The sequence below is a fragment of the Caulobacter sp. BE254 genome (assembly GCF_031457295.1).
Taxonomy (GTDB): Bacteria; Pseudomonadota; Alphaproteobacteria; order Caulobacterales; family Caulobacteraceae; genus Caulobacter.
The window spans coordinates 395,386-507,019 of sequence record NZ_JAVDWJ010000002.1; the positions used below are offsets into that span (position 1 = coordinate 395,386).

105 protein-coding genes and 1 pseudogene (2 of these 106 running past the window's edge) are annotated in these 111,634 nt (G+C 69.6%); 45 read left to right on the forward strand and 61 right to left on the reverse strand.

Going from position 1 to position 111,634, the window contains the following annotated elements; translation table 11 throughout:
- The 3 genes and pseudogenes from J2X41_RS05955 to J2X41_RS05965 form a co-directional block, all read right to left on the reverse strand.
- Positions 1–508, reverse strand: a pseudogene (locus J2X41_RS05955) (NADPH-dependent F420 reductase) (its annotated part extends 248 nt beyond the left edge of the window); the annotation flags it as partial.
- 47 nt (positions 509–555) lie between these two features.
- Entirely contained in the window at positions 556–981 is a 426-nt protein-coding gene (locus tag J2X41_RS05960) for a MarR family winged helix-turn-helix transcriptional regulator (RefSeq protein ID WP_310080438.1), read from the reverse strand.
- 172 nt (positions 982–1,153) lie between these two features.
- Positions 1,154–2,032: an SDR family oxidoreductase gene (locus J2X41_RS05965; RefSeq protein WP_310080440.1), complete on the reverse strand. Its 879-nt coding sequence runs from the start codon at positions 2,030–2,032 to the stop codon at positions 1,154–1,156.
- A gap of 124 nt (positions 2,033–2,156) precedes the next feature.
- Between J2X41_RS05965 and J2X41_RS05970 the strand changes: the two genes are divergently transcribed.
- Together J2X41_RS05970 and ubiB are read left to right on the forward strand one after the other, a co-directional pair.
- Positions 2,157–2,783 carry a TetR/AcrR family transcriptional regulator gene (locus J2X41_RS05970; protein ID WP_310080441.1) on the forward strand — a complete coding sequence of 209 codons (627 nt, stop codon included), beginning with the start codon at positions 2,157–2,159 and terminating at the stop codon, positions 2,781–2,783.
- 569 nt (positions 2,784–3,352) lie between these two features.
- Positions 3,353–4,873, forward strand: coding sequence for a 2-polyprenylphenol 6-hydroxylase (gene ubiB / locus J2X41_RS05975; protein WP_310080442.1), 1,521 nt, complete (start codon positions 3,353–3,355; stop codon positions 4,871–4,873).
- 450 nt (positions 4,874–5,323) lie between these two features.
- Here ubiB and J2X41_RS05980 read toward each other — a convergent pair whose 3' ends face one another.
- Positions 5,324–5,905, reverse strand: a complete 582-nt coding sequence (locus J2X41_RS05980) for a hypothetical protein (protein ID WP_310080444.1) — start codon at positions 5,903–5,905, stop codon at positions 5,324–5,326.
- Between the two features lie 163 nt (positions 5,906–6,068).
- On the opposite strand from J2X41_RS05980, the gene coaBC reads away from it, so the two are divergent.
- The 5 genes from coaBC to J2X41_RS06005 all read left to right on the forward strand — a co-directional run bounded on the left by coaBC (position 6,069) and on the right by J2X41_RS06005 (position 11,336).
- On the forward strand, positions 6,069–7,289 hold the full coding sequence (gene coaBC, locus J2X41_RS05985; RefSeq protein WP_310080731.1) for a bifunctional phosphopantothenoylcysteine decarboxylase/phosphopantothenate--cysteine ligase CoaBC: 1,221 nt from the start codon (positions 6,069–6,071) through the stop codon (positions 7,287–7,289).
- Complete coding sequence (dut, locus tag J2X41_RS05990; RefSeq protein ID WP_310080446.1) at positions 7,286–7,744, forward strand: dUTP diphosphatase; 459 nt, start codon at positions 7,286–7,288, stop codon at positions 7,742–7,744. The genes coaBC and dut overlap by 4 nt, the downstream gene beginning before the upstream one ends.
- A gap of 240 nt (positions 7,745–7,984) precedes the next feature.
- Positions 7,985–9,091 carry an HlyD family secretion protein gene (locus J2X41_RS05995; protein ID WP_310080448.1) on the forward strand — a complete coding sequence of 369 codons (1,107 nt, stop codon included), beginning with the start codon at positions 7,985–7,987 and terminating at the stop codon, positions 9,089–9,091.
- Positions 9,092–9,113: 22 nt separating this feature from the next.
- On the forward strand, positions 9,114–10,712 hold the full coding sequence (locus J2X41_RS06000; RefSeq protein WP_310080450.1) for a DHA2 family efflux MFS transporter permease subunit: 1,599 nt from the start codon (positions 9,114–9,116) through the stop codon (positions 10,710–10,712).
- 15 nt (positions 10,713–10,727) lie between these two features.
- Positions 10,728–11,336: a TetR/AcrR family transcriptional regulator gene (locus J2X41_RS06005; protein ID WP_310080452.1), complete on the forward strand. Its 609-nt coding sequence runs from the start codon at positions 10,728–10,730 to the stop codon at positions 11,334–11,336.
- Positions 11,337–11,348: 12 nt separating this feature from the next.
- Here J2X41_RS06005 and J2X41_RS06010 read toward each other — a convergent pair whose 3' ends face one another.
- From J2X41_RS06010 to J2X41_RS06035, 6 genes are all read right to left on the reverse strand, one after another.
- Positions 11,349–12,164, reverse strand: coding sequence for an enoyl-ACP reductase (locus J2X41_RS06010; protein WP_310080453.1), 816 nt, complete (start codon positions 12,162–12,164; stop codon positions 11,349–11,351).
- A gap of 134 nt (positions 12,165–12,298) precedes the next feature.
- A complete protein-coding gene (locus tag J2X41_RS06015; RefSeq protein ID WP_310080455.1) occupies positions 12,299–13,231 on the reverse strand; it encodes a phytanoyl-CoA dioxygenase family protein in 933 nt (310 codons plus the stop codon).
- Positions 13,228–14,229, reverse strand: coding sequence for a hypothetical protein (locus J2X41_RS06020; RefSeq protein WP_310080457.1), 1,002 nt, complete (start codon positions 14,227–14,229; stop codon positions 13,228–13,230). Before J2X41_RS06020 ends, J2X41_RS06015 begins: the two co-directional genes overlap by 4 nt.
- 3 nt (positions 14,230–14,232) lie before the next feature.
- On the reverse strand, positions 14,233–15,447 hold the full coding sequence (fabB, locus tag J2X41_RS06025) for a beta-ketoacyl-ACP synthase I (RefSeq protein ID WP_310080458.1): 1,215 nt from the start codon (positions 15,445–15,447) through the stop codon (positions 14,233–14,235).
- Between the two features lie 66 nt (positions 15,448–15,513).
- Positions 15,514–16,029, reverse strand: coding sequence for a 3-hydroxyacyl-[acyl-carrier-protein] dehydratase FabA (gene fabA / locus J2X41_RS06030; RefSeq protein ID WP_012289049.1), 516 nt, complete (start codon positions 16,027–16,029; stop codon positions 15,514–15,516).
- A gap of 91 nt (positions 16,030–16,120) precedes the next feature.
- Positions 16,121–16,663 (reverse strand): SH3 domain-containing protein, encoded by a 543-nt coding sequence (locus J2X41_RS06035; protein ID WP_310080460.1) that lies wholly within the window; start codon positions 16,661–16,663, stop codon positions 16,121–16,123.
- A gap of 106 nt (positions 16,664–16,769) precedes the next feature.
- Between J2X41_RS06035 and J2X41_RS06040 the strand changes: the two genes are divergently transcribed.
- Positions 16,770–17,756 (forward strand): D-glycerate dehydrogenase, encoded by a 987-nt coding sequence (locus J2X41_RS06040; protein ID WP_029589390.1) that lies wholly within the window; start codon positions 16,770–16,772, stop codon positions 17,754–17,756.
- Between the two features lie 6 nt (positions 17,757–17,762).
- Here J2X41_RS06040 and J2X41_RS06045 read toward each other — a convergent pair whose 3' ends face one another.
- Positions 17,763–18,500, reverse strand: a complete 738-nt coding sequence (locus J2X41_RS06045) for a molybdopterin-synthase adenylyltransferase MoeB (protein WP_310080461.1) — start codon at positions 18,498–18,500, stop codon at positions 17,763–17,765.
- A gap of 5 nt (positions 18,501–18,505) precedes the next feature.
- Here J2X41_RS06045 and hslV point away from each other — a divergent pair, with 5 nt between their 5' ends.
- The 3 genes from hslV (at position 18,506) to hslU (ending at position 21,307) form a co-directional block, all read left to right on the forward strand.
- Complete coding sequence (gene hslV, locus J2X41_RS06050) at positions 18,506–19,105, forward strand: ATP-dependent protease subunit HslV (protein ID WP_310080462.1); 600 nt, start codon at positions 18,506–18,508, stop codon at positions 19,103–19,105.
- Between the two features lie 73 nt (positions 19,106–19,178).
- A complete protein-coding gene (locus J2X41_RS06055) occupies positions 19,179–20,015 on the forward strand; it encodes a DUF4440 domain-containing protein (RefSeq protein ID WP_310080464.1) in 837 nt (278 codons plus the stop codon).
- Entirely contained in the window at positions 20,012–21,307 is a 1,296-nt protein-coding gene (gene hslU, locus J2X41_RS06060; protein ID WP_310080465.1) for an ATP-dependent protease ATPase subunit HslU, read from the forward strand. The genes J2X41_RS06055 and hslU overlap by 4 nt, the downstream gene beginning before the upstream one ends.
- 144 nt (positions 21,308–21,451) lie before the next feature.
- Here hslU and J2X41_RS06065 read toward each other — a convergent pair whose 3' ends face one another.
- Together J2X41_RS06065 and J2X41_RS06070 are read right to left on the reverse strand one after the other, a co-directional pair.
- A complete protein-coding gene (locus tag J2X41_RS06065) occupies positions 21,452–22,327 on the reverse strand; it encodes a methylated-DNA--[protein]-cysteine S-methyltransferase (RefSeq protein WP_310080466.1) in 876 nt (291 codons plus the stop codon).
- A gap of 53 nt (positions 22,328–22,380) precedes the next feature.
- Positions 22,381–22,857 carry a DUF2244 domain-containing protein gene (locus tag J2X41_RS06070; protein WP_310080467.1) on the reverse strand — a complete coding sequence of 159 codons (477 nt, stop codon included), beginning with the start codon at positions 22,855–22,857 and terminating at the stop codon, positions 22,381–22,383.
- A gap of 80 nt (positions 22,858–22,937) precedes the next feature.
- Here J2X41_RS06070 and nth point away from each other — a divergent pair, with 80 nt between their 5' ends.
- Positions 22,938–23,648: an endonuclease III gene (gene nth, locus J2X41_RS06075; protein WP_310080468.1), complete on the forward strand. Its 711-nt coding sequence runs from the start codon at positions 22,938–22,940 to the stop codon at positions 23,646–23,648.
- Between the two features lie 143 nt (positions 23,649–23,791).
- On the opposite strand, the gene J2X41_RS06080 is transcribed toward nth, so the two are convergent.
- Positions 23,792–24,655, reverse strand: a complete 864-nt coding sequence (locus J2X41_RS06080; RefSeq protein WP_310080469.1) for a transporter — start codon at positions 24,653–24,655, stop codon at positions 23,792–23,794.
- Positions 24,656–24,759: 104 nt separating this feature from the next.
- Here J2X41_RS06080 and J2X41_RS06085 point away from each other — a divergent pair, with 104 nt between their 5' ends.
- Genes J2X41_RS06085 through J2X41_RS06110 form a run of 6 tightly spaced genes read left to right on the forward strand, consistent with a single transcriptional unit; the run spans position 24,760 to position 28,860 of the window.
- A complete protein-coding gene (locus J2X41_RS06085; protein WP_310080470.1) occupies positions 24,760–25,749 on the forward strand; it encodes an adenosine kinase in 990 nt (329 codons plus the stop codon).
- Between the two features lie 26 nt (positions 25,750–25,775).
- On the forward strand, positions 25,776–26,366 hold the full coding sequence (hisB, locus tag J2X41_RS06090; protein WP_019848747.1) for an imidazoleglycerol-phosphate dehydratase HisB: 591 nt from the start codon (positions 25,776–25,778) through the stop codon (positions 26,364–26,366).
- Between the two features lie 13 nt (positions 26,367–26,379).
- Entirely contained in the window at positions 26,380–27,021 is a 642-nt protein-coding gene (hisH, locus tag J2X41_RS06095) for an imidazole glycerol phosphate synthase subunit HisH (RefSeq protein WP_310080471.1), read from the forward strand.
- Complete coding sequence (gene hisA / locus J2X41_RS06100) at positions 27,009–27,743, forward strand: 1-(5-phosphoribosyl)-5-[(5-phosphoribosylamino)methylideneamino]imidazole-4-carboxamide isomerase (protein WP_196810379.1); 735 nt, start codon at positions 27,009–27,011, stop codon at positions 27,741–27,743. Before hisH ends, hisA begins: the two co-directional genes overlap by 13 nt.
- The gene (gene hisF / locus J2X41_RS06105; protein WP_082564695.1) at positions 27,743–28,525 is read left to right on the forward strand and encodes an imidazole glycerol phosphate synthase subunit HisF; all 783 of its coding nucleotides are present in this window, start codon (positions 27,743–27,745) and stop codon (positions 28,523–28,525) included. Before hisA ends, hisF begins: the two co-directional genes overlap by 1 nt.
- A complete protein-coding gene (locus J2X41_RS06110; RefSeq protein ID WP_310080472.1) occupies positions 28,522–28,860 on the forward strand; it encodes a phosphoribosyl-ATP diphosphatase in 339 nt (112 codons plus the stop codon). The genes hisF and J2X41_RS06110 overlap by 4 nt, the downstream gene beginning before the upstream one ends.
- A gap of 112 nt (positions 28,861–28,972) precedes the next feature.
- Here J2X41_RS06110 and J2X41_RS06115 read toward each other — a convergent pair whose 3' ends face one another.
- From J2X41_RS06115 to timA, 4 genes are all read right to left on the reverse strand, one after another.
- The gene (locus J2X41_RS06115; protein WP_310080473.1) at positions 28,973–29,545 is read right to left on the reverse strand and encodes a DUF4337 domain-containing protein; all 573 of its coding nucleotides are present in this window, start codon (positions 29,543–29,545) and stop codon (positions 28,973–28,975) included.
- 64 nt (positions 29,546–29,609) lie between these two features.
- The gene (locus tag J2X41_RS06120; RefSeq protein ID WP_310080474.1) at positions 29,610–30,149 is read right to left on the reverse strand and encodes a Smr/MutS family protein; all 540 of its coding nucleotides are present in this window, start codon (positions 30,147–30,149) and stop codon (positions 29,610–29,612) included.
- 4 nt (positions 30,150–30,153) lie between these two features.
- Positions 30,154–31,290 carry an MltA domain-containing protein gene (locus J2X41_RS06125; RefSeq protein WP_310080475.1) on the reverse strand — a complete coding sequence of 379 codons (1,137 nt, stop codon included), beginning with the start codon at positions 31,288–31,290 and terminating at the stop codon, positions 30,154–30,156.
- Entirely contained in the window at positions 31,290–31,889 is a 600-nt protein-coding gene (gene timA, locus J2X41_RS06130) for a TIM44-related membrane protein TimA (RefSeq protein WP_310080476.1), read from the reverse strand. Before timA ends, J2X41_RS06125 begins: the two co-directional genes overlap by 1 nt.
- A gap of 161 nt (positions 31,890–32,050) precedes the next feature.
- On the opposite strand from timA, the gene secB reads away from it, so the two are divergent.
- The gene (gene secB, locus J2X41_RS06135) at positions 32,051–32,545 is read left to right on the forward strand and encodes a protein-export chaperone SecB (protein WP_310080477.1); all 495 of its coding nucleotides are present in this window, start codon (positions 32,051–32,053) and stop codon (positions 32,543–32,545) included.
- Positions 32,546–32,739: 194 nt separating this feature from the next.
- Here the strand turns inward: secB and J2X41_RS06140 are convergent, their stop codons facing one another.
- Positions 32,740–33,426: a response regulator transcription factor gene (locus J2X41_RS06140; RefSeq protein ID WP_029589393.1), complete on the reverse strand. Its 687-nt coding sequence runs from the start codon at positions 33,424–33,426 to the stop codon at positions 32,740–32,742.
- Between the two features lie 83 nt (positions 33,427–33,509).
- Between J2X41_RS06140 and J2X41_RS06145 the strand changes: the two genes are divergently transcribed.
- Positions 33,510–34,037 (forward strand): L,D-transpeptidase family protein, encoded by a 528-nt coding sequence (locus J2X41_RS06145; protein WP_310080478.1) that lies wholly within the window; start codon positions 33,510–33,512, stop codon positions 34,035–34,037.
- A gap of 25 nt (positions 34,038–34,062) precedes the next feature.
- On the opposite strand, the gene J2X41_RS06150 is transcribed toward J2X41_RS06145, so the two are convergent.
- The gene (locus J2X41_RS06150; protein ID WP_310080479.1) at positions 34,063–34,707 is read right to left on the reverse strand and encodes a YggS family pyridoxal phosphate-dependent enzyme; all 645 of its coding nucleotides are present in this window, start codon (positions 34,705–34,707) and stop codon (positions 34,063–34,065) included.
- Positions 34,708–34,731: 24 nt separating this feature from the next.
- Between J2X41_RS06150 and J2X41_RS06155 the strand changes: the two genes are divergently transcribed.
- Complete coding sequence (locus J2X41_RS06155) at positions 34,732–35,346, forward strand: thiamine phosphate synthase (protein WP_310080480.1); 615 nt, start codon at positions 34,732–34,734, stop codon at positions 35,344–35,346.
- A gap of 7 nt (positions 35,347–35,353) precedes the next feature.
- On the opposite strand, the gene J2X41_RS06160 is transcribed toward J2X41_RS06155, so the two are convergent.
- Positions 35,354–35,770 carry an NtrZ family periplasmic regulatory protein gene (locus tag J2X41_RS06160; RefSeq protein ID WP_310080482.1) on the reverse strand — a complete coding sequence of 139 codons (417 nt, stop codon included), beginning with the start codon at positions 35,768–35,770 and terminating at the stop codon, positions 35,354–35,356.
- A gap of 290 nt (positions 35,771–36,060) precedes the next feature.
- Between J2X41_RS06160 and J2X41_RS06165 the strand changes: the two genes are divergently transcribed.
- The 5 genes from J2X41_RS06165 to J2X41_RS06185 all read left to right on the forward strand — a co-directional run bounded on the left by J2X41_RS06165 (position 36,061) and on the right by J2X41_RS06185 (position 41,759).
- Positions 36,061–36,573, forward strand: coding sequence for a DUF3576 domain-containing protein (locus tag J2X41_RS06165; protein WP_310080484.1), 513 nt, complete (start codon positions 36,061–36,063; stop codon positions 36,571–36,573).
- Between the two features lie 152 nt (positions 36,574–36,725).
- Positions 36,726–39,311 (forward strand): leucine--tRNA ligase, encoded by a 2,586-nt coding sequence (leuS, locus tag J2X41_RS06170; protein WP_310080486.1) that lies wholly within the window; start codon positions 36,726–36,728, stop codon positions 39,309–39,311.
- A gap of 3 nt (positions 39,312–39,314) precedes the next feature.
- A complete protein-coding gene (gene lptE, locus J2X41_RS06175; RefSeq protein WP_310080487.1) occupies positions 39,315–39,827 on the forward strand; it encodes an LPS assembly lipoprotein LptE in 513 nt (170 codons plus the stop codon).
- 69 nt (positions 39,828–39,896) lie between these two features.
- Complete coding sequence (gene holA / locus J2X41_RS06180) at positions 39,897–40,949, forward strand: DNA polymerase III subunit delta (RefSeq protein WP_310080488.1); 1,053 nt, start codon at positions 39,897–39,899, stop codon at positions 40,947–40,949.
- 69 nt (positions 40,950–41,018) lie between these two features.
- Positions 41,019–41,759 carry a DUF5710 domain-containing protein gene (locus J2X41_RS06185; protein WP_310080489.1) on the forward strand — a complete coding sequence of 247 codons (741 nt, stop codon included), beginning with the start codon at positions 41,019–41,021 and terminating at the stop codon, positions 41,757–41,759.
- 249 nt (positions 41,760–42,008) lie between these two features.
- On the opposite strand, the gene J2X41_RS06190 is transcribed toward J2X41_RS06185, so the two are convergent.
- The 6 genes from J2X41_RS06190 to J2X41_RS06215 form a co-directional block, all read right to left on the reverse strand.
- Entirely contained in the window at positions 42,009–42,902 is an 894-nt protein-coding gene (locus J2X41_RS06190; protein ID WP_310080490.1) for a ParB/RepB/Spo0J family partition protein, read from the reverse strand.
- An 87-nt stretch (positions 42,903–42,989) separates the two neighbouring features.
- Complete coding sequence (locus tag J2X41_RS06195) at positions 42,990–43,802, reverse strand: ParA family protein (protein WP_310080491.1); 813 nt, start codon at positions 43,800–43,802, stop codon at positions 42,990–42,992.
- Entirely contained in the window at positions 43,786–44,451 is a 666-nt protein-coding gene (gene rsmG, locus J2X41_RS06200) for a 16S rRNA (guanine(527)-N(7))-methyltransferase RsmG (protein WP_310080492.1), read from the reverse strand. The genes J2X41_RS06195 and rsmG overlap by 17 nt, the downstream gene beginning before the upstream one ends.
- Positions 44,451–46,307: a tRNA uridine-5-carboxymethylaminomethyl(34) synthesis enzyme MnmG gene (gene mnmG / locus J2X41_RS06205; RefSeq protein ID WP_310080493.1), complete on the reverse strand. Its 1,857-nt coding sequence runs from the start codon at positions 46,305–46,307 to the stop codon at positions 44,451–44,453. The genes rsmG and mnmG overlap by 1 nt, the downstream gene beginning before the upstream one ends.
- Before the next feature lie 164 nt (positions 46,308–46,471).
- On the reverse strand, positions 46,472–47,815 hold the full coding sequence (mnmE, locus tag J2X41_RS06210) for a tRNA uridine-5-carboxymethylaminomethyl(34) synthesis GTPase MnmE (RefSeq protein ID WP_310080494.1): 1,344 nt from the start codon (positions 47,813–47,815) through the stop codon (positions 46,472–46,474).
- Positions 47,812–48,069: a DUF6489 family protein gene (locus J2X41_RS06215; RefSeq protein ID WP_310080496.1), complete on the reverse strand. Its 258-nt coding sequence runs from the start codon at positions 48,067–48,069 to the stop codon at positions 47,812–47,814. Before J2X41_RS06215 ends, mnmE begins: the two co-directional genes overlap by 4 nt.
- Positions 48,070–48,197: 128 nt before the next feature.
- On the opposite strand from J2X41_RS06215, the gene J2X41_RS06220 reads away from it, so the two are divergent.
- The 3 genes from J2X41_RS06220 (at position 48,198) to J2X41_RS06230 (ending at position 51,753) form a co-directional block, all read left to right on the forward strand.
- Positions 48,198–48,893 carry a dienelactone hydrolase family protein gene (locus J2X41_RS06220; RefSeq protein ID WP_310080497.1) on the forward strand — a complete coding sequence of 232 codons (696 nt, stop codon included), beginning with the start codon at positions 48,198–48,200 and terminating at the stop codon, positions 48,891–48,893.
- A 5-nt stretch (positions 48,894–48,898) separates the two neighbouring features.
- Positions 48,899–49,864, forward strand: a complete 966-nt coding sequence (locus tag J2X41_RS06225; RefSeq protein WP_310080498.1) for a quinone oxidoreductase — start codon at positions 48,899–48,901, stop codon at positions 49,862–49,864.
- A gap of 1,001 nt (positions 49,865–50,865) precedes the next feature.
- The gene (locus J2X41_RS06230; RefSeq protein ID WP_310080499.1) at positions 50,866–51,753 is read left to right on the forward strand and encodes a TauD/TfdA family dioxygenase; all 888 of its coding nucleotides are present in this window, start codon (positions 50,866–50,868) and stop codon (positions 51,751–51,753) included.
- A 68-nt stretch (positions 51,754–51,821) separates the two neighbouring features.
- On the opposite strand, the gene modB is transcribed toward J2X41_RS06230, so the two are convergent.
- Entirely contained in the window at positions 51,822–52,493 is a 672-nt protein-coding gene (modB, locus tag J2X41_RS06235; RefSeq protein WP_310080501.1) for a molybdate ABC transporter permease subunit, read from the reverse strand.
- A gap of 142 nt (positions 52,494–52,635) precedes the next feature.
- Here modB and J2X41_RS06240 point away from each other — a divergent pair, with 142 nt between their 5' ends.
- Positions 52,636–53,436, forward strand: a complete 801-nt coding sequence (locus J2X41_RS06240) for a TOBE domain-containing protein (protein ID WP_310080502.1) — start codon at positions 52,636–52,638, stop codon at positions 53,434–53,436.
- On the opposite strand, the gene J2X41_RS06245 is transcribed toward J2X41_RS06240, so the two are convergent.
- Positions 53,433–53,912: a hypothetical protein gene (locus J2X41_RS06245; protein ID WP_310080503.1), complete on the reverse strand. Its 480-nt coding sequence runs from the start codon at positions 53,910–53,912 to the stop codon at positions 53,433–53,435. The two genes, J2X41_RS06240 and J2X41_RS06245, sit on opposite strands and share 4 nt — an antisense overlap.
- A 213-nt stretch (positions 53,913–54,125) precedes the next feature.
- Here J2X41_RS06245 and J2X41_RS06250 point away from each other — a divergent pair, with 213 nt between their 5' ends.
- From J2X41_RS06250 to J2X41_RS06275, 6 genes are all read left to right on the forward strand, one after another.
- Positions 54,126–54,623 carry an RNA polymerase sigma factor gene (locus tag J2X41_RS06250; protein WP_310080504.1) on the forward strand — a complete coding sequence of 166 codons (498 nt, stop codon included), beginning with the start codon at positions 54,126–54,128 and terminating at the stop codon, positions 54,621–54,623.
- A 97-nt stretch (positions 54,624–54,720) separates the two neighbouring features.
- On the forward strand, positions 54,721–55,725 hold the full coding sequence (locus J2X41_RS06255) for a FecR domain-containing protein (protein ID WP_310080505.1): 1,005 nt from the start codon (positions 54,721–54,723) through the stop codon (positions 55,723–55,725).
- A gap of 176 nt (positions 55,726–55,901) precedes the next feature.
- Positions 55,902–58,283 carry a TonB-dependent receptor domain-containing protein gene (locus tag J2X41_RS06260; RefSeq protein ID WP_310080507.1) on the forward strand — a complete coding sequence of 794 codons (2,382 nt, stop codon included), beginning with the start codon at positions 55,902–55,904 and terminating at the stop codon, positions 58,281–58,283.
- A gap of 121 nt (positions 58,284–58,404) precedes the next feature.
- Positions 58,405–59,244, forward strand: coding sequence for a glycosyltransferase family 2 protein (locus tag J2X41_RS06265; RefSeq protein WP_310080508.1), 840 nt, complete (start codon positions 58,405–58,407; stop codon positions 59,242–59,244).
- 8 nt (positions 59,245–59,252) lie between these two features.
- Positions 59,253–60,032, forward strand: a complete 780-nt coding sequence (locus tag J2X41_RS06270) for a polysaccharide deacetylase family protein (RefSeq protein WP_310080509.1) — start codon at positions 59,253–59,255, stop codon at positions 60,030–60,032.
- A gap of 156 nt (positions 60,033–60,188) precedes the next feature.
- Positions 60,189–60,608, forward strand: coding sequence for a response regulator (locus J2X41_RS06275; protein ID WP_310080511.1), 420 nt, complete (start codon positions 60,189–60,191; stop codon positions 60,606–60,608).
- A 54-nt stretch (positions 60,609–60,662) separates the two neighbouring features.
- Here the strand turns inward: J2X41_RS06275 and J2X41_RS06280 are convergent, their stop codons facing one another.
- The 13 genes from J2X41_RS06280 to J2X41_RS06340 form a co-directional block, all read right to left on the reverse strand.
- Entirely contained in the window at positions 60,663–61,754 is a 1,092-nt protein-coding gene (locus J2X41_RS06280; protein WP_310080512.1) for a PAS domain-containing protein, read from the reverse strand.
- Between the two features lie 131 nt (positions 61,755–61,885).
- On the reverse strand, positions 61,886–62,488 hold the full coding sequence (locus tag J2X41_RS06285; protein ID WP_310080513.1) for a flavin reductase family protein: 603 nt from the start codon (positions 62,486–62,488) through the stop codon (positions 61,886–61,888).
- A gap of 5 nt (positions 62,489–62,493) precedes the next feature.
- On the reverse strand, positions 62,494–63,588 hold the full coding sequence (locus tag J2X41_RS06290; RefSeq protein WP_310080514.1) for an LLM class flavin-dependent oxidoreductase: 1,095 nt from the start codon (positions 63,586–63,588) through the stop codon (positions 62,494–62,496).
- Between the two features lie 94 nt (positions 63,589–63,682).
- Positions 63,683–64,327 (reverse strand): glutathione S-transferase family protein, encoded by a 645-nt coding sequence (locus tag J2X41_RS06295; RefSeq protein ID WP_310080515.1) that lies wholly within the window; start codon positions 64,325–64,327, stop codon positions 63,683–63,685.
- 10 nt (positions 64,328–64,337) lie between these two features.
- The gene (locus J2X41_RS06300) at positions 64,338–65,915 is read right to left on the reverse strand and encodes a rhodanese-like domain-containing protein (protein ID WP_310080516.1); all 1,578 of its coding nucleotides are present in this window, start codon (positions 65,913–65,915) and stop codon (positions 64,338–64,340) included.
- Entirely contained in the window at positions 65,912–66,532 is a 621-nt protein-coding gene (locus J2X41_RS06305; protein WP_310080517.1) for a cysteine dioxygenase, read from the reverse strand. Before J2X41_RS06305 ends, J2X41_RS06300 begins: the two co-directional genes overlap by 4 nt.
- A 4-nt stretch (positions 66,533–66,536) precedes the next feature.
- A complete protein-coding gene (locus J2X41_RS06310; protein WP_310080733.1) occupies positions 66,537–68,666 on the reverse strand; it encodes a TonB-dependent receptor in 2,130 nt (709 codons plus the stop codon).
- A gap of 177 nt (positions 68,667–68,843) precedes the next feature.
- Entirely contained in the window at positions 68,844–69,848 is a 1,005-nt protein-coding gene (locus J2X41_RS06315; protein ID WP_310080518.1) for an ABC transporter substrate-binding protein, read from the reverse strand.
- Positions 69,848–70,690, reverse strand: coding sequence for a class II aldolase/adducin family protein (locus tag J2X41_RS06320; RefSeq protein ID WP_310080519.1), 843 nt, complete (start codon positions 70,688–70,690; stop codon positions 69,848–69,850). The genes J2X41_RS06315 and J2X41_RS06320 overlap by 1 nt, the downstream gene beginning before the upstream one ends.
- Before the next feature lie 11 nt (positions 70,691–70,701).
- Positions 70,702–71,664: a D-isomer specific 2-hydroxyacid dehydrogenase family protein gene (locus tag J2X41_RS06325; RefSeq protein ID WP_310080520.1), complete on the reverse strand. Its 963-nt coding sequence runs from the start codon at positions 71,662–71,664 to the stop codon at positions 70,702–70,704.
- The gene (locus J2X41_RS06330) at positions 71,661–72,839 is read right to left on the reverse strand and encodes an acyl-CoA dehydrogenase family protein (RefSeq protein ID WP_310080521.1); all 1,179 of its coding nucleotides are present in this window, start codon (positions 72,837–72,839) and stop codon (positions 71,661–71,663) included. Before J2X41_RS06330 ends, J2X41_RS06325 begins: the two co-directional genes overlap by 4 nt.
- Positions 72,836–73,660, reverse strand: coding sequence for an ABC transporter ATP-binding protein (locus tag J2X41_RS06335; protein WP_310080522.1), 825 nt, complete (start codon positions 73,658–73,660; stop codon positions 72,836–72,838). The genes J2X41_RS06330 and J2X41_RS06335 overlap by 4 nt, the downstream gene beginning before the upstream one ends.
- On the reverse strand, positions 73,657–74,466 hold the full coding sequence (locus J2X41_RS06340) for an ABC transporter permease subunit (protein ID WP_310080524.1): 810 nt from the start codon (positions 74,464–74,466) through the stop codon (positions 73,657–73,659). Before J2X41_RS06340 ends, J2X41_RS06335 begins: the two co-directional genes overlap by 4 nt.
- Positions 74,467–74,595: 129 nt before the next feature.
- On the opposite strand from J2X41_RS06340, the gene J2X41_RS06345 reads away from it, so the two are divergent.
- Complete coding sequence (locus tag J2X41_RS06345) at positions 74,596–75,429, forward strand: LysR substrate-binding domain-containing protein (RefSeq protein ID WP_310080525.1); 834 nt, start codon at positions 74,596–74,598, stop codon at positions 75,427–75,429.
- Here the strand turns inward: J2X41_RS06345 and J2X41_RS06350 are convergent.
- From J2X41_RS06350 to J2X41_RS06370, 5 genes are all read right to left on the reverse strand, one after another.
- The gene (locus J2X41_RS06350) at positions 75,401–76,771 is read right to left on the reverse strand and encodes an FAD-dependent oxidoreductase (RefSeq protein WP_310080526.1); all 1,371 of its coding nucleotides are present in this window, start codon (positions 76,769–76,771) and stop codon (positions 75,401–75,403) included. The genes J2X41_RS06345 and J2X41_RS06350 overlap by 29 nt on opposite strands.
- Positions 76,772–76,869: 98 nt before the next feature.
- Positions 76,870–77,478, reverse strand: a complete 609-nt coding sequence (locus J2X41_RS06355; RefSeq protein ID WP_310080527.1) for a helix-turn-helix domain-containing protein — start codon at positions 77,476–77,478, stop codon at positions 76,870–76,872.
- 37 nt (positions 77,479–77,515) lie between these two features.
- Positions 77,516–79,063 (reverse strand): DHA2 family efflux MFS transporter permease subunit, encoded by a 1,548-nt coding sequence (locus tag J2X41_RS06360; protein WP_310080529.1) that lies wholly within the window; start codon positions 79,061–79,063, stop codon positions 77,516–77,518.
- 42 nt (positions 79,064–79,105) lie between these two features.
- Positions 79,106–80,257 (reverse strand): HlyD family efflux transporter periplasmic adaptor subunit, encoded by a 1,152-nt coding sequence (locus J2X41_RS06365; RefSeq protein WP_310080532.1) that lies wholly within the window; start codon positions 80,255–80,257, stop codon positions 79,106–79,108.
- Positions 80,258–80,285: 28 nt separating this feature from the next.
- On the reverse strand, positions 80,286–81,713 hold the full coding sequence (locus tag J2X41_RS06370; protein ID WP_310080534.1) for an efflux transporter outer membrane subunit: 1,428 nt from the start codon (positions 81,711–81,713) through the stop codon (positions 80,286–80,288).
- Between the two features lie 114 nt (positions 81,714–81,827).
- On the opposite strand from J2X41_RS06370, the gene J2X41_RS06375 reads away from it, so the two are divergent.
- Positions 81,828–82,442, forward strand: a complete 615-nt coding sequence (locus tag J2X41_RS06375; RefSeq protein ID WP_310080536.1) for a TetR/AcrR family transcriptional regulator — start codon at positions 81,828–81,830, stop codon at positions 82,440–82,442.
- 113 nt (positions 82,443–82,555) lie between these two features.
- On the opposite strand, the gene J2X41_RS06380 is transcribed toward J2X41_RS06375, so the two are convergent.
- Positions 82,556–85,396, reverse strand: a complete 2,841-nt coding sequence (locus J2X41_RS06380; RefSeq protein WP_310080538.1) for a TonB-dependent receptor — start codon at positions 85,394–85,396, stop codon at positions 82,556–82,558.
- Positions 85,397–85,779: 383 nt separating this feature from the next.
- Between J2X41_RS06380 and J2X41_RS06385 the strand changes: the two genes are divergently transcribed.
- Entirely contained in the window at positions 85,780–87,114 is a 1,335-nt protein-coding gene (locus J2X41_RS06385) for an MFS transporter (RefSeq protein ID WP_310080540.1), read from the forward strand.
- Between the two features lie 16 nt (positions 87,115–87,130).
- Positions 87,131–88,984, forward strand: a complete 1,854-nt coding sequence (locus J2X41_RS06390) for a hypothetical protein (protein WP_310080542.1) — start codon at positions 87,131–87,133, stop codon at positions 88,982–88,984.
- Between the two features lie 736 nt (positions 88,985–89,720).
- On the opposite strand, the gene J2X41_RS06395 is transcribed toward J2X41_RS06390, so the two are convergent.
- From J2X41_RS06395 to J2X41_RS06410, 4 genes are all read right to left on the reverse strand, one after another.
- Complete coding sequence (locus J2X41_RS06395; protein ID WP_310080544.1) at positions 89,721–91,301, reverse strand: carboxylesterase/lipase family protein; 1,581 nt, start codon at positions 91,299–91,301, stop codon at positions 89,721–89,723.
- A 21-nt stretch (positions 91,302–91,322) separates the two neighbouring features.
- A complete protein-coding gene (locus J2X41_RS06400) occupies positions 91,323–92,357 on the reverse strand; it encodes a LysR substrate-binding domain-containing protein (protein WP_310080546.1) in 1,035 nt (344 codons plus the stop codon).
- 4 nt (positions 92,358–92,361) lie between these two features.
- Positions 92,362–93,285 (reverse strand): 5-dehydro-4-deoxyglucarate dehydratase, encoded by a 924-nt coding sequence (gene kdgD / locus J2X41_RS06405; protein WP_310080549.1) that lies wholly within the window; start codon positions 93,283–93,285, stop codon positions 92,362–92,364.
- 158 nt (positions 93,286–93,443) lie between these two features.
- The gene (locus J2X41_RS06410) at positions 93,444–94,193 is read right to left on the reverse strand and encodes a Crp/Fnr family transcriptional regulator (protein ID WP_310080551.1); all 750 of its coding nucleotides are present in this window, start codon (positions 94,191–94,193) and stop codon (positions 93,444–93,446) included.
- Between the two features lie 37 nt (positions 94,194–94,230).
- Between J2X41_RS06410 and J2X41_RS06415 the strand changes: the two genes are divergently transcribed.
- The 5 genes from J2X41_RS06415 (at position 94,231) to J2X41_RS06435 (ending at position 99,368) form a co-directional block, all read left to right on the forward strand.
- Positions 94,231–96,294, forward strand: a complete 2,064-nt coding sequence (locus tag J2X41_RS06415; RefSeq protein ID WP_310080553.1) for a TIR domain-containing protein — start codon at positions 94,231–94,233, stop codon at positions 96,292–96,294.
- Positions 96,291–96,689, forward strand: coding sequence for a hypothetical protein (locus J2X41_RS06420; RefSeq protein ID WP_310080555.1), 399 nt, complete (start codon positions 96,291–96,293; stop codon positions 96,687–96,689). Before J2X41_RS06415 ends, J2X41_RS06420 begins: the two co-directional genes overlap by 4 nt.
- Positions 96,686–98,461 carry a tetratricopeptide repeat-containing protein gene (locus J2X41_RS06425; RefSeq protein ID WP_404979888.1) on the forward strand — a complete coding sequence of 592 codons (1,776 nt, stop codon included), beginning with the start codon at positions 96,686–96,688 and terminating at the stop codon, positions 98,459–98,461. Before J2X41_RS06420 ends, J2X41_RS06425 begins: the two co-directional genes overlap by 4 nt.
- A 330-nt stretch (positions 98,462–98,791) precedes the next feature.
- Entirely contained in the window at positions 98,792–99,013 is a 222-nt protein-coding gene (locus J2X41_RS06430; RefSeq protein WP_310080559.1) for a hypothetical protein, read from the forward strand.
- Positions 99,000–99,368 carry a hypothetical protein gene (locus tag J2X41_RS06435; RefSeq protein ID WP_310080561.1) on the forward strand — a complete coding sequence of 123 codons (369 nt, stop codon included), beginning with the start codon at positions 99,000–99,002 and terminating at the stop codon, positions 99,366–99,368. The genes J2X41_RS06430 and J2X41_RS06435 overlap by 14 nt, the downstream gene beginning before the upstream one ends.
- 165 nt (positions 99,369–99,533) lie before the next feature.
- Here the strand turns inward: J2X41_RS06435 and J2X41_RS06440 are convergent, their stop codons facing one another.
- The 9 genes from J2X41_RS06440 to tssB form a co-directional block, all read right to left on the reverse strand.
- A complete protein-coding gene (locus J2X41_RS06440) occupies positions 99,534–102,362 on the reverse strand; it encodes a protein kinase domain-containing protein (protein WP_310080563.1) in 2,829 nt (942 codons plus the stop codon).
- Positions 102,363–102,450: 88 nt separating this feature from the next.
- A complete protein-coding gene (gene tssH, locus J2X41_RS06445; RefSeq protein WP_310080565.1) occupies positions 102,451–105,147 on the reverse strand; it encodes a type VI secretion system ATPase TssH in 2,697 nt (898 codons plus the stop codon).
- A complete protein-coding gene (tssG, locus tag J2X41_RS06450) occupies positions 105,144–106,187 on the reverse strand; it encodes a type VI secretion system baseplate subunit TssG (RefSeq protein WP_310080567.1) in 1,044 nt (347 codons plus the stop codon). Before tssG ends, tssH begins: the two co-directional genes overlap by 4 nt.
- Positions 106,151–108,016 (reverse strand): type VI secretion system baseplate subunit TssF, encoded by a 1,866-nt coding sequence (gene tssF, locus J2X41_RS06455; protein ID WP_310080569.1) that lies wholly within the window; start codon positions 108,014–108,016, stop codon positions 106,151–106,153. Before tssF ends, tssG begins: the two co-directional genes overlap by 37 nt.
- A 4-nt stretch (positions 108,017–108,020) precedes the next feature.
- Positions 108,021–108,551: a type VI secretion system baseplate subunit TssE gene (gene tssE, locus J2X41_RS06460; RefSeq protein ID WP_310080570.1), complete on the reverse strand. Its 531-nt coding sequence runs from the start codon at positions 108,549–108,551 to the stop codon at positions 108,021–108,023.
- A 4-nt stretch (positions 108,552–108,555) separates the two neighbouring features.
- A complete protein-coding gene (locus J2X41_RS06465) occupies positions 108,556–109,344 on the reverse strand; it encodes a type VI secretion system accessory protein TagJ (RefSeq protein WP_310080571.1) in 789 nt (262 codons plus the stop codon).
- Positions 109,345–109,384: 40 nt separating this feature from the next.
- Positions 109,385–109,867: a type VI secretion system tube protein Hcp gene (locus tag J2X41_RS06470; protein WP_089929185.1), complete on the reverse strand. Its 483-nt coding sequence runs from the start codon at positions 109,865–109,867 to the stop codon at positions 109,385–109,387.
- Between the two features lie 37 nt (positions 109,868–109,904).
- A complete protein-coding gene (gene tssC / locus J2X41_RS06475; RefSeq protein WP_310080573.1) occupies positions 109,905–111,398 on the reverse strand; it encodes a type VI secretion system contractile sheath large subunit in 1,494 nt (497 codons plus the stop codon).
- A gap of 56 nt (positions 111,399–111,454) precedes the next feature.
- A protein-coding gene (gene tssB / locus J2X41_RS06480; protein ID WP_310080574.1) for a type VI secretion system contractile sheath small subunit crosses the window boundary here: on the reverse strand, positions 111,455–111,634 show its end. 330 nt of this gene lie beyond the right edge of the window; 180 of the gene's 510 nt are visible here — the last part of the coding sequence; the start codon falls outside the window, past its right edge — the gene reads right to left on this strand; its stop codon occupies positions 111,455–111,457.

The window sequence follows — 111,634 nt, forward strand, 5'->3', positions numbered from 1 at the left end:
CCAGGCCGGCGACGAGGGCCTTGGCGTCCGGGTCGTCGCCGGCGATGGCGACGGCCAGGCGGTCGCTCGCGCCGGGGGGACGCCCCAGGTCGGCGAGGGAATAGGCCAGGATGTTGTTGAACGCCTTGACGACCGGGCGGGCGATCTGGCGCGACACCCAGACGCTTTCCACCATCCCGCCGTCGATCTCGGCGATCTGGGGGTCGCGCAGGCCAGGATAGTAGTTGCCGGTGTCGATCACCGGCGCGGCCGGCGGCAAGCCGTCGAACAGGTCCTTCGGCAGGTCGGCCACGGCGGGAAACGGGATGGACAGGATCACCGCGTCCACGCCCTCGACCGCGCCCCGTATGTCGACCGGCGTCGCGCCGACCTTTTCGGCGAAGGCGCGCACGCCTTCCACGCCGCGCGAGTTGGCGACGCGCACCTCGTGACCCGCCGCGCGCAGCTTGCCGGCGAGCGCGCCGCCGATGTTGCCTGTCCCGATGACGCCGATCTTCATGCCGTTTCTTTCCGCAAGGGTAGGGGTGTCAGCCGACGCATCAGCGCCGGCTCATGTCAGCCCCGAGGCGCGATCGCCAGGGCGTCTAGGGTGCGTCGAAGGTCGTCGAGACCTTCATCGGTCAGCTGGCACGCGGTCTTGATCTGTCCGGTGACGCCACGGACCGCCGCCTCCAGGGAACGACCGACGGGCGTCAGGTCGACCATGACCCGGCGTTCGTCCTTGGCGTCCCGGGTGCGGCTCACCCGCCCCGCCGCTTCCAGGCGCTTGACCAGGGGGGTGATGGTCCCGGTGTCCATGTCCAAGGCGGCGCCGAGCGCGCCCACGGTGCGCGGCCCGCCGTCCAGCAGTTCGAGGACGACCAGGTACTGGGGGAAGGTCAGGCCGAGAGGCTCCAGGATCGGCTTGTGCAGGCGCACCATGCGGTTGGCGGCGCTGTGGAGCGAGAAGGAGAGTTGGGTCGCCGTGCTACGCCGTGTCACGTCTGGTTCCTAGCGCACAATTATCTAGTGCTCTAGATAATGACTCTAACACCTGCTTCAACCCGCCTGCCGGCATTCACCTCGCCACGAGCGCCGCAATGGGCTGGTGGCGCGACGCTCAGACGACGTGGAAGCGGGGCGGCAGGCAGGCGCTGCCCGCCGCCCCGGCGCTTCAGATCATGCTCGACATGCCCATGGCGCTGAGGAGGCCGTTCTGGATCGGGGCCACGGCCGCGTTCAACTGCTCGACGCCGAAATCCAGACCCTCAGGCATGACGACGGTCCGCAACGGCCGCCGGTCCGTGGCCTCGACCAGCCGGGCGATGGCGTCGGCGACCCGCTGGGGTCGGGGCGGGTTGGCCGGATCGTCGCCGTCGCCGGCGTGGGCCTTGATCTGGCCGGGGATCGCCGCGACCTCGCCATAGGTCGCCAGCACGCCCCGGTCGGAGGGCTCCGGGCTGGACGGGAGAAGGTTGCTGGGGAACGGGCCTGGCTCGACGATGACCGAGTCGACGCCAAAGCTCGACAGTTCGTAGCGATAGGCTTCGGCCAGCGCCTCGAGCGCGAACTTGCTCGCCGAATAGACGCCGAAGAAGGGGGCGACCACGCGCCCCATCAGAGACGTGACGTGGACGAGAAGCCCGCCGCCGGCGGCGCGCATATGCGGCAGGACGGCGCGGTCGGCGCGCACGGCGCCGAAGAAATTGACCGCGAACTGCCGTTCGATGTCGGCCACCGTGTAGGCCTCGGTGACCCCGACGGCCATGACGCCGGCGTTGTTGACCAGGACGTCGATCTTTCCGTGCTGCGCGATGACCTGGTCGATCGCCGACTTGACCGACGCCTCGTCGGCGACGTCCATTTCGAGGACCTGCAGCGCATGGCCTCCCGCCTTCGCCGCCTCGACGAGCTCGCGCCGGACAGGGTCGTTTCGCCCACCGACGTCGCGCATGGTCGCCACCACGACGTGCCCGCGCCGCGCGAGCTCCAGGGCCGTCAGCCTCCCGAACCCGCTGCTGGCGCCGGTCACAACGACAATTTTTCCGCTCATCGATCTTGTCTTTCCATCCGAGGGGGTGTCGCAACCTAGATAGACAGATCTGTCTGTCTTTGCCAAGAACAAATAGACAGACTAGTCTGTTTACGAACTGGTGCTTCGAGGCGCGAGGATGGACATGGCCGACGTGACGGGGTTCGCGGACCTGGAGACGCAACCGCTGGCCGCCCTCGCCCCGCGAGAGCGGATCCTGAAAACGGCTTCGGACCTGTTCTACCGGTTCAGCGTCCACTCCGTGGGGATCGACCGCATCATCGCCGAAAGCGGCGTGGCCAAGATGACGTTCTACAAGCACTTTCCGTCGAAAGCCGACCTCGTCGCGACCTATCTGCGCCACAAGAGCGCCCTCTGGTTCCAGATGCTTGAAACGGCGACGGAGAGACCCGGACTCTCTCCATCGGAGCGCATCCTCGCCATTTTCGACGCGCTGGACGGGCCTTTCCGCTCGCCGGCCTTCCGCGGCTGTCCTTTCGTCAAGGGAATGGCCGAGTTCGGACCGGATGCCGACGCCCCGGACGTCCAGGCGACCATCACCGCCTATTTCAAGGACCTGCACGACCTTGTCGCCGCGCTGGTCGAGCCCTTGGGCCTGAACAGGCCTGAAAGGACCGTGATGCAGATCCTGTCGCTGATCCAGGGCGCGATCGTGATGGCGCAATCGACCCGCGACCCGCTCGTGGCGGAGGCGAACCGCGATGCGGCCAAGCTGTTGATCGACAGCGCCGTGGCGAGCGCTGGAGCCTGAAGCTTCGCGCTCGCCGGCGGTTGTCAGGCCGCCGTGTCGCGGACGATTCCGGAGTCACTCCGGGATACCCAGCGTGAATAGCGTTGGGGCGCGGAATTCGGTAAAGGCGGATCACTGCGCCTAGGCTATCGCCTGCAGGCTCCGTGGACAGTCAGTGGTCTTGGGCCGAATTCCTCGTCCTTCGACAAGCTCAGGATGAGGAATTCTACTGAACCCCTTGTCTGTTGGAGAAGCGGTAAGCTCACCCGTGGCCCTCATCAACCGTAGCCCTCATCCTGAGCCTGTCGAAGGACGAGGGCAGCGCCTGTACGCGAAACGCCCAACCGTCGAGAGCGCCTAAGGCACGCCTTCCCGAGAGTCCGCCCTTGGAGCAGACGTTTTGATGGGCTGCCGAGGGCCGAACACCCACTCGGTCATGTCCTGCCAAGGGTTTCCTGCGCCGCTTTTCGCGGGGCCTAGCCGGTCAGCGGTGAAAGCGGCCTTGACCGGAGCGCGCGGAGCGGGCTTTCAGGCCGGGACATGAGCTTTTTCCCGCCTGCCCGTCGCCTGCCGATCGAGACCTTCGCCGCATGAGCCGGGTCGCCGCATGCCTGCGCCTGATCGCCACCGGCTGGGCCCTGGTCCGGGCCGACGCCCTGGTCCCGCGCGAGGTCGAACCGATCCTGCCGCCATCGGCGCGGCTGGCGGGACGGGCGCTGCGGCTGTTCGCCGGCCCGGCCGCCCGCAAGGGCCGGCCAGGCGAGCGCCTGGCGCGGGTGCTGGAGCGCGAGGGTCCGGCCGCCATCAAGATGGGCCAGTTCCTGTCGACCCGCGCCGACATCTTCGGCGCGGCGTTCGCCGAGGACCTGTCGCACCTGAAGGACCGCCTGCCGGCCTTCCCGCTGGAGGTGGCCAAGGCCGAGGTCGCGCGCGGCCTGGGCGCGCCGCTGGACAGCCTCTACGCCCGCTTCGACGCCTCGATCGCCGCCGCCTCCCTGGCCCAGGCCCATGCCGCGACCCTGCTGGACGGCACGCCGGTGGCGGTCAAGGTGCTGCGGCCCGGCGTCGAGCGCCAGGTGGCGCGCGACAGCGCCGCCCTGCGCCTGGCCGCCAGCCTGGCCGAGCGCCTGGCCCCGGCGGCCCGCCGCCTGCGGCCGCGCGAGTTCGTCGAGGTGGTGATCCGAGCCCTGGACCTGGAGCTGGACCTGCGGTTCGAGGCCGCCGGCTGCGCCGAGCTGGGCGAGGCCATGAAGCGCGACCCCTATATGCGCGCGCCCGACGTGGTGTGGGACGGGGTCGGCAAGCGGTTCCTCACCCTGACCTGGGCCCCGGGCCTGGCCCTTTCGGACCCGGCCGCGCTGGAGCAGCCGGGCCTGGACCGCAAGGCCCTGGCCGAGGCGGTGACGCGCGGCTTCCTGGCCCAGGCCCTGGATCATGGCCTGTTCCACGCCGACCTGCACGAGGGCAACCTGTTCGTCAGCGCCCCAGTTCAGGGAGGGGTCGCCGCGATCGTCGCGGTCGATTACGGCATCCTGGGCCGCCTGGGCCCGGCCGAGCGCAAGTACCTGGCCGAGATCCTGTACGGTTTCCTCAATCGCGACTATCCGCGCGTGGCGGCGATCCATTTCGACGCCGGCTACGTGCCCGCCCACCAGGATCGCGACGCCTTCGCCCAGGCCCTGCGGGCGGTGGGCGAACCGGTGTTCGGCCGCGACGCCAGCGACGTGTCGATGGGCAGGCTGCTGGCCCAGCTGTTCGAGATCACCGCCCTGTTCGACATGGCCCTGCGGCCCGAGCTGGTGTTGCTGCAGAAGACCATGGTCACGGTCGAGGGCGTGGCCCGGCGCATCGACCCGACCCACGACCTGTGGGCCGCCGCCGACCCGGTGGTGCGCCGCTGGATCGCCCGCGAGCTGTCGCCGGCCGCCAAGGTTCGAGCCTTCGCCGACGAGGCCGCCCAGGCGATCCGCGCCCTGGCCCGCCTGGCCGAGGCGCCCGTCGTTCCGGCCGTCGCCGTGGTCCAGCCGCGCCCCTCCCGGCCGCTGCTGTGGTTCCTGGCCGGCGCGGCGGTGGCGGGCCTGGCCTTCGCGGCGGGGGCCTGGTTGGTCTAGGGTCGGCGCCTCCACGGATCACGCGCTCGCGCCGACACCCGCAGCAAGCCGACGAAAACCGTCGTCGCCCATTCCTCCCGTTCTCAAGCACGACCGTCGCCTATAGTTTCGCGCCAAATGTTCCGCGCCAAAACCGTCGTCCCGGACAAACTCGACGAAGCCGAGCGCCGATCTGGGCCCACAGGAAGCGCCTGCGTTCACGCTCCGGTCCCGGATCTTCGCGCTGCGCGCTCGTCCGGGATGACAGCCGCTCTTGGCCCTGCCCCACCTTCTCTCCTCCGGCAGAGGCCCGAGCAGGCCGATGCTCTTGACCTCGACAAGCTCGCCCAGGGGCGTTGCGCACCGCCCCTGGGTCCCAGTCGCCGGCAGGGCCGACCGGGGTGACGAGGCGGGGTCGGCGCGGCCGCCCTCGCCTCGGCGCCTTCCCCCAGGCGCGCTTGTGGGAACCTCTTAGCTGTCGGCGCTTGCCGCCCGATCCCGCGTCGAGGCCGTGCGCCGGGACTGGCCGGTCTTCTGCGTCGCCCAATAGGCCGCGCCGTCGTCGGGCTTGAACATGGTGCGCGGCGCCCCGGCCTTGGTGACCACCGCGAAGACGTTAGCCGCGGGGTCATAGATCAGGGTGTCGCCATTGGCCCGAGTCAGGGTCTGGGCTCCGGCCGGCGGATGGGCGACGAAGGCGTGGGTCTTGCGCACATAGTCGTCGACGTCGACGGCGGCGAAGTCGGCGCCATAGCGCTCGAAGCCGCGCTGGGCGTTCTCCTCGGCCGTGCGCGTGCGGTTGGCCGCCCACATCGGCTTGCCCGCCACCTTGCGTACTGGCGCGTCGCGCGGATCGGGTCGGGTCGGCGCGCTATCATAGGCCCCGCCGCCATAGGAAGGCGCGTCGCGGTCGGACGCCGGCTCGGCGGCGGTGGCCACGTCGCCCGCCTTGGGCGCCTTCACCGCCGAGGCGCCGCCGTCGCAGGCGGCCAGACCCAGGGCCAGGCCGGCGGCCGCCACGGCCGGAAACCAGGATGCACGCCGTACCGTCATGATCGATCTCCGAATGTTTCCTCTACTTTGGAGAGTAAGAACGAAGACGGAACGGATGTCGAGTCCCCGTTAAGGTTTTTTGCGCATGGGGGCTTACGCTGGACGCCGCGTCGCTCTATGCGCCTGGGGAGACGCGCCGGAGGCCGACCCCATGACCGACTTCATGACCGACTCCACCGCCACAAGGCGGGTTCTTCTGGTCGTCGGCGGCGGCATCGCCGCCTATAAGGCGCTGGAGCTGACGCGCCTGCTGCGCAAGGCCGGGGTAGCCGTGCGGCCGATCCTGACCAAGGCCGGCGCCGAGTTCGTCACCCCCCTCACCCTCGCCGCCCTGGCCGAGGACAAGGTCTATGGCGAGCTGTTCTCGCTGACCGACGAGGCCGAGATGGGCCATATCGAGCTGTCGCGCTCGGCCGACCTGGTGGTGGTGGTCCCGGCGACCGCCGACCTGATCGCTAAGGCCGCCCACGGCCTGGCCGGCGACCTGGCGTCCACCACCTTGCTGGCGACCGACAAGCCCGTGCTGATGGCCCCGGCCATGAACGTGCGGATGTGGCTGCACCCGGCGACCCGGCGCAACATCGAGACCCTGAAGGCCGACGGCGTGCTGTTCGTCGGTCCCGACGAGGGCGCCATGGCCTGCGGCGAATTCGGCCCGGGCCGGCTGGCCGAGCCGCCGGTGATCTTCGAGGCGGTCATGGCGGCCCTTGAAGGGCCCGCTGCGCGACCTTTGGCCGGCAAGCACGCCCTGGTCACCGCCGGGCCGACCTTCGAGCCGATCGACCCGGTGCGCGGGATCACCAACCGTTCCAGCGGCCGCCAGGGCTACGCCATCGCCGGCGCCCTGGCCAAGCTGGGCGCGCGGGTCACCCTGGTCAGCGGTCCGGTGGCCCTGCCTACCCCGCTGGGGGTCGACCGGGTCGACGTCGAGACCGCCCGCGACATGCTGGCCGCCTGCCAGGCCGCCCTGCCCGCCGATGTCGGGGTGTTCGTGGCCGCCGTCGCCGACTGGCGCATCGACGAGGTGTTCGGCGTCAAGCTGAAGAAGGACAAGGGCGGACCGCCCGCCCTGACCTTCGTCGAGAACCCGGACATCCTGGCCACCCTGTCGGCCTCCGGGCCGAGGCGTCCGAAACTGGTGATCGGCTTCGCGGCCGAGACCAACGACGTCGAGGCCCACGCCCGCGCCAAGTTGGCGCGCAAGGGCTGCGACTGGATCATCGCCAACGACGTCACCGAGCCCGGCGTGATGGGCGGCGACGAAAACGCCGTCCTGCTGATCTCCAAGCACAAGACCGAACGCTGGACGCGGGCCGCCAAGGACTCGGTGGCCCGCGACCTCGCCCAACGCATAGCCCAATACCTGACAACGAGCCTTTCATGACCACGCCGCACATCCCCGTCGTCCAGCTGCCCCACGCCCAGGGCCTGCCCCTCCCCGCCTACGAGACCAACGGCGCGGCCGGCATGGACCTGCGGGCGGCGGTGGCCGAGGACGCGCCGCTGGTGCTGAAGCCCGGCGCCCGGTTCATGGTCCCCACCGGCCTGGCCTTCGCCGTGCCGCTGGGCTTCGAGGCCCAGGTGCGGCCGCGCTCGGGCCTGGCGGCCAAGGCCGGCGTCACCTGCCTGAACACCCCCGGCACCATCGACAGCGACTATCGCGGCGAGGTGAAGGTGATCCTGATCAATCTGGGCGAGGAGGACTTCACCATCCGCCGCGGCGACCGCATCGCCCAACTGGTGATCGCCCCGGTGGTCCAGGCCTCGTGGGGGCTGACGACCAGCCTGGACGAGACGGCGCGCGGCGCGGGCGGCTTCGGCTCGACCGGCGCGAAGTAGCTGGACGAGGTGGGGCGCGGCGACCGCCGACCAGAGCGCGGGACGCGAAGGCGGGCGGTGGGCGTTCATGGGCGGTCCCGAGCGCCCGGCCCTCCCGCTCGCGCGACCTGATGACGCGACCTTGAGTTTTCCTTCCGCACCCGGTTGATTTCTGGACGGATGCGTCCATTTATCCCTTGCCCGGGACGAAGGTCCGATATATCGCCCGGTCCATCGGGTTGAATTCGGGATCCCTCGTCCATGGCCGCCGCCCCCAACAAGAAGCTCGTTCCCCTGATCGTCGGCGGCGTCGCCGTCGTGGCGCTGGTCGTCGGCGGCGGGCTGTGGTTCGTCGACAAGCAGCGCTACGAAAGCACCGACAACGCCTTCGTCCAGGCCGACACCGTGCAGGTCAGCCCGCAGGTCTCCGGCTATGTCGCCGAGGTTCTGGTGGCCGACAACCAGCGCGTCGAGGCCGGCCAGGTCGTCGCCCGCATCGACCCCGCCCCGTTGCAGGCCAAGCTTGACCAGGCGATCGCCAACGCCCAGGCGCTGGAAGCCGCCATCACGGGCGTTGACGACAAGGCCGTCCTGGAACAGGCGATGATCGCCCAGCGCGCCGCCGGGGTGGCCAGCGCCCAGGCCGACCAGGGCCGCGCCAAGGCCGACCTGGTCCGCTACGACGCCCTGGCCCAGCAGGGCTGGGTCTCGACCCAGAAGGTCCAGACCACCCAGGCCGCCGCCGCCCAGTCGGCCGCCGCCGTCCAGAGCGCCCAGGCGGCCTTGGAGGCCGAGCGCCGCGCCGCCCAATCCCTGGGCTCGGCCCGCGCCCAGACCGTGGCCCAGGCCGCCGCCGCCAGGGCCGCCGTCGAGCAGGCCCGCATCGACCTGGACCGCACCGTGATCCGCGCCCCCGCCGCCGGCGTGGTCGGGGCCCGCGCCGTGCGCCCCGGCCAGCTGGTCCAACCGGGCGTGGCCCTGATGTCGATCGTCCCGGTCGGCCAGGGCTACATCGTCGCCAACTTCAAGGAGACCCAGGTCGGCCGCCTGCGCGTCGGCCAGCCGGTCGAGATCCATGCCGACGCCTTCGGCAAGAGCGTGATCCACGGCAAGCTGGACAGCTTCGCCCCGGCCACCGGCCAGGAGTTCGCCCTGATCCCGGTCGAGAACGCCGTGGGCAACTTCACCAAGATCACCCAGCGCCTGCCGGTGAAGATCGTGGTCGACAGGTCGCCGCTCGGCTCGGCCCTGCGCCCCGGTCTGTCGGTCGACGTCAAGGTCGACGTCCGCGACCGCTCGGGCCCGACCTTCGCCGAGGCCGGCCTACCGGGCGCGGCCCAGTACGCCCAACGAGGCCAGGCGCGCTAGGGCGCCGGTTCGGATCGCCGCCATGACCGACGCCGCCCTTCCTGCCCAATCCGCGCCCCCCGCCGCCGCGCCGGCGGCCGACATCGACTGGGGCAAGCTGCTCCTCGGCTTCGGGGCCATGGTCATCGGCCAGTTCATGGCCATTCTCGACATCCAGATCGTGGCGGCCTCGCTGCCGCAGATCCAGGCCGGGGTGGGCGCCAGCGCCGACCAGGTCAGCTGGATCCAGACCGCCTACCTGATCCCCGAGGTGGTGATGATCCCGCTGTCGGGATACCTGTCGCGGCTGTGGGGGACGCAGCGCGTCTACCTGATGTCGTGCACCGGCTTCATCGTCATGAGCGTGCTGACGGGCCTGTCCTCGTCGATCGACATGATGATCCTGACCCGGGCCCTGCAGGGCTTCATCGGCGGGGCGATGATCCCGACGGTGTTCGCCGTGGCCTTCACCGCCTTCCCGCCCGAGCGGCGGGTCACGGCCAGCGTGATCATGGGCCTGATCGTCACCCTGGCCCCGACGGTCGGCCCGACCCTGGGCGGCCACCTGACCGAGTGGCTCAGCTGGCGCTGGCTGTTCTTCATCAACGTGCCGACCGGTCTGGTCGTGCTGTTCGGCGTGGCCCGCTGGGGCCAGTTCGACAAGGGCGACCCCAGCCTGGCCAAGGGCTTCGACTGGTTCGGCCTCGCGGTCATGGCCACCTTCCTGATGAGCATGCAGTTCGTGCTGGAGGAGGGCTCCAAGGACGGCTGGTTCGAGGACAGCGGCATCCTGGGCCTGGCGGTGCTGGCCTGCGTCGCCGGCGTGGTCTTCGTCTGGCGGTCGCTGAGCTATCGCAACCCGATCGTCGAGCTGCGGGCCTTCGCCAACCGCAACTTCAGCGTCGGCGTGGCCATGACTGCGGTGTCGGGCGCCAGCCTGTTCGGCGGCACCTTCCTGCTGCCGCAGTTCCTGGGCCGGGTGCGGCACTATTCGGCCTCGGAGGTCGGCACCACCATGGTGGTCTCGGGCCTGTCGATGTTCGCCACGGGGCCGATCGCCGGCCGGCTGGTGCGCCAGATGGACCCGCGCATCCCGATGTGCATCGGCTTCATGCTGGCGGGCTTCGGCATGTACATGGCCCACGGCGTGACCAAGGACTGGGGCTTCTGGGAGTTCGCCGGGGTCCAGGCCTGCCGCGGCGTGGGCGTGATGATCGCGATGATCGCCACCCAGCAGGTGACGATGAGCACCCTGCCCCCGCACATGGTCAAGAACGCCTCGGGCCTGGTGAACCTGGCGCGCAACACCGGCGGCGCGGTCGGCCTGGCCCTGCTGGCCACGACGATCACCAACCAGACGGCGCTGTACTACATGGGCCTGTCGGACGAGCTGGGCCAGGGCGACGCCCGGATCGCCGGCATGATGACGGGCCTGGCCGCGCGCATGCAGCAGCTGGGCGTCGCCGATCCGGACGGCGCCACGCGCAAGGCCATCGGCGGCATGCTCAGCCAGCAGGCCACGGTGCTGGCCTTCGGCGACAGCTTCACCCTGCTGGCCTATGGCTGTTTCGTCGCCGCCGTCGTCTCGCTGCTGGCCAAGCCGGCCAGGAACGCCCCTCCCCCGCCTTCGGACGCCCACTGATGCCTAGAGTCGCCCATGCCTAGAGTTGCGGGACAGATCGACGTCGCCAAGACCGAGGCCATCCTCGACGCCGCCGTCGAGGTGATCGGTCAGCGCGGCCTGGGCGCGCCGATGGAGGCCATCGCCAAGCGGGCGGGCGTGTCCAAGCAGACCGTCTACAACCACTACGGCTCCAAGGCCGAGCTGGTCCGCGCCCTGATGGGCCGCCGTGTGGCGGCGATCACCGCCCCGCTGCGCGAGCCCGGCGCGATCGACAATCCCGGCGAGGCCCTGGAGGCCTACGCCCGCTCGATGCTGGAGACGGTGATCACCACCAAGAGCTATTCGGTGCTGCGGGTGATCATCCAGGGCGCCGGCGAGATGCCCGACGTCGCCCAGGAGGTGTTCGAGGCCGGGCCCCGCCAGGCGCGCCGCCAGCTGGCCGCGTTCCTGGAGATGGAAACCCAACTCGGCCGCCTGAAGGTCGAGAACTTCGATCAGGCGGCCGAGTTCTTCTCGGGCATGGTCATGGGCCACAGCCAGCTGCGGGCCCTGCTGCGCCTGCCGTCCGACAAGACGGCGGCGGAGTTCGACGACCTCGCACGCGAGGCCGCGAGACGCTTCATGCGCGCCTACGCCCCGTAGACGGCGGCCAGGCTAACCCTCCGCCTCGTCGGGCATGCCCATCATGTGGAAGCCCGCATCGACGTGGACCACCTCGCCGGTGGTCGAGCGGCCCAGGTCCGAGACCAGCCACAGGGCCGCCCCGGCGACGCCTTCCATCGACGTGTCTTCCTTCATGGCGCTGAACGCCCGGCCCTGGGCGATCATGCCGCGGCCGCCGGCGATGCCGGCCAGGGCCAGGGTGCGCATGGCGCCGGCCGAGATGGCGTTGCAGCGGATGCCCTTGGGGCCCAGGTCGCGGGCGATGTAGCGGGTCGCCGCCTCCAGCGCGGCCTTGGCCACGCCCATGGTGTTGTAGTTCGGAATGGTCCGCTCCGACCCCAGATAGGTCATGGTGATCAGCGAGCCGCCGTTCGGCATCAGCTTGGCGGCGCGCTTGGCGACGTCCACGAAGCTGAAGGCCGAGATGTTCATGGCCAGCAGGAAGCCGTCGCGGGTGGTGTTGTCGACGAACGAGCCCTTCAGCTCGTCCTTGTTGGCGAAGGCCACCGAGTGGACGACGAAGTCGATCGTGCCGAACTTCTCCTCGATGGCGGCGAAGGCCGCGTCCATCGAGGCGTCGTCGGTGACGTCGGCCGGGACCAGGGTGGTGACGCCGATGCTCTCGGCCAGCGGCCGCACCCGGCGCTCCAGGGCCTCGCCCTGGTAGGTGAAGATCATCTCCGCGCCCTGGGCGGCCAGCTGCGAAGCGATGCCCCAGGCGATGGAGTTGTGGTTGGCCACGCCCATGACGAGGCCCTTCTTGCCCCGCATCAGCTCGCCCTTGGGGAATGCGTATTCGTCGGCCATGGCTTGGCTCTCCTGGAATCCTTGAGCGCTAGCTAGCAGGACGCCGCGCACTTCGGAACCCCGTCGGCGACGACGCGATGCAACCTCGGCATAATGGTCAAGCCTGAGGTTTGAGTTTGTTCCCTCGCGACCCGTCAGAAGCGCGGCGTTCGACGCAGGGCCGTATAGACGATGGTCGCCGCCACTTGCTTGAGCGACACGGGAACCCGCCGCCCCGCTCGGCGCGGCCACACCCAGCCGCCGGTGGCGATATTGGCCGGCAGCCGGACATAGGCGCGCTCCGGCGTCGACAACATCGGCGTGTAGTAGAGGCAATCCTCGAAATAGTAGTGCACGACCAGCGACTGGCGGGTCGATTCCGGGTCGAGGATCGGCGAACCACCATGCGCCAGGTTGGCGGCCCAGACCGCGATCTGACCCTTCTTGAGCAGGGCGTGGCGCGGTTCGAAACCCCCCTGTGCAAGGCGCGCCTGCATGGCGGGGCCGTAGGTTTCGTTATAGTTTTCGGTGGTGACCTTGCTCGGAGCCGCCCCCGTTGTCGCGCCAGCGTCCTGCATCGTCAGAACCGGCAGGCGGTGGCTGCCCGGATAGTAGCGCAGCGGCCCCGCCCCGGACTTGACGTCCTCCAGGGCCAGCCAGACGCCGCACATGAACAGCGCCGGCTCGGCGTGGAAATGCAGGACATCGGCATGGATGTCCTGCTGGCTGCCCCGCATGAAGTTCAGGCTTTGAAACGGGAACGGCTTGCGGCCATAGGCCAGCGCCAGGCACTCGAGCAGGGCCGGATGGGTGGCCAGGGCGCGCACGGCGGGCGAACGGCGCCAGGCGTCGTGAACGCGGACGACGCCGGGGCGCGCGAAATGCTCGGCCGTCTCGGCGGCGATCACGTCGCATAATGCGAGCACATCCTCGCCCAGGTCGAGAATCGCAAAGCCGTCGCGCGCCAGATCACGGGCGAAGGTCTTGACGGTCTCGCTGGCGCCGCTCTCCGCCAAACGGGCTTCCAGGTCTTCGGATTCGACCCACGGGGTCTGAGGAAGGGCGCCGGAAGAGGTCTTGAGGGTCATGCCGTTCTCGAATTGCCGGGCGATCCTGCGAGCAATCGCCACAGCTGGTCAACTACCTGAGCGCGTGTCGCATGGAAATCCAGGTGATGGTCGCTTCCCGCCGAAGCGCCCAAGTAACGCGGATCCGCCACGCCGCCCGCCGCCAGGAGCGGCGTGAAATCGTCGAGGATGGCGAAACCCTCCGCCCGTCCCGCCGCCGCCAGGGTCGCATTGACGTCGGCGTGCAGCGCCGTGCGGGAGCGTAGATCCGGAATCTCGAAGCCGGACAGTCGTTCGGCCAGGTCTTCGCCATCCGCCGGACCGTGCAGGTCGGCGATATGGGCGTTGAAGTAGCCCCTGCGCCAGGCGGCATCGGACAGGGCGGGGGGGAACAGCGAACACAGGCGCACGCGCGACCGGTCGTCCGACGCCACCACGTCCGTCAGAAAGTCCACATAGCGCGCGACGGTCTCGTCGGCGAAGGTCTTGAAGGCGGACGGGTCGAAGGCCGTCTGACCTTGTTCCAGGCGTTTGAACACCTGGACAAACTCGACGTCGACCTGGCCGAACTTCAACAGGATCGGCGCTTCCGAAACGGTCAGGGCCCGGCGGATCGCCACGCCGACCCGTTCACCGGCCCCGGAGCGGGCGCCGACCCGGCCCAGACCCCGGGCCGAGGCGCCGGTTTCCAACCACCACAGGGGAGCCAACCACCGCCCGTCTCGGTCGCGAGCCCGCCGAACCAGCAGACGGCCGTGGCTGTCGCCGATGACGGCATAGGGCCGGGCCCCGCTTTGCGCCAGGCGAGCCAGGCGATCGTCGGCGTCGGACCTCGAAGCCGCCTGGGCCAATTCGCCCCAGACCGTTTCCAGAGGCGAGGCGGCGTCGGGACGTGTCGCGCCGAAGCCCGCACCCAAAGCCCGGATGGTCGCCCGGGCGGCCGGATCGGAGGTTCGCGAAGACCACAGGAGCCGACTGGCGCGCCGCACCAGGTCCAGCCCTAGCGGCGTCCTTGTCAAAGCCTAGTCCGCCTTGCTGAAGATCAGCGTGCCGTTGGTGCCGCCGAAGCCGAAGCTGTTGGACATCACCGTGGTCAGCGGCTTGTCCGAGCGCTCCAGCAGGATCGGCAGGTCGGCGAACTCGGGGTCGAGGGTCTCGATGTGGGCGCTCTGGGCGGCGAAGCCGTTGTCGAGCATCAGGATCGAATAGATCGCCTCCTGCGCCCCAGCCGCCCCCAGGCTGTGGCCGGTCAGCGACTTGGTCGAGGAGATCAGCGGAGCCTTGTCGCCGAACACGTCGCGGACCGCGCCCATCTCCTTGCTGTCCCCGACCGGCGTGGAGGTGCCATGCGGGTTCAGATAGTCGATGGTCCGGCCGCCGGCCTCGGCCATGGCGATCTTCATGCAACGCGCCGCGCCCTCACCCGACGGCGCGACCATGTCGTAGCCGTCGGAATTGGCGGCGTAGCCGACGACCTCGCCATAGATCTTCGCGCCGCGCGCCTTGGCGTGCTCGTACTCTTCCAGCACGACCATTCCGGCGCCGCCGGCGATCACGAAGCCGTCGCGGTCCTTGTCATAGGCGCGGCTGGCCACGGCCGGGCGGTCGTTGAAGTTGCTGCTCATCGCGCCCATGGCGTCGAACAGGTTGGACAGCGTCCAGTCCAGCTCCTCGCAGCCGCCGGCGAAGACGATGTCCTGCTTGCCCATCTGGATCTGCTCGGCGCCCGCGCCGATGCAGTGGGCGCTGGTGGCGCAGGCCGAGCTGATCGAATAGTTGATCCCGCGGATCTTGAACCAGGTCGACAGCACCGCCGACGGGCCCGAGCACATCGCCTTGGGCACCGCGAACGGGCCGATGCGCTTGGGGCCCTTTTCCTTGGTGGTGGCGGCGGCCTGGACGATGATGCTGGTCGAGGGACCGCCCGAACCGACGATCAGGCCGGTGCGCTCGTTCGAGACCTCGGTCTCGCCGAGACCGGAGTCGGCGATCGCCTGTTCCATGGCGATGTGGGCGTAAGCCAGGCCGGGCGACAGGAAACGCGCGGCGCGGCGATCGACCAGCGGCTCCCACTCGATCTGGGGCGCGGCGTAAACCTGGCATCGAAAGCCCAGTTCCGCATAGTCCGGTGCGGAGACCACGCCGGACCTGGCTTCACGCAGTGAGGCGAGCACCTCATTGGCGTTGTTGCCGATGGACGAGACGATCCCCAGTCCGGTGACGACGACGCGACGCATGAACAATCCTCTTTTCTTCCCCATGACCCAGAAGGGGCGGCTCTAGGCGGCCACCCTACAGGTGGATCACGACGCCATTTGTTCCGCGGTGAACAGACCGACCTTCAGGTCCTTGGCCTCGTAGATGGGCTTGCCATCGGCCTCCACCACGCCGTCGGCGATGCCCATGACCAGCTTGCGCATGATCACGCGCTTGAGATCGATCTTGTAGGTGACCCTTTTGACGTCCGGCGTGACCTGGCCGGTGAACTTCACTTCGCCCACGCCCAGGGCGCGGCCGCGGCCGGGACCGCCCGACCAGCCCAGGAAGAAGCCGACCAGCTGCCACATGGCGTCCAGGCCCAGGCACCCCGGCATGACCGGGTCGCCGATGAAATGGCAGGCGAAGAACCAGAGGTCGGGATTGATGTCGAACTCGGCCTCGACATAGCCCTTGCCGTACTTGCCGCCGTCGGACTCGATGCGGACGATGCGATCGAACATCAGCATCGGCGGCGCCGGCAGTTGGGCGTTGCCGGGGCCAAACATCTCGCCACGGCCACAGGCCAGGAGCTCGTCGAAGGTGTAGGAACTTTGTTGCATGGCCTCGCCCTAGCACGGCGGCGGGCCGCGCCTCAATGTTACTTTCGGTAACGCCTGTGAACGGCGACGGCTGCAAAGCGGCGAAAACCGCCTATTCCTTGCACTGGACCTCAGGCGCCGCGCCCCAGATCTCGGCCTGCGGCGCCCAACCTGACTCGCCGCCCGCCTTCAGCTTGCACCAGCCCTTTTCGCAGCGGTCGAGATTGGCCGTCGAGCGGCCGGCCAGATAGGCCTCGACCCGGGCGCCGGCCTTGGGCTGGGCGCGCAGGGGCAGGGCCGTGGCCTGGACCCGCATGGCCGTGCGACGGCCGTCGGTGGTGCGCTTGTGCACCCAGGCCAGGTTGCCCTCGGGATCGCAGATCCGGCGCCATTCGCGGGTTTCGGCCACCACCTGCACCGGCAGGCCCCGGACCTTGTAGATCCACAGCAGCCGATGGGCCTCGTCCGGACCGACGCGCGCGTTCACCTCGCCATATTTCAGCGACACGTAGCGCGGCACCTCCATGCCGGACGGCGTGGTCTTCGGAGCCTGGGCGCGGGCGCCGCCGTCCGTGACGACGGCCAGCCCCAAGGCGAGCCCGAACACGACGAAGACCGAGGCGCCGAGCGAACGATGTTTGCAATTCGTCGGCATGTTGCTTGGCCGCATGGGGCCCCTTTGCTACAGATTTCGCACACCCGTCCGAGGCAGGCGCCCATCAGGGCCGAACACCCGTCAGGGAAGGCTTTTCGAACCGCTCATGTCAGCTCGCAAGCTCAAAGTCATCGTCACCCGCAAACTCCCCGATCCGGTGGAGACGCGGATGTGCGAGCTGTTCGACACCCAGCTGAACGTCACCGACAAACCCTTGACGGCCGATGAACTGGTCGAGGCCATGAACCAGGCCGACGTGCTGGTGCCGACCATCACCGACCGCATCGACGGCCGGCTGCTGTCGCGCTCGGGCGACCGGCTCAAGCTGATCGCCAATTTCGGGGCGGGGGTCGACAATATCGACGTCGCCACGGCCAACGCCCGCGGCATCATCGTCACCAACACGCCCGGCGTGCTGACCGAGGACACCGCCGACCTGACCATGACCCTGATCATGGCCGCCTCGCGCCGGGTGGTCGAAGGCGCCGAGGTGGTCAAGGCCGGCGGCTTCCACGGCTGGTCGCCGACCTGGATGCTGGGCCGCCGCCTGTGGGGCAAGCGCCTGGGCATCATCGGCATGGGCCGCATCGGCCAGGCCGTGGCCCGCCGCGCCAAGGCCTTCGGCATGCAGGTGCACTACCACAACCGCAAGCCCGTCAGCCCGCGCATCGCCGAGGAGGTCGGGGCCACCTACTGGGAGAGCCTGGACCAGATGCTGGCCCGGATGGACATCATCTCGGTCAACTGCCCGCACACCCCGGCCACCTACCACCTGCTGTCGGCCCGCCGGCTCAAGCTGCTGCGGCCGCAGAGCATCATCGTCAACACCGCCCGCGGCGAGGTGATCGACGAAGGCGCCCTGGCCAACATGCTGGCCCGCGGCGAGATCGCCGGGGCCGGCCTGGACGTCTACGAGCACGAGCCGGCCATCAACCCCAAGCTCCTGAAGCTGCCCAACGTCGTGCTCCTGCCCCACATGGGCTCGGCGACCGTCGAGGGCCGCATCGACATGGGCGAAAAGGTCATCGTCAACGTGAAGACCTTCATGGACGGCCACCGGCCGCCGGACCGGGTGATCCCGTCGATGCTGTAGGGGGCGTCAGCCGCCGCAGCTCGGACACGCCGGGTCCGCCCCGATCCGCACCGTGCGGGTCTCCGCCGCCAGGGCGTCGTAGATCAGCAGGCGGCCCGCCAGCGACTGGCCGGCGCCGGTGATCACCTTCACGGCTTCCAGGGCCATCATGGAACCGATCACACCGGCCAGGGCGCCGACCACGCCGACCAGGGCGCAGGTCTCGGCGTCGGGCGGAATCTCGGGGACCAGGCAGCGGTAGCAGGGTCGGCCCTGGAACACTCCGACCTGGCCGGTCCAACGGCCCAGGGCCCCGCTGACCAGGGTCTTGCCCTCCGCCAGGCAGGCGTCGCTGACCGCGAAGCGGGTGGCGAAGTCGTCGGTGCCGTCCAGCACCAGGTCATACCCGGATATGACCGCCCGGGCGTTGGCCTCACCCAGCCATACCGGGTGGGCTTCGATCGTGAGGTGCGGGTTCAGGGCCGTCAGATGCTCGGCCGCGGCCTCGACCTTGGGCCGGCCGGCGTCGGCGGTGGCGAACAGCACCTGACGCTGCAGGTTTGACAGCGAGACGGTGTCGGCGTCCACCAGGCCCAGGGCCCCGATCCCGGCGGCGGCGAGGTACAGGGCCGCCGGCGCGCCCAGACCGCCGGCCCCGACCACCAGGACCCGCGCCGCCTTCAGCTTCTGCTGCCCCGGCCCGCCGATCTCGCGCAGCACCAGATGGCGGGCGTAGCGTTCGACTTCCTCGGGCGAGAAGCTCATCGCGCTTGATCTCCAGGCTTGGCCTCGCCACATGCGAAGCCATGCAAAACAGCAATAGTTTCCCCGACTGGCACGGCACGACCATTCTGGCGGTGCGCAAGAACGGACAGACCGTGATCGCCGGCGACGGACAGGTCTCCATGGGCCCAACCGTCGTCAAGGGCAACGCCCGCAAGGTGCGCCGCCTGGCCGGCGGCAAGGTGGTGGCCGGCTTCGCCGGGGCCACGGCCGACGCCTTCACCCTGATCGAGCGGCTGGAAGCCAAGCTCGAGCAGTATCCCGACCAGTTGGCCCGGGCCTGCGTCGACCTGGCCAAGGACTGGCGCACCGACCGCTACCTGCGCCGGCTGGAAGCCATGCTGCTGGTGGCGGACGCGACCTCGATCTACACGGTCACCGGCGTGGGCGACGTGCTGGAACCCGGCGAGAGCCAGGGCGGCGGCTCGGTGGCGGCCATCGGCTCAGGCGGCAACTACGCCCTGGCGGCGGCCAAGGCCCTGATCGACCAGGACCTGACGGCGGAGGAGATCGCCAGACGTTCGATGGCCATCGCCGCCGAGATCTGCGTCTACACCAACGGTAACCTGACGGTCGAAAGCCTCTGATTATCGCGGTTACGCGGAATTCACGAGCCATCGGCCCCGCGCGGCGCTTAGCTCGGCGCGGGAGGCTTCCGTCATGCTCAAGACCGCTCTGATCGCCTGCGCCCTGCTGGCCGCCACGCCCGCCGGGGCGGCGACGCCCTCGCCCGCCGAGATCGAGAAGGCCGAGCGCGCCTTCGCCGCCGACGGTCTGGCGCTGGGCGTGCGGGACTCGTTCCTCAAGCACATGGCCGACGACGCCATCGTCTTCCGGCCGGGACCGGTCAGCGCCAAGGCGCTCTACGAGAAGCGGCCGTCCAGCAAGACGCTCCGCCTGGAATGGTGGCCGCAGAAGGTGGTGATCGCCCGCTCCGGGGACCTGGGCCTGTCGGTCGGTCCGGCGGTCGTCAACGGCCAGCGCGGCGGCTACTACGCCACGATCTGGCGCAAAGGTCCCGACGGCCAGTGGAAGTGGATCTATGACGGCGGGGCCGAGGCCGACGCGGCCAGCGCTCCCGACGCCTCGACGCCGGCGATCCAGGGCGTCACGGCCGCGAAGGGTTCCAGGTCACCCGACGAGGCGCTTGAGGCCGTCCGCTCCGCCGAAGCCGCCCTGGCCCAGGCGGCCGCCGGCGACGCGCCCGCCGCCTATCGCGCCGTCCTGGCGTCCGACGCCTGGCTGACGGGACCGGGCGGAACCGAAACCCTCAAGCCTTCGGACCTCGCCGGCCGCCTCGGCCTGCGCCCGGCCCGCATGACGATCGGGATGGAGGGGGGCGGCGCCGCGCGGGCGGGCGACCTGGTCTGGACCCACGGAACGGCCGGATGGTCCTCGTCTTCTGACAGGCCGGTCGCCGCGCACTATATGCATGTCTGGCAAAGGCGCGCCGAAGGGTGGCGCCTGATCTTCGAGACCCTGAACACGGACACATGACCGAATTCTCCCCCCGCGAAATCGTCTCCGAACTCGACCGCTACATCGTCGGCCATACCGAGGCGAAGAAGGCCGTCGCCGTGGCCCTGCGCAACCGCTGGCGTCGCCGCCGCGTGCCCGCCGACCTGCGCGACGAGGTCACGCCCAAGAACATCCTGCTGATCGGCCCCACGGGCGTGGGCAAGACCGAGATCGCCCGCCGGCTGGCCAAGCTGGCCCAGGCGCCGTTCCTGAAGGTCGAGGCCACCAAGTTCACCGAGGTCGGCTATGTCGGCCGCGACGTCGACCAGATCGTCCGCGACCTGGTGGAGAGCGCCCTGGGCATGGTCCGCGACAAGCGCCGGGCCGGGGTCAAGGCCAAGGCCGAGGCGGCCGCCGAGGAGCGGATCCTGGACGCCCTGACCGGGCCCGGCGCGACCGCGGCCCGCGACAGCTTCCGCAAGAAGCTGCGGGCCGGCGAGCTGGACGACAAGGAGGTCGAGCTGCAGCTGGCGGACACCGGCGGCGGCGGCATGTTCGAGATCCCCGGCCAGCCGGGCGCCTCGGTGCTAAACCTGTCGGAAATGATGAAGTCGTTCGGCGGCGGCCGCACCAAGACCCACAAGACCACCGTCGCCGGGGCCTGGGGGCCGCTGATCGCCGAGGAGAGCGACAAGCTGCTCGACCAGGAGGCGCTGACCCAGGAAGCCCTGGAGCTGGCCGAGAACCACGGCATCGTCTTCCTGGACGAGATCGACAAGGTCGCCAGCTCAAGCCAGCGCGGCGGCGCCGACGTCTCGCGCGAAGGCGTACAGCGCGACCTGCTGCCGCTGATCGAGGGCACGACGGTCTCGACCAAGTACGGGCCGGTGAAGACCGACCACATCCTGTTCATCGCCTCGGGCGCCTTCCACGTGGCCAAGCCCAGCGACCTGCTGCCCGAGCTGCAGGGCCGCCTGCCGATCCGCGTCGAGCTGAAGGGCCTGACCCGCGACGACCTGCGCCGCATCCTCACCGAGCCGGAAGCCAACCTGGTCCGCCAGCACCAGGCTCTGTTGCTGACCGAGGGCGTGACCCTGGTGTTCACCGAGGAAGCGATCGACGCCGTGGCCGACGCGGCGGTGGCGGTCAACGCCTCGGTCGAGAACATCGGCGCCCGGCGCCTGCAGACCATCCTGGAGAAAGTGGTCGAGGAGATCAGCTTCACCGCCGCCGACCGCTCCGGCGAGACGGTGACGGTGGACGCGGCCTATGTGCAGGAGCGGATCGGGGCTTTGGCGGCCAATGCGGATCTCAGCCGGTTCATTCTGTAGATCCCAGATCCTCCCCCTGTGGGGGAGGCGATCGCGAAGCGATCGGTGGGGGGAGGCTTAGGATCCCCGATCCGGGCCACGGCTATCTACCTATCACTCCCCCCACCGTCGGCTTCGCCGACACCTCCCCCACAGGGGGAGGATTTAATTCGACCTGCTTGCCCCCACCGCCTCCATCCCCAGCATCGCCGCCTTGCGGCCCAGGCCCCAGTGGTAGCCGGTCAGCCGGCCGTCCTTGGCGATGGCCCGGTGGCAGGGAATCAGCAGCGAGATCGGATTGGCCCCGATCGCCCCGCCGGTGGCCTGGTAGGCGCGCGGGCTGCCGGCCCAGGCGGCGATCTCGCCATAACTAGAGGTTCGGCCCGGTGGAATGCGCAGCAGGGCCTTCCAGACCTGGACATTGAACGGCGAGCCGATCAGCACCACCGGCAGGGGCTGGTCGCCGCCGGCGAAGGCGTGGATGGCGGTGCGAGCCGCGATGGCGTCATCCCGACGCCAGTCGGCCGCGGGAAACCTTCGGTGCATGTCGTCGAAGGTCGCCGCGTCGTCGCCGTCGGAAAAGGCCAGGCCGGCCAGGCCACGCGGGGCCATGACGAACAGGCCCTTGCCGTACGGGGTCGGCGCCCAGCCCCAGCTGAGGTTGATCCCCTCGCCGCGCCGACGCACGTCGCCCGGGGTGACCGCCTCCTGGGCGATGAACAGGTCGTGCAGGCGCGAGGGCCCCGACAGGCCGGCGTCGTAGGCGGCGTCCAGCACGCTGGCCCCCTCCTCCAGCGATTTGCGGGCCTCGGCGTGGGCGATGGCCGCGACGAAGGTCTTGGGGCTGACCCCGGCCCAGCGGCTGAACACCCGCTGGAAGTGGAACGGCGACAGGCCGACGGCCTGGGCCGCCTCGTCCAGCGACGGCCGTTCCTGCCAGCGGTCGGCCAGCCAGGCCAGGGCCTTGGCCATGCGATCGTAGTCGGCCGACCGCTCGGTCAGGTGGGCGAAGGCTTGCGAAGGGGAGATGTCGAGGGCCATGTGGAGAAGATAATGCTGCGACCGGCGTTCGTCCGCCCGGTTCTTGCGGCCCCTCAGGCGTGCCGTTCGGATCGCGCCCGAAGGATCGCCCGCTCCAGCGCCCGGGCGAAATCCACCCGTTCGGGCGGGCTGAGCGCCCGGCCCAGGGTCAGGCGCTTGCGCGACATCATCAGCCGCACCCGCGTCTCGTGCTCGCCGGGCTGGTCGACGCCCACCCGGGTGAAGGCGGTCGGCGAGGTCCAGATCACCCGCGCGCCCTTCTCGTCCTCGCGGCTGACCGTCACCGCCTCGGCCGTGACCCGGATCCGTTCGGCGCGCTCGGCGGCCCGGAAACTGGCGCGCAGGGCCAGCCATACCGCCAGCACGTCCAGCCCCAGGAACGGCAGGACCGGCGGCGCGCCCAGCACCAGCAGGAACACCGCGACCATCAGGTTGAAGGCGATCATCACCCCCAGCACGACGTGCAGGCCGCGCCGGCTCATCGAGCGGTTCGGCTTGATCACGGCGTCCATGTACAGCGGCTGGGCCATGGCGCTGATTTAGGCCCGGCGGAGCGGCTTGGCGAGGCCCGGCTTGGCGAACCGGGCGCATCACGGCATGGTCGCCGCCCATGGCTCTCCCCGCGCGCAAGCCCCCCAAGTCCCTCGCCAAGAAGCGTCCCGCCGCCAAGCGCGTGTCGCCGGCCGAACGGGAGCGGGTCGAGGTGTTGTTCTCTCGGTTCGAGAGCCTGGAGCGCCATCCCAAGACCGAGCTCCACTATTCCAACCCCTATACCCTGGTGACGGCGGTCGCCCTGTCGGCCCAGGCGACCGACGTCCAGGTCAACAAGGCCACCGGGCCCCTGTTCCAGGTGGCGGACAGCGCCGCCAAGATGCTGGAGCTGGGGGAAGAGGAATTGACGCGATACATCGCCTCGATCGGCCTCTACCGGACCAAGGCCAAGAACGTGATCGCCGCGGCCAGGATCCTGGTCGAGCGCTACGGGGGCGAGGTCCCTCTGAACCGCGCGGCGCTGGAAAGCCTGCCCGGCGTGGGCCGCAAGACCGCCAGCGTGGTGCTGAACGAGCTGGACATCGAGCCGGCCATCGCCGTCGACACCCACGTGTTCCGCGTCTCCCACCGCCTGAAGCTGTCGGCCGGCAAGACGCCGGACGCGGTCGAGGATGACCTGATGCGGATCGTACCCGACCGCTACAAGACCCGGGCCCACCACTGGCTGATCCTGCACGGACGATATGTCTGCGTGGCGAGGCGTCCCAAGTGCGAGATCTGCCGGATCGCGGACCTGTGTCCGTCGCGGGAGCTGTTCGTCGGGGGATAGACCCTCCCCCCGTGGGGGAGGCGATCGCGAAGCGATCGGTGGGGGGAGTTTTGGGGTCGTCGATCAGGATCTGGCGACCAGCCGATCACCTCCCCCCACCGTCGGCTTCGCCGACACCTCCCCCACAGGGGGAGGATCTTAACTCAGAGCGCCCGCTCCACCGCCGCCGCGAACGCCGCGCCGTCGTCGTGGGCGTGCTCCAGGAACAAGTCCGGCTCGATGACCTCCAGCTCCATTAGCTGCGGCGTCCCGTCCAGGCCGCGGATCAGGTCGACGCGGGCGTAGGTCAGGGGCGGACCGGCCGCCTTCAGCACCATTTCGGCCGCGCGCAGGGCCTCGGGCTCGGGCGCGACGCCGCTGACCTGGCCGCCGAACTGCGGCTGGACCCGGAAGTCGCCGGCCACGGCCACCTTGGCCACCGCGTGGCTGAACTGGCCGTCGAAATAGAACAGCGACAGCTCGCCCTCCTCGCCGACCGCCGGCAGGAAGGGTTGGATCAGGGCCGGTCCCGTCGTGCAGCCGGCCAGGCCGTCGGCGTGGCGCAGCTTGACCGTGTCCTGCGAGCCGCCGGAGATCTGCGGCTTGGTCACCAGCACGTCGACGCCGAACACGTCGCGGGCGTGGTCCAGCGCCGCCATCGTCAACCGGTCGACCGCGTGGGTCGGCACGACCGGCGCGCCCTTGGCGGCCAATTCCGTCAGATAGGTCTTGGTGGTGTTCCAGCGCAGCACCGCGGCCGGATTGACCAGGGGAACGCCGGCCGCCTCCAAGGCGTCGAGCCGCGCGAACCACGCCTCGGTCCGCAGGTGGTAGCCCCAGGTGAGCAACGGCAGCACCACGCGGGCGCCAGGCGTTTCGGCCTCCACCCAGCTGGCGGGCTCGACGGTCAGCCCACGCGCCCGCAGCGGCGCCGCGAGGCGTTCGAAAATCGGCGACCAGGTGCTGGCGAAGCGGGGCTCGTCCGGCGCGGGGGTCAGGATCAGGACGTCAGTCGAGGCTGGGGTCATGCCCTGGCGGTAGAACGCCGCGCGCCCGCGAGCAAGGCTCGCGTTGCCTTGCGGCCCTCGATCCGGTACTCCGCGCGCGTCGTGCTTTTCGGAAAAGGCCTTTCATGACCGCTCTCTACGACGTCGCCGCTATCGGCAACGCCATCGTCGACGTCATTGCCCAGTGCGACGACGCGTTCCTGGAGCGGGAGGGCCTGGTCAAGGGCTCTATGGCGTTGATCGACCCGGCGCGCGCCGCCAGCCTGTACGAAGTGATGGCCGCGGGCATCGAGGCCTCGGGCGGCTCGGCCGCCAACACCGCCGCCGGCGTCGCCAGCTTCGGCGGCAAGGTCGCCTTCATCGGCAAGGTCGCCGACGACCAGCTGGGCGCCGTGTTCCGCCACGACATGAAGGCCATCGGCTGCGACTTCTCCACCCCGCCGCTGGCGGAAGGCCCGGCCACGGCCCAGAGCCTGATCAATGTCACCGCCGACGCCCAGCGCACCATGTCGACCTATCTGGGCGCCTGCGTCGAGCTGAACCCGACCGACGTCGATCCGGCGATCATCGAGGCCGCGCAATTCTCCTATCTGGAAGGCTATCTGTTCGACCCGTCCGAAGCCCGCCGCGCCTTCGCCAAGGCCGCGGCCCTGAGCCACGGCGCGGGCCGCAAGATCTCCATGACCCTGAGCGACAGCTTCATGGTCGACCGCCACCGCGGCGCCCTGCTGGGCTTCATCGAGACCCAGTGCGACGTGGTGTTCGCCAACGAGAACGAAATCTGCTCGCTGTTCGAGACGACCGACTTCGACGCCGCCGTCAAAGCCCTGGCCAGCCGGGTCGAGATCGCCGCGGTCACCCGCGGCGCCAAGGGTTCGATCGTCGCCTCGCACGCGGCCTTGCACGAAATCTCGGCCTATCCGGTGGAAAAAGTCGTGGACACGACCGGCGCGGGCGACCAATACGCCGCAGGTTTCCTCTACGGCCTGGCCCAGGGCCGTCCGCTGCCGGTCTGCGGCCAGCTGGGCTCCCTGGCCGCCGCCGAGGTGATCGACCACTATGGTCCGCGTCCGCAGGTCTCCCTGCGCGAGCTGGCCGCCCGCAACGGCCTCTAGGACAAGAACGGACTGTAGACCAAGCCATGGCCCGCACCGCTGAAGTGGTCCGCGAGACGAAGGAGACCCAGATCCGGGTCTGGATCGATCTCGACGGGACCGGCGCCTCGACGATCTCGACCGGTATCGGGTTCTACGACCACATGCTCGAGAGCTTCGCGCGCCACGGCGGCTTCGACCTGAAGGTCGAGACCAAGGGCGACCTGCACATCGACATGCACCACACGGTGGAAGACACGGGCATCGTGCTGGGCCAGGCGATCCACAAGGCGCTGGACGGCTTCAAGGGGATCCGTCGCTTCGGCCACGCCTATATCCCGATGGACGAGACCCTGACGCGCTGCGCCATCGACCTGTCCAACCGGCCCTACCTGATCTGGAAGGTCGACTTCAAGCGGCCCAAGGTCGGCGAGATGGACACCGAGCTGTTCAAGGAGTTCCACCACGCCTTCGCGATGAACTGCGGGGCGTGCGTGCACCTGGAGACCCTGTACGGCGACAACACCCACCATGTCGCCGAAAGCGGCTTCAAGGCCCTGGCCCGGGCGCTGCGCCAGGCGGTCGAGATCGACCCCAAGACGGGCGGCCATGCCCCCTCCACCAAGGGCGTGCTGTAGGGAATTTGATTTCATGCAGACCGTCGCCCTGATCGATTACGGGTCGGGCAACCTGCGCTCGGCCGAGAAGGCCCTGCGCGAGGCGGCCCGCCGCCACGGCATCGACGCTGACATCGTTGTCACCGCCGAGCCCTCGATCGTGGCCGCCGCCGACCGCGTGGTGCTGCCCGGCGTCGGGGCCTTCGCCTCCTGCCGCGCGGGCCTGGACGCCTCTGGCGTCTATGACGCCATGAACGAGGCCGTGCACGGCAAGGGCGCGCCGTTCCTGGGCATCTGCGTCGGCCACCAACTATTGGCGAGCGAAGGCCTGGAGTTCGGCGTCACGCCCGGTCTCGACTGGATCGGCGGCCAGGTGAAGAAGCTCGAGCCGAACGATCCGGCCCTGACCATTCCGCACATGGGCTGGAACGCGATCGCCTTCGCGCGCGACCACGCCCTGTTCAAGGGCGTCGAAGACGGCGCCCACATGTACTTCGCCAACTCCTTCGCCCTGACCCCGGCCGACCCGGCCGACGTGCTGGCCACCACCGACCACGGCGGCCCGTTCACGGCCGCTGTGGCCAAGGGCAACGTGGCGGGCGTACAGTTCCACCCCGAAAAATCCCAAGCCGCGGGGCTCGCCCTGCTCGCCAACTTCCTGGAATGGCGCCCATGATCCTCTATCCCGCCATCGACCTGAAGGACGGCCAGTGCGTGCGCCTGCTGCACGGCGACATGGACAAGGCCACGGTCTTCAACACCAGCCCGGCCGACCAGGCCGAGCGTTTCGTGCGCGACGGCTTCTCCTGGCTGCACGTGGTCGACCTGAACGGCGCCATCCAGGGCAAGTCGGTCAACACCGCCGCCGTGCAGTCGATCCTGGAGTCGATCTCGATCCCCGTGCAGCTGGGCGGCGGCATCCGCACCCTGGAAGGCGTCGAGGCCTGGATCGAGGCCGGCGTCAGCCGCGTGATCCTCGGCACCGTAGCCGTGCATGACCCCGACCTGGTCCGCAAGGCCGCCCGCCTGTGGCCCGAACAGATCGCCGTCGCCGTCGACGTGCGCGACGGCAAGGTGGCGGTCGACGGCTGGACCGGCCTGTCGGACCTGGACGCCATCACCCTGGGCAAGCGCTTCGAGGACGTGGGCGTGGCCGCCCTGATCGTCACCGACATCAGCCGCGACGGCGCCCTGACCGGCGTCAATGTCGAGGGCGTGGGCGAACTGGCCGACGCCGTATCGATCCCGGTAATCGCCTCGGGCGGCGTGGCCTCGGTGGCCGACATCGAGCGGCTGAAGGCGCGCCCGGGGGTCGAGATCGCCGGCGCCATCCTGGGCCGCTCGCTCTACGCCGGCACGATCAAACCGGCCGAAGCCCTGACCATAGCGGCCGCCTGATGCTGAAGACCCGGATCATTCCTTGCCTGGACGTCAAGGACGGCCGGGTGGTCAAGGGGGTCAATTTCGTGGCCCTGCGCGACGCCGGCGACCCGGTGGAGCAGGCCCGCGCCTATGACGCGGCCGGGGCCGACGAGCTGATGTTCCTGGACATCACCGCCTCCAGCGAGGGCCGCGGCCTGATCCTGGACGTGATCTCCCGCACCGCCGAGGTCTGCTTCATGCCGGTCTCGGTCGGCGGCGGCGTGCGCCAGGTCGGCGACATGCGCCGCCTGCTGCTGGCCGGGGCCGACAAGGTCTCGGTCAACACCGCCGCCGTCGAGAATCCCGACCTGGTGGCGGCCGGGGCCGACGCCTTCGGCGCCCAGTGCGTGGTGGTCGCCATCGACGCCAAGGCGCGCGCGGACGGCTCGGGCTGGAACGTCTGGACCTATGGCGGCCGCAAGGACACCGGGATCGACGTGGTCGACTGGGCCGCCAAGGTCGTCGAGCGCGGGGCCGGCGAGATCCTGCTGACCTCCATGGACCGCGACGGGGCCAAGATCGGCTACGACATTCCCCTGCTGCAGGCCGTGACCGGCGCGGTGACCGTGCCGGTGATCGCCTCGGGCGGGGCGGGCAAGACCGACCACCTGGTGGAAGCCGCCCGCGACGGCCACGCCGCCGCCGTGCTGGCCGCCTCGATCTTCCACTTCGGCGAGATCAGCGTCGGCGAGGCCAAGCGGGCCATGGCGCAGGCGGGCATCCCCGTGCGCCTGGACGACCTGAAGGGGGCGGCATGAGCACGCTGTTCGAAGTCCTGGAGCGCCTGGCCGCGACGATCGAGACCCGCAAGGGCGGCGATCCGGCGACCTCCTACACCGCCAGGCTGCTGAACGACCCGGCCCTGGCCGCCAAGAAGCTGGGCGAGGAGGCCGTCGAGACGGTGATCGCCGCCGTCGCCTTGAATTCCGACAAGGGCGGACCTGACGCCCTGGCCAGCGAAAGCGCCGACCTGCTGTACCACTGGCTGGCCCTGATGGCCGCCTCGGGCGTGTCGCTCGACGCCGTGGCCGAGAAGCTGGCGGCGCGCGAGGGCACGTCGGGCGTCGCCGAGAAGGCGTCGCGACCCTTATAGGCTCTCCCCCTATGGGATCGGTGGGGGGATATGCTGAGCGGGCGGATCACTCCCCCCTCCGTCGGCTTCGCCGACACCTCCCCCAAAGGGGGAGGACCTTGTATTTCGACCTCTAACCCAGCAGCTTGCTGAGGAACGCCGAGTGCAGGCTCCAGCCCAGGAAGCCCGCAAGGCCCATGACGATCCCTAGCGCTCCGAACGCCCAGGACGCCCACAGCGCCGCCGGGATCTCCACCAGCGCCGCCACGGCGGCGATCGACACCGCGATGGAGTTCAGGGCGTCGGCGGCGTCGAACTGGTCGTCGTGGACGTTGAGCGCGTCATACTGGGCCTGGAAGCCCTCGGCCCGGGATTTCAGCGCCGGGACCTCGGCCTTGTACTTGGCGATCTCGGCGCCGAGACGGGCGATCTCGGCCGCCTCGGGCGCCGCGGCCCGCGCATCGCCCGACAAGGCCAGGAAACGGGTCTGGGCCAGCGCCGTCTCGTCGATGTGCAGCTTGGTCTTGTTGGCCTGGTACTGATCCCAGGCGTCGACGCCGCTCGACTGGGCCTGCTGCATGGCCTGGACGATGTTGCCGTCCTTGACCCCGCACAGGCCCATGAAGATCGACAGGGCGACCACGGTGATCGCCACGCGCCGGTTGAAGCTTTTATCCTTGGCCTCGGCCCCGATCTCGATGTCCATCTCGCCTCTCCGAACGCGGCGAAGCTTGACGCCGAGATCATGGCGAGGGCGCGGCGGCGGCGGGTCAGATCTTCGGCGGACGCCGCTTCAGGGCCACGTACAGGGCCCCGTCGCCGCCGTGCCGCTTGTCGGCCGGCGACACGCCCGCGACGATGTCGCGCAGGGCCGGGTCGGCCAGCCATTCGGGCGTGCGGGCCCGCAGGACGCCCACGCCCAGCTTGCCCTTGCCGGTGACCACCAGGGCCGCGCGGTGGCCGTCCGCCCAGGCGCGGCGCAGGAAGGCCTCCAGCACCGGCCGGGCGCGGTCCTGGTCCAGGCCGTGCAGGTCGAGGCGGGCGTCGAGCGGTGCGTGTTCGCGGGCGATCTTGCGCTTGCGGTTGGGCTCGATGCCCTCCAGCGGCCCTGGGGTCCGCTTGGCGCCGGCCGGCTTGATCGTCTTGGGATCGACCAGCAGCGGGGCCATCGGCTGCAGGCTGGTCGGCTGGACCAGGGACTTCTGGGCCTTCGGCGTCCAGCCGGCCGCCTTCTGGGCCGTCTTGGCCTTCACCGTGGCCGTGACCATGCCCCACAGGCGCAGTTCGTCCTGGCGAGGGGGGCGTTTCACGGCGTCAGCCCCGGGGGACGAGGCGGTAGAGACGCAGGTCGTGGCGCACGCGCCCGGCCTCGGCCCCGGCCGCCGCGCCCGTGCCGGTGTAGAGATCGGCCCGCACCTCGCCCTTGATCGCCCCGCCGACGTCCAGGGCCACCGCCAGGCGGCGATAGGTCGGAAAGCCGCCCGCCAGCTTGGGCGCGCTGGCGTCCAGCCAGAAGAGCTCGCCCATCGCGTGCCTGCCAGGATCGACGGCGATGGCCCGGCCGGGGGGCAGCGGCACCCCCGCCGCGCCCACGGCCTGCCGACCGTCGTCCGGCAGGGTCTGGAAGAACACATAGCGCGGGTTCAGCCGCATGATGGCGTCGGCTTCGGGACCGCGATGATTGGCCAGCCAGGCTCGGATGGCGTCGCCGGAGGTGTTGTTGTCGGCCAGCAGGCCGCGGTCGCGCATCGGGGTGGCGATGCCGACGAACGGCCGGCCGTTATGGGCCGCGAACGCCGCGCGGACCCGGCGGCCATCGGGCAGGACCAGCACGCCCGAGCCCTGGATCTGCAGGAAGAACAGGTCCTCCGGCCGCAGCCAGGCCAGCGGACGGGTCTCCGGCGTCGCCTCGATGGCGGCGCGGTCGCGATAGGGCAGCACCTGGCCGCCCTCGATCTCGCCGGCGACCTTCTTGCCTGACAGGCCCGGATCGAACTGGGCGAGGTCCAGGGTGACCAGGTCGGCCGGCTTGCCGCGCATCGGGGCGCTGAACTCGGCCGAGCGCGACATCCGCGCCTCGTATTCCGGGGCGAAATAGGCGGTCAGCAGGCCCTGGCCCGGAAGGGCCTCGGGCCGGAAGTTGGCCTCGAGGAAGCGTCGGGCGTCGTCGTCGTTTCCGACCCGCTCGGCCCGCGCCTTGCGGCAGACCTCGACCAGGGCCGGATCCTTGGCCGCGCCGCAGCCTTGGCGGAAAGCGTCCAGGGCGCCCAGGTGGTCTTCCTGCGCCCATCCGGCCAGGTCGTTGAACGACACGGGCGTCGAAGGGGCGGTGTGCGTGACCAGCGGCGGGGTCGTCCCCGGCGTGACGGGACCCGCCGGCCGGACCGGCGCGGTCGTACAGGCCGCCAGCGCCAGCAAGGCGAAGGCGGCGACAAACCCCTGGCGAAACATCAAGCCTCCGCGACGTCGACGCGGACCAGGGTCCAGTTCGGGTTCTTGCTCTTCAGGTCGCGCTGGAAGGTCCACAGGTCGGCGGTGCGGCGGTCGTCGACCGCCTCGCCCTCGGCGCTGGTCGAGCGGGTGCGGATCTCGGCCAGGATGCGGACCACCGCCTTGGCGACGTCGCCCTCGACGGAGACGGAGTCCAGGTCGGTGCGCGGCGGGACCAGGAATTCGGCCTTCTCGGTGCGGTTCTGGGCCTCGCGGGCCGCGATGGCGGTCTCGAAATTGGCCATCACGTCCGGCGACAGCAACGGCCGCAGCGTCTCGCGATCACTGGCGGCGAAGGCCTTGACGATCATCTCGTAAGCCTGGCGGGCGCCGCTCAGGAAATGGCCGATATCGAAGTCGGCCTGGCGGGCGCGCAAGGCGGCGATGCCCGACAGGGCTTCTGGCGGGGCCTCGACGGTCTTCAGGTCGCGCGCCGGGGCGTTGGCGGGAACGGGCTGCGGCGCGTCCTCGGGCTGACGCCCGACCCGGCGACCCAGGGTGGCGTAGAGCTGGTAGAGGACGACCGCGGCCAGGGCCGCGAGGATAATCCATTCAAACACGATATTTTCCGCTCGTTCGGCCGACGCGCCTTATCGGACCTATATAGGCCATAACGGGCTCGCGCGTCAGGCGCCTGGCGTTGCGCGCCAGCCGCCCCCGTGTTAGCAGCCCGGCTCTCTCCTAGCGGCCAATTTCGACGCCGAATACGGATTTATCGCACATGACCGACACCACCGCCGCTCCGCCCGCCGCTTCCGAAGACGGCGCGCCCGGCGAAACCGGCATCCGCATCATCGCCCAGTTCGTGCGCGACTTCTCGTTCGAGAGCCCGCACGCCCCCGACTCCCTGCGTTCCGGCGGCGCCCCGCCGGCCATCGACATGGGCGTCGAGATGAACGCCCGCGGCCGTCCCGACGGCCTGTTCGAGGTCGACCTGAAGCTGTCGGCGCGCGCCACCCGCGACGAGCAGCCGGTGTTCCATGTCGAGGTGATGTACGGCGGCCTGTTCCACATCTCCGGCGTGCCGGAAGACCAGCTGGAGCCGGTGCTGCTGATCGAGTGCCCGCGCTTCCTGTTCCCCTACGCCCGCCGCCTGGTCTCGGACGTCACCACCGAAGGCGGCTTCCCGCCCTTCCTGATCGACCCGATCGACTTCGCCGGCGTCTACGCCGCCCGCAAGGCCCAGGCCGAAGGCGTCGTGGTCGGCAACGCCTGATCACAGGCTGAGCGCTGAATGACAAAAGCCCCGGTCGCTCCAAGCGGCCGGGGCTTTTTTATATCCAAAGCCTGTCATCCCGGACGAGCGCGCAGCGCGAAGATCCGGGACCGACGCGTGAACTCAGAGCTTCCGGCGGTCCCGGATCGGCGGCCCTTTGGGCCTTGTCCGGGATGACAAACCTTAGGGAAGTTCTACGGCTGCAGCCGATACCCGCCCATCTCGGTGATCAGGATCCGGGCCACGGCCGGGTCGGGCTCGATCTTCTGGCGCAGGCGGTAGACGTGGGTCTCCAGCGTGTGGGTGGTGACCCCGGCGTTGTAGCCCCAGACCTCGGTCAGCAGCTCCTCGCGCGACACGGGCTTGGACCCGGCGCGGTAAAGGTACTTGAGGATGTTGGTTTCCTTCTCGGTCAGCCGGACCTTCTTCTGCTTCTCGTCGATCAGCAGCTTGGCCGACGGCCGGAACTCGTAGGGGCCGATCCGGAATAGGGCGTCCTCGGAGGCCTCGTAGCTGCGCAGTTGGGCGCGGATGCGGGCCAGCAGCACGCCGAAGCGGAAGGGCTTGGTCACATAGTCGTTGGCGCCGGATTCCAGGCCCAGGATGGTGTCGCTGTCGCTGGCCGCCGCCGTCAGCATGATCACCGGCGCGGTGACGCCGTTCTTGCGCATCAGCCGGCAGGCTTCGCGGCCGTCCATGTCGGGCAGGTCGACGTCCAGCAGGACCAGGTCGGGCTTGAGCTCCCTGGCCATCCGCACGCCCTCGCCGGCCGTGGGCGCCTCGGCGACCGCGAACTCCTCGTGGAGGGCGAGCTGCTCGGCCAGAGCCCCGCGCAGATCATCGTCGTCATCGACCAGGAGAAGGGTTTTGCGTTGCGCCATGGGCGGGAACATGCACCGCTGCGGCCCCCGGCGCCAAGGGCGGTTCTCGTTCCCGGCGCCGCAACGCCCTTGGAGACCGCGTCTTGACGATCTTTCGCGCCCGCCCCGACGGTCCGAGCCCCTGGGACGGCTGGATCGAATGGGATGGAGGGTCGGCGCGCGCTGCGCTTGGCAAGGCCGGCGTCATCGCGGCCGGCGACAAGCGCGAGGGCGACAACCGCAGCCCGGCCGGCGTCTGGCCGATCCGCTACGTCCTCTACAGGCCCGACGTCTATCCGGACGGGCCGGCGACGGCCCTGCCGACCCGGCCGATCGCGCCGGACGACGGCTGGTGCGACGCGCCGGGCGATCCGGCCTATAACCAGTCCGTCAAGCTGCCCTACCCCACCAGCGCCGAACGGCTGTGGCGCGACGACCCCGTCTATGACCTGGTGGTGGTGCTGGGCCACAACGACGACCCGCCCGTCGCCGGCCTGGGCTCGGCGATCTTCCTGCACCTGGCCCGCGACGGCTATCCGGGCACCGAAGGCTGCGTGGCCTTGGAGCGCGAGGACGTGGAGGCGCTGCTGGCGGCGGCCAAGCCAGGGGATGTGGTCGAGATCGCTGAATGATCCTTCTCCCCTTGCGGGAGAAGGGTCAGGTGCGGCTGCCGAATAGCGCCGACCCCACCCGCACGGAGGTGGCGCCGCAGGCGATGGCGGTCTCGAAGTCGTCGCTCATGCCCATGGAGAGCTTGGCCAGCCCGTTGCGGGCGGCGATCTGGCCCAGGAGCCGGAAATGCGGCGCGGGGTCGCCTTCCGCCGGCGGGATGCACATCAGGCCTTCCACCAGCAGGTCCAGGCTCCGGCACAGGGCGATGAAGCCGTCGGCCTCGCCGGGCGCGATCCCGGCCTTCTGCGGCTCCTCGCCGGTGTTGACCTGGACGAACAGGCGCGGGGCCCTGCCCTGGGCCTGGATCTCGTCGGCCAGCACATGGGCCAGTTTTTCGCGGTCCAGGCTCTCGATCACGTCGAAGAAGGCCACCGCGTCGCGGGCCTTGTTGCTCTGCAGGGGCCCGATCAGGCGCAGTTCGACCTGGTCCCGTCGTTCGCCCCACCGCCCCATGGCCTCCTGGACACGATTTTCCCCGAACACCCGCTGGCCCGCGGCGAGAATGGGCGCGATATGGTCCCACGGCTGCAGCTTGGACACCGCCACCAGGGTGACCGCGTCGGCCGGCCGGCCGGCGGCCACGGCGGCGGCCCGGATGCGGTTTTGGATCGAGGCGTAGACTTCAGACATGGCTTCAAGCACGTGAGCGACCAGATGGAAGCCCTGTCTAGAACGGCGGCGGGCCTTCGCCCATGGCTGGTGCGCGGAAAGCCGCTGCCGAACCTGCTGTTCTTCACCGATCCCGAACGGACGCCCGATCCCGAACGGGTCGCCGAGCGCCTGCCGGCCGGCGCGGCCGTGGTCTTCCGGGCGTTCGGCGCGCCGGACGCGGTGGCGCGGGGCTCGCGGCTGCGCGAGATCACGCGGCGGCGGGGTCTGTCGCTGCTGGTCGGGGCCGACGCGGCGCTGGCGCGGGCGGTCGAGGCTGACGGTCTTCACCTGCCCGAACGCCTGGCCTCCACCCTGCCCCACCTGCGCGAGATTCATTCGGACTGGCTGATCACGATCGCCGCCCATGGCCTGGAGGCGGCCCAGGCCGGGGCCGTGGCGGGCGCCGACGCCCTGGTGGTCTCGCCGGTCTTCCCCAGCCGCAGTCCCTCGGCGGGCGCGCCGCTGGGCGTGGAAGGCCTGAAAAGGATCGTCGAGGCGGTGGAGACGCCAGTCTACGCCCTGGGCGGCGTGCGCGCCGACACGGTGGCGCGGCTGCTGGACACGGGGATTGTCGGGATCGCGGCGGTGGAGGCGCTGAGCGCCCCTTCGGGCGCTTGATCGCGTTCTAGAACTTGAACGCGGTTTCCAGCTTCACCCGCGGCGCGGGCTCCTGAATCTCGTTGCGGCGAGCGGCCAGGGCCGGGTTCTGATCGCCCAGGGCCACGGCGCCGCCGACGCGGATCGACGGGGTGACGCTGTAGTACGCGCCGGCCTGGACGTCCTTGGCTTCCATCTCGCGGCCCACGGGCTGATCGAGATCGAGCTTGAGGCCCCATTTGCCCTTCTTGTCGTCCCACTTCAGGGACTTCTTCGGGCCTTGCTGCGGGTTGAACGGCGCGATCGGGGTCGGGTTGCTGAAGTCGTTCTTGACGGCGAAATCGGGCGTGGTCGTGCGCGGCTTGCTCTGGGCATAGGCTCCCGAAGCCGATCCCAGAAGGATCAGCGTGGCGGCCCCTGCCATGAAATACCGTACGGCGAACATGTTACTCGAACCCAATCCCCAACCCGCGCCTCATATAGAGTCAAACCCTATATAGGAGCGGGCTCCCTGATTATCGATTAAAGGCCTGAGTACAACGCGGTCAACCACGGTTGGATTAGGCAAGAGGTCGCAGGAGTCGATTCAAGCGGCGCCTGTGGCGGTCCTGCCACGCGATTCCTGTTTTGACGCAGCGCGACCATGCTATAGACCGGCTTCCGGCTGCGGGGGCGCGCCCGAGATGCGCGCCAGCGATGCGCGAACGCGTCGGCGAGACATTGGAGCGAGGTACTATGGCGTTTGAGCGTGGGTCGGTGTTGCGCGGCGTCGCCGCTGGCGTTCTGGCGTTGACCGTCCTGACCGGGGTTTCGGCCTGCGGCGGGAACAAGGGCGGGGGTACTTTCACGACCCAGAACGACGAGCCGGGCTTCAGGCTGTTCGGGGGTCGCGGCGGCGGCAAGTCCACGTCCCAGGCCGGCGTGATCGGCGTCAACGGCTTCCTGTGGCGCGCCAGCCTCGACACCCTGGCCTTCATGCCCCTGGCCTCGGCCGACCCCTACGGCGGCGTGATCGTCACCGACTGGTACACCAATCCGGAAAAGCCGGACGAGCGCTTCAAGGCGACCGTCTACATCCTGGACACCCGCCTGCGGGCCGACGGCCTGAACGTCACGATCTTCAAGCAGGTCAAGGACGCCAGCGGCGGCTGGACGGACACGGCGGCCACCGAGCAGACGGCGACCGACATCGAGAACGCCATCCTGACCCGCGCCCGTCAGCTTCGACTTTCCAACATCAAGAACTAGGGTCTCACCCCGGGTTCTTCGCGGGAGCCCTTTGTCCGCGCGACAAATGGCTCCCGTCCGTACTTTAGAGAAGCGCGCCACGGCCGAAACCGCTTAAGACTTCCGCGGACCGCGCCCGAGGCGCGCGTTTCCGTTCCCAACAGTCTGGTTTCATGGCCCGCTACAACCCCAAAGACACCGAGCCCAAGTGGCGCGCCGCGTGGGCGAACGCCAACACCTTCCTGACGCCGATCACCCCCGACGCGCGTCCGAAGTACTATGTGCTCGAGATGTTCCCCTATCCGTCGGGGCGCATCCACATGGGCCATGTGCGCAACTACGCCATGGGCGACGTCGTGGCCCGCTACAAGCGCGCCCAGGGCTTCAACGTCCTGCACCCGATGGGCTGGGACGCCTTCGGCATGCCGGCCGAGAACGCCGCCATGGAGCGCGGCGTCCATCCCAAGGGCTGGACCTACGACAACATCGCCGCCATGCGCGAGCAGCTGAAGGCCCTGGGCCTGTCGGTCGACTGGTCGCGCGAGTTCGCCACCTGCGACCCGGCCTATTACGGCCAGCAGCAGGCCTGGTTCCTGCGGTTGCTGAAGCGTGGCCTGGTCTATCGCAAGGAGGCCTCGGTCAACTGGGACCCGGTCGACATGACCGTCCTGGCCAACGAGCAGGTGATCGACGGCAAGGGCTGGCGCTCGGGCGCGACCGTGGAGAAGCGCAAGCTGACCCAGTGGTTCCTGCGCATCACCGACTATGCCGACGCCCTGATCGATGGCCTGAAGACCCTGGACCGCTGGCCCGAGAAGGTCCGGATCATGCAGGAGAACTGGATCGGCCGGTCCAAGGGCCTGCGATTCACGTTCAAGTTCGATGGTGACGCGCCGCAAGGCCACGCCGATGGCCTGGAGGTCTACACCACCCGCCCCGACACGCTGTTTGGCGCCAGTTTCGTCGGAATCGCCCCCGAGCACCCGCTGGCCGAGCAGCTGGCGGCGGCCGACCCGGCCGTGGCCGCCTTCGTCGCCGAGTGCCGCAAGGGCGGCACGTCGGAGGCCGACATCGAGGGCGCCGAGAAGCTGGGCCGCGACACCGGCCTGCGCGTCGTCCACCCGCTGGACCCGACCCAGACCCTGCCGGTGTGGATCGCCAACTTCATCCTGATGGATTACGGCACGGGCGCGATCTTCGCCTGCCCGGCCCACGACCAGCGCGACCTGGACTTCGCCCGCAAGTACGACCTGCCCGTCCTTCCGGTGGTCCTGCCGCCGGGCGAGGACGCCGCGACTTTCCAGGTCGGCAAGGAGGCCTATGTCGGCCCCGGGTCGATCTTCAATTCGCGGTTCCTGGACGGCCTGGACATCGAGGCGGCCAAGACCGAGGCCGTCAACCGCATCGAGGCCATGGACCAGGGCCAGGGCGCCACGGTCTATCGCCTGCGCGACTGGGGCGTCAGCCGCCAGCGCTACTGGGGCTGCCCGATCCCGGTGATCCACTGCGAGGCCTGCGGCCCGGTCGGCGTGCCAGAGGACCAGCTGCCCGTGGTGCTGCCCGACGACGTCAGCTTCGACAAGCCGGGCAACCCGCTGCTGCGCCATCCGACCTGGCGGCACACCACCTGCCCCAGCTGCGGCGGCAAGGCCGAGCGCGAGACCGACACGCTGGACACCTTCGTCGACAGCTCCTGGTACTTCGCCCGCTTCACCGATCCCACCGCCGCCGAGCCGATCAGCAAGGCCGCCGCCGACCACTGGATGCCGGTCGACCAGTATATCGGCGGCGTCGAGCACGCGGTGCTGCACCTGCTGTACGCTCGCTTCATCACCCGCGCCCTGAAGGACGAGGGCCTGGTCTCGGTCGAGGAGCCGTTCGCCGGCCTGTTCACCCAGGGCATGGTCACCCACGAGGCCTACAAGAACGCCGCCGGCGAGTGGGTCGAGCCGTCCGATGTGGTGATCGCGGTTGAGGGCAATGCGCGCTCGGCTAGCCACGCCGCCACCGGCGAGCCGATCGTCATCGGCGACATCGAGAAGATGTCGAAGTCCAAGAAGAACGTCGTCGCCCCCGAGGACATCTTCGAGGCCTACGGCGTCGACGCCGCCCGGCTGTTCGTGATGAGCGACAGCCCGCCCGAACGCGACGTGCAGTGGACCAACAGCGGCGTCGAGGGCTCCTGGCGCTTCACCCACCGGGTCTGGAACGAGTTCGACAGCCAACCGGCCGGCGACTTCGCCCATGACGAGGCCGACGCCACCGCCCTGGCCCTGCGCAAGGGCGCCCACCGGCTGATCGGCTTCGTCACCGACTCGATCGAGGGTTTCCGCTTCAACAGCGGCGTGGCGCGCCTCTACGAGTTCCTCAACATGCTGAAGGCCGCGCCGGCCGAGAACGCCTCCCAGGGCGTCCTGGCCGCCCGGGCCGAGGCGCTGGAGATCCTGGCCCGCCTGATCTCGCCCTTCACCCCCCACCTGGCCGAGGAGGCCTGGGCGCGGCTGGGCAAGGCCGGCATGGTCGTCGACGCGCCCTGGCCCAAGGCCGACCCGCTGCTGGCGGCCGACGACGAGCGGGTGCTGCCGATCCAGATCAACGGCAAGCGGCGCGGCGAGATCAAGGTCAAGGCCGGCACGGCCGAGGTCGATGTCGAGAAAATCGCACTGGCGGACGCCGCCGTCCTGGCCCACCTTGAGGGCTTGACCGTTCGCAAGGTGATCGTGGTGAAAGACCGTATCGTCAACATCGTGGCCGGCTGATCCATGAAGCGCTTTCCGCTCTCCAAGACCCTTCCCGCCGTCCTCCTGGCCGTGGCGGCCCTGGCCCTGTCGTCCTGCGGCTTCACACCCCTGTACGGCGACCAGTCGGTCACCAAGGGGCTCAGCACCATCGAGGTGGTGGCGGCCGACGGCCGCGCCGGCTATTTGCTGCGCGAGAAGCTCGACGACGCCTTCGCGCGCGACGTCAACCGGCTGCCGTCCCACCGGCTGGTCTACGCGATCGAGGAGAAACGCTATGCGCGCGGCGTTCGCGTCGACAACGTCGCCAACCGCTACGAGTTGAGCCTGACGGCCAAATGGCGGCTCCTGGACATCAAGACCGGTCAAGAGGTGCGATCCGGCTCCACCAGCGCGGCGGTGACCTACGACTCGGCCGACCAGCCCTACGCCTCCATCGCCGCCCAGCAGGACAGCCAGGAACGCGCCGCCACCGAGCTGGCCCGCCGCATCCAGCTCGAGTTGGCCGCCTGGCTGGCCGGTAAGGCCAAGGCGTAGGGGCCCGGCCTTGTTCTCGCGCGTCCTCCTCACGCGCATTGGCGTCCACGTCGCTCGAATAGGCTGGCCATGATCCTGTCGAAACGACCGGACATCGAACGCTTCCTGCGGGACCCGGCCGCCGACATCCGCGCCGTGGTCATCTATGGCCGCGACCGCGGCGTGGTGCGCGACCGGGCCGACCAGCTGGCCAACAAGCTGTTCGCACGTCCCGACGATCCGTTCGACACCGCCCAGCTGACCGAAAGCGACCTGGACAGCCAGGCGGGCAAGCTGGAGGACGAGCTCTCGGCCCTGTCGATGATGGGCGGCCGGCGCCTGGTGCGCCTGCGCCTGACCGGCGAGAAGGGCGGCCCCGACAAGCAGGCCGCCGAGGCCCTGGTCCGGCACGTCGAGGGCCAGCTGAACCCCGACGCCTTCTTCCTGATCGAGGCCGGCGCCCTGGGCCGCGATTCCGCCCTGCGCAAGGCGGCCGAGAAGGCCGCCGGCGCGGCGGTCATCCCCTGCTACGAGGACGAGGCCGGCGACTTGGCCCGCCTGGCCCGCGAAACCCTGGCCAAGGACAAGGTCAGCCTGAACGGCGAGGCCCTGGACCTGTTCGTCTCGCGCCTGCCCAAGGAGCGCGGCGTGGCCCGGGCGGAGGTCGAGCGCCTGGCCCTCTTTCTGGGCCCCGGCAGCGGCGTGGTGGCCACCTCGGCCGACCTGACGGACTTCCTGGGGGTCGAACCGGAGGCTTCCCTGGGCGACGCCGCGATCGACGCGTTCGGAGGCCGTGTGGGCCCCGCCCAGGCCGGCCTGCGCCGCGCCGCCGCCGAGGGCGAAGGCGGCCCAGCGGCCGTGCGGGCCATGGGCTATCACCTGGGCCGCCTGCGCCGCACCCTGACCCTGCACAAGAACGGCGTCGACCTGGCGGCGGCGGCCAAGGCCTCCGGCGTGTTCTGGAAGAGCGAGCGCGAGTTCCTGCGCCAGGCCCGGGCCTGGACCCTCGACCAGCTTCTCCTGGTCCAGGCCGAGGTGCTGGCGGCCGACAAGGCCTGCAAGACCTCCGGCTCGCCGGACCAGCTGATCTCCGAGCGCCTGGCGCTGCAGATCGCCGGCAAGGCGCGGCGGCTGGGACTCTAACGTAAGGCCAAGCTTGGGAATTGACGCGCTTGGTCTATCTTAAGCGTTGGAGACCCAGTACGAGGCGTCATGGACCTTAACGTGCCCTACGCGGAGAGGGACCAGGCCGAGGCGCTGGGCGCGCTCTGGGAACCCTCGCGGCGCTGCTGGTATGTTCCGGACGGCCTGGATCTCCAGCCTTTTCGACGCTGGTTTCCCGAGCAGACCTCCAGCCTTCCTGGATCGAACCTGCGGTCGGCGGAAACCTATGTGGTCACCGCGCCTCGGCGGTGCTGGAGCTGCGAGCAGACCACCACCGTCGCCGGCTTCCTGATGGCCCCCGGCTTCGAGGACTTCAGCGTCTGGGAGGACGACCTCGACGGCCAGGGCCGGTGGGGCGGCGGCGAGAGCTGGTGCTTCGCCTTCCATATCGACGCCCTGCCCTCCCCGATCGCGGCCCAGGCGATCATGCGGGCGCCGCGCTATCGGCGAGCGTTCAGTCAGGCGACCCGCGGCTCCTACTGGGCGAACCATTGCTCGGAGTGCGGCGCGCTGCAGGGCGACGTCCATCTGTTCGAGGACCTGGGCGCCCCCTTCCTGCCGCGCGACGCTCACGATCTTGCCGACCTGAAGGCCTTTCGGGTGAAGGGTGTGTTCGAGGCGGCGGGATCGTTCGGTCTTGCCCTCGACATCGCCCCGGAGATCTCGGGCGTCAGGGCCGGAACGACGGTCCGGCCGCCGGCGGCGCCGGCAAGCCGACCCGCCCCTCCGAAGACCATCGGCGCCGTGATCCTGGGGACGGTTCGACGATGGCTGGGCTTGAGCGGCTAGGCCGGCCAGGGCTCGCGACCGTGAGTCGCGCGCCCTGTCAAAGCGCGTAGCGTCCGGATCCGAGATTTTCTGTGGAAATCGCGGTCTTCGAAGCCATTCGAATCCGAGTTCGAAAACGCGATTTCTGCCTATATATCAAAAACTTGAAGCAATATCGTCGATCCAGGACGTCGCGTTGTCGAACATCGGGCGGGCAGAACCACGGCCAAGCCAGGTTCTGTGCGCCACAGAGGACCCTGTTTCGGCGCCTCAGCCGCCCCGCGTCAGGCGGTTGCACAGGTCGTCGAGTTGCTCGAGCGTGGCGTAGCGGATGGTCAGGGCGCCGGCCCCGCCGCGGTCGTCGATCTCGACGTCCAGGCCGAGCAGCGACGACAGGTCGGCTTCCAGCGACTGGGTGTCGGTGTCCTTCGACTTCGGCGGCCGACCGCCGCTCGCCTTGGAACGCACCTCGCCGGCGGCGTTCGGCGTCCGGCGAGCCAAAGCCTCGGTGTCGCGCACCGACAGGCCCTTGGCGATGACCTCGCGCGCCAGGACCGCGGGGTCGGGCGCCGTGGCGATCGCCCGGGCGTGACCGGCCGTCATCTCTCCCGAGGTCACATAGCCCTGGACCGAGTCCGGCAGCGACAGCAGCCGCAGGGTGTTGGCCACATGGCTGCGGCTCTTGCCCACGGTCTGGGCGATGACCTCCTGGGTCTGGCCGAACTTCTCGATCAGCACCTTGTAGCTCAGAGCCTCTTCGATCGCGTTCAGGTCGGCGCGCTGGACGTTCTCGATGATGCCGATTTCCAGCACCGCCAGGTCGTCCAGCTCGCGGACCATGATCGGCAGGGTCTTGAGGCCGGCGCGCTGGGCCGCCCGCCACCGGCGTTCGCCGGCGACGATCTGGTACTCGCCCGCCGCGCCCGGCGCGGGGCGAACCAGGATCGGCTGCAGCACGCCCTTCTCGCGGATCGAGTCCGAAAGTTCTACCAGGTCTTCCTCGCGGAAAGTCCGGCGCGGCTGGTCGGGATTACGGCGGATCAGTTCGATCGGGGCTTCCCGCGAGCCGCCGCTGGTATCACCGGGGGCCTGGGCGGGGGCGGAATCGACCTCGCCAAGCAAGGCGGAAAGGCCGCGACCCAAACCACGACGACCTTCAGACATCCCCGGCTCTCCTGCCACAACCGACTCCTTCACGCGCTCAACACTCAACTTCGACAACGACTTGTACGGTTTTCCTCAGGCAGGCGATCAGGCCGCCTGGGACAGTCGCGACTTCTCGCGGCTGATGACCTCGCGCGCCAGCCGCAGATAGGCCTGGCTGCCGGCGCATTTGAGGTCGTAGAGCAGCACGGGCTTACCGAACGACGGCGCCTCCGACACCCGGACGTTGCGGGGTATGACCGCGTCGTACACCTTGTCGCCGAAGTGTTGCCGGACATCCCGCGCCACCTGGTCCGACAGGCTGTTGCGGCGATCGTACATGGTCAGCACCACGCCCTGGATCTCCAGCTTGGGATTGAGACTGCCGCGCACCCGCTCAATGGTCCGCATCAGCTGGGTCAAGCCTTCCAGGGCGAAGAACTCGCACTGCAGCGGCACGAACACCGCGTCGGCCGCGGTCATGGCGTTGACGGTCAGCACGTTCAGCGACGGCGGGCAGTCGATCAGCACATAACTATATTCCCCGCTCGTGCGCAGCGGCTCCAGGGCGTCGCGCAGGCGGTAAGAACGGCGCGCCTGCTGGCCCAGCTCGATCTCCACGCCCGACAGGTCGGCGTCGGCGGGGATCACGTCCAGGCCGGGAAGCTCTGTGCGAACCGCTGCGTCGACCACTGGCTTCTCGCCCATCAGCACGTCATAGAGCGTGGTCTTGCGCTGCATCCGGGTGATGCCCAGACCGGTCGAGCAGTTGCCTTGCGGGTCGGCGTCGATCAGCAGCACACGTTCGCCGCAGGCCGCCAGGGCCGTGCCCAGGTTGATCGCCGTCGTGGTCTTACCGACCCCGCCCTTCTGGTTGGCGATGGCCAGGACGCGCAGCGGTTGGTCAGACTTTACGGACACTCTTAAGCCCCTTCACTTGCACGATCTGGCCTCGCGGGTCGCTCAGGGATGGCCGCAGGTCGGACTCGAATTTCCAGTATGTGGCGGCCTCGGCCAGTTCAGAAGCGACATCTTGTCCCTTCAGGAACCAGGCGACCGCGCCGCGCTTCAGGTAGGGCTGGGCGTAACCCAGCAGTCTGACCATCGGCGCGCAGGCCCGCGCGGTGACCACCTCGACCTTCAGGTCCAGGTCCTCGGCGCGGGCGTTGTGGATCTCGACGGGCAGGCCCAGTTCGTCCGCCACGACCCGAAGGAAGCGACAGCGCTTGGCCATGCTCTCGACCAGATGGACCTTGGCCCCGGGCGTGTCCTTCAGCAGGATGGCCAGCACCACGCCCGGCAGGCCGGCGCCGGCCCCCAGGTCGGCCCAGGTCCGGGCCTCGGGCGCCAGCCGCAGCAGCTGGGCGCTGTCCCAGGCATGGCGGTTCCAGTAGGGCGCGATCGTCGCCGGGCCCACCAGGTTCATCACCGCGTTCCACTCGGCCAGCAGGGCCTGGAACCGCGTCAGGTCAGATAGTTGCGCGTCGGAACAGCCGGTCAGCCGCTGGAAGGCGGTGGCGTCGACCGGGTCGAGCTCTTCGACGACCAGGGGCGCGGCGCTGACCGACATCAAGCGGCCTTCGCCCGGCGGACGTGGGCCAGCAGCGCCGTCAGGGCGCCGGGCGTGACGCCCTCGATGCGCGCCGCCTGGCCCAGGGTCAGCGGCTTCACCCGCGCCAGCTTCTCGCGCACCTCGTTGGACAGGCTGCCGACCAGGCCGTAGTCCAGGTCGGCCGGCAGGCGCAGGTCCTCTTCCTTGCGGAAGGCTTCGGCGTCGTTGCGCTGGCGGTCGAGATAGCCGGCATAGGCCGCCTCGATCTCGATCTGCTCGCGGGCCATCGGACTCCACGTGGAGATCTCCGGCCATACCGCGGCCAGCCGATCGAGGCTGACCTCGGGCAGGGCCAGCATGGCCAGGACATCGCGTCGCTGGCCGTCGTGATTGACCTTGAACCCGGCCCGATTGGCCTCCGCCGGGGTCAGGGTGACCGAGCGGGCGAAGGCGCGGACGGCCTCCAGTTCGGCCTTCTTGGCGGCCCAGGCCTGGGCGCGCACCGCGCCGACCACGCCCAGGGCCAGGCCCTTGTCGGTCAGGCGCTGGTCGGCGTTGTCGGCCCGCAGGATCAAGCGGAACTCGGCCCGGCTGGTGAACATCCGATAGGGCTCGGTGACGCCCCGGGTGACCAGGTCGTCGATCATCACCCCGATATAGGCCTCGTCGCGGGCCAGGACGGCGGGCTCCCTGTCCTGCGCGGCCAGCGCCGCGTTGAGCCCGGCCATCAGCCCCTGGGCCCCGGCCTCCTCATAGCCGGTCGTGCCGTTGATCTGGCCGGCCAGGTAGAGCCCGGGCAGACGCTTGGTCTCCAGCGTCGGGTAGAGCTCGCGCGGGTCGACATAGTCATACTCGATTGCATAGCCGTACCGGATGACCTCGACGTTTTCGAGGCCCGGCATGGTGCGCAGGAACAGCAACTGGGTCTCGGCCGAGACCGAGGTCGAGACGCCGTTCGGATAGACCGTGTCGTCGTCCAGGCCCTCGGGCTCCAGGAACACCTGGTGGCTGGTCTTGTCGGCGAAGCGGACGACCTTGTCCTCGATCGACGGGCAGTAGCGCGGGCCGATCCCCGTGGCGCGGCCGCCATAGACCGCCGACTCGCCCAGGCGCTCGGCGATGATCCTGTGGGTTTCAGCCGTCGTATAGGTGATGCCGCACTGGATCTGCGGCACGTCCACGTGCGACGTCAGGAACGAGAACGGCTCGGGCTGGGCGTCGGCGGCCTGCATTTCCAGGCGATCCCAGGCGATGGTTCTGCCATCCAGCCGGGCGGGGGTGCCGGTCTTCAGGCGGCCCATGTCGAAGCCCAGCGCGTAGAGGCGGTCCGACAGGCCGATCGACGGCGCGTCACCGACCCGGCCGGCCGGAGTGCGGGTCTCGCCCTGATGGATCACGCCCTTCAGGAAGGTCCCGGTGGTCAGCACCACACGTGAAGCGCGGTAGACCCCGCCCTCCCCGTCGACGACCCCGGCCACGGCGTCGTTCTCGACGATCAGGTCTTCGGCCGCGGCGGCGATCACCTCAAGGTTCGGATAGGCGAAGAGCTCGGCCTGCATGGCCTGGCGATAGAGCTTGCGGTCGATCTGCGAGCGCGGACCGCGAACGGCCGGACCCTTCGAGCGGTTCAGCAGGCGATACTGGATGCCGGCCTTGTCGCCGATCCGGCCCATCAGGCCGTCCAGGGCGTCGATCTCGCGGACCAGATGGCCCTTGCCCAGGCCGCCGATGGCCGGGTTGCACGACATCTCGCCCACGGTTTCGCGCTTGTGGGTCAGCAGCAGGGTGCGCGCGCCCGTGCGCGCCGACGCGGCCGCCGCCTCGCAGCCGGCGTGACCGCCGCCGATGACAATGACATCCCAAGTGTTGGACAAGACGCGCCTCAATGCGAACGCCCCCGTCGCGGCGGGGGCGTGATCAACCTTATACGTGGAACCCCGCCGATCGGCGAGTCGGTCTGGCGTGTTTCACGTGAAACAGCGACCAGACATCTGTGGTCAGCCTGTGGATGTTTCAAGCCGGTGTTTCACGTGAAACATCACTTGCCGATGCAGAAGCTCGAAAACACACGGTCCAGCACGACCTCAGGGTCGATCCGCCCCGTGATCCGCGACAAGGCCCGGGCGGCCAGCCGGACGTCCTCGGCAGCCAGTTCGACCTCCAGCCCGACGTCCGAAAGGGCCCGCTGGATATAGGTCCGCGCTTCAACCAGACTTTCCGCGTGGCGGATCCGCGTGGCCGCCGGGAATTCAGCGCCAGCCAGCGCCTCGACCACGTGGGACGTCAGGGCCGCCTTCGCCTCTTCCGCCCCGCCTGGCTTGCGGGCGGCCAGTTCGATCACCTTCAGGCCTTGAGCGGCGAGCACCTCGCGAAGCTCCTCCAGCCGATAGGCGTCGACCAGGTCGATCTTGTTGACCACCGCCCAGTCGCCGGATTGCAGCGCCGACAGCTCGTTGTCCTGTTTCACGTGAAACATCGCCGCGTCGATCACCCACAGCCGCAGGTCCGCCTCGGCCGCCCAGGCCCGCGCCCGGCGAACGCCCTCGGCCTCGATGGCGTCCTCGGTCTCCCGCAACCCAGCTGTGTCGGCGAGCAGGACCTTGTAGCCGCCGAGGGTCAGGGGAACCTCGATGACGTCCCGGGTGGTGCCGGGCGTCGACGTCACGATCGCCGCGTCGCGCTCGGCCAGGGCGTTCAGCAGCGTGCTCTTGCCGGCGTTAGGGGCTCCGACCAGGGCGATGCGGAAGCCGTCCCGCACCCGCCGGCCGCGCGAGGCGTCGACCAGGGCGGCGGCGATCTCGGCCTCCAGGACAGCCAGTCCCGGCCGCGCCCGCGCCGCCACGTCTTCCGGCAGTTCCTCGTCCGGGAAGTCGACCGCCGCCTCCAGCATGGCCAGGGCCTGGACCAGCAGCTCGCGCCAGGCGTCGTAGCGCTGGCTCAGCGCACCCCCCAGCTGGCCTAGCGCCTGCCGCCGCTGGGCCTCTGTCTCGGCGTCGATCAGGTCGGCCACGCCCTCGGCCTGGGTCAGGTCAAGCTTGCCGTTCTCGAAGGCGCGCCGCGTGAACTCGCCGGGCTCGGCCAGACGCAAACCCTCGGCGGCGAGCGCTTCAAGCAGCGCCTCGACCACAGCCCGCCCGCCGTGCACGTGAAACTCCGCGGCGTCCTCGCCCGTATAGCTGGCCGGCCCCTCGAACCACAGCACCAGCGCATCGTCCAGGGCCACCCCGCCGCGACTCAGTCCGCGCAACGCGGCGCGGCGCGGCTTGGGCAAGTCGCCGGCCAGGGCTCGTACGAGGTCGGCCGAGCGCGGTCCGGAAATCCGCACCACCGCCACCGCCGCCCTGCCCACGCCCGTGGCCGGCGCGTAGATCGTGTCGTTCATTCGGTCTTGCCGCCCATGCCGCCGACCGCCGCCCCGGCGGCGGCCGTCATCAGCTTGCGGAACTGGTCCTGGGCCCCGGCCCCGAACGCCATCCAGTTCTTCATCAGTTCCTCGGGCGCCAGCATGGCCATGTTCGAGGTCATGCGATCCTGCATTTCCTTGACCAGATGCTCGTTCAGGGCGCTCACATCCGGCAAGCCCAGGAAGGCGCGGGCCTCCACCGGCGTGCAGTCGATCTCGATGGTCATCTTCATGATCTGGGGTTCCCTGCCTTGAGGGCACGATATTGTTATGCCCTGACCGCTTCGGCGCACGTTAGAGCGCTTCGGTCGAAAGTCCCATCGACGCGAATAAGATCCCCGCCAGCGATACGGAGAGCCCCATGTCCGAGACCCTCACGATCACCACCCCCGACGGGGCCTTCTCCGCCTATGTGGCGCGGCCTTCGGCGGCCTCCGCCCCGGCCATCGTCGTCATCCAGGAGATCTTCGGCGTCAACAAGGTGATGCGCGACATCTGCGACGGCCTGGCCGCCCAGGGCTTCGTGGCCGTCTGCCCCGACCTGTTCTGGCGCATCGAACCGGACATCGACATCACCGATCAGAGCGACGCCGAATGGAAGCGGGCGTTCGAGCTCTATAACGCCTTTGACGTCGACGCCGGCGTTTCGGACATCGCCGCGACCATCGCCGCCGTTCGCGAGCTGCCGGGCGTCAATGGCAAGGTCGGGGCGGTCGGCTATTGCCTGGGCGGCCTGCTGGCCTTCCTGACCGCCACCCGCACGGACGCCGACGCCAGCGTCGCCTACTATGGCGTCGGAATCGAGAAGCACCTGGCCGAGGCCGAAAAGCTGGCCCGTCCCCTGTTGATGCACCTCGGCGAGGAAGATCAATTCGTGCCCAAGGAGGCCCAGAAGCTGATCCTCGACGCGCTGAAGGACCACCCGCAGATCGAGATCCATACCTATCCGGGCCGCGACCATGCCTTCGCCCGGGTCGGCGGCGCCCACTACGACGCGGCGGACGCCGGTACGGCCAACGCCCGCAGCCTGGCCTTCTTCAAGTCCAACCTGGGCTGACCGCCATGCTGGCCATACAAGCCGTGCGCACCGGCAGCCCCGATGTGCTGGAGGCCGTCGACCTGCCCGTGCCCACGCCAGGTCCGGGCCAGGTCCTGGTCCGCCACCAGGCCGTGGGCCTGAACTTCATCGACACCTACCACCGCAGCGGCCTCTATCCGATGAAGATGCCGGCGGTCCTGGGCCTGGAAGCCGCCGGTGTCGTCGAGGCGCTGGGCGACGGCGTCACCCGGTTCAAGGCCGGCGATCGCATCGCCTATAACGGCACGCTTGGCGCCTATGCGCAGGCCGCCGTGGTTCCGGCCGACCGGGCGGTCAGGGTTCCCGACGGGGTCAGCCTGGAGACCGCCGCGGCCATCCTGCTCAAGGGCATGACCGCCGAGTTCCTGGTCCGCCGTTGTCACAAGGTCGAACCCGGTCAGACCGTCCTGGTCCACGCGGCGGCCGGCGGCGTCGGGTCGATCCTGGTCCAGTGGGCCAAGGCCCTGGGCGCGACCGTGATCGCCACGGTCGGCTCTGAGGCCAAGGCCGCCCTCGCCCGCGGCCACGGCGCCGACCATGTCATCCTCTATGGCCAGGAGGATGTCGCGGCGCGCGTGACGGAGATCACCGGCGGCAAGGGCGTGGCCGTGGTCTATGACGGGGTCGGCAAGGACACCTTCGAGGCCAGCCTCAAGAGCCTGGGCCGGCGCGGCGTGCTGGCGACGTTCGGCAACGCCTCGGGGCCGGCCCCGGCGATCGCGCCGCTGGAGCTGGGCGCCAAGTCGCTGTTCCTGACCCGGCCGCGGCTGTTCGACTACATCGCCACCACCGCCGAACTGGACGAGAGCGCCGCGGCGTTGTTCGCGATGCTGGCGTCCGGCGCGGTGAAGATCGAGGTGGGGCAGACGTTTCCGTTGGCTCAGGCCCGAGCTGCGCACGAGGCGCTGGAAGGTCGGCGGACGACCGGGGCGACGCTGCTGCTTCCGTAGGTCGGAGATGCGGCCGCCTCCTTCGCCCTCTCCCAGAGGGAGAGGGAGGGACCCGCGCCGCAGGCGTGGGAGGGTGAGGGGTTACACCCTCGCAGGTTCGTACCTAAAGCCCTGCCGGCACGCCGGCCAGCGGTGAAACCTCTCACCCTCCCACCGCTTCGCGGCGGGCCCCTCCCTCTCTCAAAGAGAGAGGGAGTTCAGGGGGATGGACGGCCCTCAATCCCCGCTGGCGGCGCAAATAACCCCAGCTTTTTCAATGTTCTGAAAAATAATCAGCGTCACAAGTCCTCGGACCTCAAACCTCCCGCACAATCATCGCTGTCCCTATCGCGGGGGAAGGCTCTTGGTACCGGCCCAAGCAGGCGATGGGGATGGAACCGAGCGGGGCCGCCTGGGCCTGGCGATCGGACCGCGGCGGGCGGCGGGGCTCAGAAGGCTCCAAGGCTGGTCGGGGACGATGGCGGGACAGGCGGGTTGACGGGGCCGGGAGTTCAAACCGGCCTGTTCGAGGATCAGTCGGAGTCGCCGACGGCCCCTTCCGGGCGACTTTGATCCTGCCCGCCTGAGGGGAAACGTCGATCGGGATGAAACAAGCCCTCAATCGCCGTCCCTTGAGAAGAACGGTTTCGCGGAGCGGTCAGGTCTAGCCGAAACGCAAACTCTAAACCCACGGTCATCCGGGCTCGGCCCGGACCGCTCCGCGCCTCCCCACCCCGCGTTTCGGAGATCCCGAAACGCGACGAGGCCGTGCGCCCAAGATCCTCCCCCTGTGGGGGAGGTGTCGGCGAAGCCGACGGAGGGGGGAGTGATGGGCTATGGCCGCGACTTTGCATCCACGATCCCAAACCTCCCCCACCGATCGCTGCGCGATCGCCTCCCCCACAGGGGGAGGGACGGAAGCGCTTGAACTCGAAACTAAAAGACCGCTGGTATGGCGGGTACTAAGGTCTGCACGAACCAGACGCCGCTCGCACGGACGGGCGGCGCGCCGGGAGGACGCCATGAACGCCTTTGCCCCCATCGCCGCTGCCGAGACCCCCGACCTTGCCGGCCTGACCGTCATGCCTGCGGGGCCCGTGCTCGGGGCCGAGATCTCGGGCGTCGATCTGCGCCAGCCCCTGGCGCCGGAGATCGTCGCCGCGATCAGGACGGCGCTGCTGCGCCACAAGGTCGTGTTCTTCCGAGACCAGGACATCAGCCATGAGGACCATGTGCGTTTCGGTCGGTATTTCGGGGACTTGGAAGGCCATCCTGTCACCGCCCACGTGCCCGGCTTTCCCGAGATCCTGCACATCGAGGCCGCCGACGGCATGAAGCTGCGCGAGGAGATCGTGCCGATCGTCCGCGTCGCCAACAAGTGGCACACCGACGTCACCTTCCGCCCGGCGCCGTCGATGGGCGGGGTGCTGCGGGCCCGCCATCTGCCGCCGCTGGGCGGCGACACCCTGTTCGCCGACACCGCCGCCATCTATCGCGACCTGCCCGACAAACTGAAGGACCAACTGGCGACCCTGACCGCCGAGCACGACATCCTGCAGAGCTACGGCTACCGGGTCGACGAGGCCAAGCGCCAGGAGCTGCGCGCCGCCTATCCGCCCCAGGTCCATCCCGTGGTCCGCACCCATCCGGAGACCGGGGACAAGCACCTGTTCGTCAACAAGGTGTTCACGACGCGGATCCTGGGCCTGGCCGAGGACGAGGCCGCAAGGCTGCTGGCCGAGCTGCTGGACCGGGTGAAGACGCCCGAATACCAGGTCCGCTTCCGCTGGACGCCGAACGCCATCGTCTTCTGGGACAACCGAGCCACCCAGCACTACGCCATCCTCGACTACTGGCCGCAGGAGCGCGTTGTCGAGCGGGTCACGATCCAGGGCGACGTCCCGTTCTGAAGCGACTTCGGCCTGGACTTGGAAGGATCATCTAGATCAAGGGGTTATCGAGAAAACCTGAAAGGCTTTCAGGACCGCGAGGCGCGGGTGTCGACCCGGCGTTCCATCAGCAGCAGGCTGAGCATCACCAGGAAGGCGAAGACCAGCAGGGCGCCGGCCAGCTGGTGGGCCTTGTCCCATTCCAGCGCTTCGACCAGCCGGTAGATCTCGATCGACAGCACCTCGGTCTGGCCCGGAATGCCGCCGCCCAGCATCATCACCACCCCGAACTCGCCGACCGTGTGGGCGAAGACCAGCAGGGCGGCGACCGCGTAGCCCGGCAGGGCCAGCGGCAGGGCCACCCTGACGAACCGGGCCCAGGGCGAGGCGCCCAGGGTGGCGGCGGCCTCCAGCGGCTCGTCGCCCACCGCGATGAACGCGTTGCGCAGCGGCTGGACGGCGAACGGCAGCGAATAGATCAGCGAGCCGATCACCAGGCCCTGGAAGGTGAAGGCCAGGGTGCGCACCCCGAACGGATGCAGCAGGGCGATCAGCGGGCTTTGCGGGCCCAGGGCGATCAGCAGGTAGAAGCCCAGGGCGGTGGGTGGCAGGACGATCGGCAGGGCCACCAGGGCCCCGACCGGCGCTTTCCAGCGCGAACGGCCCCGCGCCAGCCACCAGGCCAGGGGCGTGGCCAGGACCAGCAGCAGGATCGTGGTGATCCCGGCCAGCCTGGCCGTCAGCCACGCGACCTCCAGCATCGTCAGGCAGCCTTGATCTTGATTGGTGGCGGAGGGGGCGGCATGGCTTTGGTTCTGGCGGAGGCACGGTTATGTAGTGGAGCTGCATAACGGGATTTCTCGTCCCGGTCACGTTCGGCCTGAGATCCGGCATGAGGCTACGATGTCCACCGAAGGCGATCTGAGCGCGTCCCTGGTCCTGAAGCGCGGCGGCCTGGCGCGGGTCGGCCTGGAGCGCATCGCCCTGGTCGAGGCGATCGCCGGCCTCGGCTCGATCAGCGCCGCGGCCAGGCAGCTGGGCCTCAGCTACAAGGGCGCCTGGGACGGGGTGCAGGCGCTGAACAACCTATTCGACGCGCCCCTGGTGGTGGCCAACGCCGGCGGCAAGGCCGGCGGCGCGGCCGTCGTCACGCCGCGCGGCCTGGCGGTGGTCCGGGCCTACCGCGACGTCGAGCGCGAGATTGGCGCGGCCCTGTCGCGGCTGGAGACGGGCCTGGCGGCGGCGGAACCGAACACCGGCCAGGGCCTGGGCGAGCTGTTCTGGAGCCTGGGTCTGCGCACCAGCGCCCGCAACGCCCTGCGCGGGACCGTCGCGGCCATCGAGGACGGCGCGGTGACCGCCCGGGTCGCCCTCGACCTGGGCGACGGCGTCGAGATCGCCTCGGTCATCACCCGCCGCAGCCGCGGGGAACTGGGCCTGGCGGTCGGCAAGCCGGCGCTCGCCCTGATCAAGTCCAGCTTCGTCGTCCTGGCCGGCGACGGTCCGCCCGAGGACGGGGTCAACCGCCTGGCCGGGACCGTGGTCGATCGCGAGGACGGCCATGAGGTCAGCGAAGTGACCCTGAGCCTGTCGGCCGGCAAGACCCTGGTCGCTACCGTGCTGAATTCCGCCAGGCCGCCCGCCATTGGCGATCAGGTCGTGGCGACCGTCGCCCCGTCCAACGTCATCCTCGCCGTCGACTAATGGACGGTCGGCCGCTCGGGCGCCGGCGGGCCCGGCTCGGCCGTCCGCTCGTCGCGCAGCCGGGCGGGCAAGGGATAACCGTCGACCCGCAGCGCCGCGTTCAGGGCCCGGGCCAGGACCATGGTCGGCTGGGAGTCGACCAGCAGCGGCTCGAGCAGCGCCTCGCCCGCCGCCGTGGCGGTTCCGGCCAGACCGCACGAGACCATCAGCCGCTGCTCGTCGGTCGAGATGCCGCCGCAGGCCGGACATTCCACCTGGATCGGCCGGCGCAGGCTGGCCTCCACCGACTGCATCCAGGCCACGAACAGCCCGCCGGTGCGGTTGGACGCCCGGAAGGCCAGGGCCTGGGCGACCAGCCGGCTGGGAGGCTCGCCGGCCGACCTCAGCGCCGCCCACTGGCGCATGGCGCTCAGCAGCAGCCTCTCGCCGACCGTCGGCCCGGAGGTCCAGCGCAGCGTTACGGAATCGGGGGTCATCGCGGCCTCTCGGACGGGCGTCGCGGTCATTGTTGCGACCTGCTCGCAACATCTAGCGCGCGATCTTGTTGCGAGTCAATCGCAACAACTGATCCTTCGGCGCGCTGGACCCAAGCGCGCCAGCGGCCTAGGTTCAGCCCTCGCCGTAACCCGTTCGCCGCCCTTGAGTCCCTGGAGCCCGCGCTGTCCGCCAACCCTCGATCGATCACGCCGATGACCCGGCTGTACGGCGAGAAGCGGGCCAACCTGGTGCGCGTCTTCGCCGCCCGGCTGCGCTCGGCCAGCGAGGCCGAGGACCTGATCCAGGACCTGTACCTGAAGGTCCAGGCCCTGGGCGACCTGGAGGTCGAGGGCGACGGCTCGGCCTTGCTGTTCCGCATGGCCAACAACCTGATGCTCGACCGGTTGCGCAGCCAGACCCGCGCCAGCGCTCGCGACGAGGGGTGGCGCAGTCTGCAAGGCGCGTCGCTCGGCGACCAGCAAGTGGCGGACGTCCCGTCGGCCGAGGAGGTGGTGGCCGGCCGGCAGCGTCTGAGCGCGATGATGACGGCGGTCGAGGACTTGCCGCCCCAGGTCGCCCGGGCGTTCAGGCTTCACAAGCTGGAAGGCCTGAGCCACGCCGACACCGCGGCCGCCATGGGCGTCAGCCGCAGCTCGGTCGAAAAGCATGTGAGCGCCGCCCTGAAAGCGCTGATGGCGAAGCTGGCATGAGGGCGGCTATGGTTTCGAGCACGGGTCTTGGAGGTGTTGGCGGCTTGGCGACGTCTTATCCTTGCGAGGACGCGACTTGGCGTCGGGACGGAGCGAAATGACGCGCGCCCAAACGGACATCGACGCCGAGACCGTCGAGGCCGCGATCGACTGGCTGGTTCGCCTGCAGGGCGAGGCGGTCACCGAGCGCGACTGGCTGGATTTCGACGCCTGGCTGACGGCCTCGCCAGCCCACGCCCAGGCCTATGACGCCGCGCTGGCCTTCGACGGTCGCCTGGACCTCGACGCGCGCTTCGATCAGGTCGAGCCGGTCGCCGCGCCGTTGACGGCCTCGCGGGGCGAGGTCGTTCCGTTACGGCCGACGCGGCGGGTCTGGATCTGGTCGGCGGGCGCGGCGATCGCCGCCGCCTTCGTCGCCGGCGCGGTCCTCCTGCCAGCCAGTGGACTGCTGGGCGCGCACGAGACCACCTATGTGACAGGCGTCGGCGAGCGTCGGACGGTCGCCCTTGAGGACGGCTCGCGGATCGAGATGAACGCCGCCTCGCGGATGACGGTGCGGTTCGAGCGCCATGCGCGCCGCGTCCATCTGGGCGACGCCCAGGCCTTCTTCGACGTGGCCAAGGACTCCTCGCGGCCGTTCGTGGTCTCGGCGGGTGACACCCAAGTGCGGGTGGTCGGCACTCAGTTCGACGTCCGCCATCGCGACGGGCTCGTGGCGGTCAATGTCCGGCGCGGCCTTGTCGAGGTGCGCCCGAACCTGGCCCGCGACGCCGCGCCGTTCCGGTTGCGGCCGGGGCAGGGGCTGTCGCACCGCAAGGGCCAGAAGGCCGACGCCCGGGTCGAGGCCGTGGCCGTCGAGGAGGTCGCCGGATGGCGCCAGGGCCGGCTGATCTATCGCGACCAGCCGCTTTCCCAGATCGCCGGCGACATGAACCGGCTGTTCCCGCGTCCGGTCAGGCTGGGCGACGCCGAGGCCGCCAACATGCGACTTTCCGGCGTGTTGATCGTCGATGACCAGGATGCGATGGTCGACCGACTGTCGCACCTGCTTCCGGTACGGACGACGACGACCGACGACGCCATCGTGATCCGCGCGCGCTAGGGTCTTGCTGACGGGCCCGGAATCGTTCGAAGCGCGAAGCTTGAGCTCTAGGGGGATAGAGCTGGAGCCCGATGATTTCGGACACGGAGTCCCAGCTTCGCGGTCGGCCTGACGATCCGGGATGTCCCGGCGCGAGCGCCGTCGCTTGCCCGCATCGGTCCGCTCTCCTCTTCGCCTTGACGTTGGCGTCGAGCCTGGCCCTGGCCGGCGAGGCCGGCGCGGCGCCCGCGAAGTTCCGGTTCGACATCCCCGCCAAGCCGCGGTCGGAGGCCCTGATCGACGTCGGCGTCCAGGCCCGGGTCACCCTGGGCGGGGCGTCGTCCTGCCCGGGACGCAGCGCGGCCGTCGCCGGTGTCCTGACCCTGCGCCAGGCGCTGGGGGCGGTGACCGCTGGCGCGCCGTGCCGGTTCCAGATCCTCGACAACGCCACCGTCAGCGTCCGTCCGGCGCGACCGAGCCGGAGCCCGGCGCGAACCGGGACGCTGCCGGCCGTCGCGACGTCCCCAGTGGTCGCAGCCCCAGCCATCGACAGCGTCATCGTCACCGCCACCAAGCGCCCCACCCGCCTGGGCGCGGCGGCCGGCGGCCTTAGCGTGATCAGCGCCGCGCGGCTGCGCGACGCCGGGGCCATCGACACGACCAGCGTCTCCCAGCAGACGGCCGGCTTCATCACCACCAATCTGGGCGCGGCGCGCAACAAGATCATGCTGCGCGGCCTGTCGGACGGCACCTTCACCGGCCGCACCCAGCAGACCGTCGGCACCTATCTCGACAACATCCCGCTGACCTACAACGCCCCCGACCCGGACCTGCGGCTGATCGACGTCGATCGGGTGGAGATCCTGCGCGGGCCGCAAGGTGCGCTCTATGGCGGCGGGTCGCTCAGCGGGGTCTATCGGATCGTCTCCGCCAAGCCGGTGCTGGACGATTGGTCGGGATCTCTCCTGGCCGGCGCGGCCGCCACCGAATCCGGCTCGCCCAGCAGCCGCTTCGAGGGCGTGGTCAACCTGCCGATCGCCGTCGGTCGCGCCGCCCTGCGCCTGGCGGCCTACAGCGACGTGGACGGCGGCTATGTCGACGACGTCAACCTGCGCCTCTCCAACGTCGACCGCACCACCCGCACCGGCGGCAGGGCCGCCCTGACCGTGGCGATGGGGCCGGAATGGTCGGTCCTGGTGTCCGGCGCGCGCCAGGATCTGCACGCCACCGACAGCCAGTACACGACCCCGAGCCTGGGCGGCCAGAAGCGCGCCAACCAGGTGCGCGAGACCCACGACAACGTCCTGCAGCAGGGGGCGGTGACGATCACCGGGGCGGGGGACTGGGGGCGGTTCGTGTCGTCGACCGGCTATGTCCGTCACCGCTTCGCCAGCCGGTTCGACGCCACCGCGGCGCTAAACGGCGCGGGCGACAACGCGCTCGACGTCGGCCTGTTCGACGAGGCCAGCAAGGTGCGGTTGCTGGTCGAGGACGCGGTGCTGTCGTCGCCGGACACCGACCGTTTCCGCTGGCTGTTCGGCCTCTACGGCCTGGCCAGCCTGGAGGACAGCGACGGCGAACTGCGGGCGCGCACCTATTTCGATCCCTCACGCCTGATCTATCTGGAGGCGCGTCGGGATCGGCGGCGCGAGCTGGCCCTCTATGGCGAGACCGCCTACGACCTGGGCGGCGGCTGGACCGCCAGCCTGGGCGGCCGCGCCTTCCGCAGCGCGGTGCACACCACCTCGGCGGTCAAAGCGCCGGCCCCGGGGCAGTCGCGCATGCTGGACCGCGAGGCGCGCTTCACCGGCGTTTCACCGAAGATCTCGCTCCAGCGCACCTGGAGCGGCGGGCTGGTCTATCTGCTGACCTCGGAAGGCTATCGCTCGGGCGGGTTCAATTCGGGCGGACTGGTCGCGCCGTCGGCGCTGCGCGGCGCGTTCAAGCCCGACCATCTGCGTAACTATGAGATCGGCGCCAGCTTCCGGCCCGGCGAAGGGCGCATGGTCCTGCGCACCGCCCTGTTCCACGACGTGTGGACCGACATCCAGACCGACCAATATCTGAGCTCGGGCCTGTCCTACACGGCCAATGTCGGCGACGGCCGCAACACCGGCCTGGAGGTCGAGGCCACGGTGGCGGCCGCCCCCGGCCTGACGCTGGACGCCAACGCCCTGTTCAATCGCCCTCGTCTGAGCCAGGTGAATCCCAATTTCGCCTCGGCGGCCCAGAGCGAGCTGCCCGGCGTGCCCGACGTTTCAGCCGGCCTCATGGTCCGGTACGAACGGAATCTGGCCGCCGCGCGGCGCCTGGTGCTGACCAGCGAGCTGGAATATGTCGGCCAGTCGCGCCTGACCTTCGACCGCCGCCTTTCCCCGTCGATGGGCGGCTATGTCACCGGCCGCCTGTCGGCCGAGCTGGCCGTACGGGACTGGAGCTGGATCCTGGCGGTCACCAATCCGGCCAACGCCTCGAGCGACACCTTCGCCTACGGCAATCCGTTCAGCTTCGGCCAGGTGCGCCAGGTCACGCCGCTGCGTCCGCGCACCTGGAGCCTGGCGATTTCGCGGGCCTTCTAGGAAGACCAGCAGCGGCTTTCCGCGCGTGAACGTGAAAAAGGCGCTGAGGTTCCATCGGCATGGCGACGTTTACTTCCTGACGGGGCGTATTCGGAAGGTCGCCCCAAGTCGGGGAAACCACATGTCTGTCCTGTCGGGGCTTGTCTGCGTCCACAACGAAGAGGCGCGGCTGGCCGAGTGCCTGGCGCGGCTGGCGTTCTGCGACGAGATCGTCGTCGTCGCCGATCGCTGCACGGATCATAGCGAGGCCATCGCCCGCAAGATGGGCGCGCGGGTCGTCTCGGGCATCTTTCCCGTGGAAGGCCTACGCAAGGAGGCCGGCGTGGCCGCCTGCCGCGGCGACTGGATCGTCGAACTGGACGCCGACGAGGCCGTGACTCCGGCCCTGGCCCGGGAGATCCGCGAGACGATCGCCCGCGCCGACGCCGGCGACTGGTACCAGGTGCCCGTGGACAACTTCGTGGGCGCGCAACTGGTGCGCCACGGCTGGGGCGGTTCGTTCGGAGCCTCCTCGGTGGCCCGGCTGTTCCGCAAGGGCGTCAAGCGTTGGAAGAAAGAACGGGTGCATCCGGGCACCACCTTCGCCGGCGTCTATGGCGGCCGGCTGGACAACGCCATCCTGCACAAGGTCGACGACGACATCGTCGACATGGTCCAGCGCCTCAACCGCTACACCACCCTGCGCGGCCAGGACCTGGCCGACAGCGGCAAGATCAAGGGCCTGTGGGACGACCTGTTCCGCGGCGTGCGCCGGTTCTGCAAGTGCTACGTCTCGCGCAAGGGTTACAAGGAGGGCGACATGGGGTTCCTGATCGCCGTCATGGCCGGCCTCTATCCGCTGCTCTCGAACCTTAAGGCGCGCGAAATCCGGGCGCTGAACGGCCAGAGCGTCCAGGCGATGCGTTCGGGCGCGGTGATCGGCCTCGACCTCGACGACGCCAGACTGGGTCATTCGGCCTGACCGTGGTCATGTCGCTGCATCGTCTCCTGATCGCCGCCGTGATCGGGCCGGAACTGGCCCGCTGGAAGGCCGCGGGCCACGCGCCGGCGTTCTGGTGGCGCGACGACGACGCGCGCCGGCCGACGCCGGCCCTGGACCGCCTGCTGTCCCTGTCGGTCCGCTTCGCGGCGCCGATCACCGTCGCCGCCGTGCCGGACGGCGACATCGCGGCCCTGGCCAAGGCCTGTCGCGCGATCCCCGGCGCCGAACTGGCGATCCATGGCTTCCGCCATGAGAACCGCGCGCCGCCGGGCCTGCCGTTTGGCGAGGTCTACGACCTGGACCGCCTGGCTGACGTAATGTCGGACCTGAGCGGGGCGATGGAGGTGTTCCGCCGGGCCGGGGTGACGCCGCGGCTGTTCGTGCCGCCCTGGAACAACGCCCATCCGATCCTGAAACGGACGCTGGACCTGCAGGGCCTGAGCCTGTCCTGCTACGGCCAGATGCGGAGCGCGGCCGAGCCCAACCGGCTGGACGCCCATCTGGACGTCATGCGCTGGAAGCCCGCCGCGCGCTTCCGGGGCGCGGCCCGGTTCCTGCTGCGCGCCCGCCGCCTGCTGGCCGAACGCCGGACGACGGGGGCCTGGGACCAGCCGCTGGGGCTGCTGACGCACCATCTGGACCATGACGAGGCCGCCTGGCGCTTCCTCGAGGCGTTCCTGCCCATCGCCCGGCCCGTCGCCCGAACGAGTCTCGACGGGCCGGCTACCGTCAGCCTGCGTGACAAGATCATCCTGAAGACGGGCTAGGGTCCACGTCCGGCGGCCGAGCCGACCAACATTTGGGCGTGTTTCAATTCAAGTCTCCAATCCAGGCGCGGGGCCTCCCTGTTGCGCGGAAGACGCAATGTCGGGATTCCGACGCAAAAGGATGGAACGCTTCCAAATCTCAGCCGTATTGCCGGCATGTCCAAATCTCGAGTCCTGATTGTCGAAGACGAATATCTGGTCGCGGCCGACCTCGAGGCCGGGCTTCAGGAATTGGGGTACGCGTCCGCGGGCATCGCTCAGGATCTGGAGACCGCCTTGGACCTGGCCCAGGCCGGGCCCGACATCGCCCTGGTCGACGTGCATCTGCGCGACGGCCAGACGGGGCCGCTGATCGCGCGCCGCCTGGTCGAGGAGTTCGCGATCAAGGTGCTGTTCGTGACCGCCAACCCGCGCATGGTGGTCGACACCGACCTGCCGGGCGTGATCGGGGTGATCAGCAAGCCGTGCGCCCATTACCTGATCGCCGCGGCCTTGGAATACGCCCTGCGCGTCGAGGATCGCGCGGTGCTGCCGGCCCCGCCGGCGGGCCTGATGCTGACCGGCCGCGCCGCGTAGCGGCCGGCGTTTAGGCCGCCGACAGTGTCTGCAAGGCCTTCAACAAAGACGGGTTCAGGTCTTCGGAGCGTCGCGGTTCAGGCGGCCGGCCAGCACCTCGATCTCGACCTGAAGGCCTTCCGGCGACCAGGTGCGCCGGACCGAACCGCCCAACTGGTTCTCGATGCTCATCTCGGCCAGGCGGGTGCCGAAACCGGTGTGGACCGGCGGTCCGGCCACCGGCGGACCGCCCAGCTCGCGCCAGCGGATGACCAACCCCACGCCCTGCCGCGTCACGTCGATCACGATCTGGCCCTCGGGATCGGAGAGGGCGCCGTACTTGGCCGCGTTGGTCGCCAGTTCGTGGAACACCAGGGCGATGGGCGTGGCGCCGCGATCGTCGATCGGCACGTCGTCGCCGGAGATCGCGATCCGGCCCTCGTCGAAGGCGGGATACGGCGTGAACAGCTCGCCCAGCAGGCCGTGCAGGGTCGAACCGCCCAGGGCCGGACGCGAGCGCTCGCTGTGCGGACGCGCGAACTCGTGCGCCCGCCCCAGGGCCGCGATGCGCTCCTGCAGCCCCTTGGCGAACGGGCGGACGCTGGGATCGTGACGGCTGGACAGGCCGATCAGGCCCGAGATCACCGCGAAGATGTTCTTGATCCGATGGCTGAGCTCGCGGCTCAGCAGTTCGTTGTCCTCGGCCGCGCGCTTGGCCGCGTCGATGTCGGTGCAGGTGCCGATCCAGCGGACGATGGTCCCGTCGCGATCGCGGACGGGCAGGGCGCGGCCCAGGGTCCAGCGATAGTCGCCGCTGTGGTGGCGCAACCGGTACTCGATTTCGTACGGCTCGCCCGTCGCCAGGCTGTGTCGCCACAGGGCCCAGGCCCGGGGCTGGTCGTCCGGGTGGAACATGCCGTTCCAGGCCTCGCCGTCGGTCGAGCCGACGGGGACGCCGGTGAATTCGTACCAGCGGGCGTTGTAATAGTCGTGGAAGCCGTCTGGTCGGGTGGACCAAACCATCTGCGGCATGGCGTCGGTCAGGACCTGCAGCTGGGCTTGGCTGCGGCTGAGGGCTTCGGAGGTCGAGGCCGCCGAGGTCAGCCAGGGGGGCGCCAGTCCGGCGGGCGCCCCGTCGGGGGTGGGACGATCCGGGCCGTCTATCAAGAAAAATCCCCTCGGGCGCGGAAAGGTGGCTGGACTGCGCCGACGCCTTCAAGCGTGGCCCTGTCTTAGCAGAGTACGGCGCAAAAGGTTCCCTTGCGCCGTCCTGTCCACCGCTCGCCGTCGGGAAGACGTCAGGACGCCAGCCGCTGAAACGACCGGGCGTGCGCGACCAGGGGAAGACCCGGCGCCAGGTCCACCGAGGCGGCCGTGACGATGAAGACGGTGTGGGTCCCGGTGTCGATCCGCTGATCGATCTGGCAGGCGGTGGTCGACAGGCCGCCGCGATAGGTCGGCGGCGCGCCGGTCGCCAGTCGCCAGCGCTGGGGATCGAAGCGCTCGTGACTGAGGCGCGAGCTCGAGAAGCGCAGGGCCTCGGCCTCATCGTGCTCGGCCAGGATCGCCACGCCGCAATGTTCGGTCCCGACCAGCACGTCGTGGCTGGACGCCTCCTTGCGGACGCAGAACAGGAAGCGCGGCGGGTCGACCGACAGGCCGGTGATCGAGCTGACCAGCAGGCCGCGCGGAGTGGATCCGTCCCAGCAGGAGATGATCGCCACGCCGCTGGCCAGTCGCGCCAGGGCCTCCTTGAAGGTCTCGGACGCGACGGGCGGAGCCGGCGGCGCGGCGTGGACGGCGTAGGGCGGCTCCGCGCCGGACGAGGCGTCGCCGAACGGCGCCACGGCCGGCCAGGCGGCGTCGCCCAGCCAGCGCGGGTCGATGTCGAGCGGAGCCATGGCCGTCAGCCCGCCGCGGCCGCCGGCTGGGCGTCGCGCTGGGCGACCAGCGCCCGCACCAGCGGGATCAGGTCGCGACCGTAGGCGATGGCGTCGTCCAGCGGGTCGAAGCCGCGGATCAGGAAGGTGGTGACGCCCAGGTCGTAATAGTCCAGCAGGGCCTCAGCCACCTGCTCGGGCGTGCCGACCAGGCCGGTGGAGTTGCCCGCCGCCCCGGTGACGGCGGCGACGCCGGTCCACAGACGCTTGTCCAGGCGCGTGCCCAGCTTGGCGGCGTCGAGCAGGCGCTGCGAGCCGGCGTTGGGCGGCGTGTGGCCGCTGGTCGGCAGGCCGGCCTTTTCGCGCAGGGCCTTGGCCTGGGCGACGATGTCGTCGGCCTTGGCCCAGGCCGCTTCCTCGGTCTGCGCGATCACCGGCCGCAGCGACAGCGAGAACTTCACCTGGCGGCCGTGCTTGGCGGCGGCGTGACGCACCCGGGCGATGGTCTCGGCGACCTGGGCCTGGGTCTCGCCCCACAGGGCGAAGATGTCGGCATGCTTGCCCGCCACCGGGATGGCGGCGTCGGACGAGCCGCCGAAATAGACCGGGATGTACGGCTTCTGCAGCGGCTTCACCCCGCCGAACGCCTGGACGACGTTGTAGTAGTCGCCCTTGTAGTCAAACGGCTTGTCGCTGGTCCATTCCTGGCGGACGATGTCCAGGTACTCGCTGGTGCGGGCGTAACGCTCGTCCTTGGTCAGGTGGTCGCCGTCCTTGGCCAGCTCGTCGTCCGAGCCGCCGGTGATGATGTGCACGGCCACGCGGCCGCCGGTGAACTGGTCCAGGGTGGCCAACTGCCGGGCGGCGACGGTGGGAGCGGTGAAGCCCGGACGGTGAGCGATCATGAAGCCCAGGCGCTGGGTCACGGACGCGGCGTGGGCCACGACCAGCTGGCTTTCGGGCGAGGTCGAGCCGAAGGCGACCAGGGCGCGGTCGAAACCGCCTTCGTCATGGGCGCGGGCGACGCGGTCGACATAGTCGCGGTCGATCACCGGGCCCTGGGCCGGGTGGATCTCGGACTGGTGCTGGGTGCCGATATAGCCGATGAATTCGACGGGCATGGGATGGCTCCGGTCTTGTGGTCGGGAGGAATTTCGAGGATGAGCGAGGGTTAGAAAAGCGAGGCTTTCTCAAGGGCTTGATCAGGCGGCCTCATCAGGCGGGGACCTTCGGGGCGGCTTCCTTGCGCAGGGCGCGGCGGACGGACGGGCGGGCCAGGGCTCGGGCGGCCTTGGCGCTCCAGGCGGGATAGGCCGAGGTGTCGATCTGCCGGCGTTCGGCCCAGCGCCAGATCACCAGGGCGTAGGCGTCGACGGCGCTGAAGTCCTCGCCCAGCAGCCAGGGGCCGGATTGCTGGGCCAGGCGCTCGATGTCGGTCAGGGTGCGGTGGAAGCGCGCCTCGCCGGGCGTGGCCAGGGCGGCCTTGATCCCGTCGTCGTCGGCGAAGCGCTCGGGTCGGGCGATCTGCGAGAAGGCCACGTGCACCGTGCTGGCGAACCAGCTCATCACCTCGTAGGCGTGGGCCAGCTTCAGCGGGTCGGCCAGGGGCAGCAGGGCGCTGTGCGGATAGGCGTGGGCCAGATAGGTCAGGATGGCCAGCACCTCGGTGACCGGCTCGCCGTCGACGGCCAGGGTCGGCACCCGGCCGCGCGGATTGACCTTCAGATAGGCGGGCTGGCGCTGCTCGCCGGCCGCCAGGTCGACGGGGTGGACGTCATAGGCGACGCCCAGCTCCTCCAGGGCGATCAGTGGGGCGAAGGCCGAGGAGCCGGGAGCGAAATAGAGTTTCAGGGACGGCATCGGACGGGCCTCAGATCACGAAGAAGCCATGCGAGCCGTCGCGGGCCAACTGGTCGACCAGGCCGAACTCCCAGTCCAGATAGGCCTGCATGGCCTCGGCGGCGTTGTCGGTCCCCTCGTAGGGGCGCTTGTAGACGTCCTCCGGGTCCGAGGCGGCGCGGACCAAGCCGGTGTCCAGCCGGCGGCCGGTCCTGGCCCAGGCCTCGGTGCCGCCGTCCAGCACCCGCACCGGATGGTCGGAGATCTCCTCCACCTCCGCCGCCGCCAGGCGCGCCAGGCGGCCGTCGGGCGAGGTCAGGACGATCGGCAGGCCCTCGGGGATGCGCTCGAAGGCCTCGGCCAGGCGGGCGCGGATCGCGAACCAGGCGCCGGGGATGTGGCCCTTGCGGTGGACGGGACTGGGGGCGAGGTCCAGCACCACCACCGCGGCCTCGCCCAGGGCGACGGCCAGGTCTTCGGAACTGATGGTCTCGACGGTCGGGATCGGCGGCAGGCTGGGCCGCCAGGCGCCGGTCTCAAGCTCGCCGTCGAAGCCGCCGTCCAGCACGTAGACGTCCCAGCCCAGCTGGGCCAGCCACGAGGCGCTCATGTCGGCGCGGGGGCCGAGATCGTCGGCCAGGACGATGCGGCCGCCGCGCACTGGGGCGAAGACGTCGGTCTCCTGCACCAGCTGGCCGCCAGGCGCCGAGCGGAAGCCGGGCAGGTGGCCGACGGCGTATTCCTCGGGCGTGCGGACGTCGAAGCGGTAGAGGGTGCGCTTGCGGTCCTGGGCCAGGTCGGCCAGGCCCTCGGCGTCGATCCGCCGGACGCCGGCCCGGTAGGCGACCTCGCGAGCCTTGGCGCGGGCCTCTTCCAGGGTCTGGTCGGACACCGGCGGGAAGCGGCGGCTCTGGCCATGCTCCAGGGTCTGCTGGGCCAGGGTCCAGCCGATGGTGCCGTTGCGCAGGGCGAAGACGGGATTGGGCACGCCGGCGTTCAGCAGCGACTGGGCGCCGATCAGGCTGCGGGTGCGGCCGGCGCAGTTGACGATGATGGTGGTCGCCGGATCGGGCGCGATCTCGCGAGCCCGCAGCACCAGCTCGGCGCCGGGCGTGCTGATCCCGCCCGGGATGTTCATCACCGCATATTCCTCGAACCGGCGGGAATCCAGGATCACCTGGTCGGCGCCCTGGTCGATCCGCGCCTGGACCTCCTGGGCGGGCAGGGACGGGGTGTGGCGACGCGCCTCGACCAGCTCGCCGAACGCCTTGCTGTAGGAATTGACGTCCTGGAACAGCTCGTAGCCGGCGTCCTTCCAGGCCTGGAGCCCGCCGGCGAGCGCCCGGATCTGGGTGTAGCCGAGGGCCGCCAGGCGCTTGCCGGCCGGTGAGACCAGGCCTTCGCCGTTGTCGTACAGCACGATCTTGGCGTCCTTGCGCGGGACCCGGTCCAGGATCTCCAGCTCCAGCCGGCTGAGCGGCAGCTGCGAGGCGAACAGCGGGTGGGCGCGGGCGAACGGATCCTCCTCGCGCAGGTCCAGCAGGGCGATCTCGCGGCGGGCGATCCAGTCCTGGCGGACTTCGCGGGGGGTGACGGTGAGCAGGGTCATGGGGCGACCTCGGTGAGGACCTTCGAGCGGTCCCAAAGGTTGGGCAGGGTGGTGTTGGCGTAGCCGGAGACGAACGGTTTCGGCCGGCCGGCGGCGTCGTAGGTCGAGCGCCGCACGGCGCCGATGTTGGCGCCGTAGACGTGGATGCTGACCGAGGCGCGGTCGTCCAAGGCGTTGGTCACCTGGTGCACGTCGCCGACGGTCGGCGAGACCGCCTCGACCTCGCCGCGCGCCAGCCGGTGGACCGGCCCGACGGCGGCGAAGGCGTCGCCGCGCCGCGCGAACCGCTGCGACAGCTCGGCCCCGCGCAGCACGCCGACCAGGCCCCAGACGGTGTGGTCGTGGATCGGCGTCGCCTGGCCTGGGCCCCAGACGAAGCTGACGACGCTGAACCGCTCGCGGCTGTCGCAATGCAGCAGGTACTGCTGGTAGCGGGTCGGGTCGGGCTTGGCGTAGGCGTCGGGCAGCCAGTCGTCGCGGGCGATCAGCCCGGCCAGCAGCCGCCCGCCCTCGGCGAGGATCAACTCCTCGTCGCCGGTCTGGTCGACCAGGGTCCCGAGGGCGCCGACGAAGTCGGCCAGCCGGTGCAGCTTTGGCGTGGGGCGAAGCGCGCTCATCGGATCACAGCGCGTATTTCAGCGTGACCAGCCAGGTCCGCGGGTCGGGGAAGTTCTGGTAGTAGACGCCGGTCGAGGGCGTGTAGGTGGCGCTGACCGGCTTGTCGGTATCCAGCAGGTTGCGGCCCGACAGCACCACGCTCCAGCGCGGGTCCGGGGTCTGCCAGGTGACGACGCCGTTGACGAAGGTCTGGGCCGGCGCCACGTCCTGCAGGCGCTGCAGGGCGTTGAAATAGGTCTTGGTCTGGTACTGGGCGTTCAGCCCGACGCGGACCGCGCCCGGGACGTGGATCGGGAGGTCGTAGGTGACGCCGCCCGACAGGCTCCAGCGCGGCGAGTTCAGCAGCCGGTGACCATCGGCGTCGACGCCGATCCCGCCGGCGTTCTTGTACTTGTCGTAGACCGCGAACAGGTACCCGGCCGAGGCCTGCAGGCTGAGCCGTTCGGTGGCGCGGACGTCGGTCTCCAGCTCCACGCCGTAGGTGTGGGCCTTGCCGGCATTGGCGCGCACCGAATTGCCGGGATAGGCCGGGTCGCTGTAGCTGACCTGCAGGTCCTTGTAGTCGTTGTAGAACGCCGCCAGGTTGACGCGGGCGCGGTGGTCGAACAGTTCGGTCTTCAGGCCGGTCTCGTAGGTGTCGACGTTCTCGGGCGCGAACGGCCGGGTGGCCAGGTCCAGCCGCGTGGCGCGGTTGTCGAAGCCCCCCGACTTGAAGCCCTTGGACCAGGTCACGTACTGCAGGATGTCGGGTGTCCACTGGAACTGGGCCGACAGCTTGGGCGTGACCGCCGAGAAGATCTTGTCGGCCTGGCCGGCGATCGACTGGCCCACCACCTGGCCTTGCAGGTTCAAGACCTTGTTGTCGAAGGTGAATTCCTTTTCCTCATTGGTCCAGCGCAGGCCGCCGGTGACGCTGAGGCGGTCGCTGAGCGCATAGGTCGCCTCGCCGAACACGGCGTAGGCGTCGGTGTTGGTGATATTGTGGGCGCGGGCGAAGCCGTAATTGCCGGGCGTGGCCACGGGATCGGTCGGCTGGGCGTTGCGGCGGCTGTAGCCGTCGCGCTGCACGAAGAACCGCTCATGCAGGTAGAACAGGCCGCTGGTGAAGGTCAGCTTGCCGTAGTCGCCGTTCAGCTGGACTTCCTGGGTGACGTACTGGTCGTTGTAGTGGATCAGGTTCTTCTGGATCAGCGCCGCCTCGCCGTCGTTGTCGTAGGCGACGGGATTGAGGTTGAAGCCGCCGTACGAGGTGACCGACTTCAGTTTGAGGTTGTCGTTCAGCGTGTACTGCACGCGCACGGCGCCGCTGATCTGGTCCAGGTCCTGCACCGGTTCGACCTCGGAATAGGAGCGGTCGGTGCGGTGCTCGCCGTTCGGCTGCCGGACGGGCACGTAGCTGCGGGTGTCGCTGCGGTCCTTCAGGGCGTTCAGCGTCAGCAGCACGTCCAGCCGATCGGTCGGGGTCCAGCGCAGCTTGGCCCGGTAAGCGTCCAGGTCGATGCGGTTGACGTCGTGGTTCAGGGTCGGGTCGAAGGTGACGCCGTCGCGTTCATGGTGGATGTAGGACAGGCTGCCGGCCAGCTTGCCCTCGACCAGCGGGCCCTCGACCAGGCCGCGGACGTCGACCGCGCCGTAATTGCCCAGGCCGACCTCGGCCTTGGCCCTGAAGGCGTCGCCAGGGTCGCGGGTGATGATCCGCAGGGCGCCGGCGCTGGAGTTGCGGCCGTAGAGCGTGCCCTGCGGGCCGCGCAGCACCTCGACCCGCTCCAGGTCGTTGAACTCGACCATCGAGCCGATCTGGCGCGGGATGTAGACGTCGTCGACATAGACGGCCAGCACCGGCTCCTGGATCGGGTCGGCCTCGCCCACGCCGCGCAGGGCGTAGGTCTGGGTGGTGTGGCTGATGGTGACGCGGCTGATGCTGAAATTGGGGATCTGGCCCGACAGGTCGCGGATGCTGTCGATCTTGCGGTCCGCCAGCAGCTTCTCGTTGAAGGCCGAGATGGCGATGGCGGTCTTCTGCAGGTCGGTGGCGCGGCGCTCGGCCGTGACCACCACCTGTTCCACGGCCGGGGCGGCGCTGGCGTCCACCTCGGCGACCGCGGGCGTGGCGGCCTGGGCCGCGCTCGCCATCACCAAGGCGGATGTTCCGGAAATCCAGTACAGAAAAGCAAAGCGTCGCGACATCATTATCCCCGTTCTTGTTATCGAGGATAAAGGTCGAATAGTGGTGGCGTCTCAATCCATATTAAATCTATAGACTTGCAGTTCATCTCATATCGCGAACGCGAATATGTTGATTGAGTATTTCTAACCATCGGCAAGGGCGCTGTTCAGCCGGTCGTCCCACAGAAGGCGCACGTCGACCTTGGCCGGGATCAGCCCGGCGGCGGCGAAGGCGTCGGCGACCTTCTGCTGCGAGGCGATCGCCGCCTCGCTGATCCGGATCAGCCGGGTCGGGCCGCTGCGCTCCTGGAACTCCCGCAGATAGAGCTCGGCCGGAACGCCCGTGGCCTCGCCCCGGACCTTGGCCCAGCGCGCGCCGTCGGCGTTCACCCAGTCCGCCACCTTGGCGTAGCGGCCCAGATAGTCGCCCAGGGCCTGGCGCTTGAGGTCGTCGTCCAGCGCGGACTTGGCGGCTGCGATCAGATAGTTGCCCGACAGGATGCCCTTGGCGGTGCGCAGCACCCGCGCGCCGGCCTGGCGGGCCTGCTGGACGATGACGCCATAGATGATCCAGGCGTCGACCGCGCCGCTGGAGAAGGCCGCCAGTCCGTCCTGTGGCGACAGGGCCACGGGCTTGATGTCGGCCCAGGTCAGGCCGGCTTCGTCGAGCAGGCGCAGCAGGATGTAGTGCGAAGTCGTGGCCTTCACATAGCCGATGCGCTTGCCCTTCAGGTCGGCGAAGGCCTGGACCTTGCTGTCCTTGGGGACCAGCACGACCTGGTTGTTCACGTCGCCCTGCAGGACAGCGACGATGCGGACCTGGTTGCCCGGCGCGCCGGCCACGAAGATCGGCGGGATCTCGCTCATGCCGCCGACGTCCAGCGCCCCGGCGTTGATCGCTTCGGCGATCAGGTTGCCGCCGACGAACTCCGACTTGGCCAGCTTGTAGGGCGTCTCGGCGACTCCGGCCGCCTGGAAGAAGGTCTCCAGGTTGCCGCGATAGGTGGCGGCCCGCAGGGTCAGATCCTCAAGGGAAGCGGGCTTGGCGGACTTGCCGGGCGAGCAGGCGGCGAGCGTGGAGAGGCCGGCGACGGCCAAGCCGGCGACAGGGAGACCGCCGGCGAGCAGGTAGCGACGGGAAAGGATCATCAGTCGAACAGGTCCGGTTCTTCTTCGGTGACCACGTCCCAATAGGGCTGGAAGGCCCAGAAGCCGCCGGCCTCGCTGCCCACCTGGCCGGCGGTGTGCTTGGCCACTTCCGGCGGCATCGGCTTGGTCGGTCCCGCGGCCTCGGCCAGCAGCTGGGTCTGGCAGGCGTTCTCCAGCGCCAGGTAGCGCCAGACGGCCGCCTCGACCGACTGGCCGACGGTGAGAATCCCGTGGTTCTGCAGGATCACCGCCTTCTTCGGGCCCAGGGCCTTGGCGATCTTCTGGCCCTCGCTGGCGTCGAGCACCACGCCGGAAAATTCCTCGAACAGGGCGTGGTCGTCATAGAAGGCCGCCGAGTCCTGGGTCAGGGGGTCCAGCAGCCGGCCCAGGGCCGACCAGGCCTTGCCGTACAGCGAGTGCGAGTGGGCCGCGGCGACCACGTCGGGCCGGGCCTCGTGCAACTGGGAATGGATGGCGAAGGCGGCGCGGTTCAGCCGAGCCGGGACCTTGGCCGGCGGCTGGACGATCTCGCCGGCGTGGCTGACCAGCATCAGGTCCGAGACCTTGATCCGCGAGAAGTGCACGCCGAACGGATTGACCCAGAAGTGGTCGGTCAGCTCCGGGTCGCGGGCGGTGATGTGGCCGGCCCCGCCCATGTCGAAGCCGTAGCGGCCGAATAGCCGGTAAGAGGCGGCGAGGCGCTGCTTGCGATAGAGCCGCTCCTGCTCGTGGGTCGGCTGACGCGGCAGTTCGCGCGAGCCGAACTCGGGCAGCACGGTCTCGATCTTGGCCGGGTGTGGACCTTGGGTCGTGAAAGCCCGGGCCGGGCTGATGGCGGTCATGACGGTGTCCTTCAATAGCCGCGCGACAGGTCGACGACGTCGGCGAGGGGCGCGCCGGACCGGAAACGGGCGAGGTTCTCGGCGAAGCGGGTCGCCAGGTTGATGCGGGTGTCGGGCGTGTGGACCGAGGTGTGCGGCGACAGCCGGACCTTGGGGTGGCTGTAGAACGGGTGTCCCTCGGTCAGCGGTTCGGGGTGGGTGACGTCGAGGCTGGCGCGGGCCACGCGGCCGTCGTCCAGCGCCTCCAGCAGCGCCTGGTCGTCGATCAGGGCGCCGCGGGCGATGTTGATCAGGTGCAGGCCGGGCTTGGCGGCGGCCAGCACCTCACGGCCGATCAGGCGCTGGGTCTCCGGCGTGGCCGGGGCGGCCAGGACGACATGGTCGCTGCGGGCGAACAGGGTCGCTAGGTCGGCCACCCGCTCGACGCCGGGGGTTGGGATCGGCTTGTCCGAGCGGCGGGTGGCGATGACGTTCAGGCCCAGGGCCTGGGCGCGCGGGGCCAGGGCCTCGCCGATCGCCCCGAACCCGACCAGGCCCAGGGTCGTGCCGGCGATCAGCTTCAAGGGCTGCGGGGCCCAGCGCTCGGCCTTGTCGATCCAGATGTCGGGCAGGCGCTTGGCCTCGGCCAGGATCGCGGCCAGGGCGAATTCGGCCAGGGCCACGGCGGACGAGCCGCGCGCCGAGGTCACCACCGGGCCGTCGAACAACCAGTCGGGATAGAAGTCGATGCCGACCGAGACCAGCTGCACCCACTTGACGTCATAGGGCCAGCCCTTGGGCGGCGCGGGCGGCAGGACGCCGCCGGCCTTGCGGAACGGCGCGGCGACCAGGACCTTGGCGTCGGCCGGCAGGGGCGCGGCCAGGCCCGGCGGCACGGCGATGATCTCGGCGTCGCCGACATGCTGGGCGAAGACGCTGTTGAACAGCTCGGGCAGCTGGCTGGCGACGACCAGGCGGCTCACTGAATGGCTCATTGGGCAGCCTCGCGCGCCGCGAAGGCCGCCTTGCCGGCGCTGGTCAGCACCACGTCGCCCTGCGGCGTATGAACCCGGCCGCACAGCACGTCGCGGTGATGGCGCTCCAGCGGGTTGTGGCGGGTCAGGCCGGGATTGCCGGTCAGCTTCAGGGCCTTCTCGACCACGCTGATGGCGTTCTCGGTGACCAGGTGCTTGACCAGGCTGGCCTCGATGCCGCCGACCTCGCCGCGCGCGGCGGCAGCCAGCAGCACATCATTGGAGAGCAGCAGGCCGTCGATGTCGCCGACCGCCTCCTGGAAGCGGGGCAGGGTGGACAGGGCCGCGCCCAGGTTGGCCGGCTTGCGGTTGGCCAGGAAGTCGACCAGCCAGTCGCGGGCCGCGCGCGCCTGGGCGTCGTAGATCGCCGCGGTCAGCACCGCCGACCAGGCCGCGAAGCTGGCCGGATAGGGCGGCGGCGCGCCGACCGGCTGCGGATCGAGGGCGTGGTCCAGCGGGACCAGCACGTCCTCGAAGATGATGTCGTGGCTGGCGCTGGCCCGCAGGCCCAGGTGGTCCCAGGTCTCCTCGATCACCACGCCGGGCGTGTCGGCGCGGACCAGCCAGCCGCCGACCAGGGGTTCGGCGTCGTCCGAACGGGCCCAGACCACGAACCAGGTCAGGGCGGTCGAGCCGGTGGAGTAGATCTTGCGGCCGCTGATCCGCCAGCCTTCGGGCGTGCGGCGGGCGATGGTGACGGGCAGGCCGCCGCGAGCCGGGGTGCCCAGGTCGGGCTCGACGCGCAGGGCGTTGATCAGGGCGCCGTCGGTGATCGCTTCGCCGATCACCCGCTGCTTGAGGTGTTCGGGCCAGCCGGAACGGCCTTCGACCGAGGCGTGGAACAGGTACTGCATGACCAGCACCAGGGCCGTGGCCGGCTCGCCCCGCGCGACGGCGGAGACCACCTTCAGGGCGGTCGGCAGGTCGGCTTCCAGTCCGCCCAGGCGACGCGGGGCGGTCAGGGCCAGCAGGCCGGCCTCGCGCAGGGCCTCGAAATTGGCGGTCGGAAAGCTGGCTTCGCGGTCGTGCTGGCCGGCGGTGGCGGCGAAGGCGGCGGTCAGGCCGGGCAGGATCGCGTCAAGGTCGGGCAGGGCGGCCGGCGCCTCGGCCACCCGCAGGGCGGCGGCGCGGCTCACAGCACGACCTCGCCGGTCGGGAAGGCGAGCAAGGCCGAATTGGGAGCCGGCGCGGGCTGCGGGGCGGGGGCCTCGACGCCCAGGTGGGCCAGCAGCCGGCGGCGGACGGCGTGGAAGCGGGCGTCGGGGACGCGCGGGCGTTCCAGGGCGATGCGCTCCTCGACGGCGATCTTGCCCTTGTCCAGCACCAGCACCCGGTCGGCCAGGGCGATGGCCTCATCGACGTCGTGGGTGACCAGCAGCACGGCGGGCCGGTGCTCGCGCCACAGCGACAGCACCAGGTCGTGCATCTTCAGCCGGGTCAGGGCGTCCAGGGCCGCGAACGGTTCGTCCAGCAGCAGCAGGGCCGGCTCGCGGACCAGGGCGCGGGCCAAGGCGGTGCGCTGAGCTTCGCCGCCGGACAGGGTGGCGGGCCACGCGTCGAGGCGATGGCCAAGGCCCACCTCCTTCAGCGCCGCCTCGGCGCGGGCCCGGACGTCTTTGTCCTTCAGGCCCAGGGCGACGTTGCGCCAGACCTTCTTCCACGGCAGCAGGCGGGCGTCCTGGAACACCACGGCGCGGGCGGCGGGCGTGGTCACGTCCTGGCCAGCGGCGGAGTCGAGGCCCGCCAGGGTGCGCAGCAGGGTGGTCTTGCCCGAACCGCTGGCCCCCAGCAGGGCGACGAACTCGCCCGGCGCGATGGCCAGGTCCAGGCGGTCGATCACCACGTTGTCGCCGAACCGGCGGGTGAAGCCGTTCAGCCTGACCGTCGGGGTTTGGGGCGGCGTTTCGGATGGCGGGGCGGCCGGTACGGCGCGGACGCGGGGTTGGGCCATGGTCATTGCTCCACGAGGCTGGGGCGCCACGCCAGCGCCTTGCGCTCCAGCGTGCGGACGAGGGCGTCGGCGGCGAGGCCGAGCAGGGCGTAGACGAGCAGACAGACGACGATGATGTCGGTGCGCATGAAGTCGCGGGCGTTGTTGATCAGGTGGCCCAGGCCGGCCTGGGCGTTGATCTGCTCGGCGATCACCAGCATCACCACGCTGATGCTCAGCGAGTAGCGCAGGCCCACGAAGAACGACGGCAGGGCGCCGGGCAGGATGACATTGGCGATCAGGTCGCGGCCGGAGAGGCCGAAGCTGCGGGCCGCCTCGACCAGCCGCACATCCACCCCGCGGATGCCGGCGAACAGGTTGAGGTAGAGCGGGAACACCGCCGCCACGGCGATCAAGGCGATCTTCGGTGTCTCGCCGATGCCGAACCAGACGATGAACAGCGGGGTGAGGGCCACGACGGGCAGGGTGCGCTTGATCTGCATCAGCGGGTCGACCAGGGTCTCGCCCCAGCGCGACAGGCCCGACACCAGGCCCAGGGTGACGGCGACAGCCAGGGCCAGGCCCAGGCCGGCGCCGGCCCGGCCCAGCGACACCGCCAGATTGGCGGGAAGCTCGCCCGAGACGGTCATCGCCCAGAAGGTCTCGGCCACGGTGGACGGCGCGGCGAGGACCCGGGCCGGGATCAGCCCGAGGCGGGATCCCGCCTCCCAGAGCAGCAGCAGGGCCGTCGGCGACAGCCAGCGGGCGTTGGCCAGCCGCGGCCAACGCCATGGCCGTGCTTGAGAATTTCTAAGGGTGACCGCCAAAGACATGAGGGTGCGTCGTCCCGTGAACCGTTGCGGCGCAAGCGCCTTTGCTCCACAGAGAAAGGCGTTGAAACCCTATCGGATCAATAGACTTATCCTCAGGGGTCATATCAGAGTTTCTTATAGGCGAGCGTCATGGCCACCAACCTGCCGACCGAACTGCTGCGAAGCTTCGTGGCCATCGTCGACTCCGGATCGATGCTGAAGGCTACCGAGCGGGTGTTCGTGACCCAGTCGGCGCTGAGCCTGCAGATGAAGCGCCTGGAGGAGACGGTGCTGACGCCGCTGTTCCACCGCGACGGGCGTCGGCTGACGCTGACCCCGGCCGGCCAGGCCCTGCTGGGCCACGCCCGCGAAATCCTGGCGCTGAACGACCGGGCGGTGGTGGCCCTGACCGGCGACGCCCTGGTCGGGCCGGTGCGGGTGGGGCTGGTCCAGGACTTCGCCGAGACCCTGCTGTCGGGCGTGCTGGCCCGGTTCAGCCAGCTCAATCCCGATGTCCAGCTGGAGGTGCGAGTGGCCGGTTCGCCCGAGCTGCTGGATCTGCTGAACGGCGACCGGCTGGACGTGGTGCTGTGCATGGGCGCGGCCGACGATCCGCATGCGGCCCGCGTGGCGCCGATGGTCTGGCATGGCGAGCCGGACCTGGCCCGGGCCGCGATCCTGCCGCTGGCCATCCTGGCGCCGCCGTGCCGGTTCCGCGACGCGGCCCTGGCGGCGCTGGAGCACGAGGGGCGGCCGTTCCGGGTCGCGCTGGAGACGCCCAGCCTCTCGGCGCTACGGGCGGCGGTCGAGGCCGGCCTGGCCGTCACCTGCCGCACAGCGCTGTTCCGACCCCGCGCCGCGCCGATCGAGGCGGGGCTGCCGGCCATGCCGCAGGTGGCTTATGTCCGCCGCGTCGGCCCGTCTCCGCACCCGTCGATCGCCAAGCTGTCGGAGCTCATCCACCAGGCGGCGCTAGAGCTCTGAGCGCGGCGGCGGCCACCTCGGCGGCCTGGACGCGGATGTCGGGCACCGCATTGATCTCCCACAGCGCGCCCCGGGTGATCGGCCCGACGGCGAACAGGGTGGCCTGCGCCGTCCCATCCGCGTGAACGACGCGGTGCTCGGCGTCGATGTCCAGTCCCAGGCGCAGCGGATCGGCCCGGATCAGCCCGCGGGCGGCCAGGGCGGCGATCAGCGGCTCGGTGGAGCGTTCGACGTCCGCCGACGGCCCGGTGCAATTGACCACCAGGTCCGCCTCCAGGCGCCAGGTGTCGGTCTCGCCGCGCGGCCGCCAGACCAGTCCGGCCCGTCCGCCCTCCAGGACGTCGGCCCTTTCCAGCTTGCCGGCCAGGACCCGCAGTCGGCCCTCGGCCCGCATCCGCGCCAGCCGCTCGGCGACCTGGGGCGACAGCCGGTGACGGTGGACGTCCCAGAAGGCGCGGGCGTGGCGCAGGAAGGCGGCGCGCTGCGCCCGGCTCCAGCCGCGCCACAGGTCCTGGGTGGCCGGCCGCAGGGCGTCGATGGCGGTGCGCCAGCCGTGGAGCGCGGCCGCCTCGCGCAGCCAGGCCAGGGCCTGGACCGGCGACAGCGACGCCGGCGGCGGGGCGGGCAGGGGCCAGGGCGGGGCGCCCTGGTGCTCGCGCGGCGTCAGGCCCCGGCGCGACAGGGCCACCAGCGGCCGCCCGGGTGCGACGCGGTCCAGCGACAGCGCCGCGTCGACCATGGTCAGGCCGCTGCCCAGCAGCAGGATCGGCCCCTGGCCGTCGGCCAAGGCGCTCGGATCCCAGCGCCACGGATCGGCGACATAGGCGTCGGAGGCCTCGAGCTGCGGGCTCACCGGCTCCGGCGCGCGGGGCGGCGGATTGCCCAGCGCCAGCACCACGGCGTCGGCGGCGAGGGTCCGGCCCATGCCGCAGGTCAGGATCCAACCCTGGCCGCCCGGCTCGATGGCGGTGATATCGTCCGGAACGATCAGCAACCGCCCGGCGGCGTCCGGTCCTTCGGCCAGCGACGACAGCAGACCCTGCAGGTAGCGGCCATAGTCGCCGCGGGTGGCGAAGCCGCCGGGCCCGACGTCGAGGTCGCGGGCCTTCAGCCAGGCGACGAAATCGTCGGGCCGGTCGGGCCAGGCGCTCATGTTGCCGGCCCGGACGTTGAGCCGATGGGCCGGATCGTCGGTGGCGTAGGCCGCGCCCAGGCCGATCGGACTGCGCCGCTCGATCAGCACCACCTTGACCGGTCGAGGCTGGCGCAGCAGGTGCAGCGCCGTCATCACGCCGCTGAAACCCGCGCCGACGACAGCCAGGATTGGTGGGGACGTGGGCAAGGTTAAATCCTACAGAATTCGTCGGATTTATCGCCCGGCGTCGAACCGCGAGCAAGCGGCGCGATGGACGGCGGCGACCGAACCGGCCGCCTGCGTCTCTACGCGGCGTGCGCCACGGCGCGATGTCCCTGCATCAGCAGCTCGCAGTTCAGCGTCAGATTGGCGGCCGGGCCGACGGCGCCCAGGCTGTGCCAACTGGCCCCGACGCCCTCGATCAACAGGAGCAGGCCGTCTGCGAGCGTGGCGGGCGCGTCAAAGCCGGCTTGCCGGGCCGTCTCGACCAGATGATCGCGCAGCCGGGTCTTGTAGAGCTTTCCGACCCGGCGGATCGGATGGTCCTGATCGCTGATCTCGGCCTCCAGGTTGGACAGGAGCCAGCCGCGATAACCAGGACGGGCCACCTTGGCGGCGGCCGCCGCCACGATCGCGCGGATCTGCGCGATCGGATCGTCGGGAAGCCGTCCGGCGATGACCATGAGCTCGTCCAGATCCTCGAGCGCCAGCCTGGTCAGGCAAGCGCCGGCCAGGTCGTCCTTGGACTCGAAATATCGGTAGAGGGTGGTCTTGGTGACGCCGCTTCGGGCGGCGATGTCGTCGACGCCGACCGCCCGGAAGCCGTGCTGGTAGAAGAGCTCGGTCGCTGCGTCGATCAGCCGGTCGGACGCCGATCGATGGGTCCGGTCGGGAGTCTGGGCCTTGGTCTTCACAATCCGGATCCTTGTGGAAAAGCCGTGGGGACAGGACCTAGTGGGCGGCCGAGGTGTCGGCGACGCGGGTGGGACGCGGGGCCAGCCAGATGATGAAGGCGGCGACGACAAACAGCGCCGCCATGGCCAGGAACACCTGGTTGGTGGCCAGCATCACGCCCTGGCCCTGCACCAGCTGTTCGAGGTTGCCTCGCGCTTGGTCGGGCGACAGGCCGCTGGCCGTCATCTGGTCCATGGTGTCCTGGGCGCCGTTCAGCAGGCCCGACAGTTCGCTGCGGTTGCGGCTGCCGCTGTCGGCCCAGACGGTGCTGACCATCGAGGTGGCGAACGCCCCTGACAGCGTGCGGCAGAAGTTCATCAGGCCAGCGGCGCTGGCGGTCTCCGGCTCGGTGACGCTGGCCAGGGCCAGGGCGGTCACCGGCACGAAGAAGAACGGCATGCCGAACCCCTGCAGCAGCAGCCAGTGGGCGATGTCGAAATAGCCCATGTCGGAATTGGCCTGGCTGCGCATGAAGGTGATCGCACCCAGCCAGATCACGCCCAGGAACACCAGCCGCCGAGGGTCGACCTTGGTCGACAGGCCCGCGGCGAGCGGCGCGACCAGGACGGCGGTCACCCCCAGCAGCGCCGAGACGTAGCCGGCCCAGGTGGCCGTGTAGCCCATGTTCTGCTGCAGCCACAGCGGGGTCAGGACGTTGATCCCGAAGAAGGCCCCGAACGCGACGCTGAGGGTGATGACGCTGGCGGTGAAGCCGCGATGGCGGAAGACGCGCAGGTCGACGATGGGGTTGGCGTCGGTCAGCTCCCAGATCAGGAACGCCACGAAGCCGAGCGCGGCGACGACGGCCAGGCCGGTGATCATCGGCGAGGCGAACCAGTCGTGCTCCTTGCCCAGGTCCAGCATGACCTGCAGGGCGCCGACCCAGACGATCAGCAGGCCCAGGCCCACCAGGTCGACTCGCGCCTTGGCCAGCGGGGTCTCGTGGTGGCGCAACAGCCGCCAGGCGAACCAACTGCAGATCGCGGCGATAGGCACGTTGATCCAGAAGATGAAGGCCCAGCCGACATTGTCGCAGAGCGTGCCGCCCAGGATCGGTCCGAGGATCGGCGCAATCAGGGTGGTCATGGCCCACAGGCCCGTGGCGGCCGCGGCGTACTTCTTGGGAAAGACCCGCAGCAGCAGGGTCTGGGACAGCGGCATCAGCGGGCCGCCGCAGGCGCCTTGCAGCACTCGGAACAGCACCAGCAGGCTCAGCGAGGGGGCCAGGCCGCAGAGGAACGAGAAGAAGCCGAACCCGATCATGCCCAGCACGAAGACCTTCACCGCGCCGAAGCGGGCCGACAGCCAGCCGGTCAGCGGCACGACCACCGCCTCGGCCACGGCGTAGGAGGTGATCACCCAGGTGCCCTGGCTGGGCGAGACGGCCAGGGCGCCGGAAATGTTCGACACCGAGACATTGGCGATGGTGGTGTCGAGCACCACCAGGAAGTTGGCGGCCGCCAGGACCAGGCCGGCGAAGATCATCGCCGGTCCGGTGAGGGGTGGAGGGAGAGTCGCCGCAACGGCGGCAGGGGCCTTGGCCATGACGGCGGTCCTTGGCTGTAGGAGGGGGCTGGACGAGGGCGATCAGGAGGCGGTGTCGATGGTCGCCTTCATCGACAGGCCCACGCGCAATGGATTGGCCTTGAGGTCGGCCGGGTCGATGGCGACGCGGACGGGCAGGCGTTGGACGACCTTGATCCAGTTACCGGTGGCGTTCTGGGCCGGGATCAGGGCGAAGGCCGAGCCCGTGCCGCCCGACAGTCCGGTCACCGTGCCGTGGTACTTGACCGAACCGCCGTAGAGGTCGGCCTCCAGCTCGACCGGCTGGCCGATCCGGACCTTGCGCAGCTGGCCTTCCTTGAAGTTGGCGTCGACATAGGCCTGCTGCACGGGAACCACCTGCATCAGGATCGCGCCGGCGGCGACCCTCTGGCCGACCTGGACGTTGCGACGGGTCACCACCCCGTCGATCGGGGCGCGGATGACGGTTCGCGCCAGGTCCACCGAGGCCTGGTCGACGCGGGCGCGGGCCGTGGCGACCTCGGGGTTGGTGTCGAGGCTGGTCCCGTCGGTCAAGGTGGTGTTGGCGGCCAGCGACCCGACGGCGGCGGCGCGGTTGGCGGCGGCCTGGACCTGGGCCGCCTTGGCGGAGTCATAGGCGGCCTGGGCGTTGGCCAGGGCGTTCTGGGCGCGGGTCAGCTCGTCGCCCGACACCGCGCCGGTGACGGCCAGGGCCTTGCGGCGATCGAGGTCGACTCGGGCGCGGTCCAGGTCGGAGCGGGCCGAGGTCAGGGTGGCGGCGGCGCGGACCTGGTCGGCGTCGCGAGCGGCGATCTGGGCCGACAGGCTCTGGTCGGTGGCCAGGTAGCCGCGGACCTTGCGCTGGGCGGTGGCCAGGTCGGCCTGGGCCGAGGCCAGGGCGATGCGGGCGTCGGTGTCGTCGAGCACGACCAGCACCTGGCCCTGCTTGACGACCTGGGTGTCGTTGACCGCGACGCTGCGCACGGGTCCGCCGATCAGCGGCGTGACCTGGGCGACATAGGCCCCGACATAGGCGTTGTCGGTCTCGACGTGGTGCGAGCCGACCAGGACGTAGTAGGCGCCATAACCGGCCGCGCCGAGCAGGACCACGGCGCCGAGGCCGGCGAACAGGGCCTTGCGCTTGCCGTTGGCCTTGGCCGCGGGCGCAGGCGCGGTCAGGGCTTCGGCCTCGGGCGTGTCTTGAGAGTCGAACATGGGAGGGGCTCCGGGAGGGGAATGAGGATCAGACGGCGTGGAAGCCGCCGCCGAGCGCGCGCACCAGCGCCACGTCGAGGGTGAAGGCGCGGGCTTCGAGGTCGGCGACCGTCCGCTGGTTGGTGATCATCGCGTCCTCGGCGGTCAGCACGTCGAGATAGGTCGACAGGCCGCCGCGATAGCGCTGCAGGGCGATGTCGTGGGCGTTGCGGGAGGCCTCGAAGGCGTTGCGGCTTTCCGATAGGCGGGCGTCCAGGGCGCGGGTGCTGACGGCGGCGTCGGCCACATCCTGCAGCGCCTGGGTCAGGGTCCCGTTGTAGCTGGCCACGGCGGCGTCGTAGTCGGCCGCCGCGCCGCGATAGTTGGCGCGCAGGGCGCCGCCCTGGAAGATCGGCAGGCTCACGGCCGGGCCGATCGATCCGATGCGCGAGCCGGCCTTGGTCAGCAGGTCCAGGCCCAGCGACTGCTGGCCCAGATAGGCCGACAGGTCGATGTCCGGATAGAACTGGGCCTTGGCCTGGCGGATGCGCTGGGCGCCGGCTTGGGCGCGCAGGCGGGCGGCGATGACGTCCGGGCGGCGGCCGATCAGGTCGGCCTGGAGATTGGCGGGAAGACCGAAGGCCTTCAGGACGCCGACCCTGGGACGCTCGATCGCCAGGCCGCGGTCGGGTCCCGCGCCGAGCAGCGCCGCCAGGCGGTTGCGGGTCAGGCCCAGGGCTTCGTCGGCGGCCGCCAGGCTGGCGCGGGCCGCGGCCAGGTTGGCCTTGGCCTGTTCGGAGGCGCCCTGGTTCTCCAGGCCGTTGTCGCGCCGGTCGGCGGTCAGCTGGGCGGTCTGCTCGCGGGTGCGGACCGCGTCCTGGGCCGCGTCGCGGTCGGAGAACTGCTGGGCGAGGTCGGCATAGGTGGCCGCCACGCTGGTCGACAGGGTCAGGCGGGCCTGCGCCGCCTCGGCCTTCGAGGCCTGCGCCTCCGAGGTCGCCGCCGCCAGGGCCGCGCGGTTCTTGCCGAAGAAGTCGAGTTCGTAGGCGAAATCGAGGCTGACGCGACCGCTGTCGTTATAGCCCTGCGGCACGAAGGCGGGCGGGACGCCGTTGTTGTAGCTCTGCTTGACCGAGGCGTAGGAGCCGTTGGCCGTGAGGCTGGGCAGGGTGGCGGCCCGGGCCTGGCCGGCCAGCGCCTGGGCCTTACGGACCCGGGCATCGGCCGCGGCGAGGTCGGGCGAGCCGCTCAGGGCCTCGTCGATCAGGGCGTCCAGCTGCGGGTCGCCATAGGCGGTCCACCAGCGGTCCGAAGGCCAGTCGGCGGTCGGCGCGGCCAGGCTGGCCGTGGCGGCGTAGGCCTCCGACGCCTTGATCGCCTGGGCCGGCGGAAGTTTCGGAACGGCGGCGCAGGCGCAAAGGCAGCTGGCCGACAGAAGGCACGCCATCACGACGCGGCGGGGAGTGGGGGAGGACATGCAGGGGTCTTTCTCAAACCGTACCGTATGGTCCATTTATATTTCCGCGTGACCGGGTCAAGCGAAAAGTGTACGGGTTGGTCCAGAAAAGATCAGGAGGCCGAGAGACGCCGCATGCGGGTCAAGACCGAGGAAAAACGACGGGCCATCCTGGAGGCCGCCAAGGGCGTGTTTCTCGAGCGCGGCTACGTGGCCGCCAGCATGTCCGAGGTCGCGGCCCGGGTCGGGGGCTCCAAGCAGACGCTCTACAGCTACTTCGCGTCCAAGGAGGATCTTCTGGTCGCGGTCATGCTGGAGAAGGGGGCGCGGATGATCGATCCGCTGTTCGACCGCTTCCACGACAATCGCGATCTTCCCGCTGGCCTGGGCGAGTTCGCGATTCAGTTCATGAGGTTCATCAGCGACCCGGAGATCGTCGCCTTCCGTCGGATCATCTATGCCGAGGGCGCCAAGTCCGACCTGGGCCAGCTGTTCTTCGAGAACGGCCCCAAACGCGGTTGGACGCGCATGGCGGCCGACTTCGGCCGCGCCATGGAGGAGCGGCGCATGCGCCAGGCCGATCCCTGGCAGGCGGTGGCGCACTTCTTCGCCCTGTGCGAGGCCGGCCCCGTCCAGAGGCTCATGGAGGGGGCGACGGCGTCGATCTCGGAGGCCGATCTGGTCCGTACCGCCGATGCGGCGGTCGACGTCTTCGTTCGCGCCTATGATTTGACGTCGCCCACCGGCTGAGCCGCGACGCCGTCACAGTTCCCGCATCGCAACCGAGCCGTTCGATAGAGAACGGCGTCGGCCGGAGGAGGCCGACGCCGTGACCAGGGCGCTTTCGGGAGGAAGGACGCGCCCTAGAAGTTGTAGCGAAGCCCGACGAAATAGGTCCGGCCGCTGTGGGTGTGGACGTTCAGCCGATCGCTGGCGCCGACATACTGGTCGTTGAACTCGTCGGTCAGATTGACGCCCTCGATACTGAGCTTGAGGTTCGGGCGGATGTTGAAGCTGGCCTGGGCGTCGACGTTCAGGGTCGAGTTGGTGCCGTGCACCGAGTTGAAGTCGTTGCCGGGCACCTGGGTCAGGTAGCCGGCGCGGTAGGCGACCGAGCCGCGGACGCTCCAGCGGTCGGTTTCGTAGTACAGCGTGGCGTTGGCGGCGTCCTTGGACAGGCCGACCAGGGCGGCGTTGACCGTCGGCGCGCCAGCCGTGGTCGAGGTCAGGTACTCCACGTTCGAAATGACATGGGTGTAGTTGAGGATATAGCCGAAGTGCCGCCAGGCGCCGGGCAGGAAGGTCAGCGGCTGCTGCCAGTTCAGCTCGAAGCCCTTCAGGTTGCCGCCATTGGAATTGACCGGCTGGGTGACGTCGAAGATGTCGGTGGACGAGGCGCTGGTGCCGGCGATCAGCGAGTCCGGCAGGCCCAGGGTGTTGTAGGGAACCTGGGTGCGCAGCGTGGCCACGAAGGTGTCGATCTTCTTGTAGAAGAAGCCGCCGGCCAGCATCGCCCCCTGGGTCGGATACCATTCCAGCGACAGGTCCAGGTTCTTGGACTGGGTGGGGTCCAGGTCCGGATTGCCCGACGAGAACGTCCGGTTGGCCCCCTGGACGCTGACGTCGCCGCCGGGCGACAGGGAGCCGATGCCGGGCCGAGCGATGGTCTTGGCCGCGCTGATCCGGGCGACGACGGTGTCGGTCAGGTCGGCGGCCAGGTTGAACGACGGCAGGGTCAGATTGTAGTCGCGCCGGACATTGACCAGCCGCACCGCGCCGTTGACCACGGCGTAGCCGCCGGACTCCTGCTGGGTGTTGACCTGGCGCAGGCCGGCGTCGCCGCGGAAGGGCAGGCCGAAGGCGTCGAACTTGAACTCGGCCTCGGCGTAGACGCCGGCGTCCTTCTCCTCGACCGTGCCGTACTGACCGCGGGCCGAGCTGTTGTTGGTGTTGGTCAGGGCGTAGATGCCGCTGTTGCCGTAGATGCCGTAGGCCTTGGCGTAGGCGTCGATGTCGGGAACCAGCCAGGCCGTGGCGTTGCCTTCCGGCAGGCCCAGGTTGCGGCCGAAGCCGGAATAGACCTTGGACACGGCGGCCAGCTGGGCTGGGGTCAGGGTCTGGGAGACGGTCTCGCTGGTCCGGTACTGGCCGTAGCTGTCGTACTCGAACTTGCGGAAGTCGATCCCGGCCTTGAGGGTCAGGTGCTGGTTGAACTCGTATTCGCCGAACAGCTTGCCGGTGGTGAACTGGTTCTCGACGAATTGCGGCCGCAGGCGCACCTCGGACGTGCCGTTGATGGCGCTCCAATTGGCCGGATTGGTCGGGTCGAAGCCCAGCAGGATGGTCGGCAGGCGGTCGCCGCGGAAGTCGTAGGAATAGCCCTGGCTGTTGGCCCGGTCGAAGGTGATGATCGTCGACACCGGCTGGGTGAAGGTCGAGTCCGCGTAGCCGACCAGGGCGCCGACCTTGAACCGGTCGGTGAAGCGGTGGTCGGCCGACAGGGTGAACTGCTTGAACTCGGTGTTCAGCTCGTCATAGGCCGACTGGGTGCGCAGGTCGACATTGTCGAGCTTGGCGTAGACCAGGTTGTTGTTGGCGTCGACCACGCCGTCGCGGATGATGGTCTGCGGCTTGCCCGTGCCCGAGCGCGACAGGCCGATCGCCTGCAGCTGGGCCTCCTTGCGGGTCCCGGCCAGGTAGGAATAGAGCGCGTCCAGCGAGACGGTGGTGTTGTCGGTCGGCTTCCACTGCAGCGAGCCGCTGGCCCCGAAGCGCTTGGATTCGATGTCGTAGCTGACATAGGCCGGGATGCGCGGGTGGTAGATCGCGTTGCCGGCGTTGGCCGCGCTGGTCGGCGTATAGTTGATCTGGGCCAGGGTGTAGCCGGGCAGGGTGGAGGCGGCGTTGAAGCCGCCGTTGCTGCCGCCATAGGTCCAGCGCGTGATGTTGGCGCCTTCCTCGAGCAGGCGGCGGTCCTCGTAGGCCACCGAGACCAGGGCGCCGATCGTGCCGTCGCGCCAGGTCCGGCTGGCCAGGGCCGACAGGCGGGGGCCGGCCTTGCGCGCCAGGTCGTTGTAGCTGGCCTGGGCCGACAGCACGAGCTGGGGCTTGCCGGAGTCGAACGGGCGGGCGGTGTTCAGGTCGACGGTCGCGCCCAGCGAGCCTTCCTCGACATCGGCCGAGGCGGTCTTGCGCACGGCGATGCTGTTGAACAGGTCCGAGGCGAAAATGTTGAAGTCGAAGCCGCGGCCGCGGTTGGTCCCGCCGCTGTTGGCGGTGCCGCCGGTGGTGGTGATCGCCTCCATGCCGTTGATCCGCACGCGGGTATATTCCGAGCCCAGGCCGCGCACCGAGATCTGCCGGCCCTCGCCGTTGATCCGCGAGATCGCCACGCCGGGAATGCGCTGCAGCGACTCGGCCAGGTTCAGGTCGGGGAACTGGGCGATGTCCTCGGCCTTGATGGCGTCAACCACGCCCGAGGCGTTGCGCTTGACGTTGATGGCGCTGGCCAGGCTGGCGCGGAAGCCGGTGACCACCACTTCCTCGACGGCGTTGTCGGGTTCGACCGCCTGGCCAGAGGACGGAGCGGCCGGGGCGGCGTCCTGGGCGTGGGCGGCGCCGGCCGCGACGGCCAGGCTGACGGCCAGGCTTGAGGCGCCGCAGCGCAGGATGGTGCGAAGATTCGACGTGTCCCGTGACGTCATGGTCCCTCCCAAGCCCGCGATCGCGGGTCTTCTTTTTGTCGAGGCCGGTCTGCGCCAGCCTCTGGTGTGTCGAAAAGGATAGGGGCGGGCTCGCGGCGGCGGCCAATCCCAATCGGGCATGGACCGATGCAGGATCTGCACCGATGCGGCCGCGACGCGCCCGCGATCCGCGCCTTCTCACGGGAAACCCCGACCAAACAAGGCGTCCAGCCCGGCGGAGCCCTGGCTTGGCCGGCGTCATCGATGTTGGGCTTGGATCGGTCGATAGGCGATTTGACTTAGACCCCGCCGTCTCGCCCCTCTAGCTTCCGACCCCTGGAGACCGCGAACGGGCTCTGCGCGACTCGCCAAGAGCCGCGACGATAAGACCGGGAAGGAACGCGATGACCGCGCAGAACGCCGACGGCGCCGCCAAGAGGACTCGCGTCCGCTGGCTGATCATCCTGCTGCTGTTCATCATCACCACGATCAACTACGCCGACCGCGCCACCTTTTCGATCGCCGGCCAGTCGGCCTCCAAGGAGCTGGGCCTGGACCCGGTGGCCATGGGCTACATCCTGTCGGCCTTCGCCTGGGCCTATGTGCTGGGCCAGATTCCCGGCGGGATCCTGCTCGACCGCTTCGGCTCCAAGAAGATCTACACCATCGCCCTGGTGACCTGGTCGTTCTTCACCGCCCTGCAGGGGCTGGCGGGGATCTTCACCGGCCTGGCCGCGGCCGTGGCGCTGTTCGCCATGCGCTTCATGGTGGGCGTCGCCGAGGCGCCGTCCTTTCCCGCCAATTCCCGCATCGTCGCGGCCTGGTTCCCGGGCTCGGAGCGCGGAACGGCCTCGGCGATCTTCAACGCCGCCCAGTACTTCGCCCTGGTCGCCTTCGCGCCGCTGATGGGCTGGCTGGTCCATCAGTTCGGCTGGCATTCGGTGTTCTTCGTGATGGGCGCGGTCGGCCTGGTGGCCGCCGTGGTGTTCGTCAAGTTCGTCCACGCCCCGACCGAGCACCCGGCGATCAACACCGCGGAGTTCGACTATATCGAGGCCGGCGGCGGCCTGGTCCGCATGGAGGACAAGGCCGCCAGCAACGGCGCGGCCTTCACCTGGCCCAACGTGCGCCAGGTGCTGACCAGCCGCATGCTGCTGGGCGTCTATCTGGGCCAGTACTGCATCAACGTGCTGACCTATTTCTTCGTCACCTGGTTTCCGATCTACCTGGTCAAGGAGCGCGGGCTGTCGATCCTGCAGGCTGGCTTCACCGCCGCCGCGCCCGCCCTGTGCGGCTTCGTCGGCGGGCTGCTGGGCGGGATCATCTCCGACCGCCTGCTGAAGAAGACCGGCTCGCTGGACATCGCCCGCAAGACGCCGCTGCTGGTGGGCATGCTGCTGGCCTCGCTGATCATCGCCTGCAACTATGTCGAACAGGAATGGCTGGTCATCGTGATCATGGCGGTCGCCTTCTTCGGCAAGGGCGTGGCCTCGCTGGGCTGGGCCGTGGTGGCCGACACCTCGCCCAAGGAGATGGCCGGCGTGACGGGCGGGATCTTCAACACCTTCGGCAATATCGCCGGCATCGTGACGCCGATCGTCATCGGCTACATCGTCAAGGGCACGGGCTCGTTCGACGGCGCGCTGATCTTCGTGGGCGTCCACTGCCTGATCACCATCGCCGCCTATTTCCTGATCGTCGGCAAGATCCAGCGCCTGGTGCTGAAGCCGGCGGCGTGAGCGGGAGAGGGCCTCGATGACCAGCCGCCGCCGCTTCCTGCGCAACGCCTCGGCCCTGCTGCTGGCGACCGCCGCCGCGCCGGCGATGGCCGCGCCCGCGACCACCCTGGAGATCCGCACGCCGATGGCGGCGCCCGAATGGGCGCTGCTGGAACGCGAGCTGCTGAAGGCCAACGCCGAGGCCTGCGAAGCCTTCTTCGCCCGCTATTTCGACGAGCGCGGCTTCCTGCTGGCGGTCGAGCGCTGGGGCGCCAACGACGGGCCCGACGACGCCATCGAGAACGTCAACGACTGGCCGCATCTGCACGCCCTGGGCGCCAGCGACCGGCTGCTGGCGCTGTCGAAGAAGGCCTACGAGGGCAACGTCCGCCAGTACACCCTGGCCAGGACCAAGGCCGTGCCGTTCGCGCGCGAGGGCATGTACTACAAGGAATTCCCGGTCATGACCGACTGGCAGCACCTGTCCGAGGGGCTGTCGGTGTTCAACCTGCTGGGACTGTCCGACCCCTACGACGTCCGCTACCGCGACCGGGTCAGGCGGTTCTCCGGCTTCTACATGAACGAGGATCCGGGCGCGCCGAATTACGATCCCGAGCACCGGATCATCCGCAGCCTGATCACCGGCAGCCGCGGCCCGATGCTGCGCAAGGCCACGCCCCTGGACTGGGCCGGCGACCCGTTCGAGGTCGGCGACTTCTTCATGGAGCACGGCGAGCGCACCTACGCGGAAACCCTGCGCCACTACGACGAATACGCCGATGTGATCGGCGACGCGCCGCTGAACCTGCAGGTCACCAGCCTGGTGCTGAACGCCTACATGCTGGACCAGGAGCCGAAGTATCGCGACTGGCTGCTCTCCTATGTCGACGCCTGGGTCGAGCGGGCCCGGGCCAATGGCGGGGTGCTGCCCAGCAATATCGGCCTGGACGGCAGGATCGGCGGCGCGACCGGCGGCAAGTGGTGGGGCGGGGTCTATGGCTGGGGCTTCAGCCCGGTCGTGCCCCAGACCGGCAAGCGCGAGGACCGCAACCGCGTGCCGCGCGCCATCGTCGGGTTCATGAACGCCTATCTGCTGACCGGCGACGACAAGTACCTGGAGGTCTGGCGCCGGCAGGCCGACGTGATCAACGCCCAGCGCAAGACCATCGACGGCAAGGTCCACACCCCGCGCATGTACGGCGACAAGGGCTGGTACGGCTATGCGCCCGGCGACTATCGGGTCAACGGCCTGGAGATCTGGTACCTGTCGATGCGGGCCTCGGACCGGACCCGGGCCGCCGAGCATCCGTGGCTGACGTTCCTGGACGGCAAGGATCCGGACTTCCCGGTGAAGATCCTGCGACAGGACCTTGAGCGGGTGCGGGCCAGGGCCCAGGCCCAGCGCGACGACCGCTCCACGCCCGACACCCGCCTGGCCGACGCGGCCCTGGACATCAATCCCGCCAGCGCCAACGCCCTGATCCACCTGATGCAGGGCGGGATCCACATCGCCCGACCGCCCTGGTCGCCAACCTCGCCGGCCCAGGGCGGGGCGCTGCTCTATGCCCGCCTGCGCTATTTCGATCCCGAACGCCGCCGGGCCGGCGTTCCCGAGGACGTCGCGGCCCTGGTCGAGACCCTCAGCGACGACGGGGCCACGGTCGTTCTGGTCAACACCAATCCGGTCGCCGCCCGGACCGTGACCGTGCAGGGCGGCGGCTATGGCGAGCACCAGGTGCTGAGCGTCGCCGCCGATGGCGCGGCGCCGGTGGCGGTCGACGCCTCGGCCTTCACCGTGCGGCTGGCGGCGGGAGCGGGGGCGCGGCTGGTGCTGACGATGAAGCGGCATGCGAACGCGCCGACGCTGAGCTTCCCGTGGGACCGGGCCTGATTCGCGGTTGGGGACAGAATGTCGTCCACCCCCCCACCGTTCCTTCCCTCCCCCTTGCGGGGAGGGAAGGGCTTTATGCTCGGCGCTCAGGAAGCAAAGTCGAGCGATTTCAACGCCCTGAACTTTCTCGACCCGATTTGATCCCCACCCTTCCAGACCGGCCGTATCCTGACCTCACCTGAAGGCACGGGGAGGGCGCACGTACGGCGACCGATGCGGCTTTCGGGGGTGGTCGAGCGGGAAGCGTTTGTCGGTGGTCTTCGGTGACAACCTTTCGCGACGGTCCTGGGCAGATTCTCCTTAGTCGAGACGAAACCCAGGCGGCGAAGGATCGGCAAGCGCAACAGGCACGGGCTGAAATCGCCCGTGCGGTCCAGGGAACGCCAATTCCCTGCCCGTCGGGGGCCTCCATCGGAGCGGGTTAAAAATCCGCGACCCGAAGGCTTCCGGATAACGGTTCCACGCGGAGCGCCTGAACTTCGTCGAAACGGTACACATAACTGCAAATCATCCGGGCGAGGCCCGGGCGCTTCGCACCCTCCCCATTCAGCTCAGCGGCTTTCCGCGTGAGGACGAGAGATCGTGCCAATCAGATCCTCCCCCTGTGGGGGAGGTGTCGGCGAAGCCGACGGAGGGGGGAGTGATCGGCAGATGGCCAGATCCCGGATAAACGACCCCAAACCTCCCCCCACCGATCGCTGCGCGATCGCCTCCCCCACAGGGGGAGGGTCTTGATCTACGTCCCTTCCTTCAGGAACGGCGCCGCCGAGAACAGCTCGCGCTCTTCCTTGCGCGGGTCGTCGACCATCCTGGAGGTCACGTCGAACACCATCGTCGCCCGCTTCGGCAGCTCGTACTTGCCCCACGCCGGGATCGCCGCGCAGTTGGGATCGCCGGTGCGTGCGAAGGCGAGGAAGGCCTCGCTCATCTGATGGGCGACGGCCCGGGCGTCGGGACCCGTGCCGGTCTTGGAGCCCGGCGCCGCCAGATTGTCGAACACCAGGGCGATGTCGAAGCTGTGGAAAGCCCGCAGCTTGCCGCCGTCGAGCGGCGAGCCGAAGTCCAGCTGGTACATCCAGGCCGGCGCGCCGATCCTCGCCCGCTGCTCGGCCTGGATCAGGTGGCCCGGCCACGAGCGCCCGGCCGTGGTCGCGGCGAAGAACACCTCGGACGGCGTATAGTGCGGATAGAGCTCGCGATAGCGGGCGATCACCCGGCGCGGCGCGACGTCCAGCACCAGTTCCGGCGCCAGGCGCTGCGGCAGCTCCTCCCAGGTCAGGGTGAAGTTCCTTGGATCGCCGCCGAGGAAGGCGCGGGTCTCGTCGTGGGTGTTGCCGATGATCATCGGGATGTGGGCGCTTTGCCGGGGCGCGTCCGGATAGAACGGATGGCGCGGCAGCACGCCGCCGTCCATCACCGACCAGAAGATGATCGCGCCCTTGCGCTCCAGCGGGTCGGGCGTCTTCAGGGCGGCGACCAGCCGCTCGGTCGGCAGGGTGCGCAGGACGTCGACCTGGTCGGGACGCAGGCCCAGCGCCTCCATGAACGCCTTGGCGCGGATCGTCGCGTGGATCGGACCCATGGCGGTGACGTGCTGGCCGCTCATGGTCGCGGCCTTGTGAAACAGGCCCTTGGCGACCGGCATGGCCATCAGGGTCACCACCTTGGCCCCGCCGCCCGATTGGCCAAAGGCGGTGACGTTGTCGGGGTCGCCCCCGAACGCGGCGATGTTGTCGCGCACCCATTCCAGGGCCATCACCAGGTCGAGGTTGCCGACATTGCCGCTGTCGGCCAGGTCCCGCCCGCCCAGCTCGGCCAGGTAACAATAGCCGAAGACGTTGAGCCGGTGGTTGACCGTCACCACCACCACGTCGCCGCGCCGGGCCAGTCTTGCTCCATCATAGAGCGGGTCCGAGCCCGAGCCGTTGGCGTGGGCCCCGCCGTGGACATAGACCGTCACCGGCCGCTTTTTCCCGTCCAGCCTTGGGGTCCATACATTGAGGAACAGGCAGTCCTCGCTGACGGCCTCCGTCGTCTTCAGCTGCGGGCTGGCCGGGCCGTAGGCCAGGGCGTCGGCCACTCCCATCCACGGCGCGGGCGGCAGGGCGGGCCTGAACCGGCGCGGGGCGGTGTCGGCCCCGTAGCGCACGCCCTTGAACACCTTGATCCCGTCCACCTCGGCGCCGCGCACCTTGCCGTACCGGGTGGCCGCGATCGGGCCGTCGGGCGCGGCTTGAGCGCAGGAGGCGTCGGGGGCCAAGGCGGCCAGGCTCGCGGCGGCGGCTCCGGCCAGGACGGCGCGGCGGTCGGTGCTCATGATCCCTCCCAGGGCGTTGGTCTATCCGTCGACCAAGGCCTCGACGGGCGAGGCCTCGGCCATGCACAGGTCGATGAACGACTGCAGGATCGGGCTGTCATTGTCCTTGCGCCAGGCCATGTAGAGCTCGACCGGCCGGTCCGGCGTGGTCTCGACCGGGCGAAACTGCACGTCGTCGAAATGCAGGCTCATCGCCGCCTCGGGCACCAGGGCCGCGCCGAGGCCGGCATGGACCAGGGCCAGCATCGAGTGGATCTGGGTGACGTGCTGGACGTAGTGCGGCGTCACGCCGTTGGCGTCGAACAGCGTGGTCAGCATGTTGTGGAAATAGCCCGCGCCCTCGGCCGAATACATGATCAGCGGCGCGTCGTCGAAGTCGGCCAGGGCCAGCGACGCCTTGGACAGGCGCGGGTCGCCGGTCGGCAGGGCCGCGACCAGAGGCTCGGTCAGAACGCGGGCGGTGGCGAACTCGGCGCGCTCCATCGGCGGGCGCACCAGGCCGACGTCGATGCGGCCGGTCAGCAGGGCCTCGACCTGCTCGCGGGTGACCATCTCGCGCAGGGTCAGATCGGCGTTGGGCAGCCGGGCCCGCGACAGGATCACCAGGCCGGGCAGGAAATTGTAGCCGGAGGCGGCGGTGAAGCCGATGGCGATCTGGCCGGCGTCGCCTACCGCGATGCGGCGGGTGGCCAGGGCGGCGCTCTCGGCCAGGCGCAGGATCCGGCGGGCCTCCAGCAGGAAGGCGCGGCCGGCCGGGGTCAGCCGCACCGAGCGGCTGGTGCGGTCCAGCAGGGTGACACCGAGGATGCGCTCCAACAGCTGGACCTGCCGGCTGAGCGGCGGCTGGGTCATGTTCAGCCGTTGGGCGGCGCGACCGAAATGCAGCTCCTCGGCCGTGGCCACGAAGCAGCGCAGCTGACTCAGTTCGAACATCGGATAGCGCCCGCTCGTGATCCCGTGGGCCGGCGAGGTTAGGCGCTTGGGCGGCGAAGCGGTAGCCGTCGCCAGGACCCTGGCCCGCGAGCCGCCGACGGCCAGGCGCGCGGCGGACGGCACCGCCTTAGGCCTTGCCCTGGGCGCGGCGGATCAGCACCTCCAGCTCGGCCATCTCGGCCAGGGTCAGGTCGGTCAGGGGCGTGCGGACCGGGCCGGCGTCGCGGCCGACTACCTTCATGCCGGCCTTGACGATCGACACCGCGTAGCCGCGGCCGCGGTTGCGCAGCGCGATGTAGGGCAGGACGAAGTCGCGCAGGCCCGCCATCACCGCCGTCCGGTCCTGGGCCCGCACCGCCTTGTAGAAGCCCAGCGCCCACTCCGGCATGAAGTTGAAGATCGCCGAGGAATAGGTCGTCACCCCCATTTCCAGATAGGGCAGGGCGAAGGTTTCGGCCGTGGGCAGGCCGCCGACATAGGTCAGCCGGTCGCCCATCCGGGCATAGACCCGCATCATCAGCTCGATGTCGCCGACCCCGTCCTTGAAGCCGACCAGGTTGGGATTGCGGTCGCACAGCTTCTCGAGCGTGTCCTCGGTCAGGACGGCGTTGTCGCGGTTGTAGACGATCACCCCCAGGGGCGTGGCCTTGCACACCGCCTCGACATGGGCGGCCAGGCCTTCCTGGGTGGAGTTCATCAGGTATGGCGGCAGCAGCAGCAGGCCGTCGGCGCCGGCCGCGTGGGCGGCCTTGGCCAGGTCCACCGCGATGGCCGTGCCGTAGCCGCAGCCGGCGACGACGGGGATCTTGCCGGCCGTCTCCTCGACGGCGGCCTTGACCACCCGGGCCACTTCCGGCGGGGTCAGCGAGAAGAACTCGCCGGTGCCGCCGGCCGCGAACAGGCCGGCCAGCTCGTGCTGCAGCATCCAGGCGCAATGCTCGCGATACGGGGCTTCGGCGAACTGGTGCTGGGCGTCGAAGGGGGTGACGGGGAACGACAGCAGCCCTCCGCCGATCTGCCGGGCCATCTCCGTCGGCGTCATCCTGCTCATCACGTCCTCGCTCGTCGTCGGTCCTTCTCGCCGGGAAGGCGTCGCGTCGTCCTGGCCGCGTGACCGTTCGTTCCAGCAAAGGCTAGGGGGCGCCGCCTCCAGGGTCTAAGCCAAAGGCGCTATCGACCGATGCGGGTTTTGGCTTGATGGCGGCGTGGCTAGACTTCGCCGCCGATGCGCTCGATCTCGTCGGCGAGGGCCGGCAGGTTCAGGATCCGCAGGGTGCGGCCGGACTGGGAGACGATGCCCAGCCCGGCCAGGCGGTTCAGCTCCCGCGTCACCGGCTCGCGCTGGCTGCCCACCAGCACCGCCAGCTCGGCGTGGGTGGGGCAGGGCTGGATGACGGCTTCACGACCGTCTCCGCCGGCCGACGCCGCCATGCGCAACAGCTCGATGTCGACCCGGCAGGCCACGGAGACGGCGTTCAGCTCGAACAACCGATCGGTGAGGGCGCGCGTCAGATTGGCCAGGTCCTCCAGGATCGCTCGCATGAAGCGCGGCGATCGCTCGAACAGGCCCTGCACCAGGGCCTGCGGCAGCCGGGCGACGCGCACATCCTCAAGCGCCACGATGTTCACCGAACGCGGCAGGCCGTCGATGGCCGAGATCTCGCCGAAATAGCCGCCCGCCGAAATGCGTCGATAGCCGACCTCGCGGCCCGATCGGGCGTACTGGTTGGCCAGCAGCGCGCCCTTCAGCAGCAGATGGATGCCGCCGCTGTCATCCAACCGCTGGACGATCAGCTCGCCCTTGCCATAGTGAAGGTGCTCGATCTGCGACGACAGGGCCTCGATCTCGTCGCGCGCCATGTGCCGAAACAGCCGGTTGGCGCGATAGTCGCCTTCGGGCGGCGGCGCGACGGGCGCATGGCTCGGGGCGAGCGGGGACGAGGGAGGGGGCACGGCCATCGAAAACGCTCCTGCACAGTCGATCCGGGGACGACGAATGGACAGCCGACCGCGCTACCGGGCCTTTATCAGCTATAGCCACCAGGACCGCAAAGCCGCCGAGTGGCTGCATCGCGCCCTGGAGACCTACCGCGCGCCGCGTCGCCTGGCCACCACTGGCGGCGAGGTGTCGACTCGGCGGTTGACGCCGATCTTCCGCGACCGCGACGACCTGAGCGCCTCGCCGGATCTGGGCGGGGTGATCCGTGACGCCCTGGACCGCTCCGACGCCCTGATCGTGCTTTGCTCCCCGGCCTCCGCGGCCTCGCGCTGGGTGGACCAGGAAGCCGCCCACTTCCTGAAGGACCACGGTCTCGGCCAGATCATCTGCGTGATCTCGCCCTCCACGCCGAAGGCCGCGCCCCTGGTCGAGCTGTTGCCGCCGGCCCTACGGGCGGCCTTGCCGACGGGCGTCGAACCCCTGGCCGTGGATCCGCGGCGCGACGCCGACGGACCGCGCCTGACGCGGTTGAAGATCGCCGCCCGGCTGCTGGACGTCAGCCTGGATCAACTGGTCCAGCGCGACGCCCGTCGCGGCATGCGGGTGATGGCGGCCTTCACCGCCCTGGCCCTGGTCGTGACCCTGGCCATGGGCGCGATGACCGTGGCCACGCTGAAGTCTCGTCAAATCGCCCGCGACCAGCGCGACGAGACCGAGGCCCTGGTGGCCTACATGCTGGGCGACCTGCGCGAACAGCTGGAGCCCGTGGGACGGCTGGACGTCCTGGACGGCGTCAGCGCCAAGGTGCTGGCCTATTATGGCAAGGCGCGCACCGACCGGCTGGACGACAGGGCCCTGGCCCAGCGCGCCAAGGCCCAGACCCTGCTGGGCACGATCCGGGAACAGCGCGGCGACCTGGCCGGCGCCCGCGACGCCTTCGGCCAAGCGGCGGCCACGACGCACGAACTGGCCGTCCGCGCCCCCGGCAATGGCGAGCGGATCTTCGACGAGGCCCAGAACGTCTACTGGCTGGCCTATATGGAATGGCGCCAGGGCGACGCCGCTGCCGCTGAGCGGGGCTTCAAGCGTTATGGCGATCTGGCCCAGAGGCTCGTCAAGCTGGATCCGACCCGCGCCGACTGGCGGCTGGAGGTCGCCTACGCCAAGAGCAACCTCGGCACCCTGCTGCTGGAACAGGGACGGGCAGACGAGGCGCTGACCACCTTCCGCGCCGCCCTGGCCGCCTTCGAGGCCGAGCGCGCTCGAGCGCCCGACGATCAGGACCGGCTGGTCGACGCGGTGGACGCCCACGCCTGGGTGGCCGACTCCCTGGTCAGGCTGGGGCGTCCGCGCGAAGCCTATGCCGAGCGCGAGGGCGCGGCGAACCTGCTGGCCGAGGCTTCGGCGAGAACGCCCGCCGACAAGCCGTTGGCCGCCCGCAACCTGGCCGCCCAACTGGCTCTGGCGCGGCTGGAGCTGGACCTGGGCCGGACGGCCCAGGCCCGCGTGCGGTCGGACAAGGCCATGGAAGGGTTGCGCAAGCTGGTGACCCTCGACCCGACCAACGCCCGATGGCTGGAATATCTGCTGGTCGGGCAGATGGACGCGGTCGATTTCGCCGCCTGGTCGGGCCGCCTGCCAGAGGCCCGCGCCGCCCACGCCCAGGCCGTCGCCACGCTGGCCAAGCTGCGCACCGGCGACGAGGCCAAGGCTTGGCGCGCGGATCTCGACGGCCGTCTGGACCAGCAGGCGGTTCTGCTGGCCCAGCTTGGCGGCGATCCGGCGCGAGCACGCGGTCTGGCGCAGGCCCAACTGGAGCGCCTGCGCCTTGCCCCCGGCTCTCGCGAAGCCGTGGCCGAGCGGGCGGTGCTCAATGGCGTTGCGCGGCTCGGGGCCGGGCAGTCGGCGGAGGCTGTCTTGGCCTTGTCGCCTCGGCGTGGGTCGCTTTCTCCGGCTGGCCGCGATGTCCTAGCCCGCGCTTATCTGGCTCAAGGTCGGGGAGATCTGGCCGATCCGATCGTTCGCAACTTGAGGGAGAATGGCTATGCCCATCCCGGCTTCCTTGCATTTTGGCGAGATTCGCCTCTAGCTGGCGCCACCGTCCAAGGGGGTTCCACATGACAGAGTCACTACCGATCATTCAACTGGTCGTCGGCATCGCCGATAACGTCAACTTCATGAACGTTCTGGATCCGGAGAACCCGGTTCCGCTGTCGCTGAAACTCGACGCCCCGAGCCGTCTGGTCTTTCGGCTGAGCGACGCCCTTATCGGCGTCGACTGGACGTTCCAGAAACGCCCGATCGTCTTTACCGATGACTTCGGGATCAACTTCTCCAGCTACACCTGGATCGAAATGCTTTACGGCGTGCCGCAAAAGCCCTTCACCTGCTTCACGATCGATTATGAAGACAAGCGGGTCGGCGAATACATCTACAGCCTGTACATGATGGACTCGCACAAACAGAATATCATTCTGGATCCAAAGATCGAAAACGGCGCGGGTCACGTTCCCTGATTGAGGCCGCGACCTTCAACGGCGACAAGATCGCCGCGCTGATCCAGCGCGGCGAGATTCTCGCCGCCTACGATCTCGCCCGCGCCGCCCTGGAGGCGGGCGAGACCTCGCCCAGGATCACCTATCTGGCCGTGCTCTGCCTGGCGCGGGCCGGCGCCGTCGATTTCGCGCGCGCCGAATATGTCCGCCTGGGGCTTGACCGGATCGACGACGATCCCGACGCCGTCGCCCTTGGCGCGCGCCTCCTGAAGGATGTCGCCCTGGCGGCGCATGGCCTTCGCCGGACGGCTTTCGCCAAGGCCTCGACCCGCCGCTACCGGGCCCTCTTCGAACGTTTCGGCGGCCTCTATGGCGCGGTCAACGCCGCGACCATGACTCTCGTCGCGGGCGATCGGGCGGAGGGTCGGGCTCTGGCGGCGGCCGCTCTGGAAATCGCGCCGCCGCCGGGATTGGTGGGGGAAGCGGCCTATTACGAAGCCGCCAGCCGCGCCGAGGCGCGGTTTCTGACCGGCGAAATGGACGCCGCGCGCGCGACGATGTCCCAGGCTCTGAAGCACGCGCCAGGAGCTTTCGCGGCCCACGCCTCGACTTTGCGCCAGCTGGAGATGCTGTGCCGCGAGATTGGCGTCGATCCCGCCTGGCTGTCGGCCTTCCGACCGCCGGCCTGCGCCCACTTCACTGGCCACATCCTCGACGCGACGCGCGAAGGCGCCCTGAACGGCGAAGGGGAGGGCGACCTGCGCGAGGAAGCCGGCCGCGTGGTGCGGGAGCTGGGGATCGGCTTCGCCTATGGCGGCCTAGCGGCCGGCGCCGACATCGTCTTCGCCGAAGCCTTGCTGGAGGCCGGCGCCGAACTGCACCTGGTCTTGCCGGTAAGCCTGGACTCCTTCGTCGCCGTGTCGGTCGCGCCCTTCGGGGCCGACTGGATCGAGCGCTTCGAACGCTGTTTCGCCCGCGCCGCGTCGGTGCGCTACGCCTCGCAGGATCCCTATGTCGGCGATGAGCAGGTCTTCGCCTATGCCAGCCAGATCGCCATGGGCTGCGCGGTGCTGCGCGCCCAGACCCTGGCGACCGAAGCGATTCAGGTGGCGGTCTGGGACGGTCACGCTTCGGCGGGACCCGCCGGCGCAGCGGTGGACCTGGCCTATTGGGCGAAAGGCGGCCGTCGACAGGTGGTCATTCCGGTGCGCCGCCCGCCGCCGCGCCGCGCACCGCCACCGAACACGGGCGCCTCCAGCTCGCGCGCCATGAAGGCCATGCTGTTCGCCGACGTGAAAGGCTTCGGCTCCCTGCGCGACGACCAGATTCCGGCCTTCTTCGCGACGGTGATGGGGCAGATGGCCGGCGTCCTCGCGGAGTTGGACGCTGGCCCACGACACGTCGAGACCTGGGGCGACGGCCTGTTCCTGGTCTTCGACCAGCCGATCGACGCCGCCCTCGCGGCCCTGGCCTTGCAGGAAGCCCACCGCGCCCTGGATCTTCGAGCCCTGGGCCTGCCACGCGGCCTGGGCCTGCGGATCGGCGGCCATTATGGACCCGTGCATCTGGGCGCCAATCCGCTGACCAGGGCTCCGGCCGTGGTCGGCGCCCACGTGGTGGTCGCGGCCCGCATCGAGCCCGACGTCGCCCCGGGCTCGGCCTGCGTCAGCGAAGCCCTGGCCGGAGCTCTGGCCACCTTCCACGGCGATCGCGTGCGGTGCGGCTATGTCGGACGCACCCAGGGGCGCAAGGGCTTCCCGGCCACGCCGATCTTCAACCTGACACGGGCCTGACCGTCTCCCTCAAGGGTGATCCTCGAGGGTGATCAGAAACCTTTATTTCCGGCGGTGTGCAGATCCGCACAGTTCGCGCGCCGATCCCTCTCACATGTTTCGACTCGTAGGTCGCGACGACCTCGGTCCAGGCGGCCGCGGAACGTCTCCGTCGATCGCCATCGCCGGAGCGCCGCCACGACCTGCACCGCGCTTGGCCTGTCACCGCGGGCCGATCGCACGGCTTCTCGGACTCGGCCGTCCCCATTGGCCGGGTCCGACTTGCCGACCGCCCATCGAAGTCGCGCCAACACCCTGGCGCGACGCTCACGTTGCATCAGGAACCTCGCCATGTCTCTCGACGCAGCTGTCCTCAAGGACCCCACGGACGACACGGTCCACGGCGCGCTGGCCTACGATCCCGCCGCGAGCATTCTCAAGCACGCCGTGAAGATCTGGGCTCGCGACCATGGCGTCGCCGAAAACGACATCTGCCGCGTGACCGAGATGGTGGTGAGCTTCGCCAAGTCGGCGATCCGCGATTGCGAGCGCAAGATCCATGTCGTCGCCTAGCCTGCCGCGATTCAGGGTCCCAGGCGCGATTCTGACCCACGCCAAAAACCTGATCGCCGGCCGCGAGACGACCGCCGCGCCGGCGATGGCGGAGGATCCGCTGTTCGCGCCAAGATCGGAAGCGCGCGGCGGGTGGGCGTCGACGCCGCAGGACAAGAGCTTCTGGGCCTGCATGGCCGCCGCCGACAGGCGACTGGCCGAACTGCGGCGTGCGATCGACCAGGCCGCCGCCGAGGTGATCGCTCGCGAAGTCGACGCCAAGGCTCCGCCGAGCCCGGAAGTCCAGTTCGCCGAGAGCCGATGCGAGACCGCCAAGCGGGTGATCACCGAAGCCCTTGACGCGGAGAGATCATGATCCTCGCCCCAGGGCGATAAAGTTCAGGCAGGGTGGCTCGACAGCTGTCGACCGCCACGCCTCGCCCTTGGGGGAGGGCGGTCGGATGGGCGTCGGCGCTTCGCCGTCAGATCGGCGAATGACCGACGCTCATCCGGCTAAAATCTCGAAGCGGCCTCGGCGCTTCTATTTGGCGCAATCAGACTTGCCGACATTGTCCCACTTCTTGAAGCCGCGCCCGGTCTTGGCTTGCAGTCGATCATTGTAGCGCCGCAGGGCGATATCGCCTGACTGACCGGTGAGCACGTCGCAGCGGCCGGCGAAGACCTTTTCCACGCAGGCGGCGCGCGGCGCATAGCCCAGCTCCTCCCAGGCCCCGCCGACGAACCGGCGGCAGGCGACGTAGTCGGCGGGCAGCTTCTGAGGCTCGGCGGCCGGGATGGCGACCTCGGCCGGCTCCGCCGCCTTGGCGGCTTCGGCGGTCGCGGCGGTCTTGGCCGCTTCGGCCATGGCCCGGCGATGGCGCTCGGCTTCGTCCATGCTGGCCTGCTCGGGCAGGTCCGGCTGGTCGTTGGCCAGCTGGAACCAGGCCATCTGCATCGTCCAGCCGCGGGCCTGGGCCAGTTGCGCCAGGCGGGCCGGGAAGTCCCGCGTCGGCCGTTCGATGGCGCCGGGGCGCAGGCCGATGTCGAACGGCCCGTTCCCCTCGATCATCAGCACGCCCGCCAGTCCGGTGGCGTTCTGGCACATGGACACCCGATAGCGGCCGCCGCCGAGATCCTTGTAGAGGTCGGGATTACGAGCCGCCAGGGCCGCGAACTGTTCGCGATTGGTCGTGAATTGCTGCAGCCGGCCGGAGGGTTGTATGGCGATGAGGCTGAAGCCCTTGGCGGGATCGGGCGCGACATTGATCATCGATTGCGACCAGAGGCCCTTGGGACAACCCTGGATGCCACGGTCGATTTCGAAGCGCGCCTGCTGGGCGACGAGGCTGGGAACGGCGCCGGCCTGGCCGCGAAACCGGTTGGCCGTGTCGAGCAGCGGACAGGCTCCCTGATCAGCGGGCAGGATCTCGGTGGTGTCGACCTGCAGCCCTCCGGCGCCGGCGGCGCGCACGGCATTGGCCACCGCTCGGTTGGCGCCGGCCGGGTCTCCGGCCGCGCCGGAAATCTTGAGGCTGGTCGAGCCGTCGGTGTTCTGGCCGTGGCTCAGGGTCAGCCAGGAGCACGGAACGTTCGGCAGCGCCGCGGCGATCAGTTCGTCGGCCCGACTGGCGACCGGCGGCGGCGCGCTGCTGGTCGTGGTCGGCGCCAAGGCGGGCAAGGCGGCCTTTTTCTGGGACGACAGCACGGCGAAGCCGACGCCGACCAGGACGACCGCCCCAATCACGCCGACGGCCACGCCCTTGCCCTTGAAGGGAGCGCGCGCGGGCGCCGCGGCGCCCTGGGCTTCGCGTTCCGCCTCGGCTTGGACAAGGCCCGGGGCCTTGCCGGGAGACTTCCTGGGTGACTTGTACGCCACGTCCATCGCCGGAGGGATGGGCGAGGCGGTTTCGTCCTCCTTGCCTGGCCTGATCGAGATCAGGGCGGCCTGCGGCAAGGGAGCGTTCCGCGCCTCCACCTCGACCGCGCCCGAGGACGGACCAACATCGGGATCCCGGGAAGGCTCAACGGTGGGTTCGAAGATCGTGGCCTCGGAAGTGACGACCTCCTCGTCCGCCGGCGCGGCGACAAGCGGAGGAAGCGACGATGTCGCGGCGACCGGCGGAAGGGGCGACGCGGACAACGGCGGCTCTGCGATCGGCTGCGCGGCGTCGTCGACGATCGGCTCGTCCGTCGGCTTCGACGCGGGCGTCGCCAGATCGAAGGGCTCGCTGGGCGCGAAGATCGTCCGCCCCTCGGGCGCGATCTCGTCGCTTGGGGCAGCGACCGGTGAAGGCGGAACGCTATCTTCTCCGCGCGGCTCCGCGCTCTGCCAGGAGGGTGGTTCGGACCCCAGATGGATCACCGTTCGCTCGAGATCCGGCCCCGCCTCGCCCAAGGTCGCGTCGCCGAGGTCCGGCGTCCAGGATCGGGTGGAGGGCGGCTCGAACGGAACGTCCAGCGCGTCCAGCGCCGAGATCACCTCGGCCATGGTCTGGGGGCGGCCGCGAGGATCCGGGCTGAGCATCCGGGCGAACAGCGGCTGCAGCAGCGGCGGCACGGTGGTGATGTCGGCGCCCGCCCGGCGGCGGTCGATCGCTTCGACCAGCGTCGTGCCCATGTCCGGCGCCCGTCCGCCGGCCAGGGCCAGCACCACCAGGGCCAGGCTGTAGATGTCGGTCCATGGACCAATGCGTCGGTCGAAGTCGCCGAACTGTTCCGGCGCGACATAGCCGAGCTTTCCGGCGAAACCGTCGCCGACGACGGTCTGGGCGCCGATCTCCATGCTCTTGGCGATGCCGAAGTCGATGATCTTGGCGCGGCTGAGCACGCCGTCCGGCAGCAGGACGTTTTCGGGCGAGATGTCGCGATGGATGGCGCCATGGCTGTGCGCCGCGTGCAGGCCCTCGGCCAGGCGACGGGTCAGCATGACCAATTCGCCCGTGGTCGGCGACTGGCGGCCGATCAGGTTGGTCAGCGGCTCGCCGTCGATGAAGTCGGTGACGATGTACAGCAGGTCCTTGCGCGGCTCGCGCGCCAGGACGCGGTACTGCACCAGCGCCGGGTGGGCCAGGCTGGTGAGGGTCTTGGCCTCCTTGCGAAACAGCGCCTGGACCTTGGGGTCGGCGGCCAGGTGCGGAAGGATGACCTTGACCGCCACCCGCTCCTCGGCGTTGACGTTGGCGCCTTCGTAGACCTCGCCCATGCCGCCGCGGGCGATGAAGCGCTTGATCTCGTAGATGCCGTTCAGGACGAAGCCGACGGGCAGGATGCCGCGCGGTTGCGCCGGCTTGCGCGGACCCCGCTTGCTCCAGGAGCCGGCGGGCGGGCTCGTGACGGACGCGACGTCTTCATCAGAGGGATCGTCGGGCATGCTCACTGGGGACGTCTCTTTCCAACTCCGGCCACAACCTCGCCTCGGACGCGCGTCGGTTGCAAGCAGTTATGCGAGGCTTCGAGCATCAGGCCACGGCTTCCGCGATCAAGGGCGCTTGCATCTGCGGTGACGCTTCGTTTCCTTCGAACGCGTAGGTGAAGGTCGAGTTCGCGACCCCCACCGCGATCCTGGCCACTTCCTCGCCGGCCATCTGGCGTTCCAGCAGGGCGATCGACAGTTCGGGCAGCATGGTGTTGGTCAGGATGGCGTCGATCATCCGCCCGCCCGACGCGACCTCGGTGCAGCGCGAGACGATCAGGTCGACGACCGCCTGATCGTAGCTGAAGACGATGCCATGGTTCTCGGCGACGCGCTTCTTCACGCGGTCCAGCTGCAGGCGGACGATGCCCTGCAGCATGTCCGACGACAGCGGATAGTAGGGCAGGACGATCAGCCGGCCGAGCAGGGCGGGCGGGAACACCTTCAGCAATTCCGGCCGCAGCGACTGGGCCAGGACCTCGGCCTCCGGCTTCATCTCCTCGTCCTCCGACAGCGAGGCGATCAGGTCGGAGCCGACATTCGAGGTCAGCAGGATCAGCGTGTTCTTGAAGTCGATGTGACGCCCTTCGGAGTCGTCCATGTAGCCCTTGTCGAACACCTGGAAGAACATCTCGTGGACGTCGGGGTGAGCCTTCTCCACCTCGTCGAGCAGCACCACCGAATAGGGCCGGCGACGCACGGCCTCGGTCAGGACGCCGCCCTGGCCATAGCCGACATAGCCCGCCGGCGCGCCCTTCAGGGTCGAGACGGTGTGGGCTTCCTGGAACTCGCTCATATTGATGACGATCAGGCTGTCGTCGCCGGAATAGAGCAGTTCGGACAGGGCGTGGGCGGTCTCGGTCTTGCCCACGCCGGACGGACCGCACAGCATGAACACGCCGACCGGCTTGTTGGGGTTGTCGAGCTTGGCGCGGCTGGTCTGGATGCGCTTGGCTACGGCGTCCATCGCATGGTCCTGCCCCACCACGCGCTTCTTCAACTGGTCGGCGATGGTCAGGACCGAGGCGATCTCGTCCTTGACCATGCGGCCGACCGGGATGCCGGTCCAGTCGCCGACGACCGCGGCCACCGCGTCGGCGTCGACCTCGCCGAACACCATCGGATCGTCGCCATGGGCCTGCGCGACCGCCAGCAGGGCGGCGTCGAGCGCGGCCTTCAGGGCGGAGATGTCGTCGGTGTTGGCGGCCGCCGCGGCGGCCACGGCCTGGCGGGCTTCGAAGGCCTTGGTGATCGCGTCCTTCTCGGCGACCCACTTGGCTTCCACGGCGTCGAGCGCGACCTGCGCCTCCTCGATCGCCTCCCTCAGCTTGCCGATGCGCTCCACGCCGGCGTACTGGCCTTCGGCCTCGCGGGTGGCGATTTCCAGCTCGACGTTCAGGAGTTCGACGCGACGACGGCGACTTTCGACCGGCGCGGGGGTCGCGTGCTGCGACACGGCCACCCGGGCCCCGGCGGTGTCGAGCAGGCTGACGGCCTTGTCGGGGAGCTGCCGGGCCGGCACGTAGCGCTGGGACAGCTTGACCGCCGCTTCCACCGCCTCGTCGAGGATCACCACCTTGTGGTGCTTCTCCATGGCCGAGGCCACCGACCGCAGCATGGCGATCGCCGCCCCGGTGTCCGGCTCCCCGACATTGACGGTCTGGAACCGGCGGGTGAGGGCGGGGTCCTTTTCGAAGTACTGGCGATATTCCGACCAGGTGGTGGCGGCGATGGTCCGCAACCGGCCGCGCGCCAGGGCGGGCTTGAGCAGGTTGGCGGCGTCGCCCGTGCCGGCCTGGCCGCCGGCCCCGATCAGGGTATGGGCTTCGTCGATGAACAGGATGATCGGCTTGGGCGAGGACTCGATCTCGTCGATCACCTGCCGCAGCCGCTTCTCGAACTCGCCCTTCACGCCGGCGCCGGCCTGCAGCAGCCCGATGTCCAACGCGCGGAGGGTGACGTCCTTCAGCGCGGGCGGAACGTCGCCGTCGACGATCCGGCGCGCCAGGCCCTCGACGACCGCCGTCTTGCCGACCCCCGCCTCGCCGGCCAGGATCGGGTTGTTCTGGCGACGGCGCAGCAGGATGTCGATCACCTGGCGGATCTCGGCGTCGCGACCGACGATCGGCTCGATCTCGCCCATCCTGGCGCGCTCGGTCAGGTCGACGGAATACTTGGCCAGCGTCTCGCCCGAACCGCCGGCGAACGGTGCGCCGGCAGTCCCGGCCAGGTCCGAGGGCCCGTCGACCACCGGGGCGCCGCCGACCTCGGCCGAGCTGGCGACGATCTGGGCGAACTCATCGCCCAGGGCGTCGGCCGAGACCTTGCGGAACTCCGGCGAGATGGCGAACAAGGCGTTACGCAGGATCGGGGTCTTGAGCATGCCGAAGACCAGGTGGCCGGTGCGCACGCGGCCGGCCTGGAACATCAGCGAGGCATAGAGCCATCCCTTCTCGATGGCCTCCTCGATCTGGGGCGAGAAGTCCGAGATCGCCGTCGCGCCGCGCGGCAGGCCGTCGAGGGCGGCCACGACGTCACGGGCCAGCTTGGTGTCGTCCAGGGCGAACCGGGTGCGGATAGCGGCCAGGTCGTTCTGCGGATCCTGCAGCAGGATATGGATCCAGTGCACCAGCTCGACATAGGGATTGCCGCGCATCTTGCAGAAGCCGGTCGCGGTTTCGATGCTCTTCAGGCCCGTCGGGCTGAGGCGGCCGAACAGGGCGGAGCGGTTGATCTCGGTCATGCGGCATCTCTCTTGGCGGCGGCTCGAGCCACGCGACGCGAGCTCGGGCCAAGACGGGTCTCGGCGCGCGGGCCGCTGCCGGCCGGCGGATTGATCCAGCTGGTCCAACCCAGCCGGGCGCGGCCGTCCAGCGAGGCGGGACGCCGTGCGGCTTCGCTGGCCTCGATCTCGAGGTCCCATTCCAGATGGGACGGGGCGAAGGAATCCAGCGCCTCTGCGACGACCGCGAAGCGGGGCCCGCCCGGCAGCAGGTTCTCGTAATCTTGGAACGTGTCGACTTTCACGGCGATGCGGAAGGCGTCCGAAACCGTGCTGGTGCGCCGCCCGCAGACCGCGTCGCCGCCCAGGCGGCTGTAGGCGCCGCCCAGGCGGGTCTGGTCCGCCGGCTCGATGTCGCGCCAGACCGGACGGTACTCCTTCAGCCGCACGGGCGCGCCCACCAGGTCGGCGACGGCGTCCTCGATGCCCGCCGCGCTACGCCGCGACGCATAGAGGCCCGCATAGTAGAGGCGGGCTCGCGCGGGGAAGGCCGCGTCTTCGGGAACCCCGGCGGTCGCTCCGGTCAGAGCCCCCAGATAGCCGGCGAAGCGGTCGTCGCCAGGGCGGTCGGCGTTGGCCGCGGGATTGGACTCAGCCCAGGCGCGGTAGAAGAACTGCAGCATCCGCCCGGCCAGCATGTCGAGGAAGTGCCCGAACGGACGGCCCTTGGCGTAACGGCGCTCGAAATGGGCGAACTCGCTGAGGTGCAGGGGCAGGGGCCCCATCGGCCCGGTCAGCCCGAACCAGTAGCCCTCGACCTTGGCGCGCCCGCCCTTGACGGTGATCGCCTCCAGCGTCGAGCCCGGAAAGCCCAGGGCGGGAAGCTGGGCCAGGTCGACCAGGTTCTGGGCGGGAAGGCGGGCGTCGCCGATGCGCGGCAGATCTGGCGCGCGCGCCTCCGCGGCGCGCAGCAGGCCGAACAGGCCGTACCGCTTCGCATTCCCCGCCGCCTGGCGAAGAAACTCTAGATGTTGCGATGTTCGCCCATTCTCGGCGGCCATTGCGCGAAGGTTCCTTCCTGGGGGCTTTCGAAGATGCATTCGGTGAAGGCGTTCACGGTCGCGAACTCGCCGAGGAACCGCTCCAGGACGGCCGAGAACAGGAACATCCGGCCGTTCTCGAACGGAGCGTCGTCCAGCCTGAGACGCAGGCGCTGGCCGCGGGCGAAGGCGCTGCGTCCCGGGCCCGACACCCGCCGTGTCACCGGTTCGGAGCGAATGGCCAGCACGCCGTCGATCTGACGCCGCAAGGCCGGATCGTCGATCCGGCCGTAGAGCGCTAGGTGATCGCGCAGGACCGAGGGGTCGTCGTCGTCACCCAGGGCGAAGGAGGCGTAGTTGGGCGTCAGGTGGCCGATGACCCTCCAGGCGCCGTCGCTGATGCCCATCGGCGGCCGGGGCTTGGTCGGGGCGCGGACGATCGTCACGGCGCGAACGGGGACACCGCTGATCCGAAAGTCCGTCGCGCCGCCGGTGCGCAGGGTCTCGGCCAGTTCGCGATTGGTGACCAGCGCGCGAATGGCCAGTTCGTAGATCCCCTCCAGCCGCCGAGGCTCCCCAGGGGCGGCCAGGCTGATCCAGGTTTCCGTGCCCAGATAGTCGGTCCGGCGCCTGAGGCGCTGCTCCTTGGTCGACAGGCGGCGATGGCGCAGGCGGGTGACGTAGAACAGCGCCTCGGTCCAGTCATAGAGCAGGCTGCCGAAGGCGTGCAGCGGCGCGACCGGCCGCGCGTCGCCGTTCTTCTGCGAATGGGCCGTCACTTCCAGCGGGCGGAAGATCTCGAAGTCCAGCGGCCGGGTGCGGTCGGCGATCAATTGGTGTTCGTGGTCGAACTCGTTGATCGCCACGCGATCGATCTGCTTCTCGAACAGGTTGATCGCGGGCGTCGCGAACAGCTTGAAATTCGCCGGCGACACCGCGCCCGCCAGGGCGGTGGACGCGCGATCGAACAGGAAGACCACCTCGCATTCCGTTCGGCACTTGGCGAAGACCTGGGCCAGTTCGCGCAGGCGGACGAACAGGAAGCGTTCCGGGCAGGCGAAATATTCCGACAGCAGGCGATAGCCCCGGAAAGACCGTCGGCCCGTCGGCAGCAGGGCGCAGTTCTCCTCGAAGCCGTGCTGCTCGGCCGCCGGCAGCTTGACCCAGGCCGCGGCGCCGGCCGCGGAGTCCACCGAACGGGCCATGGTCGCGACGGCGTCGCCGATCAGTTGCCGGTAGAGCTCGCCCGGCGCCACTTCCGAGCCGTCCAGATAGATCGGCAAGGCGTCCGGCGCGATCGCCGACAAGGGAACGCCGCCCAGGGCGCTGAATTTCAGGCGCAGTCCCGCCTCGGCGCGCACCCCCGCGGCTCCGGCATAGGCGGCGACGGCCGCTCGGGTCGGCAGGTATTCGGCTTCGGTGATCTTCAGTGGCCAGAGCGTGACGTCCTGTCCGGTCCGGAAGATCACCGGCGTGGCGGCTTCGTCGCCCGAGGTGGCGGACATCTCGGTCAGGCGAGGGACCACGAACCCGGCGGCGATCGCGTGGTCGCTGTCCTGAGGCTCGAGGGTCACCACGCACATCGACGGGGTCGGCGCCAGGTAGTGCGGCTGGATGGCGTTGAGCAGGTGTTGGGTGAAGTCGGGGAACTGGTCCTGCAGCTTCAGCTTCACGCGGGCCCCGAGGAAGGCCACGCCTTCCAGGAGCCGCTCGACGTAGGGGTCGGTATCGGAGGGGGCGTTGAGGCCCAGCCGCCCCGCGACGGTCTCGTATTCCTCGCCGAACTCGCGCGCGGTCTCGCGAAGATAGAGCAGTTCCTCGTTATAGGCTCTGAGGAGGCGAGGATCCATCCGTCTACTCCCGGAGGGTCGCCGCGCCCGTGTCGATCTCGACGTCGGTCTTGAACTCGACGGGCAGCGCCATGACGGCGCTGGTGACGTCGGCCCGGATGACGAAGGTCACGGCGTTGGGCTTGGCGTCCTTGGCGGTCGCGGTGACGTCGAGGCGCTGAGGGGAGATGCGCGGCTCGAAGCGCCGGATGGCCTGCTTGATCTCGCGCGCCCGGTTCTCGACCGCTCGCCGCTGCAGCAGCTTGCCGGCCATGTCGGGCACGCCGTAGTTCAGGACCGAGGTCGCCACCTCGGGATAAGGCTTCAGGTTCTGGATTGCGCCGAACTGGGTGGTGTTCAGGATCCAGTTCAGCTCGCGCAGGACCGTGGCTCGTAGCGCGGCCTCGTTGAAGCGTTCGATCTTCAAGATTGGATAGAGCCGTCGCGTCGCCGCGCGGCTGACCTGGCCCTCGACCTTCGGATCGTCGCGGACGTCGTCGAAGTCGAGATCGGCGACGAGCTTGTCGAACAGGGTCGGATTGATCCGGGCTGGCATGGCGTCAGGCGAAGGCCAGGTGGCGAAGCGCCAGGACGCCCGCCTCTTCACCGTCTCCCAACGACCAGAGCTTCTGGCCCAGGCCCTCGGCGCCCATCGGGCCCTCGCGCCAGTCGGTGGCGCGGGCCAGCAGCAGGTTGGCGTCCGTCGAGGTCTGGGTCCCGGGATAGCGGGCCGGCAGGATCGCCGCCACGCCCTGTCCGGTCTTGAACTCGATTTCCACGGGCAGCCAGACCAGGTCGCGCAGGTCCTGCGGTCCGTCGCTGGTGATCTTGCGCACCGCGTCGAAGGGGACGAGCCCCCAGCGCCCATGAATGACGGCCTCGAAGGCCGGACCGAAGCGGGGGTCCGCGTCGGCGATCCAGTCGAAGTCCTGGTCGTTGAAGCGGCCGGGCGTGTCGGGCGCGGCGTCGAACGCTCGCGACCGGGCGGCCTCGGCGTCGTCGGCGCGTCCCTGCAAACCCGCGCCGAGAGCGACCGCGAGATCGCCCGCCCACGGGCTGGTATTGACCAGCAAGGCCGGCGGAACCTCTCCCGCGAAGGCCTTCTCACGCTGGATCTCGGCGTCGATGGCCAGGTTGTAGGCCACGGCCAGCATCTGGGCTTCGGGAGACAGCTGGGTCAGCACCTTCAGCTGCGCCTTGGCCTTGTCCCATTCACCCAGGATGCAGAACAGCTGGAACAGAAACATGCGGCTGGGCTGATCGTCCGGCGCGCGCTTGACCCTTTCGACAAGGGCTTGGCGCGCGCCGTCCAGATCGCCAGCGCGTAGGAGGTCGTCGGCGTTACGCATTCTTCGCTTCTATGATTGGCCGAAGACCGGCGCGGCTCGCCTAGAACTTGGCGTTGCCGGCGATGTCCCACTTGAAGTCGCCCGTCCCGGCCGCCTTGCCGGCCGAGCTCTGTTCCTTGTACGCGACCTCGACCTTGGCGAAGTTGAGCGAGACGTTTTCGGTCAGGCGATCCTCGCCGCCGCTGCCGCCGGTGGACACCGAGCTGACCAGGCAGTCGGTCATGGTGATGGTGATGTATTCCAGCGGGGTCTCGCCGGCCTTGCGCACCACCAGCGTGGCCTTGCTGATGTGCTTGCCGTTGGCGGCGGCCAGCATCAGCGGCGCCGACGACAGATCGACGTACTTGGTGAAGGACAGGTCCTGGACATTGACCTTGCCGGCGCCCGCGCCGCCGCCGACATGGGCGGTGCCCGAGTTGGTCATGCCCCAGCTCCAGGCCAGAACGTCGATCTCACCCTTGTGGCTGGTGTCCTTGGACTCACCACTGATGCCTTCAAGTTTCAGGAACATATCAACGGCCATAAGGCGTTCTCCTCACGAAAAATGATTCTACTGACAGCTAGTTCGGCCCCTTGGGCAGGCGCGAGACCATGCTGAGCGACACGTCCATCCCCTCGAGTTGGTAGTGCGGCACCATGCGGAAGACACCACGGTAGTAGCCGGGGTTCTCGGGGTCGGGGATGACATCCACCGAAGCGGATTTCAGGGGCTTGCGAGCCTTGTCTTCTTCGGTCGAGAAGTCCGGCTGCATGTCCACGTACTGCATGATCCAGGACTGCAGATCACTGGCCAGGACTGGGGCCTCGCGGCTGCTGCCGATCCAGTCGCGCACCATGCACTTCAGATAGTGGGCGAAGCGGCAGCTGGCGAAGATGTAGGGCAGGCGCGCCGACAGGTTGGCGCTCGCCGTGGCGTCGGCGTCCTCATAGGCCTTCGGGGCGTGCAGGGTCTGGGCGCCGATGAAGGTGGCCTGGTCGGTGTTCTTGCGATGCACCAGGGCCATCAGCCCGGCCTTGGACAGCTCGGCTTCGCGGCGATCGGAAATAGCGATCTCCGTCGGACACTTGGCGTCCATCGCCCCGTCGTCGGTGGGGAACATCGCGGTCGGCAGGTCCTCGACGGTGCCGCCCGACTCCACGCCGCGAATGCGCGTGCACCAGCCGTAGGTCTTGAAGGCTTCGGTGATGCGCACGCCCAGGGCGTAGGAGGCGTTCAGCCAAAGATAGTTGTCGTGCTGACCGCCGTCGGTGTCCTCCTCGAACGCGAACTCCTCGACCGGTTCGCTGTTGGCGCCATAGAGCGGGCGTCCCAGGAAGCGGGGCAGGGTCAGCGCCATGTAGCGGCTGTCGTTCGAGGCCCGGAAAGAGCGCCAGGCCATGTAGTCGGTGGCGTCGAACTGCTTGGCGATGTCGCGCGGGTTGGCCAGCTCCTGCCAGCTTTCCATGCCGAGCAGCTGGGAGTCCGCCGCCGCGATGAACGGGGCGTGCGCCGCCGCGCCGATCTTCGATAGACCCTTCATCACCTCGATGTCGGGCGCGGTGTGGTCGAAGGCGTAGTCGCAGATGAAGGCGCCGTAGGGCTGTCCGCCCAGCTGGCCGAACTCGGCCTCGTAGATCTTCTTGAACAGGGGGCTCTGGTCCCAGGCCGCGTCGCGGAACTGCCGCAGCATCTTGCGGGTCTCGTCCTTGGAGACGTTCAGGACGCGAACCTTCAGGTCCTTGCCGGTCGGGGTGTTGCCGACGAGGTACCAAAGCCCGCGCCAGGCCGATTCCAGGGTCTGGAAGTCCTTGTGGTGGATGATCTTGTTGACCTGCTCGGTCAGCTTGCGGTCGATCGCGGCCTTCAGGGCGTCCACGGTCGAGAAGACGTCGGCCCCGATGACCTGGGTGTCCTCGAGCGCCTGCTGCGCCAGGGTCTTCACCGCCTCTTCGATCCGCGCCTGCTTGGCGTCGGTGTTGGGCTTGAACTCCCTTTGCAGCAGCGAGGCGAAATCGTCGACGGTGACGGTTTCCGCGGCGGGGGCGCCAGTCTGCTGAAGCGTTTCTTGCGCCATCAAGGTCTCCCAACGGGCAGGGTAGGGGAAAGCATTGTAGATCTACCGTAGATTGTCTAGCCGTTATCGGCAGGCGGCTTGGCGGCCGCGAGGGCCTTCATCAGCTCGGGATCCTTCAGGACCTTGTCGAGCAGGTCCTGGGCGCCGTCCTTGCCGTCCATGTAAAGCATCAGGTCGTTCAGTTGCTGCCGAGCTTCCAGCAACTTGGCCAGGGCCGGCACATTCTTGGCGACCTG

Bases quoted from the DNA above. Each gene is read 5' to 3' on its own strand.
- J2X41_RS06470 (WP_089929185.1), bottom strand. From the start codon at position 109,867: ATGGCCGTTGATATGTTCCTGAAACTTGAAGGCATCAGTGGTGAGTCC.
- J2X41_RS06035 (WP_310080460.1), bottom strand. From the start codon at position 16,663: ATGCCGACGAATTGCAAACATCGTTCGCTCGGCGCCTCGGTCTTCGTC.
- J2X41_RS06160 (WP_310080482.1), bottom strand. From the start codon at position 35,770: ATGTTCGCCGTACGGTATTTCATGGCAGGGGCCGCCACGCTGATCCTT.
- secB (WP_310080477.1), top strand. From the start codon at position 32,051: ATGACCGACACCACCGCCGCTCCGCCCGCCGCTTCCGAAGACGGCGCG.
- kdgD (WP_310080549.1), bottom strand. From the start codon at position 93,285: ATGAGCAGGATGACGCCGACGGAGATGGCCCGGCAGATCGGCGGAGGG.
- J2X41_RS06165 (WP_310080484.1), top strand. From the start codon at position 36,061: ATGGCGTTTGAGCGTGGGTCGGTGTTGCGCGGCGTCGCCGCTGGCGTT.
- J2X41_RS06110 (WP_310080472.1), top strand. From the start codon at position 28,522: ATGAGCACGCTGTTCGAAGTCCTGGAGCGCCTGGCCGCGACGATCGAG.
- J2X41_RS06465 (WP_310080571.1), bottom strand. From the start codon at position 109,344: ATGCGTAACGCCGACGACCTCCTACGCGCTGGCGATCTGGACGGCGCG.
- J2X41_RS06070 (WP_310080467.1), bottom strand. From the start codon at position 22,857: ATGGCCCAGCCGCTGTACATGGACGCCGTGATCAAGCCGAACCGCTCG.
- J2X41_RS06375 (WP_310080536.1), top strand. From the start codon at position 81,828: ATGCGGGTCAAGACCGAGGAAAAACGACGGGCCATCCTGGAGGCCGCC.
- tssC (WP_310080573.1), bottom strand. From the start codon at position 111,398: ATGGCGCAAGAAACGCTTCAGCAGACTGGCGCCCCCGCCGCGGAAACC.
- J2X41_RS06385 (WP_310080540.1), top strand. From the start codon at position 85,780: ATGACCGCGCAGAACGCCGACGGCGCCGCCAAGAGGACTCGCGTCCGC.
- J2X41_RS06115 (WP_310080473.1), bottom strand. From the start codon at position 29,545: ATGGACATCGAGATCGGGGCCGAGGCCAAGGATAAAAGCTTCAACCGG.
- J2X41_RS06395 (WP_310080544.1), bottom strand. From the start codon at position 91,301: ATGAGCACCGACCGCCGCGCCGTCCTGGCCGGAGCCGCCGCCGCGAGC.
- J2X41_RS06295 (WP_310080515.1), bottom strand. From the start codon at position 64,327: ATGCCGTCCCTGAAACTCTATTTCGCTCCCGGCTCCTCGGCCTTCGCC.
- J2X41_RS06270 (WP_310080509.1), top strand. From the start codon at position 59,253: ATGTCGCTGCATCGTCTCCTGATCGCCGCCGTGATCGGGCCGGAACTG.
- J2X41_RS06335 (WP_310080522.1), bottom strand. From the start codon at position 73,660: ATGACCATGGCCCAACCCCGCGTCCGCGCCGTACCGGCCGCCCCGCCA.
- J2X41_RS06140 (WP_029589393.1), bottom strand. From the start codon at position 33,426: ATGGCGCAACGCAAAACCCTTCTCCTGGTCGATGACGACGATGATCTG.
- J2X41_RS06225 (WP_310080498.1), top strand. From the start codon at position 48,899: ATGCTGGCCATACAAGCCGTGCGCACCGGCAGCCCCGATGTGCTGGAG.
- J2X41_RS06290 (WP_310080514.1), bottom strand. From the start codon at position 63,588: ATGCCCGTCGAATTCATCGGCTATATCGGCACCCAGCACCAGTCCGAG.
- J2X41_RS06360 (WP_310080529.1), bottom strand. From the start codon at position 79,063: ATGGCCAAGGCCCCTGCCGCCGTTGCGGCGACTCTCCCTCCACCCCTC.
- coaBC (WP_310080731.1), top strand. From the start codon at position 6,069: ATGACCGACTCCACCGCCACAAGGCGGGTTCTTCTGGTCGTCGGCGGC.
- J2X41_RS06000 (WP_310080450.1), top strand. From the start codon at position 9,114: ATGACCGACGCCGCCCTTCCTGCCCAATCCGCGCCCCCCGCCGCCGCG.
- J2X41_RS06245 (WP_310080503.1), bottom strand. From the start codon at position 53,912: ATGACCCCCGATTCCGTAACGCTGCGCTGGACCTCCGGGCCGACGGTC.
- J2X41_RS05965 (WP_310080440.1), bottom strand. From the start codon at position 2,032: ATGAGCGGAAAAATTGTCGTTGTGACCGGCGCCAGCAGCGGGTTCGGG.
- J2X41_RS06345 (WP_310080525.1), top strand. From the start codon at position 74,596: ATGGCCACCAACCTGCCGACCGAACTGCTGCGAAGCTTCGTGGCCATC.
- J2X41_RS06240 (WP_310080502.1), top strand. From the start codon at position 52,636: ATGTCCACCGAAGGCGATCTGAGCGCGTCCCTGGTCCTGAAGCGCGGC.
- J2X41_RS06080 (WP_310080469.1), bottom strand. From the start codon at position 24,655: ATGACCCCAGCCTCGACTGACGTCCTGATCCTGACCCCCGCGCCGGAC.
- J2X41_RS06390 (WP_310080542.1), top strand. From the start codon at position 87,131: ATGACCAGCCGCCGCCGCTTCCTGCGCAACGCCTCGGCCCTGCTGCTG.
- holA (WP_310080488.1), top strand. From the start codon at position 39,897: ATGATCCTGTCGAAACGACCGGACATCGAACGCTTCCTGCGGGACCCG.
- hisH (WP_310080471.1), top strand. From the start codon at position 26,380: ATGCAGACCGTCGCCCTGATCGATTACGGGTCGGGCAACCTGCGCTCG.
- fabA (WP_012289049.1), bottom strand. From the start codon at position 16,029: ATGCAACAAAGTTCCTACACCTTCGACGAGCTCCTGGCCTGTGGCCGT.
- J2X41_RS06420 (WP_310080555.1), top strand. From the start codon at position 96,291: ATGACAGAGTCACTACCGATCATTCAACTGGTCGTCGGCATCGCCGAT.
- J2X41_RS06155 (WP_310080480.1), top strand. From the start codon at position 34,732: ATGGAAGCCCTGTCTAGAACGGCGGCGGGCCTTCGCCCATGGCTGGTG.
- hisA (WP_196810379.1), top strand. From the start codon at position 27,009: ATGGCGCCCATGATCCTCTATCCCGCCATCGACCTGAAGGACGGCCAG.
- J2X41_RS06255 (WP_310080505.1), top strand. From the start codon at position 54,721: ATGACGCGCGCCCAAACGGACATCGACGCCGAGACCGTCGAGGCCGCG.
- J2X41_RS06010 (WP_310080453.1), bottom strand. From the start codon at position 12,164: ATGGCCGACGAATACGCATTCCCCAAGGGCGAGCTGATGCGGGGCAAG.
- leuS (WP_310080486.1), top strand. From the start codon at position 36,726: ATGGCCCGCTACAACCCCAAAGACACCGAGCCCAAGTGGCGCGCCGCG.
- J2X41_RS06435 (WP_310080561.1), top strand. From the start codon at position 99,000: ATGTCGTCGCCTAGCCTGCCGCGATTCAGGGTCCCAGGCGCGATTCTG.
- J2X41_RS06055 (WP_310080464.1), top strand. From the start codon at position 19,179: ATGCTCAAGACCGCTCTGATCGCCTGCGCCCTGCTGGCCGCCACGCCC.
- hisF (WP_082564695.1), top strand. From the start codon at position 27,743: ATGCTGAAGACCCGGATCATTCCTTGCCTGGACGTCAAGGACGGCCGG.
- J2X41_RS06320 (WP_310080519.1), bottom strand. From the start codon at position 70,690: ATGACCGCCATCAGCCCGGCCCGGGCTTTCACGACCCAAGGTCCACAC.
- mnmE (WP_310080494.1), bottom strand. From the start codon at position 47,815: ATGAACGACACGATCTACGCGCCGGCCACGGGCGTGGGCAGGGCGGCG.
- hslU (WP_310080465.1), top strand. From the start codon at position 20,012: ATGACCGAATTCTCCCCCCGCGAAATCGTCTCCGAACTCGACCGCTAC.
- J2X41_RS06440 (WP_310080563.1), bottom strand. From the start codon at position 102,362: ATGCCCGACGATCCCTCTGATGAAGACGTCGCGTCCGTCACGAGCCCG.
- J2X41_RS05970 (WP_310080441.1), top strand. From the start codon at position 2,157: ATGGCCGACGTGACGGGGTTCGCGGACCTGGAGACGCAACCGCTGGCC.
- J2X41_RS05980 (WP_310080444.1), bottom strand. From the start codon at position 5,905: ATGACGGTACGGCGTGCATCCTGGTTTCCGGCCGTGGCGGCCGCCGGC.
- fabB (WP_310080458.1), bottom strand. From the start codon at position 15,447: ATGCGTCGCGTCGTCGTCACCGGACTGGGGATCGTCTCGTCCATCGGC.
- J2X41_RS06315 (WP_310080518.1), bottom strand. From the start codon at position 69,848: ATGATCCTTTCCCGTCGCTACCTGCTCGCCGGCGGTCTCCCTGTCGCC.
- J2X41_RS06190 (WP_310080490.1), bottom strand. From the start codon at position 42,902: ATGTCTGAAGGTCGTCGTGGTTTGGGTCGCGGCCTTTCCGCCTTGCTT.
- tssH (WP_310080565.1), bottom strand. From the start codon at position 105,147: ATGACCGAGATCAACCGCTCCGCCCTGTTCGGCCGCCTCAGCCCGACG.
- J2X41_RS06040 (WP_029589390.1), top strand. From the start codon at position 16,770: ATGTCAGCTCGCAAGCTCAAAGTCATCGTCACCCGCAAACTCCCCGAT.
- J2X41_RS06430 (WP_310080559.1), top strand. From the start codon at position 98,792: ATGTCTCTCGACGCAGCTGTCCTCAAGGACCCCACGGACGACACGGTC.
- tssE (WP_310080570.1), bottom strand. From the start codon at position 108,551: ATGCCAGCCCGGATCAATCCGACCCTGTTCGACAAGCTCGTCGCCGAT.
- J2X41_RS06310 (WP_310080733.1), bottom strand. From the start codon at position 68,666: ATGGCGAGCGCGGCCCAGGCCGCCACGCCCGCGGTCGCCGAGGTGGAC.
- J2X41_RS06380 (WP_310080538.1), bottom strand. From the start codon at position 85,396: ATGACGTCACGGGACACGTCGAATCTTCGCACCATCCTGCGCTGCGGC.
- J2X41_RS05995 (WP_310080448.1), top strand. From the start codon at position 7,985: ATGGCCGCCGCCCCCAACAAGAAGCTCGTTCCCCTGATCGTCGGCGGC.
- hisB (WP_019848747.1), top strand. From the start codon at position 25,776: ATGGCCCGCACCGCTGAAGTGGTCCGCGAGACGAAGGAGACCCAGATC.
- modB (WP_310080501.1), bottom strand. From the start codon at position 52,493: ATGCTGGAGGTCGCGTGGCTGACGGCCAGGCTGGCCGGGATCACCACG.
- J2X41_RS06125 (WP_310080475.1), bottom strand. From the start codon at position 31,290: ATGTTTCGCCAGGGGTTTGTCGCCGCCTTCGCCTTGCTGGCGCTGGCG.
- dut (WP_310080446.1), top strand. From the start codon at position 7,286: ATGACCACGCCGCACATCCCCGTCGTCCAGCTGCCCCACGCCCAGGGC.
- J2X41_RS06085 (WP_310080470.1), top strand. From the start codon at position 24,760: ATGACCGCTCTCTACGACGTCGCCGCTATCGGCAACGCCATCGTCGAC.
- J2X41_RS06265 (WP_310080508.1), top strand. From the start codon at position 58,405: ATGTCTGTCCTGTCGGGGCTTGTCTGCGTCCACAACGAAGAGGCGCGG.
- lptE (WP_310080487.1), top strand. From the start codon at position 39,315: ATGAAGCGCTTTCCGCTCTCCAAGACCCTTCCCGCCGTCCTCCTGGCC.
- J2X41_RS06370 (WP_310080534.1), bottom strand. From the start codon at position 81,713: ATGTCCTCCCCCACTCCCCGCCGCGTCGTGATGGCGTGCCTTCTGTCG.
- J2X41_RS06065 (WP_310080466.1), bottom strand. From the start codon at position 22,327: ATGGCCCTCGACATCTCCCCTTCGCAAGCCTTCGCCCACCTGACCGAG.
- J2X41_RS06215 (WP_310080496.1), bottom strand. From the start codon at position 48,069: ATGAAGATGACCATCGAGATCGACTGCACGCCGGTGGAGGCCCGCGCC.
- J2X41_RS06340 (WP_310080524.1), bottom strand. From the start codon at position 74,466: ATGTCTTTGGCGGTCACCCTTAGAAATTCTCAAGCACGGCCATGGCGT.
- J2X41_RS06415 (WP_310080553.1), top strand. From the start codon at position 94,231: ATGGACAGCCGACCGCGCTACCGGGCCTTTATCAGCTATAGCCACCAG.
- J2X41_RS06015 (WP_310080455.1), bottom strand. From the start codon at position 13,231: ATGACCCTCAAGACCTCTTCCGGCGCCCTTCCTCAGACCCCGTGGGTC.
- tssG (WP_310080567.1), bottom strand. From the start codon at position 106,187: ATGGCCGCCGAGAATGGGCGAACATCGCAACATCTAGAGTTTCTTCGC.
- J2X41_RS06185 (WP_310080489.1), top strand. From the start codon at position 41,019: ATGGACCTTAACGTGCCCTACGCGGAGAGGGACCAGGCCGAGGCGCTG.
- J2X41_RS06285 (WP_310080513.1), bottom strand. From the start codon at position 62,488: ATGGCTCCGCTCGACATCGACCCGCGCTGGCTGGGCGACGCCGCCTGG.
- J2X41_RS06275 (WP_310080511.1), top strand. From the start codon at position 60,189: ATGTCCAAATCTCGAGTCCTGATTGTCGAAGACGAATATCTGGTCGCG.
- J2X41_RS06005 (WP_310080452.1), top strand. From the start codon at position 10,728: ATGCCTAGAGTTGCGGGACAGATCGACGTCGCCAAGACCGAGGCCATC.
- J2X41_RS06045 (WP_310080461.1), bottom strand. From the start codon at position 18,500: ATGAGCTTCTCGCCCGAGGAAGTCGAACGCTACGCCCGCCATCTGGTG.
- J2X41_RS06365 (WP_310080532.1), bottom strand. From the start codon at position 80,257: ATGTTCGACTCTCAAGACACGCCCGAGGCCGAAGCCCTGACCGCGCCT.
- ubiB (WP_310080442.1), top strand. From the start codon at position 3,353: ATGAGCCGGGTCGCCGCATGCCTGCGCCTGATCGCCACCGGCTGGGCC.
- nth (WP_310080468.1), top strand. From the start codon at position 22,938: ATGGCTCTCCCCGCGCGCAAGCCCCCCAAGTCCCTCGCCAAGAAGCGT.
- tssF (WP_310080569.1), bottom strand. From the start codon at position 108,016: ATGGATCCTCGCCTCCTCAGAGCCTATAACGAGGAACTGCTCTATCTT.
- J2X41_RS06150 (WP_310080479.1), bottom strand. From the start codon at position 34,707: ATGTCTGAAGTCTACGCCTCGATCCAAAACCGCATCCGGGCCGCCGCC.
- J2X41_RS06325 (WP_310080520.1), bottom strand. From the start codon at position 71,664: ATGAGCCATTCAGTGAGCCGCCTGGTCGTCGCCAGCCAGCTGCCCGAG.
- J2X41_RS06300 (WP_310080516.1), bottom strand. From the start codon at position 65,915: ATGACCCTGCTCACCGTCACCCCCCGCGAAGTCCGCCAGGACTGGATC.
- rsmG (WP_310080492.1), bottom strand. From the start codon at position 44,451: ATGTCGGTCAGCGCCGCGCCCCTGGTCGTCGAAGAGCTCGACCCGGTC.
- J2X41_RS06220 (WP_310080497.1), top strand. From the start codon at position 48,198: ATGTCCGAGACCCTCACGATCACCACCCCCGACGGGGCCTTCTCCGCC.
- J2X41_RS06410 (WP_310080551.1), bottom strand. From the start codon at position 94,193: ATGGCCGTGCCCCCTCCCTCGTCCCCGCTCGCCCCGAGCCATGCGCCC.
- J2X41_RS06305 (WP_310080517.1), bottom strand. From the start codon at position 66,532: ATGAGCGCGCTTCGCCCCACGCCAAAGCTGCACCGGCTGGCCGACTTC.
- J2X41_RS06230 (WP_310080499.1), top strand. From the start codon at position 50,866: ATGAACGCCTTTGCCCCCATCGCCGCTGCCGAGACCCCCGACCTTGCC.
- J2X41_RS06250 (WP_310080504.1), top strand. From the start codon at position 54,126: ATGACCCGGCTGTACGGCGAGAAGCGGGCCAACCTGGTGCGCGTCTTC.